The 115,343-nt window shown below is 41.6% G+C and carries 118 protein-coding genes, 2 tRNA genes, 1 other RNA gene, 1 pseudogene and 1 riboswitch (1 of these 123 only partly in view); of the genes and pseudogenes, 25 read left to right on the top strand and 97 right to left on the bottom strand.

Annotated features, from left to right (window positions below):
- Positions 1-56: 56 nt before the first annotated feature.
- On the bottom strand, positions 57-1,037 hold the full coding sequence (locus E4K68_RS12450) for a potassium channel protein (RefSeq protein WP_243450356.1): 981 nt from the start codon (positions 1,035-1,037) through the stop codon (positions 57-59).
- Positions 1,038-1,107: 70 nt separating this feature from the next.
- Positions 1,108-1,935: a PHP domain-containing protein gene (locus E4K68_RS12445; protein WP_135379258.1), complete on the bottom strand. Its 828-nt coding sequence runs from the start codon at positions 1,933-1,935 to the stop codon at positions 1,108-1,110.
- Positions 1,936-2,148: 213 nt separating this feature from the next.
- Between E4K68_RS12445 and E4K68_RS12440 the strand changes: the two genes are divergently transcribed.
- Both E4K68_RS12440 and E4K68_RS12435 read left to right on the top strand, forming a co-directional pair.
- Positions 2,149-2,222, top strand: a tRNA-Trp gene (locus tag E4K68_RS12440).
- A gap of 109 nt (positions 2,223-2,331) precedes the next feature.
- Positions 2,332-3,291, top strand: a complete 960-nt coding sequence (locus E4K68_RS12435) for a bile acid:sodium symporter (protein ID WP_135379257.1) — start codon at positions 2,332-2,334, stop codon at positions 3,289-3,291.
- A gap of 182 nt (positions 3,292-3,473) precedes the next feature.
- Here E4K68_RS12435 and E4K68_RS12430 read toward each other — a convergent pair whose 3' ends face one another.
- The 3 genes from E4K68_RS12430 to iadA form a co-directional block, all read right to left on the bottom strand.
- Positions 3,474-7,820: a 2-hydroxyacyl-CoA dehydratase gene (locus E4K68_RS12430; RefSeq protein ID WP_135379256.1), complete on the bottom strand. Its 4,347-nt coding sequence runs from the start codon at positions 7,818-7,820 to the stop codon at positions 3,474-3,476.
- A gap of 47 nt (positions 7,821-7,867) precedes the next feature.
- Entirely contained in the window at positions 7,868-8,494 is a 627-nt protein-coding gene (locus tag E4K68_RS12425; protein ID WP_135379255.1) for a TetR/AcrR family transcriptional regulator, read from the bottom strand.
- A 180-nt stretch (positions 8,495-8,674) separates the two neighbouring features.
- Positions 8,675-9,847 carry a beta-aspartyl-peptidase gene (gene iadA / locus E4K68_RS12420; RefSeq protein WP_135379254.1) on the bottom strand — a complete coding sequence of 391 codons (1,173 nt, stop codon included), beginning with the start codon at positions 9,845-9,847 and terminating at the stop codon, positions 8,675-8,677.
- A 156-nt stretch (positions 9,848-10,003) separates the two neighbouring features.
- On the opposite strand from iadA, the gene E4K68_RS12415 reads away from it, so the two are divergent.
- The gene (locus E4K68_RS12415; RefSeq protein ID WP_135379253.1) at positions 10,004-11,548 is read left to right on the top strand and encodes a polysaccharide biosynthesis protein; all 1,545 of its coding nucleotides are present in this window, start codon (positions 10,004-10,006) and stop codon (positions 11,546-11,548) included.
- Positions 11,549-11,560: 12 nt separating this feature from the next.
- Here E4K68_RS12415 and E4K68_RS12410 read toward each other — a convergent pair whose 3' ends face one another.
- Positions 11,561-11,818, bottom strand: a complete 258-nt coding sequence (locus E4K68_RS12410; protein WP_135379252.1) for a hypothetical protein — start codon at positions 11,816-11,818, stop codon at positions 11,561-11,563.
- 123 nt (positions 11,819-11,941) lie between these two features.
- Here E4K68_RS12410 and E4K68_RS12405 point away from each other — a divergent pair, with 123 nt between their 5' ends.
- Positions 11,942-12,175 (top strand): alpha/beta-type small acid-soluble spore protein, encoded by a 234-nt coding sequence (locus tag E4K68_RS12405; RefSeq protein WP_135379251.1) that lies wholly within the window; start codon positions 11,942-11,944, stop codon positions 12,173-12,175.
- Between the two features lie 56 nt (positions 12,176-12,231).
- Here the strand turns inward: E4K68_RS12405 and surE are convergent, their stop codons facing one another.
- The 13 genes from surE to E4K68_RS12345 all read right to left on the bottom strand — a co-directional run bounded on the left by surE (position 12,232) and on the right by E4K68_RS12345 (position 22,614).
- Positions 12,232-12,984, bottom strand: coding sequence for a 5'/3'-nucleotidase SurE (surE, locus tag E4K68_RS12400; RefSeq protein WP_135379250.1), 753 nt, complete (start codon positions 12,982-12,984; stop codon positions 12,232-12,234).
- A gap of 14 nt (positions 12,985-12,998) precedes the next feature.
- Positions 12,999-13,193, bottom strand: a complete 195-nt coding sequence (locus E4K68_RS12395; RefSeq protein WP_135379249.1) for a YpmA family protein — start codon at positions 13,191-13,193, stop codon at positions 12,999-13,001.
- A 13-nt stretch (positions 13,194-13,206) separates the two neighbouring features.
- Complete coding sequence (folE, locus tag E4K68_RS12390; RefSeq protein WP_199241759.1) at positions 13,207-13,779, bottom strand: GTP cyclohydrolase I FolE; 573 nt, start codon at positions 13,777-13,779, stop codon at positions 13,207-13,209.
- A gap of 46 nt (positions 13,780-13,825) precedes the next feature.
- Positions 13,826-14,557 (bottom strand): 7-carboxy-7-deazaguanine synthase QueE, encoded by a 732-nt coding sequence (locus E4K68_RS12385; protein ID WP_135379248.1) that lies wholly within the window; start codon positions 14,555-14,557, stop codon positions 13,826-13,828.
- Positions 14,557-15,114, bottom strand: coding sequence for a DUF366 family protein (locus E4K68_RS12380; protein WP_135379247.1), 558 nt, complete (start codon positions 15,112-15,114; stop codon positions 14,557-14,559). Before E4K68_RS12380 ends, E4K68_RS12385 begins: the two co-directional genes overlap by 1 nt.
- Positions 15,115-15,146: 32 nt before the next feature.
- Positions 15,147-15,866, bottom strand: coding sequence for a 7-cyano-7-deazaguanine synthase QueC (gene queC, locus E4K68_RS12375; RefSeq protein ID WP_135379246.1), 720 nt, complete (start codon positions 15,864-15,866; stop codon positions 15,147-15,149).
- Between the two features lie 3 nt (positions 15,867-15,869).
- Positions 15,870-16,247, bottom strand: a complete 378-nt coding sequence (gene queD / locus E4K68_RS12370) for a 6-carboxytetrahydropterin synthase QueD (RefSeq protein WP_135379245.1) — start codon at positions 16,245-16,247, stop codon at positions 15,870-15,872.
- 142 nt (positions 16,248-16,389) lie between these two features.
- Positions 16,390-17,556, bottom strand: a complete 1,167-nt coding sequence (locus E4K68_RS12365) for a tetratricopeptide repeat protein (protein ID WP_135379244.1) — start codon at positions 17,554-17,556, stop codon at positions 16,390-16,392.
- A gap of 237 nt (positions 17,557-17,793) precedes the next feature.
- A complete protein-coding gene (locus tag E4K68_RS12360; RefSeq protein ID WP_135379243.1) occupies positions 17,794-18,243 on the bottom strand; it encodes a transcriptional repressor in 450 nt (149 codons plus the stop codon).
- A 73-nt stretch (positions 18,244-18,316) separates the two neighbouring features.
- On the bottom strand, positions 18,317-19,594 hold the full coding sequence (locus E4K68_RS12355) for a class I SAM-dependent rRNA methyltransferase (RefSeq protein ID WP_135379242.1): 1,278 nt from the start codon (positions 19,592-19,594) through the stop codon (positions 18,317-18,319).
- Positions 19,595-19,730: 136 nt separating this feature from the next.
- Positions 19,731-19,859, bottom strand: a complete 129-nt coding sequence (locus E4K68_RS21440) for a hypothetical protein (RefSeq protein ID WP_282432985.1) — start codon at positions 19,857-19,859, stop codon at positions 19,731-19,733.
- A gap of 145 nt (positions 19,860-20,004) precedes the next feature.
- On the bottom strand, positions 20,005-20,244 hold the full coding sequence (locus E4K68_RS12350; protein ID WP_135379241.1) for a YkuS family protein: 240 nt from the start codon (positions 20,242-20,244) through the stop codon (positions 20,005-20,007).
- A 63-nt stretch (positions 20,245-20,307) separates the two neighbouring features.
- Positions 20,308-22,614 carry a M20/M25/M40 family metallo-hydrolase gene (locus E4K68_RS12345; protein WP_135379240.1) on the bottom strand — a complete coding sequence of 769 codons (2,307 nt, stop codon included), beginning with the start codon at positions 22,612-22,614 and terminating at the stop codon, positions 20,308-20,310.
- Positions 22,615-22,756: 142 nt separating this feature from the next.
- Between E4K68_RS12345 and E4K68_RS12340 the strand changes: the two genes are divergently transcribed.
- Entirely contained in the window at positions 22,757-23,779 is a 1,023-nt protein-coding gene (locus E4K68_RS12340; protein ID WP_135379239.1) for a phosphatidylserine/phosphatidylglycerophosphate/cardiolipin synthase family protein, read from the top strand.
- Between the two features lie 117 nt (positions 23,780-23,896).
- On the opposite strand, the gene E4K68_RS12335 is transcribed toward E4K68_RS12340, so the two are convergent.
- The 4 genes from E4K68_RS12335 to panB form a co-directional block, all read right to left on the bottom strand.
- The gene (locus E4K68_RS12335) at positions 23,897-24,523 is read right to left on the bottom strand and encodes a histidine phosphatase family protein (RefSeq protein ID WP_135379238.1); all 627 of its coding nucleotides are present in this window, start codon (positions 24,521-24,523) and stop codon (positions 23,897-23,899) included.
- Between the two features lie 43 nt (positions 24,524-24,566).
- Positions 24,567-24,749, bottom strand: a non-coding RNA gene (gene ssrS / locus E4K68_RS12330) — 6S RNA.
- A gap of 51 nt (positions 24,750-24,800) precedes the next feature.
- Positions 24,801-25,265: an IclR family transcriptional regulator gene (locus tag E4K68_RS12325; protein ID WP_135379237.1), complete on the bottom strand. Its 465-nt coding sequence runs from the start codon at positions 25,263-25,265 to the stop codon at positions 24,801-24,803.
- A gap of 130 nt (positions 25,266-25,395) precedes the next feature.
- Complete coding sequence (panB, locus tag E4K68_RS12320; RefSeq protein WP_135379236.1) at positions 25,396-26,229, bottom strand: 3-methyl-2-oxobutanoate hydroxymethyltransferase; 834 nt, start codon at positions 26,227-26,229, stop codon at positions 25,396-25,398.
- A gap of 110 nt (positions 26,230-26,339) precedes the next feature.
- On the opposite strand from panB, the gene E4K68_RS12315 reads away from it, so the two are divergent.
- Both E4K68_RS12315 and E4K68_RS12310 read left to right on the top strand, forming a co-directional pair.
- Complete coding sequence (locus E4K68_RS12315) at positions 26,340-26,711, top strand: TIGR04086 family membrane protein (protein ID WP_135379350.1); 372 nt, start codon at positions 26,340-26,342, stop codon at positions 26,709-26,711.
- A gap of 206 nt (positions 26,712-26,917) precedes the next feature.
- Positions 26,918-27,349: a formylmethanofuran dehydrogenase subunit E family protein gene (locus tag E4K68_RS12310; RefSeq protein ID WP_135379235.1), complete on the top strand. Its 432-nt coding sequence runs from the start codon at positions 26,918-26,920 to the stop codon at positions 27,347-27,349.
- 108 nt (positions 27,350-27,457) lie between these two features.
- Here the strand turns inward: E4K68_RS12310 and lgt are convergent, their stop codons facing one another.
- From lgt to E4K68_RS12280, 6 genes are all read right to left on the bottom strand, one after another.
- Complete coding sequence (gene lgt / locus E4K68_RS12305) at positions 27,458-28,246, bottom strand: prolipoprotein diacylglyceryl transferase (RefSeq protein ID WP_135379234.1); 789 nt, start codon at positions 28,244-28,246, stop codon at positions 27,458-27,460.
- A gap of 193 nt (positions 28,247-28,439) precedes the next feature.
- Positions 28,440-28,640 (bottom strand): hypothetical protein, encoded by a 201-nt coding sequence (locus tag E4K68_RS12300; protein ID WP_135379233.1) that lies wholly within the window; start codon positions 28,638-28,640, stop codon positions 28,440-28,442.
- 85 nt (positions 28,641-28,725) lie between these two features.
- On the bottom strand, positions 28,726-30,831 hold the full coding sequence (locus E4K68_RS12295; protein WP_199241761.1) for a rod shape-determining protein: 2,106 nt from the start codon (positions 30,829-30,831) through the stop codon (positions 28,726-28,728).
- Positions 30,832-30,962: 131 nt separating this feature from the next.
- Complete coding sequence (locus E4K68_RS12290; protein WP_135379232.1) at positions 30,963-32,387, bottom strand: glucose-6-phosphate isomerase; 1,425 nt, start codon at positions 32,385-32,387, stop codon at positions 30,963-30,965.
- Between the two features lie 33 nt (positions 32,388-32,420).
- Positions 32,421-33,389, bottom strand: coding sequence for a 6-phosphofructokinase (gene pfkA / locus E4K68_RS12285; protein ID WP_199241758.1), 969 nt, complete (start codon positions 33,387-33,389; stop codon positions 32,421-32,423).
- A 101-nt stretch (positions 33,390-33,490) separates the two neighbouring features.
- Positions 33,491-34,459 (bottom strand): DnaA/Hda family protein, encoded by a 969-nt coding sequence (locus E4K68_RS12280; protein WP_135379230.1) that lies wholly within the window; start codon positions 34,457-34,459, stop codon positions 33,491-33,493.
- A 219-nt stretch (positions 34,460-34,678) separates the two neighbouring features.
- Here E4K68_RS12280 and E4K68_RS12275 point away from each other — a divergent pair, with 219 nt between their 5' ends.
- On the top strand, positions 34,679-35,620 hold the full coding sequence (locus E4K68_RS12275; protein ID WP_135379229.1) for an amidohydrolase family protein: 942 nt from the start codon (positions 34,679-34,681) through the stop codon (positions 35,618-35,620).
- A gap of 60 nt (positions 35,621-35,680) precedes the next feature.
- Here E4K68_RS12275 and E4K68_RS12270 read toward each other — a convergent pair whose 3' ends face one another.
- The 12 genes from E4K68_RS12270 to E4K68_RS12215 form a co-directional block, all read right to left on the bottom strand.
- Positions 35,681-36,580: a selenium metabolism-associated LysR family transcriptional regulator gene (locus E4K68_RS12270; protein WP_135379228.1), complete on the bottom strand. Its 900-nt coding sequence runs from the start codon at positions 36,578-36,580 to the stop codon at positions 35,681-35,683.
- A 115-nt stretch (positions 36,581-36,695) separates the two neighbouring features.
- Entirely contained in the window at positions 36,696-37,214 is a 519-nt protein-coding gene (locus E4K68_RS12265; protein ID WP_243450355.1) for a peptidylprolyl isomerase, read from the bottom strand.
- Between the two features lie 102 nt (positions 37,215-37,316).
- The gene (locus E4K68_RS12260) at positions 37,317-37,934 is read right to left on the bottom strand and encodes a DedA family protein (protein ID WP_135379227.1); all 618 of its coding nucleotides are present in this window, start codon (positions 37,932-37,934) and stop codon (positions 37,317-37,319) included.
- 88 nt (positions 37,935-38,022) lie between these two features.
- On the bottom strand, positions 38,023-38,631 hold the full coding sequence (locus tag E4K68_RS12255) for a DedA family protein (protein ID WP_135379226.1): 609 nt from the start codon (positions 38,629-38,631) through the stop codon (positions 38,023-38,025).
- 283 nt (positions 38,632-38,914) lie between these two features.
- Complete coding sequence (locus E4K68_RS12250) at positions 38,915-40,387, bottom strand: SpoVR family protein (RefSeq protein ID WP_135379225.1); 1,473 nt, start codon at positions 40,385-40,387, stop codon at positions 38,915-38,917.
- A gap of 67 nt (positions 40,388-40,454) precedes the next feature.
- Positions 40,455-41,591, bottom strand: coding sequence for a sporulation protein YhbH (yhbH, locus tag E4K68_RS12245; RefSeq protein WP_135379224.1), 1,137 nt, complete (start codon positions 41,589-41,591; stop codon positions 40,455-40,457).
- An 18-nt stretch (positions 41,592-41,609) separates the two neighbouring features.
- The gene (locus E4K68_RS12240; protein ID WP_135379223.1) at positions 41,610-43,511 is read right to left on the bottom strand and encodes a PrkA family serine protein kinase; all 1,902 of its coding nucleotides are present in this window, start codon (positions 43,509-43,511) and stop codon (positions 41,610-41,612) included.
- A gap of 155 nt (positions 43,512-43,666) precedes the next feature.
- The gene (locus E4K68_RS12235; protein ID WP_135379222.1) at positions 43,667-43,879 is read right to left on the bottom strand and encodes a hypothetical protein; all 213 of its coding nucleotides are present in this window, start codon (positions 43,877-43,879) and stop codon (positions 43,667-43,669) included.
- 236 nt (positions 43,880-44,115) lie between these two features.
- A complete protein-coding gene (gene glnA, locus E4K68_RS12230) occupies positions 44,116-45,444 on the bottom strand; it encodes a type I glutamate--ammonia ligase (RefSeq protein ID WP_135379221.1) in 1,329 nt (442 codons plus the stop codon).
- A 147-nt stretch (positions 45,445-45,591) separates the two neighbouring features.
- Positions 45,592-46,125: a cob(I)yrinic acid a,c-diamide adenosyltransferase gene (cobO, locus tag E4K68_RS12225; RefSeq protein WP_135379220.1), complete on the bottom strand. Its 534-nt coding sequence runs from the start codon at positions 46,123-46,125 to the stop codon at positions 45,592-45,594.
- A complete protein-coding gene (locus E4K68_RS12220; RefSeq protein ID WP_135379219.1) occupies positions 46,125-46,655 on the bottom strand; it encodes a hypothetical protein in 531 nt (176 codons plus the stop codon). The genes cobO and E4K68_RS12220 overlap by 1 nt, the downstream gene beginning before the upstream one ends.
- A 117-nt stretch (positions 46,656-46,772) precedes the next feature.
- Positions 46,773-48,029 (bottom strand): tetratricopeptide repeat protein, encoded by a 1,257-nt coding sequence (locus E4K68_RS12215; protein ID WP_135379218.1) that lies wholly within the window; start codon positions 48,027-48,029, stop codon positions 46,773-46,775.
- A 217-nt stretch (positions 48,030-48,246) separates the two neighbouring features.
- On the opposite strand from E4K68_RS12215, the gene E4K68_RS12210 reads away from it, so the two are divergent.
- Both E4K68_RS12210 and E4K68_RS12205 read left to right on the top strand, forming a co-directional pair.
- Positions 48,247-48,504 (top strand): hypothetical protein, encoded by a 258-nt coding sequence (locus E4K68_RS12210; RefSeq protein ID WP_135379217.1) that lies wholly within the window; start codon positions 48,247-48,249, stop codon positions 48,502-48,504.
- A gap of 187 nt (positions 48,505-48,691) precedes the next feature.
- Complete coding sequence (locus E4K68_RS12205; protein WP_135379216.1) at positions 48,692-49,483, top strand: polysaccharide deacetylase family protein; 792 nt, start codon at positions 48,692-48,694, stop codon at positions 49,481-49,483.
- Positions 49,484-49,490: 7 nt separating this feature from the next.
- Here E4K68_RS12205 and E4K68_RS12200 read toward each other — a convergent pair whose 3' ends face one another.
- Positions 49,491-50,495, bottom strand: a complete 1,005-nt coding sequence (locus E4K68_RS12200) for a hypothetical protein (RefSeq protein WP_243450354.1) — start codon at positions 50,493-50,495, stop codon at positions 49,491-49,493.
- A gap of 95 nt (positions 50,496-50,590) precedes the next feature.
- Positions 50,591-51,406 (bottom strand): YitT family protein, encoded by an 816-nt coding sequence (locus E4K68_RS12195; RefSeq protein WP_135379346.1) that lies wholly within the window; start codon positions 51,404-51,406, stop codon positions 50,591-50,593.
- A 255-nt stretch (positions 51,407-51,661) separates the two neighbouring features.
- On the opposite strand from E4K68_RS12195, the gene E4K68_RS12190 reads away from it, so the two are divergent.
- A tRNA-Arg gene (locus E4K68_RS12190) sits at positions 51,662-51,737 on the top strand.
- Positions 51,738-51,922: 185 nt separating this feature from the next.
- On the opposite strand, the gene E4K68_RS12185 is transcribed toward E4K68_RS12190, so the two are convergent.
- From E4K68_RS12185 to E4K68_RS12130, 12 genes and pseudogenes are all read right to left on the bottom strand, one after another.
- Entirely contained in the window at positions 51,923-52,912 is a 990-nt protein-coding gene (locus E4K68_RS12185; RefSeq protein WP_135379215.1) for a dipeptide ABC transporter ATP-binding protein, read from the bottom strand.
- Positions 52,905-53,900 (bottom strand): ABC transporter ATP-binding protein, encoded by a 996-nt coding sequence (locus E4K68_RS12180; protein ID WP_135379214.1) that lies wholly within the window; start codon positions 53,898-53,900, stop codon positions 52,905-52,907. Before E4K68_RS12180 ends, E4K68_RS12185 begins: the two co-directional genes overlap by 8 nt.
- Before the next feature lie 234 nt (positions 53,901-54,134).
- Positions 54,135-54,824: a thymidylate kinase gene (locus E4K68_RS12175; protein WP_135379213.1), complete on the bottom strand. Its 690-nt coding sequence runs from the start codon at positions 54,822-54,824 to the stop codon at positions 54,135-54,137.
- A gap of 308 nt (positions 54,825-55,132) precedes the next feature.
- Entirely contained in the window at positions 55,133-56,113 is a 981-nt protein-coding gene (locus E4K68_RS12170) for a dipeptide ABC transporter ATP-binding protein (RefSeq protein WP_135379212.1), read from the bottom strand.
- Positions 56,114-56,116: 3 nt separating this feature from the next.
- A complete protein-coding gene (locus E4K68_RS12165) occupies positions 56,117-57,124 on the bottom strand; it encodes an ABC transporter ATP-binding protein (protein ID WP_135379211.1) in 1,008 nt (335 codons plus the stop codon).
- Between the two features lie 13 nt (positions 57,125-57,137).
- Positions 57,138-58,052 carry an ABC transporter permease gene (locus tag E4K68_RS12160; protein WP_135379210.1) on the bottom strand — a complete coding sequence of 305 codons (915 nt, stop codon included), beginning with the start codon at positions 58,050-58,052 and terminating at the stop codon, positions 57,138-57,140.
- Between the two features lie 2 nt (positions 58,053-58,054).
- Positions 58,055-58,987, bottom strand: a complete 933-nt coding sequence (locus E4K68_RS12155; protein ID WP_135379209.1) for an ABC transporter permease — start codon at positions 58,985-58,987, stop codon at positions 58,055-58,057.
- 174 nt (positions 58,988-59,161) lie between these two features.
- Complete coding sequence (locus E4K68_RS12150; protein WP_135379208.1) at positions 59,162-60,787, bottom strand: peptide ABC transporter substrate-binding protein; 1,626 nt, start codon at positions 60,785-60,787, stop codon at positions 59,162-59,164.
- Positions 60,788-61,457: 670 nt separating this feature from the next.
- Positions 61,458-61,862, bottom strand: a complete 405-nt coding sequence (locus E4K68_RS12145; protein ID WP_135379207.1) for a response regulator — start codon at positions 61,860-61,862, stop codon at positions 61,458-61,460.
- A 366-nt stretch (positions 61,863-62,228) separates the two neighbouring features.
- A pseudogene (locus E4K68_RS12140) lies at positions 62,229-62,705 on the bottom strand (site-specific integrase).
- A 322-nt stretch (positions 62,706-63,027) separates the two neighbouring features.
- Complete coding sequence (gene spo0A / locus E4K68_RS12135; protein ID WP_135379206.1) at positions 63,028-63,825, bottom strand: sporulation transcription factor Spo0A; 798 nt, start codon at positions 63,823-63,825, stop codon at positions 63,028-63,030.
- A gap of 389 nt (positions 63,826-64,214) precedes the next feature.
- Positions 64,215-64,724, bottom strand: a complete 510-nt coding sequence (locus tag E4K68_RS12130; protein ID WP_135379205.1) for a GNAT family N-acetyltransferase — start codon at positions 64,722-64,724, stop codon at positions 64,215-64,217.
- 136 nt (positions 64,725-64,860) lie between these two features.
- Here E4K68_RS12130 and E4K68_RS12125 point away from each other — a divergent pair, with 136 nt between their 5' ends.
- The gene (locus E4K68_RS12125) at positions 64,861-65,052 is read left to right on the top strand and encodes a ferredoxin (RefSeq protein WP_135379204.1); all 192 of its coding nucleotides are present in this window, start codon (positions 64,861-64,863) and stop codon (positions 65,050-65,052) included.
- A 58-nt stretch (positions 65,053-65,110) separates the two neighbouring features.
- On the opposite strand, the gene E4K68_RS12120 is transcribed toward E4K68_RS12125, so the two are convergent.
- From E4K68_RS12120 to E4K68_RS12095, 8 genes are all read right to left on the bottom strand, one after another.
- Positions 65,111-65,992 carry a DUF1858 domain-containing protein gene (locus tag E4K68_RS12120; protein WP_135379203.1) on the bottom strand — a complete coding sequence of 294 codons (882 nt, stop codon included), beginning with the start codon at positions 65,990-65,992 and terminating at the stop codon, positions 65,111-65,113.
- Between the two features lie 11 nt (positions 65,993-66,003).
- Positions 66,004-66,150, bottom strand: a complete 147-nt coding sequence (locus E4K68_RS20655) for a hypothetical protein (RefSeq protein WP_199241757.1) — start codon at positions 66,148-66,150, stop codon at positions 66,004-66,006.
- Positions 66,151-66,443: 293 nt separating this feature from the next.
- Complete coding sequence (locus E4K68_RS20385; protein WP_158291414.1) at positions 66,444-66,581, bottom strand: hypothetical protein; 138 nt, start codon at positions 66,579-66,581, stop codon at positions 66,444-66,446.
- Between the two features lie 19 nt (positions 66,582-66,600).
- Positions 66,601-67,047: a hypothetical protein gene (locus E4K68_RS12115; RefSeq protein WP_135379202.1), complete on the bottom strand. Its 447-nt coding sequence runs from the start codon at positions 67,045-67,047 to the stop codon at positions 66,601-66,603.
- Between the two features lie 201 nt (positions 67,048-67,248).
- Positions 67,249-67,599 carry a recombinase gene (locus E4K68_RS12110; protein ID WP_135379201.1) on the bottom strand — a complete coding sequence of 117 codons (351 nt, stop codon included), beginning with the start codon at positions 67,597-67,599 and terminating at the stop codon, positions 67,249-67,251.
- A 261-nt stretch (positions 67,600-67,860) separates the two neighbouring features.
- On the bottom strand, positions 67,861-68,400 hold the full coding sequence (gene pssA / locus E4K68_RS12105; RefSeq protein WP_135379200.1) for a CDP-diacylglycerol--serine O-phosphatidyltransferase: 540 nt from the start codon (positions 68,398-68,400) through the stop codon (positions 67,861-67,863).
- Positions 68,400-69,035, bottom strand: coding sequence for a phosphatidylserine decarboxylase family protein (locus E4K68_RS12100; protein WP_135379199.1), 636 nt, complete (start codon positions 69,033-69,035; stop codon positions 68,400-68,402). The genes pssA and E4K68_RS12100 overlap by 1 nt, the downstream gene beginning before the upstream one ends.
- Before the next feature lie 57 nt (positions 69,036-69,092).
- Entirely contained in the window at positions 69,093-71,885 is a 2,793-nt protein-coding gene (locus E4K68_RS12095; protein ID WP_199241756.1) for a helicase C-terminal domain-containing protein, read from the bottom strand.
- 146 nt (positions 71,886-72,031) lie between these two features.
- Between E4K68_RS12095 and E4K68_RS12090 the strand changes: the two genes are divergently transcribed.
- The 3 genes from E4K68_RS12090 (at position 72,032) to E4K68_RS12080 (ending at position 75,506) form a co-directional block, all read left to right on the top strand.
- The gene (locus E4K68_RS12090; protein WP_135379345.1) at positions 72,032-72,538 is read left to right on the top strand and encodes a hypothetical protein; all 507 of its coding nucleotides are present in this window, start codon (positions 72,032-72,034) and stop codon (positions 72,536-72,538) included.
- 101 nt (positions 72,539-72,639) lie between these two features.
- On the top strand, positions 72,640-74,661 hold the full coding sequence (gene pabB / locus E4K68_RS12085) for an aminodeoxychorismate synthase component I (protein ID WP_135379198.1): 2,022 nt from the start codon (positions 72,640-72,642) through the stop codon (positions 74,659-74,661).
- A gap of 32 nt (positions 74,662-74,693) precedes the next feature.
- Positions 74,694-75,506 (top strand): aminotransferase class IV, encoded by an 813-nt coding sequence (locus E4K68_RS12080; RefSeq protein ID WP_243450353.1) that lies wholly within the window; start codon positions 74,694-74,696, stop codon positions 75,504-75,506.
- 48 nt (positions 75,507-75,554) lie between these two features.
- On the opposite strand, the gene E4K68_RS12075 is transcribed toward E4K68_RS12080, so the two are convergent.
- The gene (locus E4K68_RS12075) at positions 75,555-75,818 is read right to left on the bottom strand and encodes an antibiotic biosynthesis monooxygenase (RefSeq protein WP_135379196.1); all 264 of its coding nucleotides are present in this window, start codon (positions 75,816-75,818) and stop codon (positions 75,555-75,557) included.
- Positions 75,819-76,047: 229 nt separating this feature from the next.
- On the opposite strand from E4K68_RS12075, the gene E4K68_RS12070 reads away from it, so the two are divergent.
- A complete protein-coding gene (locus tag E4K68_RS12070; RefSeq protein ID WP_135379195.1) occupies positions 76,048-76,377 on the top strand; it encodes a hypothetical protein in 330 nt (109 codons plus the stop codon).
- Between the two features lie 77 nt (positions 76,378-76,454).
- On the opposite strand, the gene E4K68_RS12065 is transcribed toward E4K68_RS12070, so the two are convergent.
- The 7 genes from E4K68_RS12065 to E4K68_RS12035 form a co-directional block, all read right to left on the bottom strand.
- Positions 76,455-76,898: a DUF2383 domain-containing protein gene (locus E4K68_RS12065; protein WP_135379194.1), complete on the bottom strand. Its 444-nt coding sequence runs from the start codon at positions 76,896-76,898 to the stop codon at positions 76,455-76,457.
- Positions 76,899-76,948: 50 nt separating this feature from the next.
- Positions 76,949-77,224 (bottom strand): EscU/YscU/HrcU family type III secretion system export apparatus switch protein, encoded by a 276-nt coding sequence (locus tag E4K68_RS12060; protein ID WP_135379193.1) that lies wholly within the window; start codon positions 77,222-77,224, stop codon positions 76,949-76,951.
- Positions 77,221-78,324 (bottom strand): hypothetical protein, encoded by a 1,104-nt coding sequence (locus E4K68_RS12055; protein ID WP_135379192.1) that lies wholly within the window; start codon positions 78,322-78,324, stop codon positions 77,221-77,223. Before E4K68_RS12055 ends, E4K68_RS12060 begins: the two co-directional genes overlap by 4 nt.
- A gap of 88 nt (positions 78,325-78,412) precedes the next feature.
- Positions 78,413-79,015 carry a DUF2103 domain-containing protein gene (locus E4K68_RS12050; RefSeq protein ID WP_135379191.1) on the bottom strand — a complete coding sequence of 201 codons (603 nt, stop codon included), beginning with the start codon at positions 79,013-79,015 and terminating at the stop codon, positions 78,413-78,415.
- Between the two features lie 15 nt (positions 79,016-79,030).
- Complete coding sequence (locus tag E4K68_RS12045) at positions 79,031-79,513, bottom strand: metallophosphoesterase family protein (RefSeq protein WP_135379190.1); 483 nt, start codon at positions 79,511-79,513, stop codon at positions 79,031-79,033.
- Positions 79,514-79,558: 45 nt separating this feature from the next.
- Complete coding sequence (gene mqnE, locus E4K68_RS12040; protein ID WP_135379189.1) at positions 79,559-80,668, bottom strand: aminofutalosine synthase MqnE; 1,110 nt, start codon at positions 80,666-80,668, stop codon at positions 79,559-79,561.
- Positions 80,669-80,793: 125 nt separating this feature from the next.
- A complete protein-coding gene (locus E4K68_RS12035) occupies positions 80,794-81,168 on the bottom strand; it encodes a hypothetical protein (protein ID WP_135379188.1) in 375 nt (124 codons plus the stop codon).
- Between the two features lie 135 nt (positions 81,169-81,303).
- Between E4K68_RS12035 and E4K68_RS12030 the strand changes: the two genes are divergently transcribed.
- Positions 81,304-81,747 (top strand): DMT family transporter, encoded by a 444-nt coding sequence (locus tag E4K68_RS12030; protein ID WP_135379187.1) that lies wholly within the window; start codon positions 81,304-81,306, stop codon positions 81,745-81,747.
- A gap of 12 nt (positions 81,748-81,759) precedes the next feature.
- Here the strand turns inward: E4K68_RS12030 and E4K68_RS12025 are convergent, their stop codons facing one another.
- Positions 81,760-82,284, bottom strand: a complete 525-nt coding sequence (locus E4K68_RS12025; RefSeq protein WP_135379186.1) for a hypothetical protein — start codon at positions 82,282-82,284, stop codon at positions 81,760-81,762.
- A 152-nt stretch (positions 82,285-82,436) separates the two neighbouring features.
- Between E4K68_RS12025 and uvrC the strand changes: the two genes are divergently transcribed.
- Positions 82,437-84,197: an excinuclease ABC subunit UvrC gene (gene uvrC, locus E4K68_RS12020; protein WP_135379185.1), complete on the top strand. Its 1,761-nt coding sequence runs from the start codon at positions 82,437-82,439 to the stop codon at positions 84,195-84,197.
- A 260-nt stretch (positions 84,198-84,457) separates the two neighbouring features.
- On the opposite strand, the gene E4K68_RS12015 is transcribed toward uvrC, so the two are convergent.
- The 7 genes from E4K68_RS12015 to E4K68_RS11990 form a co-directional block, all read right to left on the bottom strand.
- Positions 84,458-85,192 (bottom strand): C40 family peptidase, encoded by a 735-nt coding sequence (locus E4K68_RS12015; RefSeq protein ID WP_243450352.1) that lies wholly within the window; start codon positions 85,190-85,192, stop codon positions 84,458-84,460.
- 3 nt (positions 85,193-85,195) lie between these two features.
- Positions 85,196-85,336, bottom strand: a riboswitch (cyclic di-AMP (ydaO/yuaA leader).
- 813 nt (positions 85,337-86,149) lie between these two features.
- Complete coding sequence (locus E4K68_RS20380; RefSeq protein ID WP_158291413.1) at positions 86,150-86,290, bottom strand: hypothetical protein; 141 nt, start codon at positions 86,288-86,290, stop codon at positions 86,150-86,152.
- Between the two features lie 170 nt (positions 86,291-86,460).
- On the bottom strand, positions 86,461-87,828 hold the full coding sequence (locus tag E4K68_RS12010) for a PFL family protein (protein ID WP_135379183.1): 1,368 nt from the start codon (positions 87,826-87,828) through the stop codon (positions 86,461-86,463).
- A 44-nt stretch (positions 87,829-87,872) separates the two neighbouring features.
- Positions 87,873-88,166 carry an ACT domain-containing protein gene (locus E4K68_RS12005; RefSeq protein ID WP_135379182.1) on the bottom strand — a complete coding sequence of 98 codons (294 nt, stop codon included), beginning with the start codon at positions 88,164-88,166 and terminating at the stop codon, positions 87,873-87,875.
- 164 nt (positions 88,167-88,330) lie between these two features.
- Positions 88,331-88,663, bottom strand: coding sequence for an iron-sulfur cluster assembly accessory protein (locus E4K68_RS12000; protein WP_135379181.1), 333 nt, complete (start codon positions 88,661-88,663; stop codon positions 88,331-88,333).
- A gap of 100 nt (positions 88,664-88,763) precedes the next feature.
- Positions 88,764-89,006: a hypothetical protein gene (locus E4K68_RS11995; RefSeq protein ID WP_135379180.1), complete on the bottom strand. Its 243-nt coding sequence runs from the start codon at positions 89,004-89,006 to the stop codon at positions 88,764-88,766.
- Between the two features lie 35 nt (positions 89,007-89,041).
- Positions 89,042-89,674 (bottom strand): HD domain-containing protein, encoded by a 633-nt coding sequence (locus E4K68_RS11990; RefSeq protein WP_135379179.1) that lies wholly within the window; start codon positions 89,672-89,674, stop codon positions 89,042-89,044.
- A gap of 223 nt (positions 89,675-89,897) precedes the next feature.
- Between E4K68_RS11990 and E4K68_RS11985 the strand changes: the two genes are divergently transcribed.
- Entirely contained in the window at positions 89,898-90,581 is a 684-nt protein-coding gene (locus E4K68_RS11985) for a tetratricopeptide repeat protein (protein ID WP_135379178.1), read from the top strand.
- A gap of 9 nt (positions 90,582-90,590) precedes the next feature.
- On the opposite strand, the gene pepF is transcribed toward E4K68_RS11985, so the two are convergent.
- From pepF to E4K68_RS11960, 5 genes are all read right to left on the bottom strand, one after another.
- Positions 90,591-92,393 (bottom strand): oligoendopeptidase F, encoded by a 1,803-nt coding sequence (gene pepF / locus E4K68_RS11980; protein WP_135379177.1) that lies wholly within the window; start codon positions 92,391-92,393, stop codon positions 90,591-90,593.
- Between the two features lie 186 nt (positions 92,394-92,579).
- Positions 92,580-93,506, bottom strand: a complete 927-nt coding sequence (locus E4K68_RS11975; protein WP_135379176.1) for an ABC transporter permease — start codon at positions 93,504-93,506, stop codon at positions 92,580-92,582.
- Between the two features lie 2 nt (positions 93,507-93,508).
- Positions 93,509-94,570: an ABC transporter permease gene (locus tag E4K68_RS11970; protein WP_135379175.1), complete on the bottom strand. Its 1,062-nt coding sequence runs from the start codon at positions 94,568-94,570 to the stop codon at positions 93,509-93,511.
- A gap of 2 nt (positions 94,571-94,572) precedes the next feature.
- The gene (locus tag E4K68_RS11965; RefSeq protein WP_135379174.1) at positions 94,573-96,087 is read right to left on the bottom strand and encodes an ABC transporter ATP-binding protein; all 1,515 of its coding nucleotides are present in this window, start codon (positions 96,085-96,087) and stop codon (positions 94,573-94,575) included.
- Positions 96,088-96,187: 100 nt separating this feature from the next.
- Positions 96,188-97,234 carry a BMP family ABC transporter substrate-binding protein gene (locus E4K68_RS11960; RefSeq protein WP_135379173.1) on the bottom strand — a complete coding sequence of 349 codons (1,047 nt, stop codon included), beginning with the start codon at positions 97,232-97,234 and terminating at the stop codon, positions 96,188-96,190.
- Positions 97,235-97,704: 470 nt separating this feature from the next.
- Between E4K68_RS11960 and E4K68_RS11955 the strand changes: the two genes are divergently transcribed.
- A complete protein-coding gene (locus tag E4K68_RS11955) occupies positions 97,705-98,961 on the top strand; it encodes a [Fe-Fe] hydrogenase large subunit C-terminal domain-containing protein (RefSeq protein ID WP_135379172.1) in 1,257 nt (418 codons plus the stop codon).
- Between the two features lie 164 nt (positions 98,962-99,125).
- On the top strand, positions 99,126-99,989 hold the full coding sequence (gene pheA, locus E4K68_RS11950) for a prephenate dehydratase (protein WP_135379171.1): 864 nt from the start codon (positions 99,126-99,128) through the stop codon (positions 99,987-99,989).
- A gap of 77 nt (positions 99,990-100,066) precedes the next feature.
- Here pheA and thrC read toward each other — a convergent pair whose 3' ends face one another.
- A complete protein-coding gene (thrC, locus tag E4K68_RS11945) occupies positions 100,067-101,536 on the bottom strand; it encodes a threonine synthase (RefSeq protein WP_135379170.1) in 1,470 nt (489 codons plus the stop codon).
- A gap of 235 nt (positions 101,537-101,771) precedes the next feature.
- Here thrC and E4K68_RS11940 point away from each other — a divergent pair, with 235 nt between their 5' ends.
- A complete protein-coding gene (locus E4K68_RS11940; protein ID WP_135379169.1) occupies positions 101,772-103,160 on the top strand; it encodes a nucleoside kinase in 1,389 nt (462 codons plus the stop codon).
- Positions 103,161-103,281: 121 nt separating this feature from the next.
- Here the strand turns inward: E4K68_RS11940 and E4K68_RS11935 are convergent, their stop codons facing one another.
- The 7 genes from E4K68_RS11935 to E4K68_RS11905 all read right to left on the bottom strand — a co-directional run bounded on the left by E4K68_RS11935 (position 103,282) and on the right by E4K68_RS11905 (position 107,734).
- Entirely contained in the window at positions 103,282-103,467 is a 186-nt protein-coding gene (locus tag E4K68_RS11935) for a 2-hydroxymuconate tautomerase (RefSeq protein WP_135379168.1), read from the bottom strand.
- Positions 103,448-103,852: a methylglyoxal synthase gene (locus E4K68_RS11930; RefSeq protein ID WP_135379167.1), complete on the bottom strand. Its 405-nt coding sequence runs from the start codon at positions 103,850-103,852 to the stop codon at positions 103,448-103,450. The genes E4K68_RS11935 and E4K68_RS11930 overlap by 20 nt, the downstream gene beginning before the upstream one ends.
- A gap of 29 nt (positions 103,853-103,881) precedes the next feature.
- Positions 103,882-104,223, bottom strand: a complete 342-nt coding sequence (locus E4K68_RS11925) for a GIY-YIG nuclease family protein (RefSeq protein ID WP_135379166.1) — start codon at positions 104,221-104,223, stop codon at positions 103,882-103,884.
- A gap of 3 nt (positions 104,224-104,226) precedes the next feature.
- Entirely contained in the window at positions 104,227-105,045 is an 819-nt protein-coding gene (locus tag E4K68_RS11920) for a menaquinone biosynthesis protein (protein ID WP_135379165.1), read from the bottom strand.
- A 48-nt stretch (positions 105,046-105,093) separates the two neighbouring features.
- Positions 105,094-105,849, bottom strand: a complete 756-nt coding sequence (locus E4K68_RS11915) for a fumarylacetoacetate hydrolase family protein (RefSeq protein WP_135379164.1) — start codon at positions 105,847-105,849, stop codon at positions 105,094-105,096.
- 160 nt (positions 105,850-106,009) lie between these two features.
- Positions 106,010-106,654, bottom strand: a complete 645-nt coding sequence (nth, locus tag E4K68_RS11910) for an endonuclease III (RefSeq protein ID WP_135379163.1) — start codon at positions 106,652-106,654, stop codon at positions 106,010-106,012.
- Positions 106,655-106,675: 21 nt separating this feature from the next.
- Positions 106,676-107,734: an HD-GYP domain-containing protein gene (locus tag E4K68_RS11905; RefSeq protein WP_135379162.1), complete on the bottom strand. Its 1,059-nt coding sequence runs from the start codon at positions 107,732-107,734 to the stop codon at positions 106,676-106,678.
- Positions 107,735-107,902: 168 nt separating this feature from the next.
- Here E4K68_RS11905 and E4K68_RS11900 point away from each other — a divergent pair, with 168 nt between their 5' ends.
- Together E4K68_RS11900 and E4K68_RS11895 are read left to right on the top strand one after the other, a co-directional pair.
- Complete coding sequence (locus E4K68_RS11900) at positions 107,903-108,655, top strand: TSUP family transporter (RefSeq protein WP_135379161.1); 753 nt, start codon at positions 107,903-107,905, stop codon at positions 108,653-108,655.
- Between the two features lie 230 nt (positions 108,656-108,885).
- On the top strand, positions 108,886-109,935 hold the full coding sequence (locus tag E4K68_RS11895) for a sensor domain-containing diguanylate cyclase (protein ID WP_135379160.1): 1,050 nt from the start codon (positions 108,886-108,888) through the stop codon (positions 109,933-109,935).
- A 67-nt stretch (positions 109,936-110,002) separates the two neighbouring features.
- Here E4K68_RS11895 and E4K68_RS11890 read toward each other — a convergent pair whose 3' ends face one another.
- The 5 genes from E4K68_RS11890 to E4K68_RS11870 all read right to left on the bottom strand — a co-directional run bounded on the left by E4K68_RS11890 (position 110,003) and on the right by E4K68_RS11870 (position 114,596).
- Positions 110,003-110,617: a YigZ family protein gene (locus tag E4K68_RS11890; RefSeq protein ID WP_135379159.1), complete on the bottom strand. Its 615-nt coding sequence runs from the start codon at positions 110,615-110,617 to the stop codon at positions 110,003-110,005.
- Positions 110,618-110,619: 2 nt separating this feature from the next.
- Positions 110,620-111,015, bottom strand: coding sequence for a thioesterase family protein (locus E4K68_RS11885; protein WP_135379343.1), 396 nt, complete (start codon positions 111,013-111,015; stop codon positions 110,620-110,622).
- 106 nt (positions 111,016-111,121) lie between these two features.
- Positions 111,122-111,550 carry a CBS domain-containing protein gene (locus tag E4K68_RS11880; RefSeq protein ID WP_135379158.1) on the bottom strand — a complete coding sequence of 143 codons (429 nt, stop codon included), beginning with the start codon at positions 111,548-111,550 and terminating at the stop codon, positions 111,122-111,124.
- 152 nt (positions 111,551-111,702) lie between these two features.
- Positions 111,703-113,652: an APC family permease gene (locus E4K68_RS11875; protein ID WP_135379157.1), complete on the bottom strand. Its 1,950-nt coding sequence runs from the start codon at positions 113,650-113,652 to the stop codon at positions 111,703-111,705.
- A 221-nt stretch (positions 113,653-113,873) separates the two neighbouring features.
- Positions 113,874-114,596 carry a demethylmenaquinone methyltransferase gene (locus E4K68_RS11870; protein WP_135379156.1) on the bottom strand — a complete coding sequence of 241 codons (723 nt, stop codon included), beginning with the start codon at positions 114,594-114,596 and terminating at the stop codon, positions 113,874-113,876.
- A 228-nt stretch (positions 114,597-114,824) separates the two neighbouring features.
- Between E4K68_RS11870 and E4K68_RS11865 the strand changes: the two genes are divergently transcribed.
- Positions 114,825-115,343 carry the 5' end (the start) of an MFS transporter gene (locus E4K68_RS11865; RefSeq protein WP_135379155.1) on the top strand. 666 nt of this gene lie beyond the right edge of the window, so the window shows 519 of its 1,185 coding nt (coding positions 1-519); it begins with the start codon at positions 114,825-114,827; its stop codon lies off the right edge, out of view.

The following is a 115,343-nucleotide window of genomic DNA, read 5'->3' as shown; positions in this document are numbered from 1 at the left end:
CTCACTCAGAGGGTATTTTATCCCAAGACCTCTTCTTTTAATCTTAATATTTTAAATCAAGATTGCAATTGTGTTATGTTCGCTGCAACATCTTCTAAGCGATGTAACTGCTCTCTCAAGCCCAAAACGATTAAAAGATCCCCCTGGAAAATTTTCTCATCAGCACCAGGGTTACTAATCACCTGGTTATCCCGTAAAATCGCAAGAACCATTGCTCCAGTTTGTCGTTTAATACCACTTGTTGACAATGTCTGTCCAACCAGGCAAGAACCTTGGTCAACCCTTAATTCTACCATTTCCATCTCAATATTGTGATCATGAATTACGGTTTCAATATAATCCACGCTAATAGGCTTTAGAATAGACATTGCCATTCGCCACCCCCCCAAGGTGGCCGGAGAAATTACTTTGTCCGCTCCTGCACGCAATAACTTTTTTTCAGATTCTAACTGATCCATCCGAGCAACCACATGAATACCAGGATTTAGCCCCTTAGCCGTTAAGGTTACGAAAACATTTAAAGAATCCTCTGGTAAAGCAGAGATAAGTCCTTTAGCCTTATAAATATAGGCTCTTTTCAAGGTTTCATCTTGGGTAGCATCACTATGGATCACCAAAAAGCCCTCTTCAATTAACTGCCTTGCTAAGTCGTCATTTTGCTCAATCACCACACACTGGGCACCCTCTTTACGGAGGCGATAAAGAACTTGCTTGCCCACACGTCCTGCTCCACAAACAATAATATGATCTTTAAGTTGGTCAATCTTCTTATTCATCTTTCTTCTCCCATACACACCCGCCATCTGACCCTCAATCAAAAAGGACATCATTAACCCCGCAAAATAGAACATTACTCCAACTCCGCCAAGCATTAGAAAAACCAAAAGTATATGCCCAGCATTTGTGTGAGCCTCAACATCTCCATATCCAACTGTCGTAATCGTCTGCACGGTTAAATAAATTGCACGAGCTAAACTAAGATGTTCCGTTAATATTAACCCCACTATCCCAACAGTAAGTGTTACAAGTAGAGCCATAAACGCAAGCCTCATCCGCTTAACCACTGAGTGGCTCCTTTCTGCCTTTTGACCGTAAATAACAGGTAATCTACATGGATAAATAGGCCTGTAACTTACGGGTACCTTCAAGAGGGACATCCATCTGACCCAATTGAATCAGCCCAGAAGGTCCATGGTAATCACTACCACCCGTGGCTAAAATGGCAAATTTGTCGGCGATTTGCGCATAGTACTTAATAAGAGTTGCCTGGCTTTCCCAATAGCCATAATAGACTTCAAGACCAATAGGCCGGTACGCTAAAAGGGGGAAAATCATCTTAGTATCGTAAAGTAGTCCTGGATGTGCTACTACTGGAAGCCCACCACAGCCAAAAATAAGATCGACCGCGTCTTCAAACGTATGTTTTAGATAAGGTAAATAAGCGACACCCCCTGGCCGAAAATAAGCTGCAATTTCTCGCCAATTTTTTGAACTGTTCCCGTTTACCCGATGATATATGGCTCTCATGATATGTCCCTTCGTGACGGCCCCGCCTGCACCGACTTCTTGTGCAACTTCTTGCCATTCTAAAGGAATTCCACCTCGTTTTAAACACCCAACCATCTCATGTGCCAATGCGGTTCGCTGTTGACGTATCTCTTTCAAACGAGCTTGTAAAACAGGATGATTGACATTGTTGAAATACCCCAGAAGATGAACCTCATGGCCCCGATAGCTGGTTAGTAATTCCACCCCAGGGATAATCTCAATATTTAATCCTTTGGCAAGAATTTCAGCTTTAGCAATTGCTTCGGTACTTTCATGGTCAGTAATCGCCAAGATTTGAACATTATTGGCCCGCGCAAGATTTACGACCTCTTCAACTGAAAGCAAACCATCGGATTCATGTGTATGAACGTGTAGATCGACCTTCAAGAATCTCTCTCCTCCCATTTGCATTTCCTGAATGATTTACTCTATTATAACTCGTTAAATCCCACGAAAAGGTAACACTATAGTATGCCTATTCTGGCTTTTATTTAAAAATCCTGCTTGCCTAACCGGTTTACTAATTATTCTAGGTTCTTTAAAATATTCATTGACACATGTCTCTTTATAAGGTATAATTCGTTTCGTTGCAGAAACAGTAGGGGATTAGTTTAATGGTAGAACAGCGGTCTCCAAAACCGCTGGCGCGGGTTCAACTCCTGCATCCCCTGCCAGAAGTATTTTGGCTTTGATTAATAGAGTTTCATTCGTTTTTATTAAAGCGGTGAAGCTCTTTTTAATTTTTTGGGTTTACATCCTTTTTGTTTCAATGGAGGATATTTAATGACGGATCGTTTTATAAAATGGAATCATTTTCTTGGGCGCCGTATGTTTTTCGTCGTTTTATTAGCGCTACTCTTGGGATTTTGCTTACCCTTACCAAAAACGCCTATTTTGAGTACACTTTCAGTGGCATTATTCGCCTATATGACGTTCATTACCGCCCTTGGGACCAAGTTTCGTGATTTTCTTCAAGTTCTCTCAAAGCCTTGGGTCCCCTTATGGATGTTATTATTAATTCATGGCATTGCTCCACTGCTGGCCTGGGCAATAGGGGCTATTTTTTATCCCCAAGACTTCTTTGTTCGCTTGGGTCTGCTGGTCAGTGCTTCTATTCCTATTGCCGTCACTTCAATTATCTGGACTTCCTTGGCAGGAGGAAATGTAGCACTGGCACTTGTCGCGGTTACCTTAGATACCTTAATTGTTCCATTCATCATGCCCTCTTATTTTGCCTTCATCGTAGGGAAAACTATTGAACTTGATTATGTCCATATGCTTTTTCAGCTTTTGTGGATGGTGACCATTCCAAGTTTCCTAGGGATGGGAATCAATGACCTTACGCGAGGAAAACTCGATCTTTTTTCACGTTCTGTGGGAGGATTTACCTCGAAAATCGCTTTATTTATGGTTGTAGCCATTAATGCTAGCATTGTGGCACCGGAAATTCATTGGAATCCCTCCTTAATTAAACTTCTTTCTGTCATCCTTCTCTTAACCGTTTTAGGTTATTCTTTAGGATACGTTGGTTCATTAATCTTAAGGGAACGGAATTCAGATACCGTCATAGCGATGATTTATAATGTTGGTATGCGAAATATTAGTTTTGGGGCAGTCTTAGCCATCGGATATTTTCCTCCTCAAGTATCGGTTCCTGTGACGTTAGCTATGCTCTTTCAACAGCCAACTGCTACATTAGTGTTTTACTTACTTAAGCTATCTAGACCTGAGATCGGTCTTTAATTCAACTATTAACGAAACGGGTCGTAGCAAAACTTGAGATTTTCTCAAGGTGGCAGTGTGTGTCTCAAAAAAGAGGATTATACACACCTGCAAAGTAGCAAATAATTCTCGAATTTTTATGAAATTCTCGGATAAAAAGGGTTGCAACAAACTGGATAACAGTTTAGTTACAACCCTTTTTATTAATCCAAATTACATTGTCGCAACTTAGTGTCTAAATTCATCATTGCTAGTTTACTATCCCCTAAAGCACTCTCTACCTTCACTAAGGCAGTTCTGGGTTCTGCTTCCTTGTTTTGTAGATTTTCTAAAGCTACCGAAAGCATGAGTTTTATTCGATTTAACTGATTGACTTCACTTGCCCCTGGATCATAGTCAATGGGCGCTATATTTGCTTGAGGGTAGGATCTCCTAATTTCTCTGAACATGCCTTTACCCGTGATATGATTTGGTAAGCAGGCGAAGGGTTGTAAACACACAATGTTATTAACACCACTGCGAATTAACTCGACCATCTCTCCGGTCAGAAACCACCCCTCTCCAGACTGATTTGAGAGGGACAGGTGTTTTTCCGCATACTTAGCGATCTCTTCTATGGGCTTTGGGGCTTCGAACCGTTTGCTAGCTTCCAAGGCTCTTTTCATTTCTTTACGATAGGATTCTATTCTGTTAATTGAAAGAATGCCGGACACCATGCCCCAAAAACTACCCGATAGTTGTTCATATTTAATGCGGTTATCAAAAGCGCTGTATAAGAGAAAGTCAGCAAGATCAGGAACGACAGCTTCAGATCCTTCCGCCTCCAACAGATCCACAATGTTATTATTAGCGGTAGGATGGAATTTAACGAGTATTTCTCCCACGACCCCAACCCTCGGCTTAACCACATCTTCAAATAGTTCCAGATTATCAAAATCCTTAACGATTTGACGAATATTCACGATGTAATCCTTTTTATTTCCTTTCTTTAAGGATTCTTGGCAACGCAGGACCCAATAATCATACAAGTGATTGGCAGAACCTGGAGATTTCTCGTACGGACGAACTCTATAAAGAACCCTCATCAAGAGATCTCCGTACATTAACCCCATCATTAACTGATTGAACATCGGTAGTGTGAGTTTAAAGCCTGGATTATTTTCCAAATTAGAAGAATTTCCTGTATTTAACGCAATGACAGGGACCTGTTCCAGGTTAGCGTCTTTTAACGCCTTTCTGATAAACGCGATATAGTTTGTCGCTCGGCATCCACCCCCAGTTTGGGAAATAATCACCGAAGTGTTGTTCAAGTCATACTTACCAGATCCCAACGCTTTCATTAACTGGCCTACGACGATAATAGCCGGGTAACAAGCATCGTTATGCACATACCTTAGCCCTTCGTCAATCGCGGACTTATCAACGGAGGGCAAAAATTCGATCGTGTACCCCGCATTCTCAAATCCTGTCTTAAAAAACTGGAAATGAATCGGTGACATCTGTGGCGCTAAAATAGTATGTGTTTTCTTCATTTCTTTGGTAAATAAAACTTTCTGTGGCTTATTATAAATCTTCTTGGGAATAAAATTTCTCTTATCTCGCTCAATGATAGCCGCGATCATGGACCGTAAACGAATTCTTGCGGCACCTAAGTTGTTAATCTCATCAATTTTCAGCACCGTATATATTTTTCCAAAGGCTTCAAGAATTTCTTTAATTTGGTCAGTGGTTACTGCATCAAGTCCACATCCAAACGAATTCAGTTGAATTAACTCTAAATCTCTTTGTTCCGCTACATAGCTAGCCGCAGTGTACTCTCTTGAATGATATACCCACTGATCTACAACCCTCAAAGGTCTCTCAACCTCACCGAGATGCTGAATAGAATCTTCGGACAAAATTGCGAATCCATAGGAACCGATCATCTCTGGTATTCCATGATTAATTTCTGGATCAATGTGATAAGGTCTGCCTGCGAGAACAATTCCCTTTAGATTTTTTTCCCGGATATAGAGCAGGGTTTCTTCTCCTTTTATTCGTACCTCTTCCTTATACCTGTCTTGTTCTGCATAAGCCTTCTTCAGAGCGCTAGCAAGCTCACGCTTTGGTATTTTTTCAGGTGCTAACTCTTCAGACAATCGTTTAACCATTCTACTTGGCATATCCAGTGGTAAGAAAGGGTGATAAAACGTAACACCAGGTTCCCTAAGGTTATCCATGTTCGCATTGATGGTCTCTGGGTAAGATGTCACAATGGGGCAATTGTAATGGTTATCTGCCTTTGGATCCTCTGGTCGGGCATAAGGAATGCAGGGATAGAATAATTTCCTTACCCCCTTATTCATTAAGTCAATCATGTGTCCGTGTACAAGTTTAGCCGGGTAACAGGCAGAATCAGAAGGAATTGTATCCATTCCCAGCTCATAAATTTGTTTAGATGATCGGCCAGAAATAATAACTTGATAACCCAGTTCCGTAAAAAACGTAAACCAAAAGGGGTAGTCCTCATAGATATTTAAAACGCGAGGAATTCCGATCGTCCCTCTCCACGCCTTTTCTTTTGTTAAGGGCTTGTAGCTGAAAACTCTTTTATACTTATATTCATAGAGATTGGGTATTTCTCTTTTTACGACGTCTTTTCCAGCGCCTCTTTCGCAACGGTTTCCTGAAATATACTCACTCCCACCCGAGAACCGTTTGATACTGACTAAGCAATTGTTCCCACATAATCCACAACGTTTTGTCGATGTCTCTGTTTTGAAATCCAACAAATCATTACCTTGTACGAGGTTAGATTGATTCCCAAATTCATAACGATCTCTAGCAATCAAAGCAACACCAAAAGCACCCATGATGCCTGCTATATCCGGACGAACCACTTCTTGTTTTGTTATTTTCTCAAAAGCCCGAAGGACAGCATCATTATGAAAAGTCCCCCCCTGGACGACGATTTTCTTACCAAGGTCCTCAGCATTTCTCAAGCGAATCACTTTATAAAGAGCATTCTTAATGACTGAAATGGATATTCCCGCGGAAATATCACTAATCTCAGCTCCTTCTTTCTGTGCCTGTTTTACTTTAGAGTTCATAAATACCGTGCAACGAGTCCCAAGATCGACAGGATGTCTTGACTCCTGGCTTAATCTGGAAAATTCTTCGACATCCAGGTTTAGAGAATTTGCAAAGGTTTCTACAAAGGATCCACATCCAGAAGAACATGCTTCATTCAAAGTGATTGAATCAATGACCCCATCCCGTATCACTAAGCTTTTCATGTCTTGCCCACCAATATCTAAGACAAAATCAACACCCGGCAGGAAGAAATTCGCAGCTGTATAATGAGCTACCGTTTCAATTTCTCCGATATCCACTTTCAGGGCAGCTTTTATAAGATGCTCCCCATAGCCGGTAACAGCTGAGTTAACAATGGATGTTTTGTCATTTAGTTTTGCATACAAACTTTTTAAAGCATCTATAGTCGATTCTAGGGGATTCCCCATATTACTGCCATAGTGCGAATATAATAAGCTCCCCATTTCATCCACAAGCGCAATCTTGGTGGTCGTCGACCCTGCATCAATCCCGAGATAGGCATTTCCTTCGTAACTGTCTAGTTCTATACGCTTGACCTTATGTGAGGAATGTCGCTCATTAAACTCGATATACTCCTCATCATTGGCGAATAAAATTTCCAGCTTTTCACTCTCGACATTATTAATCTTATGAATCATGGGCGTTTTTCCGGATAAACACTCGAATGTGAAAGGCATCTTACCTCGAGAAGAAAGTGCGGCTCCGATCGCTACAAAAAATTGTGAATCGTTAGGAAAGATTACATTCTTGTTTTGCAGATTAAGGGTTTCAATAAAACGCCCTCTTAGCTCTGACATAAAATGGAGCGGACCGCCTAAAAACGCGACATTTCCAATAATTGGACGGCCCTGGGCCAGGCCACTAATCGTTTGATTGACTACGGCCTGTAAGACGGACACAGCAATATCCTCTCTGGCCGCTCCTTCATTTAACAAGGGCTGTACATCGGTCTTAGCAAATACCCCGCACCTAGATGCAATGGGGTAAATTGTATGATAGTTTTTGGCAAGATCATTTAATCCCGGAGCATCGGTTTGTAATAATGAGGCCATTTGATCAATAAACGCCCCTGTACCTCCGGCACAGGTTCCATTCATTCGCTGTTCAACGGATTCTCCAAAATAGGTTATTTTGGCATCCTCGCCTCCAAGTTCTATAGCAGCATCCGTATTAGGAATGACACTTTTAATTGCGTTCGTACATGCTATCACTTCTTGAATAAATGGGACCTCAAGCTTCTGGGAAATATTGTACCCCCCCGATCCAGTCACCATCAGGGTCAATAAGTGTCCGTGTAACATCGCTTTGGCATCATCAAGTATTGTAACGACAGTACTTCTTATATTAGAAAAATGCCTAAGATATTTTTTATAAACAATATTTTCACCAGCATCCAGGACTACTATTTTTACGGTTGTAGAACCAACATCCAAGCCAATATTTAAAACACTACTCATTTTATTCCTCCACTATGTATAACATTTGTGAATTGATAATTGCGAAACTACATAGAACAGGTTATTCCTTTTGCGAAAATTTTAACAAAACTTGAAATACATACTTGGATATCTGTGTCAAAGGTTAGCTTATTCATAATCAAAAAGGTAATAAATAAACCGAAGTTTGTCGTTAAAAAAGTGGTGGCCAATGCTTCAGGATTTTCCTGTATGACCCCTCTATCCCTCATTTTTTCGAAATAGCGAGACAATAGTCTCTTCAACTCATTAGGAAACTTAAACAATGTCGCATCAAATTGTGGGTTCAATTCATCATTCTTTAAATGCATTAAAATAATCTTTTGATTTTTATATAATGTATCTTGATAAGAGGAACATATTTTCGTTAAATCTTTTTCTAAATCCCATTCTAATCCTTCAAATAAAGCTCTAAATTCAGGAGAAAATACGAATTTATCAAATGCCTTTTCAAATAAATTATGCTTGCTTTCGAAATGCCTAAAAAGTGTCATTTCGCTTACGCCAGCTTCTTTAGCAATTTCTTTAGTTGTCACTGCGTTATATCCTTTTTGAGAGAAAAGAACTATGGAGGCATTTAAGATTTTATCTTCTGTATTTAAAAACACAGCTTTATTCTCCCTACTTGCGAAAATGATGTTAGTTTCTACTAACATCAGTTTATCATTCTCTCCGAACAACTTCAATCCAAAAGTAAGGAACCGTTACCTGAATTTGTTTATTAATAGTTGTATTTAAACATATTCAGAAAAATCATAAAAAGAGCTGTTTTGCGAAATGATCGCAAATAGCTCTTTTTGCTTTCTAAAGTCTATATATACCTCATAAGAAGTATTTTATGGCCCGCGGTGTTTTTCGTAGGTCCCCCAAACCCGTGTTTCTTTATTGTCTACCATATGAATCCCCATTGCCCAGACATCCTGGACCTGTAAATCTTCATCCAGGACCACTAGATCTGCATCATAACCGACACGAATCATACCTTTGTGTTCTAAGTGAAGTACATTTGCCACATTAGAGGTAATTGTTCGCAAAGCAACCTCCATGGGAAGTCCAAAGCGTAACACTGACTCTCTAACATCACGCCACAGAACCTCTACCGAACCGACGCCCATGCCAACAAGCACGCCAGCTTCGTTGTATTGGGGCATACTTCCATTCCCATCAGAAGTCACGGTGACCCGATCATTAAGGATTTGACGTTCGTGTAACAAATGCAAGACAGCAGGTACCTGCAGTTCCGCAGGAAAATCGTCACATCCAGCAGTAAGGTCAATACATCCACCTGCGATTAGAAATTGAATCCCTTGTTCCAGGAGAGAATGCGTGCGGTTAATGTGAGTAGGCATAAATTGCGTAATGGGAATCTCGGTTTGATCAAGAATCGTCCAAATGGGTTGCAATCCTTGCTTTCCCTCTCCAAGATGGAGATGAACCACCCCAGCTTTTCCTCCAAGCATCCCTCCTACTCGAGCCTCAGCAGCTAAATGCTCAAGTTCCGCTATTTGAGGTTGGGCCGAACGATGATCCGATATCGCGATTTCTCCTGCACCTATGACTTTTTTGATCAACACCAAGTCCTGTTGTAATGTCGGTAACAGAGTCCTAGTCGGTACCTGGTAGGCACCACTATAGACAAACGACGAAATTCCCTCATCTTCAAGTGCTTGAGCCTTAACGAGAAGTTCTGACATAGAACGGGATACGGAATCGGTCCCTAAACAGCCAACAACCGTCGTCGTTCCCCCTCGAGTTAATTGGGAAAGTTGAATTTCTGGAGTACGCGATGACGGGCCTGCTTCTCCCCCTCCTCCGCATATATGCACATGAGCATCGATAAACCCTGGGACCATTGTTTTGCCTTGAAGATCAATCACATCTCCTTTCACAAAGTCGGGAAAGAGCAATTTCTTTCCTATAGCCGCTATACACTTGCCAACAATTAGAACGTCCGTATCCTCAATCAGTTCAGGAGTATAAAGTTTTGCATTTTTAATGAGTTTCCACACTTTGATTCCTCCTATTCGGAGGTAGAATGCCCCACTTTTATAGCAATATTCCCCCAGAGAAAAGCATTTCTTTTTTTCCACAAGCATATGGTTATTAAGGAAAACTTGACCCCATAATAGTTTACTATTTCGTCAACTACGATATTGGAGGGTTTTATGCCGAAAAGGACTTTTGTCTACGGAGCGACCATACTCTTGGGAGCTAATCTGTTAAACCGTATTCTGGGCTTTACTTTCCAATATCTAATCATGAACAATATTGGGGGTGAAGCCTATGGTCTTTTTAACATGGTATTCCCGATCTACATGTTGGCCCTTGTCTTCACCACCGCCGGCATTCCCTTGGCGATTGCGAAAATGGTCTCCGAAGAAGTGTCCCTTGGGCGTGTACGCCAAGCCCAAGCTATCTTCCGTCTGGCCCTTTGGTTTCTCAGTATTTCAGGTGCCGTTGTATCAACCGTTCTCTATTTCCTTACTCCATACCTCGCTCATCGAATTTTTCCAGATCCTAGGGTACTTAATATATTTCTAATTTGTACCCCAGCCATTTTTATTGTTTCCGTGTCTTCGGCTTTTCGCGGCTACTTCCAAGGTTTACAAAACATGATCCCGACAGCGATTAGCCAGATTTGCGAACAAATTGTACGAGTCATAGTCGGTTATACTATAGCCATTAGGCTTCTCCGGGACGGAGTAGAATGGGCTGCGGCAGGATTAGCTTTGGGCATGTTAGCAGGAGAACTGGTTGGTTTATTGGCCATTGCTCTTCAGTATCGGAGGGTTAAGCCCAACTTCACTGAGAAAAGTCAGGAATCCGGTTATTCCTCACGGCTCATCATGAGCCAATTATGGCACCTTGCTTCTCCTGTAACCGTAGGAAGGCTGTTTTCCACAGGTTTATCTGCCTTGGATGCCATGCTCATTCCCATGCGCCTTCAAGTAGCCGGATATGGAGCGCGGGCAGCAACTACTTTATTCGGGCAACTTGGAGGTGCAGCTTTTACGTTACTTACTTTCCCGAGTGTCTTTACCTTTGCCTTAGCAACTTCACTGGTCCCTGCGATTTCCGAAGCAGCTGCACGACGCCAATTTCACATCGTCCGAGCCCGCAGTGCAGAAGCCATTCGGTTAACGATTCTTATCGGAATTCCTTGCCTGATTATTCTATTTTATTTTTCCCGGCCACTCACAGCATTTTTCAGAAGTATGGATATCGCTCCCGTTCTGCGTGTGTTAGCTTTGGGGGGTATTTTTTCCTATATTCAACAAACCACAACCGGAATACTTCAAGGACTTGGGAAGGTTCAACTTCCTGTCCTTCATTCCATCATTGCGGCGATCATTCGCATTCCAGTCTTAATCTATCTAACAGGCCTTCCCCAATGGGGCCTCCGTGGAACAGCTTGGGCCTATACAATTGGTTTTTTTATTATGGCTGCCCTAAATATCACGGCAATTGCCCGGTACACAGGAATGGCGTTAGACCTTCAACGATTCGTCCTCCAACCTGTTAGTGGAGGAATCGGCATGCTGCTCGTTTTTCATTTTTTGGACCCGATCTTCGGGGGAAACGTCATTGGTTATCTCATTGAATTTTCACTCGGATTTACACTTTACAGTATGATATTATTTATCAATGGTGGCGTAACGTTCACAGATTTGAAACGTCTTCCGTGGATTGGCAAATTTATCAATCTTTAAATGAGTTCTAAGTTATTTCCACCAGCGGCGAATTTGATCCCCTAATTGCCAATATGACAAAAGAAATGTTCCAAGAATAAATAAAAGAACTAAAAATTTATAGACAAAGTAGACCTTAATAACCGTTAAAAGAACCATTATAACGCCTAAAAGTGCGGGAACTGCCAGCAACTTTAATAATGTATTTGGTTTTTCTTTGTTTCTGAACCCGGGGTAAGAAAATGTAACAATAAAAAGGATAAAGTAAACGATAAAAGTTTCCATAATCATAAATTAAACTTCCTCCATTAGCAAAAAGACATTTACTATCCATAATTTGAACACTATAAATCGCCAACAATATGTGAATACTACAACTGTCCCAAAGATATAGAATGAGAGGAGATGTCATAAATGAGCCGAAAAAACAATCGGAACAACAGTGGTATCCTTCCAGAGTCTGTGTTGGAACAATTCAAATGGGAAGTTGCAGAAGAATTAGGCCTAAGTTCGAAGATTAAAACTCAAGGATGGGAAAATATGACTTCTCGGGAATGTGGTCATGTGGGAGGAAGAATCGGTGGTAGTATGGTTAAAACAATGATTCGCAGAGCAAAGGAATCTCTTAATAGTACGACTTCCCTGTAACTTAAAAACTATCTAAAGTTAAATTAAAGGAGTACAGAAATTCTGTACTCCTTTAATTATTTCCGGTTAAAAACGGTTTGCCAGGGCTGAAGACACTTGAAATCCGTTAAATCGCTATGCATAGGTGTGATGGAAATAAAGTCTTCCTGTATCGCTCTTAAATCTGTATCGTCTTCAAGGTCTTGAGTCAAATTTCCAGACTGCCAAAAATAGGTCCTTCCATGTGGGTCAACACGACGTTCGAAAACATTATCATAAATAGCTTTGCCTAATCTAGTTACTTTTAGACCACGCCACTCAGACTCAGGCTTGCCCGGAATATTGATATTGACTAATCCTTCCCGATGATGCTGAATGATGAAATCTAATTGTTTTACTAAAAAATTTGCTGCTGGTTCAAAATCCACAAGCTCAAAGCTTGCTAAAGATACCGCTATCGAAGGAACCCCGAGTAATACACCTTCCATCGCTGCAGAGACAGTTCCCGAATAAAAAATATCCGTACCTAAGTTTGGGCCATGGTTTATACCTGAAATAAGGAGATCAGGTTTGGGAATAAGCCCCCCCTGAATCGCAAGTTTAACGCAGTCAGAAGGAGTTCCGCTAATAGCATACCCCCGCTGTCCTTCAAGATTATGTTCTGAAATAAATAGAGGCTGAAACAAAGTGATAGAGTGTCCAGTAGCTGAACGCTGACCTTCCGGGGCAACAATGCTAATTTCATGGTTTGTGTGTAATCTAAGGATTCGGTGTAAAGTTTGAATCCCAGGTGCATGATAGCCATCATCATTTGTCAGTAAAATATGCATTCCATTCCCCCCACTCACTCTACTTCGTAGACAGAGATTACCATCTTATCGTCTTTTTTTGTTAAGCCAAACATTAGTCTATGATCTTTCAAATTCTTATTAAGAAAATCAACTATCTTGTAGAGTTCACCATTTAAACCCAACCTTAGAGTGGCAATAAGTTCTATCTTTCCTTGGGGAACGGACGGGTTTGTTGGTTGATTACCCATGATTACCTCTTTCTTAGCGTTTGTATCCCTGAATCAGCGAAAAAGCCTCAGATCTTGTAATGGAATTAGTTTTGAAGATCCCACGAACTGCAGACGTTAATGTTTGTGAACCTGCCTTCTTAACACCTCTCATGGTCATACACATATGCTCTGCCTCAATCACAACCACAACACCGAGTGGGTCAAGTTCGCCCATGATAGCATTGGCGATTTGCGATGTCAAACGTTCCTGAAGCTGCGGTCTGCGTGCAAACCCTTCAACGACACGAGCAAATTTTGATAACCCAGTAATTTTCCCCTTCCGCGGGATATAAGCAATATGGGCCTTTCCGTAAAAGGGTACAAGATGATGTTCGCACATGGAATAGACAGGAATATCCTTAACAATTACCATCTCTTCATGCTCTTCTGAAAATTGTACTTTTAAGTGTCGACTAGGATCGTCATGTAACCCGGCAAATACCTCATCATACATTCTGGCTACACGCTTCGGTGTATCTATTAATCCTTCACGTTCAGGGTCTTCCCCTATGGCCTCCAAAATCATGTAAACGGCTTTCTCGATTTTTTCTAAATCCATCCCCATTGCTCTTCTTCTCCTTTACCCTCATAGTCTCCCCGTTAAACGAATATTAAAGCTGTCCAATATAAACGTGTGTTTGAGGAATGACTCGAACGTTAATAAGTTTCTTCAGAAAAAGGTTTTGCCACTCTAAGAGTTGGTAAGGCTTGGGAACATTAATATTTTTTGTTTTGGTAACAGGTTGTAAAATTGTTAGAATCGATGGGTCAACTCTTGCAATTAGGTCACAGGCTTGTTGTAGATCTTTCGAGATAGTTTCCTCATGAACGACAATTTTTACAAAGACTTCTTTTGGCAAGCTATATCTTAGAAAAGATTCGTGAACATCCCAGAAAGCCTGTCCATTAAACGGCAATTTTATATCCATACTGATGATATCGACCCAAGGTAAAACTTTAAGAAGTTGATCCGGCAAAGTCCCATTGGTCTCAAGATAGATTGTTAAACCTTTTTCTTTTAGAATGGGTAATAAAACTTGGAGTTCATCGGCCCAAAGAAGGGGCTCTCCTCCTGTGATGCTTAGAGAGTGATGCATGGAAAAATCATAGGTATGAAGCAACTCTAATAGTTTATCAAGGGGCACGGGGTTTTCCATCTCGTTAAAATCCCGAGAACCAGGTACTGACTCAATTCGGAACTGTTGTGACATCTTAGTCTCAGTATCACAGTAAGGACACGCCAAGTTGCACTTGGGTATACGGAGGAAAATTTGTCGGACTCCGACGTATGGACCTTCCCCTTGAATCGACGAAAAAATTTCTGTAATAGGTATTTTTTGCATTATTGAACTCCTCGAACTTTGCAACGCGCAAGGCGCATAGATAGGACCTCATCACAATACTGTTTGGCAACATTCTCTCCAAACGATAATACATCCTGAATATGAAGGTTCGCCAGGCCAATAGTGGGAATCGGCGTGTTCTTATTCGACACATTCAGTCCACAATGGATCAGAGTGGATACCGGGGAAAGGGTACTGATACTCACCGAGAGTTTTTTGTCCTCTTCATAAAGGTCATCCCCACTCCGGCTCAGAGTTTTAACACCAAGCTTTTCGAGTTCTTCTTTGATCGTAGCGATCAATAGCCTTTGACGAATAATAGTCTTTTCTAAATCCAATTCGAAATGTTCAACAATAAAATGCAACATGTCCTCACTATAAATCCAGTCCTGAGCTAAGACATCCTCCATATCCACCATCTCATCTTGTTCTACACGGCACGATCCCCGAAACACGCTTATGCTATCACCCATAAGACCAAAGTTTTTATAGGCAAATAAGGATTGGAGTTGACTGCCATCATAGTTCAGAAGTTTTTGTAATACATGGTATTTCATGAGTGTTTCCTCTTTTCTCAGGCAGTTTAAACTTATTCAAGTTCTTTTTCACAAAGTTCTTCATTGACATTAAATAGTTGATTGACAAGTCCCTGAGCATTATTACTTATCAAGGCACGTTTTAACCTTTGGCAACTCTCACACTGCCCGCATACCCTCTCCGTACTTTCATAACAACTCCATATATGCTCAAAAGGAATATTCATTCGCAATCCTTCTCTAACAATCTCCATTTTTGCGAAAATGGAAGTGGGACTCACTACGGTCACCTTTTCTTGAGTTGAGTATAGGAAGCATCGATTTATAGCCTCTATAAATTCCAAAGAATTGTCTGGAAACGTCGCCGCCTCCTCACGATTAAAACCTGTAATCAAAGACGTAGATTCTCCCATGTTTTCTGCGAAAACGGCAGCGATGTTTAAGAAAAGGGCATTGCGATTGGGGACCCATACCTGACGAGCACTTTGGAGCGTTATTTCTTGAAGATCAAGTTCTTCAAATTCCATATTGGGCAAATCCTCAGAACGATTAACTAGAGCAGAATGAGTCTGTTCCTGTAAAAAAGGTAGGGGAATTACGTGATGTGGAATGTTATAATACTCTGCAATTTTTCGTGCGGCAGAAACTTCTTTTTCACTGGCCCTTTGTCCATAATCAAAAGTAAGGGCTAAATTTACAATGTCCTTTTCTAAGTAGAGCGCCAACGCAACCGTTGAGTCCAAGCCACCCGAAAGTAAGGCGATTCCTGCCATTTATTAGTCCTCCTTAAAAATGGCCCAAGTATCCGGAGATTCGTAAACTTTGACCCAAGCTAAACGTTTTTCAGATAGAACCAAATCTTGCTTTAATTTCATAAATAAAAATTCTGCGAGGTGCTCGGCGGTTGGATTGACCCCATCAGGTCCAAAGGAAGGCAGGTCATTTAATAAACTATGATCTAGAAACTTTAAGACTTTTCGAATAGTCAGCTTAACTTCGCTAAAATCTATTAGCATTCCTAAATGATCTAATTGTTTACCTTCAATACAAACAACAACATTCCAACGATGACCATGCAAGTTGGCACACTTACCGTCATAGTTGCGGATAAAATGAGCAGCATCGAAATGCGCTTGAACACATACCTGAAACATTTTATTCTCCTTATTTGACATAGTACATTTATTCTAACATTATTATTTGCAAAAGAAAAATGAAATATCAATCTAATATCGAAAGCGTAACACTTATTTACTATCGTGCAATAAAAAAAGAGAAGGGATTCTCCCTTCTCGGTTATGCTAGCTTTAATGCCTTATTAAAACAGTCGATCGCCGTATCGGATTCATCCATTTGGTCATAAATATTTCCCAGTAAGGCCCATCCCGCTGAATGGTTCGGGTCTATTTCAAAGAGTTTGTTCAGTGAATCAATGCCTTCCTGCCAATTTCCTTTGCGAGTTAAGCAAACGCTTAAATTGTAAAGAATGAGCGGATTGTTGGGTGCTAACGCCAGAGCTTCACGGTAGTATTCTGTAGCTTTTCTGGTACGCCCCTGATGAACCAAAGTAAAGGCTAAATTATTAAGTAGAATAGGATCGTTAGGATAAATATTTTTTGCACGATCTAACAAATTTAAAGCATCCTGAGATCGGCCCTGGTTTTGATAAACAGCTGAAAGGTTACATAATGCATCATAATGATCAGGTTCATATTTAAGTACAAATTTATAATACTCAATTCCTTTTTTGATCTTATCATTTTGAATGTAACAATACGCTAATCTTGCCGCTAAATCCGGGGTTCCTCCATAACGAAGCGCTCTGTCAAAACTTATACAAGCATCGGACAACTGTTCCAATACCAGATGCATCTCAGCTTTCATTTCCCAATATAAGGATTCTCGTGGTCGAAGTTGACAACATCCTTGAAAACACCTTAAAGCTTCTAGATGTTCATTATGAAACGCGTAAATGATTCCAAGACGATAATTTGTTTCAGCATTTTGAGGCGCAGCCCGCAAAGAATTATCCAAGGCCTTTATCGCCTCACGCCAATCTCCAAGTTCCAAATGACAATCAGCTAGCAGATCCCAATAAATTGCATTCTGAGGTTTTGTTTGAATTGCCCGCATGATCGTTTCTTTAGCCTGTGGAATAAGTGCTTGTCCAAGATAACAGCGTGAGAGAAGATAACTTATATCAGGTGAATCTTCAATCTGGTTACCTTCCAGACTTTCCAAATAATCTCTCGCTTCTTGAAACGCTTGTGCCTCAATTAAATATCGCACCTCTGTTAAACATAGTTTAGGCGAATTCCGATTTAACAAATCCACCCAATACCTGATAGCTTCGTCCGTCTTACCGAAACGATGATGCCATTGGGCTTGGAAAAAACTCCACATATACGAATTTTGAAGAGATGGCCTTTTTTGTTTAACATTTGAGGCCAAAGGTAGATCCATAGTCTTCGCCCCTTTTTACTTATTTTACCATATTAGACTTCTCCTTCCGGTGCTCTATCCCCTTCTCTTTATTCCTAAAATCGAACGTCAAATGCCACTGAAATGCGCGTTATTTCTTAAAAAGGAACTACCATATCCACTTCTCTCGTCAGTTTTCCGAAATACTTCCTCTGGTTCGTTTAAATAGTTTACAATGACATAAAGAATTCTACTTGCAAGAAAAATAAAGAGGTCGCTTTATAGCGCCTCTTCACAATTATGGCAGTATCCATAAAATTTTAAATTATGATCCATTATTTTAAAATTATTGCGTTTGGTGATGACAGCTTCGAGTGATTCTAATAAATCATCATCAAATTCAGAGACATTTCCACAACGTAAACAAATGAGGTGATGGTGATGATGATGTTCATCTTTTCTGCTGAATTCATACCTGCTTCGCCCATCACCGAAATCATTTTTTAGTAAAACTCCAATTTCCGCCAATATGTCTAGTGTACGGTAAACCGTAGCTAAGCCAATTTCCGGGTTTTGATGTTTAACAAGCATATACACTTCTTCAGCACTCAAATGACGATCTACATGTTCCAGAAACGTTTCTAGTATCGTCTGACGCTGAGGGGTAACCTTATAGGCGCGATTGCGCAACAGTTTGCAAATAGTTTCGAATGTTTTCAATTCTTCCACCCCCAGCCCTCCTCCATATAATTTCTATTATATGTCAAAGAAAGCCCTTTGCAAAGGGTCATCTGCAAAAAAACTAACGACTAAATACCTCATAAATAGCAAACTTCAAATAGTCTGTTTCTTCACTTCCTAGAAGCACAGGGTGGTCTAGGCCAGCTCGTCTAAATTCAATCAGCCGCAATACTTTATGCGCGTCCATAGCTGCATCTTGTAGCATATTCAAAAACCGCGCGGCACTTAAATGGTACGAACATGATGCCGTAACCAAAATACCACCTTCGCGAACCATCTTCATACCCTGAAGATTTATTTCTTTATATCCCCGTACGGCCCCTTCTAATGCTTTACGATTTTTGGCAAATGCAGGAGGGTCTAAAATAACAATATCCCAAGTTTTTTTATCCTTCACTTTTTCCCTCAAAAAGTCAAAAGCATTGGCTGCCACAAATTCAGTACGATGTAAAAAGCCATTAAGCAAAGCATTACCTCTGGCCATTTCAATAGCCTTCTCTGAGATATCTAAACACGTTACCTTTTTGGCACCGAATAGACAGGCATGTAACATAAATGAACCCGTATGCGAAAAACAATCTAACACTTCAGCACCATCCCAAAAGGGATTCTTTAGTTCTCTGCCTTTCGCATCGATCGGAGGCCCATCTCCCTCAACTTTAATACCGTGCCTAGCCCCCCATCCTGTCATCAGAGGCTTCAAGGCTGCTCTATTTTCTCTCTGATCAAAGAAATAGCCTGTTTTCTGTCCCTCAGCTACATCCACTACAATACTTAACCCATTTTCACGAACTGTTACTTGGGTGTCAAACGGCTCATCAACAAAACCCTCTCTTTCCTCGAGTCCCTCAAGTCGTCTTACCGGAACATCGCTTCGTTCATAGATACCTCTAGGGTTAAAGATCTTTCTCAACGAATTATAGACCCATTGGCGGCGCACTTCTATCCCCAAGGAAAGAATTTGAACAACTAGGACATCTTCATACTTATCGATAATTAACCCTGGTAAGAAATCCGCTTCCCCATGGACAACCCGACACGATGAAATTTCCGGTGATAACCACTTCCGCCGCTTCCAAGCTTGCTCGATTTTATCCAGGAATAAGTTTTCATCCACTTCAACTTGCTCGGAATAGGTCAGAATGCGAATGATGAGTTGGGATAGAGGATTATAAAATCCCTTGGCTAAAAAATGTCCGACATGATTAAAAATATGTATAATATCCCCACCCTGAGGATCTCCCTCAATCGTTTCGATTTCACCGGGATAAACCCAAGGATGCCCTTGCTCGAGCCTTTTCTTACGATTTTGTTTAAGAAATGCCTTTGGAACAGTCATTAAATCTTCCTCGCTTTCCAGTCTACCTTTAATATGACATGATCATCCTTAAAAATATACCTTGAAAGTTCAATAAAAGGAAGCTTTTGCTTCCTTTTATTGATTTATTTCATATCGTTGTAATAAGTCTAAATTTCTAATACCACGTCCGGTATGGATAAGGATATGGGGCAGGATAGGGATAGCCAGTGGGGATATAGCGCGGTGACGCAAGCGTTCCTAAACCAAAGCCCAAAGCAAAGGGAATAAGCCCAAATCCAAACATAAGAGCAACTCCTTCCTAAAATAAGATCCACTTCTACATTCCATTATATGGCAATTACCCTCTTTTTGGTGACTATAAAACCGTCCTCATTATAAGGACGGTTAACAAAGGACTCAATTCAAATTCACTTCAACACGTCTCCATTTTAAGAGAATCGATCTCGCACAACATCCACGATTTCATCAGCACTTCGACCTGATGCGTTTATAACAGGGATCTTCACTGGCCATTCCGGAACAAAAATATTGGTTCCGTCTCCTTTAACAACAACAGCTTGAACATTACGTAAAGAAGAACCTTCTAACTGAGTCGTTTTAAAACCTGCATTATTTAGAGCCTGAGTAACATTTGCGAGTCCATCTTCAACAGCGATCGTCTTATACATTTTATCACCTTCCTTACTTTATTTTCCCCCTATATATTTAACGTATGCAGGATCAATTTTCCTTTAAAAATCATAACTCTCTTTAAACTGGATCTGGTAATCCGGCGATACGAGCGCGTGCTGAATTTGTATACGTGGGGACGTATCAGGAAACATTGCCTCAATAGAGCACGTTATTTCGCTTTGAGTTTCTATAGACAAATGAATAGTATTTCTCTGAGGAGGCGTTCTCTGGAGGATAATTGAATAGTTTCCAGACGATTGTTGCACTCCCTTCAGTTGAAATTTTTTAGGAATTTTAGACATGGGCAAAAACTCGTCAGTTTGTACTTCAAAGGGTTTAGGACCTTCTAAATGAAGACGGACTAAATACGGCTCGCTTGAATAATTAAGTTTGATTGAAATTTCGAGGGTTCTCTCTGAGTTTTTGTTCTTTTCTACGACTGATGTATTAACTATTAATGGCGGGCTTACATTAAGTATGGGTACATAGAGACTCTTACCTTCCTGTCCGCTTAGGTCTTTCACTAGCTGATTTGGCAAACGTTCACTTGAGAAAATATGTACCAAGCCTTCACTACTTCCTGACCACTCCTCACGAACCGTAACCGCTTGCTGGTAATCTTTTGTGTAGGTCGGAATCAACCCTAAAAATAGAACAACTAAGCAGGTAACAGCTAACGCAGGCTTTTGGGTATGGTAAACTATTTTTTTTACAAGTTCTTTCTTTGTAATCACAACATGTAAACAAGCTAAAAAGAAGGGGACAAGTAGTAAACCATAAATCCCAAGGAAAATTAAGGGATATTTATGGATTGCTTCATAAAAGCTGACCCACTGCTGTGAATTCAAGAGTTCAAAGTGCAGACAATAGATAAAATATGGGCCCAAAACTACCAAGATAATGTTAGGTAAGAAAATCTGTAAATCAAAGCATAGAAGCCAAAATACGAAGGGAAAAGCGAGGTCAATTCGAGAAAGTGCTAATAATAAGCTGACCCCTAATAGGAATATTACTCCTATAAACCAATAAAGATGGGGGTCCCGTGCTAAAGGGAGCTTATCAATCCAACTCGCTAGGATTATTAATATCCCAAGGGCGATGCCAATACGAGCTAGTACAAAGAGTGTAGGATAAGCGTAGTATAGTAACTTAACCTGTTTAATCCAAGACCAAAGAATTTCTCCAATTCCACTTAAGCCAACTACAATCAGACTCAAAACTATAGTAACTCCTAGAATTCCCAAAATTCCTTTCCAGTCTAATATATGCTTATTCGAATTTTTTCTCAAAAACTGTATCAAGAGGAAAACCGTAACTATAAACGTGAAGAAGGTGAAAATAAGGATTCCATAGTTCGGGAGAATAAACACATTCTTGCCAATTTGAAAAGGTAAATATAATTCATCCCATACATGGGGTCCCAGCTTCTCCAACTTTACATTCGTCAGCAAACGATGGGCATAATCGCCAACTTTCTTCATTTCTTCCATAGAAACACGATCGAGGCGATCTTCAGGTCGATGAAAATATCCCGCTGGGCGCCCAGAAATACCGAGTCCAAGTGCTGGAATTCTCTTATCCAAGAATGAACTAAAATCGCTTGCGCCGCCTTGAGTACTTTCACGGGCCATTAAGATAGAATCGCGACTAAGATGAAAGGAGATATGACTCTCGCCCGCCAATGCAACTACTTGCTTAATTAGCTCAGGAGGAGTAGATTTCTTACCTGCTACGTCTATTTCCAAGGGAGTCCCCACCATGTCGACATTGAGCATCCATCGAACGGCTGATAAATCTGCTTGGGTTGTATAGAATTGGGACCCCACAAGACCATACTCTTCTGCTCCGAAGAAAATAAATTGATAGGTATCTTCATGAGGTTCTTGACTCAGCACTCTAGCGAGTTCGAGTAAAACCCCGACACCTGAAGCATTGTCCACTGCACCAGGAGCATTTAAACTTGCAGAATCGTAATGGGCACCTACGACAATAGTGTCGGGACGGTTACCTGGCAATTCCGCAATAATGTTTTGGCTGTTGATCAGTTCAACTTGTTGTTCACGTTGGATGACTGAGGTCTCTCGAGCCACAGCTTTGCTAAAAGGCTGTTCATGTACCTTCCAGCCATTTTGATTCAACACATAAGAAATATACTGCGCAGCCTTTAGCTCCGACTTACTTCCAGCTGGTCTGGGCCCAATTTTTTGAGCAAGGTATGTTACATGCTCATATGCCTTTGCAGCTGAGAATGACGATGTAACCCCATTGGGGTACGAAATTCTTGTGTTAGTGTAGACCTGCCATGAAATAACCATAAGACATAAAATTGCTACCAATATAATGACACTAGTTTTGAAAAATTTCATAGTTTTATACCCTTTCAAAGTGTAAAATCGCTTTGCCAATTCTTATGAAAAACTTATTGGGGTTATGCCACACAATACTAGGAACCTTTTGAACGTATATGGTATACTAAAGATAAGATTAAACTTGGGAGAAGTATGCACCATGTCAAAACGAAAGTCTTTCATCGCTTTCCTCTTTCTACTTTTATGCTCTACGTTGCTTTTAAGTGGGTGTACTATTAAAGTACCAAAACTATTTCCTAAAGTTATCCCAATTTCTAACCTGCCCGCCGAAGCTCTTTTTGTTGATAAAGATCCGATCTATAATCAAACGGTAACCCTCATTCAGTCCGCTCAAACCTCGATCTATATTGAGCAAGCAGAGTTTGATGACCCTAGACTTATTCAGCTTCTACTCACTAAATCTCATTCAGGGATAGATGTCCGTATTCTTTTGGACCAATGGCAAAAGGTAAATCGCTCAACATTGGATCAATTGAAAAGTCAAGACGTATCGGTTCAGTTTTATCCAGCACAAAAAGGGCAGGTTAATCATACCAAGTACTTGATTATCGACCAAAACCGCGCCTTCATCTATGGTCCCCCTTGGACAGCCAGCGGACTACAAGCTCACGATCTTGCAGTAGAGCTATCCGGAAAAGCTGCTTGGAAAGTAGCTAGCCAATTCTCAAAAGATTGGTTGTTTACTACAACTCTTCCTTTGCCTGTGCCAAAAACATCTTCACTACCCGAAGATAATATTGTTTTAGCCGTTAATGCCAACGTAAAACAGCAACTTACAGATCAAATAACCACAAGCACAAAATCAATCTGGATAGAAATTCCGGAAGTCACTGACCCTGATCTCATTCAAGCATTAACCGACGCAGCCGAAAAAGGGCGCGACATTCGACTTATTACTGATCGAGCAGTGACAAGTAAAATACCCGTAACCATAGAAAAATTAAAAACAAAAGGCGTTAGTATAAGATATTTTCCTAGTAATCAGACGTTGAGCATGCACATGGCTATTTTTGACAACAAGCTATTTCTTCTAACCAGTTCAGATTGGACCCATTATTCATTTATTGCCAATCACGAATTTTCCATTACTATCCCTTCCCCAGTCGCATCTGCCAAATTAGGTGAGATATTTAAGCAAGACTGGGAGAAAAGTACTGAGTGACGAAGATTAATTAGCTTAGGTAAACATAAGAACAACAAAAGGAACAGGTATTTGCCTGCTCCTTTTGTTGTTCTTATGTCTGATTTAGTTTAAATGGGTTATAAATCAGTCGATGACCTAATTAAGTTCTAAATCATCTAAGTGCTGACAGTCTCCAATCAGTTTTGGCACCCACTGCTGGCCTTCAACCTCGAGTATATTTAAGGCAGTATTATGTTGCCAAGGTGTTTTAGCCCACTCATGAACCTCAAAGCCTAAAGCTTTTGTAACCAGCAATTTCAAGGTTAGACCATGTGTAACAAGACAAACCGTCTGGCCTTGATGGGCTTTAATGATATGTTGCAAAAATTTCCAGGCCCTTTTTTGGACAATTTCCATGTTCTCCCCGCCGGGAGTAGTCACAAGATGTGGTTCTGAGTCCCAAATCTTAAAGATCTCTGGATATTCAACACGAAGCTCTTGCCAAATACGCCCTTCCCATTCACCAAAACCGAACTCACGTAGCGCGGAATCAGTAGATAGTCTTTCTAGCCCAAGTTCTCGGCGGATTTCTTCCGCTGTACCCACCGCTCGCAGGGAATCACTAGAGTATATATGCTCGATTCCCTCATCCCTTAACCTAAATGCTAACGAACGAGCTTGAAGTATCCCTTTTTCCGTAAGCGGAGAATCTAACGTTCCTTGTACTCGCCCCTCAGTGTTCCATAAAGTCTGGCCGTGGCGAGTTAATATGATCCGTGTCATTATTACACCCCTTAAAATAATAGGGGTAGGGAATAATTCCCTACCCCTCCCCAACTTGCCGTAAGACTCCAGGTTTCTGACCCCGCTCTCGCAGGTGGGCACCTAGTTCGAACGTTCCAACTTCCCTTATTCTGGTAAGGGCATGTTGTATTAATTCGACATTTAGCTCCCATGTCACATAATAGGATCAAAACCAAGATAATCCGTACGCACAAGGCAGGATCTATTTTTATTATAACACCACTGCGTAAAAAAATCTCTAACAAATGCATGGAAATTATCGTTTTCTAATTTTGTCCTCAATTTCTGCTAAACGGTCTTGCAGCAAGGCAATAGCCATTTCTTGACTACGCACACGACGCCGAAGATGATCAACAAGCTGCGTTAATTCACGGACATCTTCATTCACTGATTCTAGGAGTCCACCCGACTGAGTTTGTTCTTCGATTTGCTTCTCTAATTTTTGCGTTCCGTCGGATTGAACGTCCAATGAGTTTTCCTCTGGGTTTTGATTAGCTAAAAGATAACTAAAACGAGCATATCTCGAGTTGCGTCCTGGATGAACTTCAATCACTCCATCCTCAGCTAAAGCTTGAATCGCACGTTTTAAGGTTACACTTGCTGCTCCGGTTTCACGTTGTATATCTGAATATGCTAATTCGAATTCCTTACCTTGATACATACTAGAAATCTTTTCAAAAAATTCGACAAATTTTCGGTGTGTTTTTTCTTTTAATCTCAATATAAGTCCATCCTTCCACAAAAAATTATTGAACCGCTTTAAAATTAATTCTATTATATCAAATTTAAATGAAAAAGCTATACTATCATTATTTTTAATTAAACCTTAACAATACACTTTTAAGTTTAATTCATTTATCTCCATAAAGCTTTTCAATAACTTCATCTGATAAACCAAAAGTATGTTCATCTGCCGGAAAGACACTGGATTTAACCTCTTCATGATACGATCGAATCGCTTGAACTGCTTCATCCCCCAGTTGAGCATATTGTTTGACAAATTTAGGTCTAAACCGTTCGAAAAGCCCTAATATGTCGTGAAATACCAAAACCTGCCCATCACAGTCTAACCCTGCTCCAATTCCTATGGTGGGGATTTTCAAATTCACAGAGATTTGTCCTGCAACCTGTTTCGGTATCGCCTCAAGCACGAGTAAAAAGGCTCCAGCTTGCTCCAAGGCAAGACCGTCCTTGACTATCCGCTTAGCACTTTCTAAATCACGTCCCTGGACTTTAAAACCTCCAAGTTGATTTGCAGTCTGAGGAGTCAAACCGATATGCCCGACGATAGGTATTCCCGCGTTTGTTAGGGTTTGAACAATCGGAATGACGTTAAAACCTCCTTCAAGTTTTACGGCATCGGCTCCCCCTTCCTTAATGAGTCGACCGGCATTCATTAGCGCAAGATCAGCAGTAGCGTAACTCATAAACGGCATATCTGCAATCACAAAGGTTTGCATTGCCCCTCTCCGTACTGCTTTCGTATGATGAAGCATTTCTTCCATCGTTACGGGTACCGTTGAATCATAACCTAAGACCACCATACCCAAAGAATCTCCTACAAGAATTGTATCAACGCCAGCTGCTTCAACCCACTGGGCAGATGGATAATCGTATGCTGTCAACATAGTAATCTTCTCACCAGCTTGTTTCATTTTCTCGAATTCAGGGATTGTCTTTTTCATTTTTACTCCTCCTCAAAAATTCAAATTAAGTCATTGCTATTATTATATTCTTGTCATACTCCTTTGGATTGAAGCATAGGTTGTTACAATCAAAGGAGGGATAACCCATGATGTCCAAACCCTTTCAGTTCAGCTTAATTCTTAAGGGAATTCTCTTGGCGGCTACCTTAGCTTTGTTCTTATCTCTCGTATTTGGCCTCCTACTCTCCTTCACGTCGATTCCGGAATCCGATCTGTCAAGCAACATTATCTTTGGTGTCAGTATCGTCGTCGCTGCCTTCATCATTGCTCACCAAGCGGGCACAAGGGGATTATACTATGGTTTAGCGGTAGGCCTTGGATTTATCCTTCTGGTTCTGCTCCTATCTGGAGTTTTCTGGTCGAGCAGTCCATCGTGGCTAAAAATGGGTGAGAAAACTATTTTGGCTCTCGTTTCGGGCGGAGTAGGTGGAATCGTGGGGGTACTTTTCAATCGTTCATAATAGAAATCCTCGCATCTCATTCCTTGAGAAGAGAGGCAAATCTCGCGCGTGAGATTTGCCTCTCTTCCTAATTATGCCTTCTTTTTTCAATTTTCTACTTATTATTAAAAAATTCTGCACGTGAACATACATTTGTGTAATATTCTAAATACTTCCCATTTGCGCTCTCTAGTTATACAATAAATTATGTAGAGGAGGTACGGCTTATGTGTGTCGAAAAAACCCCTTGGGAACAAGTGATTGATTTTCACGGTCATACTTGCCCAGAAATTGCCTTGGGTTACCGTGTGGCTCAAATTGCCATGCGCGAGCTAGGAATTCGCCCTACACCAAGCTCCGAGCTTCAGGTTACGGCATATACTCAATCCTGTGCCCTTGACGCTTTTCAAGTGTTGAACCGTGCAACTTACGGACGAGGAGCGTTACGTGTCATTGAAAAGGAACAACCAATCTATCACTTTAAGTATACTGGTACATCTGAAGGAATAAAAATCACCATTTGTCCAGAAATGTTAGAACGCCTCGTTGGAATTCACGAATATACAAGTACACGTGAAAGACAGAACCACTATTTAGAAGCGATTCAATTTCTAATGGGAACCGAGGAACATCTTTTTTGTACCATTCAGAGAGTATAGGTTTAGATGGTATTAATCCATTTGCATGCAGTTTAGATCAAATAGCAATATTTATTTTCAATGGACAAAGCATGAGAATTCTCTTTAAACAGAATTCTCATGCTCTTCTTAATTAGACTGCTTCCCTTGTCGCTCTTTCCAAATTCTCCATGCTAAGAGTGCGAGAGCAATTCCTACAGCGACCATACTACTCCATTGTGCCGCAGACCAATTAAATAAAAATCGTGGGCTATCTCCCCGAAGATTTTCTAAAAAGAATCTTGATAAATTGTAAAAAACCATGTACAACAAAAAGATAGTCCCTGATGGCCATTTTCTTAATTTCAAGATCACGAGAAGAGCGAAGATAATCACATCGACTTGCCCTTCCCACACTTCGGCAGGCCACAGAGGTTGGTTCCCAAAAGTGTCACGTGCAATCGTGCCTACTGGATAAATGATTCCAAAATCTCCGCCTGTTGGCCCTCCAAAAGCATCTCCATTCATGAGATTGGCATCTCTTCCGATTGCCTGAGCTAACATAAGTCCTGGAGCAGCTAAATCAGCTAACTCCCAGAATGATAACTTCTTTCGCCAAACGTAAATTCCACCAACGAGTAACGCCCCAACAACGCCCCCTTGAATCGATAGCCCACCATGCCAGACGGCAATAATTTCGCCAGGGTATTTGCGATAAAAAGCCCAATCGAAAAAAAACACTTGCCAAATCCGGGCGCCTACCAAACCTGAAATAAGCAAAAGCGGCGCTAAGTCCATCATTATCTCCATGTATTCTGGCCGACCTTCAGCTTTAGCAAAATATAGGGTTACACCTACCCCTAGAATGAAGGCCAACGCAAAAAGTGTCCCATAAGCGCGAAGAGGAAAACTTCCAATAAAGAACCAATATTGATGCATTAGTGCCTCCTTCAATCATAGAATCGGTTGTCTTAATTATTACCCGATTCTCTAAACGTTAATCTCTTTATTATATCCTGAAAAAGCTAGGGTCTCAAGAAACCCCTTGGCCAAATTATTTTGAACTTGTGTCTAACCTATTTATTACTAAACTATAAAACAGATCCGATGTTAACTATCGGATCTGTTAAGATTATAAACTGTTTAGTTTTGTAAAAAAACGATCGTGTTGATTGGGTTTAAATATGGCTGTTTCACGCTCTGTTTTCCCAGTTGGTTTCTGAACTGCCTGGAAATAGCTCGAATGTTTCTTTTTACCTGATAACGCATCGGAATATAATGTAACAAATAACGTAGCAACTGCGATTAATACCATCAACCATTGAAATACCATTATTCCACACCTCCATTACCATTTTATGGCCTGCATCAAAATTGTCAAGTGTTAAAGAGTCTTTCCAGACAAAAATATTCCTTTCTTAACGAAACGTAGCAGTTAAGCGGTCACCTGGATGTAAAACCGTTGTGAATTCAGCTTCTTGGCCATTGACACGTAGTTTCAACGAAGATCCTGGAACTAGCTCATCTGGAAACTTAACATAGGGCAAAAGATCTGAAAGAATCGGCATTTGCTTATACCCATCAACCCTAAGGTCCATTCCATCCTTAAGGAGTAGATCTTCAGACACAGGTCTTCCTCGAAACAAAATGATGGTTTCTTGAGGAGGGTATTCAAGTGCTACTCCGTTTACGCTGAAAATCATAGGCCTGGGCTGAAGCTTCAGCTCACCCACCGTGATCTGCCTTGTACGAACCTCTATCGAATCTCCCTCACGGATGATACAGTTACCCTCTACCCCACTGCCATTAACCAAAATCTCATGTTTCAAGTCAAGCGAACGAGTCTCTCCATTGATACGAATCAGTAGCTCTTCATTTTTTTTTGAGTCAAAGCCCTTTTGCTTTAGGAGATTGGTTAAATCATCATTGGGAATGTACGTAATTTTATATCCATCAAGAATTTGATCTGTCTCGCTTACTAACTGATGATTTACAAAGACCTGCGTGGCATATTTCTCTCGTTGGCCATTCCAGAAAATCCATTTCGGATTTTGAGAAGGTAACATCTCTTCGAAGCATACCTGGGCATCTCTACCTGGTTCACCTGAAGTAAAGGTGATTTCATCCCCCGCTTTTAACGCTTGATCTAATTTTCCAAGCTCGCCATTGACGAATAAGAGGGCGGGGCTTCCCATAGTCCCCTTAATAACTCGCATTTCGCAATTCCATTCAAATGTTAACGCCGCTCCAGGCCTACCAAAAAATGAGCGTGGCTGTATCCCCGCAGCAAGTAAAGCTTCGGCAACCGTTGTTAACTGTAATTCAAAAATTGGCACAGGTGTATTATTTACTGCTACAGTATAATACTGTAGCCCCTTTCCCTCGATCGCAGCGATTCCAATTCCGATAGGAGTAATGCTTTCCGGGCCCTTCAAGTTTTTCTCCCCAAGAATGTCCCCTAGCCGTTCTCTGACTTGAACTCCCACTCTATTCTGAGGAATTCCCATAGTCTCAGCCAACATTTCAGAAAGCATTGGGGTTAAGCTTCCTCCACCAATGAGAATAATAGCTTGTGGGATGTCATTATTGAGGCTAACAATCTCCTTTGAAATTCGCTCCGCTAACGTTCCAACCACAGGTTGTATGACACTCAATACGTCTTCTTTATTCACAACGACTTTAGTTCCAAGAAAATCAGTGAAGTTCAGCTTGGCCTTCGTATTTAGGTCTCGTTTTACTTTTTCTCCTACCTTAAAATCAAGAAGATACTGCGCGCAGATTGCCTCGGTGACCTCATCTCCTGCCATAGGGACCATTCCATAGGCAAAAAAAGTCCCATACCGAGTCAAGGCAATATCCGCGGTTCCTGCTCCAACATCAACCAATGCGAGATTTAGACGTCTCATATTCGCCGGAATGGCAGCTTGTCCAGCGGCAATCGGTTCCAATGTCAAACTGATCATCTCTAGGTCAACACGGCCCAAGACCGCAACCAAGCCATCAACGACTGTTCGTGGCAAAAATGTCGCAATCACCGATACCTTAGCCACTCTCCCGCGCTGCCCGATTAGATTAGCAATTTCTTCTCCCTCATTCCACTGGGCTATAGTGTTGAACCCCACACAATGATAGCTTTGGGTATCATTGTGTGTTGATGATTGCAGCTGACGAAGCGCTTGATGAACTGCTTCCATTTCCATTGCTAATACGTCATCCCGTTCCCAACGAACTGGAAGTAATTCCTTATGTTCAGCAAAAGCTATTTCAGTTCTCAACGCTCGACCAGCTGCTGCCACTGCAACCTGTTTTAAGGGAAACCCTAATTTTTTTTCCAGAATTTCTTTGACCTTAATAACTGCCTGGGCAACTTCATCCACATCATGAACTTGCCCATCATACATAGCGCGCTGCCGATGTTCCGTTCGAGCGCTGGCCAAAATTTCATAATCTCGTTCTTTGTTCTTGGTCATTACCAGCCCCATAACCATACGAGTTCCAATATCTAACGCGAAAATAGGTTCCACTTGTTTCACCTCTCTTTGAGTAAATTCGACCTTTTTTATGTAAAATCCTCCTCGATACAAATAAACAACCTCCACTAATACTGTTTACCAATATTAGTGGAGGTTTTAGAAATCTCAATTAATCTTCTAAGCTATAGTTCTTTCGTTAAACTATACTGAGTTTTTCCATATTCCTCGATTTCTTGTCTCCTCGTTTCATACCCTTTACGTCCCATTAAGGCGTATGTCCCATTCTTCCCTTCCTCAACCCCTGGTTGATCGAAGGCATTAATATTCAGTAATTCACCCATATACGCCGTCTCCCACTCAAGCAGGAGAAGTAATTGCCCTACGTTATAAGCATCCAAGTAGGGAAGAATAATCTTTTGGTGTTGCCGCCCTGCCAAAGTCAGGGCGTATTCGGTTGCTTTTTGCTCCGCAAACAATAATTCTGCTAAAGTGCGCCCCCCCAAGAACTGGATATCCTCAGGCAATTCTAAATCTACCGGGATCTCTTGAGTTTCCGCAAATTTTTCAACTGCCACAAACGTAATGACCTTATCATCAGGGCCTTCGACAAATAATTGAACTTGAGAATGTTGGTCCGTAACCCCCAGCGCTTTTACAGGTGTCTGTCCAATGTTAACAACCTTCCCCTGGCGATCATTTCGTTTCCCCAAGCTTTCCGCCCATAATTGGGCATACCAGTCAGCCATTGTTTTCAACCCATCAGCATAGGGCATAAATACCGAGATATTTTTTCCTTTTTGCCATGACAAATGAGCAAGTGCGGCACGCAATTGTGCGGGGTTAGAGAATACCCCGCTTGTCTTACGAATCCACTGATCCATCTCCAAGGCGCCTTCCATAAGTTGATTAACATCAATTCCACAGATGGCAGCTGCTAGCAACCCCACGGGCGTCAGTTCTGAAAAGCGCCCACCTATTCCCGTCGGGACCACAAACCTATGATAGCCTTCCTTGAGGGCAATCGGCAGAAGATTTCCTTTTTCTTTATCCGTGGTCACAACAATATGTTGAGCGTAGTTCTCTCCGCATACCCTACGCAAGGTATCTCGAACAATCAGAAACTGAGCCATAGTTTCCGATGTATTACCTGATTTTGAAATTACATTAAAGAGGGTCTTAGAAGGATCAAGGATTTGTAACAACTCGTTAAACCGTACTGGATCAATATTATCCATGACATAAAAGCGGGGACGATGACCGCGCTTCTCAGGAGAAAGTTCGTTATAATAGTAATGGTTTAGTGCTTGGTGAACAGCCAAGGGTCCGAGTGCCGATCCACCAATTCCTAAAACTACAAAATTTTCAAAGTTAGATGCGACAGAATTTGCATACTCTATAATTTCTGGTATTTGAGTTTTTATTGGATCTAAGAGCTTTGAGAAATCGATTTCTCCCGCCTTCCATCGAGTGGAGAGGGTAGTCTGGGCTTCATTCAACGCTTCTTGTAGGTTCTGTAGTTCCTCCTTTGTAAATCCATTCTGGTTTTGCGAGCTTTGCATCATTCCCATATAATCAATTGTTATTCCAGATCTTACTCGGTTTTCCATTAAATTCACCCTCATCTCCTAATTTCGACTTCCCTAAATGGATAGTTCATTTGCTAAATCATAAAGTTCTCTATTGAAAGGGCGCCCTTTTCCATAAGCAGCATCTAGAGAAGTAGAGATAATGACTTGATTGACATAAGCGGTCATTTTACTGGTTTCATGGGCTAAAATAATTTCGATTGCTTTCCCTCCCATGCCAGCAGCAATCATAGCATCCAGAGCGCTAGGGTTTCCACCACGTTGCAAATGTCCTAAAATTGTGATGCGAGTCTCAAAACCGGAACGAGATCGTAATTCTTCTCCAATTTGAAAAGCGCTTCCCGCGCCTTCCGCAACTAGGATTATGCTGTGGTTCTTCCCACGTTGATGACCACGCTTCAATTTATCGCTAATTTCATCCAAATCATACGGAATTTCAGGCACTAAAATCGATTCAGCTCCACACGCAATCCCTGCCTGAAGGGCTATATTTCCACAATCCCTTCCCATAACTTCTACAATGAAGGTCCGTTCGTGAGAAGACGCGGTGTCCCGAATCTTGCTCACAGCATCCACAACTGTATTGGTGGCAGTATCAAATCCAATCGTCAAGTCAGTACCAGCGATATCATTGTCAATGGTTCCCGGAATCCCCACAATCTGAAGTCCTTGTGCCGCTAAAGTCTGAGCCCCACGAAAAGATCCATCTCCTCCGATGACTACCAAAGCGTCTATTTGCGACTTATGTAACTGCTCTGTCGCTTTTAGCTGACCCTCTACTGTTCGCATTTCTGCGGAGCGAGCAGTTTTCAGGATAGTCCCTCCGCGAAGTACAATATCCGCAACAGAGCCTAAACTCATTTCTTGAATTTCCCCGTGTATTAACCCCTCATAACCACGGTTTATCCCATAAACCACAAGGCCATGGTAGATTCCCTTCCGGACCACAGCCCGAAGGGCTGCGTTCATCCCCGGAGCATCTCCTCCACTTGTTAGCACTCCAATCCGCTTTATACCTGACATAAGATTACCCCTTCCCCATATCTTTGTCATCTAGTTCTAGTCGAGCCAATCATAGTATTTCCCGACCTCTTGTTACCTATTTCTGGCCTCTGTCTATGAGTTTATGCTTTAAATGTCTTTAATATTATTAAATATTTTTTATTCAAATCCTCGTTAATGAGCATTTTTTTTTGCATTTTTTGATAAGAGGCTATTATAGTAGAATGTTTGCGGTTAAAATAACTCGCAATTGCAGGAAAAGAAATCTGGCAAAGTGTCCGCATAGTGTAAATCGTCAACTGCCTTGCTTCATTGACCCTCGGCTTTCGACTCGGTCCCAACAATTCCTCGACGGAAACTTCCATCGTCAAGGCAGATACATGAATAATATTTAACGGATCAGCTACCGATTTTTTTCTATTTTTTTCATGTTCCCAATAAGTTTGGAAACACAACAAGCTCAATTCGTCTTGTTGTAATTCAGCAAATTGAACAAATTGCTCAATGACCTTTATGGCATCTGCTAAATTATCTATCCGCTCCGCGATAATCTCTAGGACCATTTGGTCGATGAAAAGGCGCTTCAAGTGACAATATTCATACAGGAAACGCTCTATTTCTTTCCTTTGAGGTTGATCAATTGATACAACCATCCCACTTAAAAAACGCGAGGCGAGTCGTTCCCCTAGAAATTCGATTTGAGGTTGATCGGCTTCAAGGGTAATCACCATCTTACCCCCATTTTCAATGACATATTCATATGTATAATGAAGTTCTTCGATTGTTTTGACTTTACCGGTTAAAAATTGAAGATCATCGATCAACAACAATCGTGCCGTTCTGTATCGTTGCCTGAAAACATTCAGCTGATTTTCCTGAGCAGCATAAGCATACTGACGAGCAAAGGATAAAGAATCCGTAAAAATTCCCCCGGATTTTAGCCCAATACGTTGATCAAGTTGGCGCAGCATGGCTGATTTCCCTACTCCATTTGGTCCATAAATTAGAGTAACTCCCGGAGCCTTCTTGATATCGTAACTTCCGATTAAACGTCGTGCCCGAATGTTAAAGTCACTAATAAACCAGTTCAAGTACGCCTCTCCTTTATTAAACTCATTGCCAAAGGTTTATACTCTTATATAATGTTATTATCGTATAGACAGAGGAGGATTTCAGTCCACAACTGTCGAAATATTCAAAAATAATCCTACGTTTCTTAAAAGTTTAGAGTAATAAATAATCAATTTGAGCATAGTTTGTGCCCTAACAGGGCATGGGGTACAATACAATTTTGAAAGGAGCAAAAGTTGATGAATTCTACAAGAGATGCTGACGTAGGTCATATTACTCATACACACGACAGATTATTAGTGATAAGTGACCAGAGGAATGGGAATATATTGGATAATCGTCAGAAAATCTGCGATGCCCACATTCATCTTTTTCCGGATCGTTTAATGGGGGCAATTTTAGACTGGTTCGTACAGCAAGGTTGGACGATGCCCTATCGGCAATCCGTAGATAACCTAATAAAATATCTCGAGACTATAGGAGTGACATCAGCTTTTGTGTTAGGATACGTTCATAAAAAAGATATGGCTTCAGGAATTAACCTTTGGCTCAAAGAACTTTGTGACAGTCACCCTTGGTTACATCCATTTGCAGCCCTTCATCAGGATGACGAACATCTAGAAGAAATCTTAGGTCAAGCTCTCGATGAATGGAATTTTCCGGGTGCTAAAATTCATACATTCGTCCAAAAAGTTGCAGCTAATGATAAACGTTTATGGAGTATGTATCAAATGCTTATTGAAAGGCGTAAGGGAGTCATTCTTCATTTAAGTGGGATGCCAGTAGAAACCCCTTACACACGAGTTGAGCCACTCCTCGATGTACTCAGGTCCTTCCCGAATTTAAAGGTTACTATTGCACACATGGGTCTTCCCAATGATTTTTCTCTAGCTGTAAAATTGGCAGCCAACTATCCTAACGTTTACCTTGACACAGCCTATATGCTAGGTAACCCCCGCTTTCCCATGCAAGAGGAATGGCTCAAAGCGATAGAATCCTATCCAGAAAAATTTATTTTCGGAACAGACTTTCCAGTTATGGACTACTCTCCGGTTGCTGCCATCCAAACCATAAACCAGCTTCCTCTTAGGGAAGAAATCAAAAAGCAATTGTTTTGGGATAATGCCATGAGTTATCTTAATGCAGAACATTCCCAAAAGAACATACTCGATATCAGCTAGATTTGCTTATAATGTACTTATTTGCTGACTAATTGATAATCAGACTTCCGCCCCTGGACACTAGCTTCCGATTTCTGGTCTCTGATATGCCAAATATCTATAGCATTCATCAGCGATAACTGTTATAGGTTTATTCCGACGGGATAACAGGAAAAACCCGCGCTCGATATTAAAGTCTTGCACACTCATCCATACTAAGCCTTGCTTCACACAAGACTCCAAAGCGTGCTTGGACAGAAACGAGAACCCAATACCAGAACGAACAGCATTTTTTACTGCTTCCGTACTTCCAACTTCTAAGGCAACATTGAAGTCGTTTAGATCGAGCCCGGCTTTCGCGAGTGCCTCTTCGAAGGCCCTTCGATGTCCAGATCCTGTCTCGCGAATAATCATGGGGTAATCCTTGAGTGTTTTTAATTCGATGCTTTGACTCGAACTTAAGGCATGATCACTTGAGACTACAAGACCCAGTTCATCTTTTAGCCAAAATTCAGACGTTAGTTTTTCCGTATCAAATATAGCCCCGACCACCGCGAAATCTACTTCATGAGCAAGAACCTTTTCCGCCATCTCCAGACTATCCCCTATCGACAGTTTGAACTTTACTTCCGGATAAGATTTCCTGAAGTTTGCCAAGTAAACTGGGAGCAAATATTCTCCTGGAATGTGCGAAGCTCCGATATGAACTTTTCCGGTCATTAACTTCTCGGATCCTCCAATTTCACGCAATAACTCCGACCATGCCTCTAGCATTTTCAAGGAATGACTATAAACTACTTCCCCCTCTGGAGTTAGGGCGAAACCCTTTCCCTTACGATAAAGCAATTTGACCCCCAGTTTCTCTTCAAATGCCCGGATCTGATTCGAAACAGCTGGTTGACTAATTCCTAATTTCCTAGCAACAACTGTAAAACTCTGTTCTTCCACCACCTGACTAAATAAACGCATCAAATCCAACATAGTATCACCTCTCCTACGAAACTGACCGCCGCTAAAACAAGATTCTGCATATGAAGAAAAAGAGGGCCAGGCCCTCCTTTTCTTTCATTGAATAACTATTTAGAACACAATGTAACTAGAGTTGAACAGTAACTTTCTTCATTTTCTGAGGTTCTAGTGGTTTATCCCCACGATCTTTCGGGACACTGACAATCCGATCGACTTCCTCCATACCTTCAATTACTTTTCCAAAGGAAGCATACTGTCCATCCAAGTGAGTTGAAGTCTTGACAACAATAAAGAACTGCGAACTAGCTGAATTAGGTGCTGAAGTCCGAGCCATAGAGATCACTCCGCGGTCATGCTGTAAATCGTTTTTGAAACCGTTTCCGGAAAACTCGCCACGGATTGTCTGTTTACTTCCACCCATTCCAGTTCCATCAGGATCACCGCCTTGAATCATAAAGCCTGGGATGACTCTATGGAAAATGAGACCGTCATAAAAACTTTGAGAGACAAGGGACACAAAATTCTTAACGGTTTCGGGTGCTACTGAAGGATAAAGTTCGAGTTTAATCATATTACCGTTTTCCATTTCTATGGTTACAATGGGATCCTTTTTTAATTCTGAGTCTTGCGTACTTTCATTTGTCACCTGAGTGACCTCCTTTATGTTTGGATTTGGATTTTTTCCTATGTATTATACCACTTGACTAGGAATTTCCCTAATGTATGGAAAGAACCCAATGACAATACCTCACTCATCACCCCTGCATGTTCGCCCTCGTTTCACACTATAGAGATAAATTAAGAACACAATAATTGCAAGTACAATTCCACCTCGTGCCAAATAGCGGTGCAAGACAAGAGTAATCTTTTGCCAATGAACACCAAGAACTCGTCCAAGAGTGATGAATGTTGATGCCCACAAAATAGCACCTGTTCCAGCGAGAGCTGCATAACGTCCATAGTGAAGTTCACTCATTCCTGAAAAATACGCTGTAAAGTGACGGAACCCAGGAAAAAAGTATCCAATCACAATTAATCGATCACCATAACGCTGAAACCAATGTTCAGCACGAGCGATCTTTTTTTCATTAAGATGAAGATAAGGGGCAACCTTATGTAAGAAAGGGATACCTAATCGCCTTCCAACCCAATAACTCAAGTTCATCCCTAAGAAACTGCCGAGGGTAGCGATAAAAAGTGTTTTTCCAAAATCCATTCGGCCTAATGACGTTTGAAATCCACTAAATGTCATTAGAAATTCGTCGGGTACTGGAATACCGACCATGCCGCACATGAGCAGTAAAAATAAGCCAACATATCGAAAGTGATAGATTATATCCGTGACAAAGTGCTCTAACCCGTGCATGCCCTGCCGCCTTCCTCTATTACCATTATGACTCTTTGTAAACATTAGAGCATGTTGTTAATTATCTCTTAGTTTGTTACATCAAGAATCAGCGTTTGAAACGTTTCCAAAGAACATAAAGAAGTATAAAAACAATGGCCCCGCCAACGACTATGTCAGCCCGATGGAAATAAGGTTTAAGCGAATCCCAATTTTCGCCTAGTTTTTGACCCACAAAAATTAACAACGTACACCAGAAAAACGCACCGATCACCGTGTAAGTCGACATTTTTAGTGGATTCATTCTTGCAATACCCGCTGGTAGGGAGATAAATGTACGGACTACTGGCAAAATTCGGCCTACAAAAACAGTGACATCCCCATGACGTTCAAACAATCGTTCCGTCCAAACCAACTCACGTTCATTGATGAAGAAATATCGCCCGTACCGTTTGAGGAATGGACGTCCTCCCCAAACCCCGACATAATAAGCAATAAGCGCGCCAAAGAGGTTTCCCAAGGTTGCAGCGATCGTTGCTTGCCAAAAACCAAAATGACCCGCGTATACCATATAACCAGTAAATGGCAAAATTATTTCACTTGGCAAAGGGATACAGGCACTCTCAATCGCCATGGCGAAGAATACCCCTGCATAGCCTAGAGAAGAAATCATATGTACAACAAATTGTCCAAGGTGTGTTATTATCGCTTCCAAGATAACCCTCCTAACTTAATCATAGACTTCAAAATGAATTCACTTCGAAAGCACGACTGCTCAATTCGAATTTAATGCAGAAAAATCATTCTTTGTATCGAAGATATTTTATCATAGACCTGTTATCATTACCATTTAAACTAAAAATAACTATTTAGGAAATAAAGATCTTGCCTGTTTTGATTGCTAGCAACATTGATCAAAGCAGACGCTATTACTAACATCTGCTTTGTGCGACCCATAATTTTGGTGATTTTACCCAAGTTCATTCTTGAGCCTTTCCATTTCAACTTGGCTGTCGACGACTGATCAATCCATTATAACATTCGAAAATTACCTTCTTTGTATCAACGATCGTTTCAAAACTGACCGATTTCCCCCAGAGAAATTGAACAAGGGTAAGAGTTTTCTCAAGATAGACGATATCTAGATCAACTCCTTCATGACGGTGTTTAAGATAAAGTCCACCCTTACCCTCATAATCTCCCTCTAAAACTACTATGGAGGGGTGCCCCCCATTGACTAGTTGCTGTACTAGATTGTCTCGTACTTTCTCCCATTCAATTTCTGAAACCTGCCATTGGGCACCAACTTTGCGGAAATTGAAAAGATTTAACTCTTCAACCAAGTCACGGTTAAGATGGTTGCGTATGAAAGAAAGGTCGTTTTCAGTTTCTCGCAGCTCAAAAAGATCATCGAGGGGTTTGACCTTCGCAAGATATTCCCATATTTTTGCACCTAAATAATAAGGATTCAATCCCATCCGAGAAGGTTGCACGACTTGACTATGCATAATCGCGAAGTCAAAGGATTCTGCTTCTGTTAGATCTAGTTCATGCATAATTCTGGCATGCCAGAATGTTGCCCACCCTTCATTAATAATCTTTGTTTCAATTTGGGGATAGAAATATAAGGACTCTTCTCGCACAATACTGACGATATCTCTTTGCCAGTCTTCAAGTCCAGGGGCGAACATCATAATATAGAGCAATAGATCTTCATATTCAGGTTGAAGCGCTAATTCATGATCATCCTCTAACAGATCCCTCCATAAATCTTCATAGGGAATCGATGCTCTTTTTTTCCGGTTCTTCATTTGGGGCTTGACGCAGCTCTGTCCTTTTATAGATGAATTTCCGACACAGGAATTGCTAGAACATGAGTTACCAGAGCAGGAATCACTTAAGCATGTATGCCCTTCTCCCAACTTGACCGGCTGATTGACCTTTGCTTCATTTACCGGTTTGCAGTGAATACCAATATGGGATCGGTAATCTACATGTTCTTGGATAGCAAGAACAGCATCCAAGGTCCGCTCAACCTTTTCACGGCCATACCGCAATTCATATTCGTGAATTTTCTCCGCATGTGAAGCCATGCGCTCTATCATATCCTTAGGTGTACGCGAGAAATAGCGATTGTTTTTGAAAAAGTCGACATGTGCATAGACATGCCCGATCACTAGTTTGTTTTGAATCAATCGATTTCCCTCTAACAAAAATGCATAAGCAGGATTTGTATTTATTACGAGTTCATAAATTCTACTTAAATTCAAATCGTATTGAGTTTTCATTCGATAGAAAGCTTTTCCAAAGCTCCAATGAGTAAATCGCACTGGCATTCCATAGGCACCAAACGTATATAAGGCTTCCGCTGGAACGATTTCAAAATTAACAGGATAGAAATCCAGTCCCATGCCACGGGCCACTTGAGCGATATCTTGCGCGATTGTGCTTAAGGCTCGCATCTCATTGTCCATGACTCCCCCCCTACCTATTCTTCCCCCGAAATAGTGTAAATCTCACTATATACTTAACAGACTATGATCAGGAAAACACCGTTTTGAGCGCGGCGTATACCTCGTTTCGATCTCTAATCGTCACCAACCGTAGTTTCGGGTCCGTTATGCGTTTTAAGGTTGACATTAAAGTACTAGAATAATGTGTTCTTAAAATTTCTCCATAGCCGACTACCTGACTCACTTCAACTAAGCGTTTCATCAGTGACATTGCCCTGGTATTATCGGAGCCAATATTGTCGCCATCCGTAAAATGAACTGGATAAACATTATAATGTACAGGTGGATATTCGCGATCAATTAAATCTAAGGCGTATTGATACACAGATGAGCAGCGTGTCCCTCCACTTTCCCCGCGCGTAAAGAACTCCTCCTCGGTCACCTCTTTGGCCTCCGTATGATGTGCTAAAAAACGTATCTCTACATTTTCATACTTTAAACGCAGGAAACGAACCATCCAAAAGAAAAAAGATCGAGAAATATACTTTTCGAATTGCCCCATTGAGCCTGAGGTATCCATCATAGCCAATATAACCGCATTCGTTTCGAAATTAGGTCGAGTCTCCCATGTTTTAAAGCGCAAGTCCTCCGGAGAAATTCGTACTCGGGCCTCTTTATTCTGTTTCTGCGAAAAAGCTTGCCTTTTGATACTTTCAAGCAATGTGCGCTTTTTATCAACATTGGCCATAAGTCCCTTTTTGCGAACATCGTTGAATTCAGGGCGATCATGTGCGATAAGCGGCCTTTTTTTATCATCTAAATTGGGTAACTTCAATTCTTCGAAGAGAATTTTTGCCAAATCCTCATAAGTGACTTCTGCTTCATAGATGTCAATGCCGGGTTCTTCTCCTGCCCCGCTCCCAGCAGCCCCTTTGCCCTTGACCTGTTCACGCCCCATGATTTCACCTGGAACCATTTTTTTAGTTCCTTGTCCAGTATGATTCTTTTTATTGAAATCATATCGGAAGCGAAATTCTTCTAGGGAACGCATCGGAATCTTGGTGTTTTTTTTGCCATCCGTTAGAATGATACTTTCATCGACAATCAAATCTCCCATTTGTTGCTTAATGACTTCTTCAACTTTTTCCTTGTGTCTCGTTTGGTCAAGATACCCCTTACGATGCAAACTCCAATCATCACGACTCACAATTATGTCATCCGCCACACTTATCCCCATTCCTCTCTATCGGTTAAGGAGGGCCCCTACATACTTTACAATTTCATTGGCACAGATCGGACAATATCCGTGCTCATTGATGAGGCGATCCATGACATTGTTGATTCTTCTTAATTGATCTTGATCTGGATGATCAACTGAGGTTGTAATTTTCACAATATCTTTTAAGTCTGCAAAGAGTTTCTTTTCAATAGCTTCTTTCAACCGTTCATGGGACGAATACCCAAAGGCTTTTCCCTTACGGGCGTACATGGAAATTCGAATCAAGATTTCCTCGCGAAAGGTTTTTTTGGCATTTTCCGATACACCGATTTGTTCCTCAATGCTTCTCATTAATTGTTCATCAGGCTCCAATTGTTCACCGGTTATTTGATCATAAAGTTTCGAAGAATTACAAAACGCCTCAACATTGTCGAGATAATTATTCAACAGCGACTTTGCAGATTCCTCATAGGCATAGACAAACGCCTTCTGGACTTCAATTTTAGCCATTTCATCATATTCACGCCTAGCAACCGCAATCAGATTAAGAAGGTTTTCTTTTTCTTCTTTCATGATCGAAGTATGCTGAGATAAACCGTCTTTTAGAGCTCTTAAAATATCCAGCGCGTTGATACAAGCATGGTCATCTCGAATTAATGCCGTAGAAATACGGTTGATTACGTAACGAGGATCCACACCACTCATGCCTTCCCCTTGCTCTTCTCCCTCCATGGTCAGCTCTTTAATATCCTTTTGATTAAATCCCTCTACATCTTCGCCATCATAGATCCTCATTTTCTTAACGAGATCCATTCCTTGCTTTTTCGATGGCTTTATGCGGGAAAGAACACTAAACACAGAGGTTGCCCATAAACTATGGGGAGCAAGATGCACATTTTTAATATCACTTTGGCTGATCAGTTTTTCGTAAATTTTAACTTCATCACTAACTTTAAGATTATAGGGAATGTGCATAACAATAATTCTAGATTGCAATGCTTCATTTTTCTTATTCGATATAAACGCTTGATATTCATTTTCGTTGGTATGGGCAATGACTAGCTCGTCAGCCGAGATTAAAGCAAAGCGCCCGGCTTTGAAATTTCCTTCTTGAGAAAGGCTCAGGAGATTCCAGAGAAACTTTTCATCAGATTTTAACATTTCTTGAAATTCCATGAGTCCCCTATTTGCCTTGTTCAGTTCTCCATCGAAACGATAGGCACGCGGATCGGATTCTGAACCATATTCTGTAATTGTGGAGAAATCAATACTCCCAGTTAAGTCAGCGATATCTTGCGACTTAGGATCCGAGGGAGTAAATGTTCCAACCCCTACCCGTTGCTCCTCTGAAAAAACAATCCGTTTCACAGGAATATGTTCAACCTCACCCCCGAATTCCTCATCCAAGCGTAGCCGACAAACTGGACAAAGATTCCCCTCGATCCGAATGCCGTACAATTCTTCAAATTGTGGACGCAATGACACCGGTAAAAGATGCAACGGGTCCTCATGCATAGGGCACCCATCAATAGCATAGACTGCCCCTTCCTCAGTTCTCGTAAATTCTTCAAGCCCGCGTTTCAATAAACTTACAATCGTTGATTTTCCACCACTAACCGGTCCCATTAACAGTAGAATGCGCTTGCGAACATCTAAACGCTTAGCTGCGCTATGAAAATATTCTTCAATAAGTCGTTCTAACGTTTTGTCTAACCCAAAAAGTTCCTTGTCAAAGAATTTGTATTTTTTCTGATCTCCACTTGTTTCAATACCGGCCGCCTTGAGCATCGCATAAATTCGCGCATGAGCATGAAGCGCCAAGTTAGGATTTTTAGTAACCATAGGCAAGTAATCTGCAAACGTACCGCTCCACGCCAAAGCAGCCTCTATTTCGCGATATTCACGCAACCACTTAATAACTTCCATGGTAGCCCTCCCTTCACCAACATCAGCTCGTTCTGACGGGTTATATCAGTATATGCCTCGACGGAAGAGATAAAGCATGTACCCACTCTTCTTTTGTGAATGAAAATTAAAAAGAACACCCCAACATGAGATGTTCTAGTCTTCAATCAACCTCATCATTTGATTATTTCCAAATCCCAGGGGTCGTAGGCAAATTCACCAGGCAAGATATCCAAGCGGGCTACAATATAGTCTCCAACTTCATCGCGATCAACGCGTACTACAGTTCCAAGACAGTTGTTACACGTAGTAACACGGTCTCCAACTTTAAATTTGCGTCGGCGACGAGAGAAAGGGCTTGGTATGGAATCACGATTTATCGTAAACATAATGTAATACCCTCCTTTTATCAATCCTTACTATAATTTAATTTTATATTAGCACATCACATACTGAAAATCCAGAGTAAATTGAGAAAATTCAATCTTTTATCAATAAATGTATGCCATTGTTTATCTCAACTTATATATTCCAGACTTCTAATATTATTCCGAGTTGCTTGGTATTAATTGGACCTAGAATGTGCCAAGAAATAAAGGCCCAGGATTAGCTAGGCCTTTATTTCTTAATACATCTCCAAATAACGATTCAATTCCCACTGTGTGACTGTGACTCGGAAACTGTCCCACTCATCCATCTTGGCCTCAACAAATCGATTATAAATATGATTACCCAATGCATCTTGAATGATAGGGGCCTTAGCCAACTCATCCAATGCCTCTTTAAGGCTGCTAGGTAGCGTGTTTACTCCCATTTTCTCCCGTTCAATAGAGGTCATTGCGTAGATATTTAAATCGAGTGAAGATGGTGGGATAAGTTTATTCTTAATACCATCTAGTCCTGCTTTAAGTTGAACAGCAATAGCCAAATAGGGATTACAGGAAGGATCTGGGCTGCGTAATTCGATGCGAGTCGAGGAACCCCTTTTGGCTGGAACACGGATGAGTGGACTTCTATTTCGGCCTGACCAAGCTATATAACAAGGGGCTTCATAACCGGGCACAAGCCGTTTATAAGAATTGATGGTCGGATTTGTAATAGCAGTAAAAGAACGGGCATGCTTCATAAGCCCAGCAATATATTGGTAAGCGATTTCGGAAAGTTCCATTGGATCCTCCGGGTCATAAAAAGCATTTTTGCCACCTTTGAAAAGTGATTGATTACTGTGCATTCCCGATCCGTTAATGCCAAAAATAGGTTTAGGCATGAAGGTGGCATGTAACCCATGATGTTGAGCAATTGTGCGTACAACGAAACGAAAGGTAGCAATTTTATCGGCAATATCCAATGCGTTTGAATATTTAAAATCGATTTCATGTTGCCCAGGCGCCACTTCATGATGAGATGCCTCAATCTCATAGCCCATTTGTTCTAATGTTAAAACCATATCACGACGAGCATTCTCACCAAGATCAATAGGGGTTAAATCAAAATAGCCAGCTTTATCATGTGTAATCGTTGTGGGGCGACCCTCGGCATCCGTATGAAAGAGAAAAAATTCCAATTCAGGTCCAACATTCAAAGTGTACCCCATTTCAGAGGCTTCCATTAAGACTCTTTTGAGCGCGTTTCTCGGACATCCGTCAAAAGGGGTCCCATCTGGGTTGTAAACATCACAAATAAGCCGAGCAACTCCCCCTTCTTTGGAACGCCAAGGTAACTCAACGAAGGTACTCGGGTCTGGACGTAAGTACATATCTGATTCCTCAATACGTGCAAATCCTTCAATAGACGAACCATCAAACATAAGTTCCCCATCTAAGGCCTTTTCCAACTGTTCAATTGAAATGGCCACATTCTTAAGGATTCCAAAGATATCCGTAAACTGTAGACGAATGAACTTAATACCTTTATCATGTGCTTCCCGCAAGACATCTTCTTGGGTCATCGTCATTAAATTAACTCTCCTTTCCACTCTTCAACAACTAAAGACGCCCATACGTCACCCCTTACTGGCTCAGCATGGACGCTTACTATATCCTAAACCTTTATAGAAGAGTATATCCATAATCACTTCAACTTACAATGCGCTTGACCAAAGTTAAAATTCAATTCCTTGCCGCGCTTGTATCCCCTGTTCGAAGGGATGCTTTTTCAGAACCATTTCTGTCACTAGATCAGCCCTTTCGATCAGTGATTGAGAGGCATTTCTACCTGTTAAAATCAATTCAACATGGGCGGGTTTATTATTTAGTAAGTCCAAAACTTCGCTTTCAGGTATCAGTGTGAACCAAAGAGCATTAAGAATTTCATCTAGAATGACGATATCCCATGCTCCAGAGAGAACAATTTCTCGAGCTCTCGAAAAACCCTTGCGAGCTTCAAGGATGTGCTCTTCAAGGGGTTCTCCTTTGCGAACCCAGCCCTTTCCTCCAAAGTTTTCGTGCTGGCATTCTGGCCACAAGTGTTTCAGACCTTCTAACTCTCCGTAATCATTCCCCCCTTTCATAAATTGTATAATATAGACCCGAAAACCATGACCAACCGCGCGTATTGTCAAGCCAAAGGCAGCGGTGGTTTTTCCTTTTCCGTTACCCGTATAAATTTGAACTAATCCTTGTGTAAGATTTGACATTATTGCTCCTTTCGTATCCATTTTTCAAGTTGCGGATGTATATAAACAACATTAGGAGACGCTAATATTTCCGGAAACCGTTCTAAAGTTTGTCGATTAAAGGAAATGGAAAAAAGCAATTTGATGGCAGACTTCTCATCCATCGCTCTCAGTTCAACCTTATCTGGATAAAGGTAATAATAATAATTCCCATCTCGCCATGAAATTTCCGCTTCTCCAAGTTTCACGCGAATAATTCCGAATTCTTCAACCTTAACGGCTTCAACCCCAGTAAACGGTTGTCTCAAATACTCTGCTTCCAGTGCAACCTGACCCACCCTAAATTGGGATTCTAATAATTGTTCGACAATAAGTCGAGCCGGGATAGAAATGTCTTCAAAAACCCTACGTTGGCTTCTTAATTCATCGAAGAGTCGTTCAAATTTTTGGACATGGATCGAACGTACTTTTTGAGCCTTCTTTAAGGCCTTTTCAAAGGCGTAATACACGTCTTCCAAGCATTCCAGAAGCACAGCGTCTTCCTCTCGCATGTTCACTTCCACCCCCATCCCTTTTATCTTATAGGAGAACTTTTATAATCCTATTCTAACTGAAGTAACCATTTTTTGAAAGCTAATTTTTTGAAATATTAGGAAATATTCCGGAGATTAACTTTTTCTACGAAGTCGCTTCGACACACGCTGAACCCTTGACTCAATCCAGTCAGTCGTCAATTCAGCATCCCGTCCCATTTCAAGAGCCTTCCAGTAATATTCTAGGGCTTCCCTGAAATTGCGTTTCTTTTCATACAACTCTGCCAAACGAACCAGAGCTTCCAGAGCGAACTCACTTTGATGGTATTTTTCTAATTCGTTATGCACTTTCATAGGACCTTTCTTACGCTCCCGAATTTCTCTAAGAGCTGCCAAAGCTTCAAATACCTCTCCAGCTCGCAAGTCATCCCCTACTTTCTCATAGAAATCTAGGGCAATTAAATAATTGGTTTCAGCCTTGTCTAAATCCATACAGAGAAAGAAAATACCCGCTAAGCTTTGATAACGCAAAGCAAGGTCTAAATCGTATTCGGGGTAAAACCGTATTGACAACCCGAGATAATATTTTGCCTCTTCATAGTTCTCTAGAAACTGCTCAATTTTACCCAAAAAATAGCAGCTTTCACTAAATACATTAATAGTATTAAACTTTATGCATAGTGCAACCGCCCTTTGTTGACAATTAAAAGCCAACTGTATTTCATCCTGATCAAAGTAGAGTAACGCCAAGTATTGTAACGTATTTGACAAAGAGATCATATCATTAATTTGTGCAAAAACCTGACAAGCATGCTTCAAATTAATAAGTGCATCCGTTTCTTCCCCTTGGCGAAAGCACAATTCTCCTAGAAGAACGTCTAACTCTCCTTCACCTTTTGGGAACCCGTGTAAACGACAAAGTTCACGGGCTTTTATATAGGCACTCTTGGCTGAAGTCCAATCTTTAAGAGCTGCATAAACCTGACCGAGATCTGCATAGAGCATACTCAGCCTTAGCTGTGGAGATGAGCTCGGATAAACAGAAATCGACCGTTCATACTCCCAGCTCGCATCCTTAAACATTCCTTTTTTAACCGAAACACTTGCTAACCCCGCCCATGCTTCTGCCATCCCTTTAGTATTCTGGATTTCTTCGCAAATACTTAACGCTTCTTTAAAACCCTCTTTAGCAAACTCCAGATTTCCTAAGCGTACTCTTACTGTAGCTAATAGCCGTAACGTAAATGCAATGATTTCCGGAACGGATAATTGATACGCCTTTAAAACGCCTAGCATATAATATTTTTCTGCTTTAAGATACTGTTCTTCTCCAAGACACTGTGTTCCACTCTCCATAAGGTTCCGCCAAGCGGATAATTCCTCATCATACATATTATCGCCTCCGTGTCTGCTCCATCATATGCACGAATTGGTTTATTGGGCATATAAGAAAGTATAACTTTGAGGCGCATAATTCAATTGAAGGTGTAATGATGATGGGACAAGGCGCCAAATGGTGCATACAAGAACTTTAGGCCGAACTAGCTTGTAACCTAGACATAAAAGTCGAAATATGATAATCTAAATTTAAGAAGGGGGTGTTTTGACCTTGAATACTTATCGTCCAACCCAATCTTCAAGTTATTGGATGGTTGCGCTCAAACTTCTCATACTCGTTCTGGGTCTGTATCTCTCTGCCTTAGTCTTAGGTAAAGTTTTCACGTGGGTGTTTGCCATTGCCTTCTTTTTGATTCGCTTCATCGTATTTGTCGGTGTCTCTTTTATTGTTCTGCATTTTTTCCTAAAATTACTATTTAAAATTGATTTGTTTCAGTTAGTGATGGGAAAACGCTTCACTTCTCGTTAGTAAATTTCCCAAATACCTCTTCTCGTATCCCTATGAGGTACGAACCGACTTAATAAATGCAATTTTCTTACCAAATCAAGTCGATATAATCACGATTTAATTCAACGCCTTAAAAGAGGCGTTTTTTTGTTTTACTTTCATGATCTAGCAATTGATCGAATATCTTTTATTCAAGGAGGAATGCCAAATGCGAATTATTATTTTCAAACGTCCATCATGGCGTAATATTGCCCTCTGGGGAATCCTGTTGTTCGTTTTAATTGCTTACCGTGAAAATGTTACCTCTGTATTTTCTGGAAAATTAAAACCAATTTACTCTGCTACCGTCAATACGCAAGCAATCGGACTGACCTTTGATATCAGTTGGGGAGAAAAGACCGCAGAACCCATACTGGATATTCTTAAGAAGGAAGGGATTCATGCCACATTTTTCCTCTCGAGTCCTTGGGCAGACAAACATCAAACTTTGGTGCAAAGAATGGTGACTGAAGGGCATGAAATTGGATCGCACGGAAACCGTCATATCGATCTCAATACTTTGGCGGCAAGCGAAATAGAGCACGAAATCTCCACTGCCCAACAAGTCCTCGAAAAAATCACAGGTCAGAAAGTAAGGTTAATCCGTGCACCCAATGGGGCTTATGATAATAAGGTTATCGCCACAGCTAATAAGCTCGGTTACCGTGTCATCCAATGGAGTGTGGATTCTCTCGACTGGAAAAGACCAGGCTCTAGTGCTGTCATAAATAATGTAATTAACGGTATCCGCTCCGGTGGTGGTGCAAAATCTGGAGACATAATTTTGTTTCACGCGTCTGATTCAGCCCCAGATACCGTTCAGGCCTTGCCCACCGTCATTCAAAACCTTAAAACCAAGGGACACACCCTAATTCCGGTCGGACAATTACTCTCTCAGGCAAGTAGTACATGGCCACCTGAAAGTAACCTAACTGAAAAGCCTCTCGCCCCTGCTCAATAACCAACAACTATTCAACGTTCGCGGCCGCAAGCGCACGTAAGCCATTATCCGCATTTTGTCGTTCTTTGATCTGCTCCAGTGCTTTTTGAGCATCCGCTTTTATTCCTCCGTCAAACCCACCTTTTAGTGCACGATCAAGGGAACTTTTACCCTCTTCTAACTGACCTTTCTTTAGAGCTTGTATTCCGTTCACATAATTGATATAGGCCTCTCCTCGAGGAAATTCTTTGAGAGAGACTAGGCTATCTGACAACTCCTTAATGTTACCTTCATGAATCGCAAGAATAGCTTTTTGCGTTTCAAACAAAACATTCTTTGGCCGCCAAGATTGACTAGCGATAGAATGACTTAATTCTATCGCTTTTGCCCATTTCCCTTCCCCGATGGCTAAATCAAAGGATACCGAAAGGCAAGCTGGGTTATTGGGTTCCATGCTTTGCGCCATTTCAAGCTCAAGCTGTGTTGACTGATAATCACCCGTGATCATTGCCGCTTGAGCCAGTGTCAAATGCCTTAGAGTCTGCTCCTGGCGTCGTAGTGTTTCCCATTTCACGTCTGTCTTTGTCAATAAACGGCGGGATTCAACTGCATCTCCCTTAGACAATGACATTAACGCTTGCTCCAAGTAACTTAGTGGTGTATTACCTAGCGAATCTATAATTTTTTGAGCTTCTGTCGTTTTTCCCTCTTGCAATTTGAGCAAAAACAACCAAAAGCGATGCTTTTCGTCTTCATATACCAGTCTAGACTCTAAATCCTGCTTTCCAAGGTTGAGTGCAAGCCATAATTCCGTATCCCTGACCATTCCAAGTTTGTTTAATATACCTGCATGCACTTCCAACCATTGTAATTCCTCTTTTACCGTCTGCACATCATAGACACTTTCTGCTTGATACAAACTCCCCATGCGCAAGATGAATGGTCCCGCGGCAAGGATTAAAATAATTGATGATAAGATCAAAAGTGTAATCTTCCTACGTCTTTTTTGACTGAGCTTGCTCCGTTTTGACAATTCTATCCCTCGTTCCCGTTGGCTCTAGAAGCATTTTCCCCAAAAGCATCTGGCCTAAAGTCAGCCTCTTCCTTTTTGATGTGATTAGGAGTTTTTCAATGACCTTTCCAGGATGAGAATCCTTCTCCCACCACTTCTGGCACCTCAGAAATAGCAACAAAGGCCTTAGGATCTTGATCACGAACAATTTCTTTGAATTGGGACAGCTCCGTACGGTTTATGACGCAATAAACAACTTGTTTAGCCTCACCCGAGAAAGCCCCGGTTGCTTGAAAAAGTGTAACCCCTCTTTCAAGCTTTGCCATAATCTCCTCAGCAATTCCCTGGGGCTGGGTGGTAACCACCATAACTGACTTCGAGTGACTAAGACCTTCCTGTACAAGATCTACAACACGGGTAGCAATAAACATATAAATCATGGCGTACATAGCCATTTCAGGTCGAAACAAAACGGCAACCACTAGAAAAATAATCCCGTCAATTCCCAATAATATTTGTCCTACACTGAAAGGAGTTGTTCTAGCAAACAAGACAGCTAAAATATCTGTGCCACCAAGCGAACCCCTAGAACGAAAAATAATACCCATGCCAATTCCTGACAAGACCCCTCCAGATATTGCCGCCAGTAACGTATCATGGGTCAAAACCGGAAGATGCGTTGTTAGGGTAAGGGTGGCTGAGAGCACGCCAACACCAACGACACTTAGAATTAAGAAATTTCGTCCTACCAATCGAAGTCCCAAGATAAAGAGCGGTAGGTTCAACAGAAAGACAGCCCAACTCACTGGCCAATGAAATAAATAATGCAAAATAATAGCGATTCCTGTGACCCCGCCATCAGCGATTTGATTCGGAATAATTAGAGTATTAATACTAGTGCTCACGATAGTAGCACCTATAATAATCCCCATAAAATGCTTCAGTAATTGCCACGTAAAATATTCACGAAAACGTCTCCAGCGCAATAAAATCCCCCGTTCAAAATTATTATGTCGGTTGGTTATCCTTGTTGAATTATACTGCAGAGATATCAAAGAGACAACTTTATGGACTTAGTTTCGTTAATCTTACTAGCCAGAATGAAGGGTGGTGGATGGCGTCGGAGGATAAAGCTTGACAAAGTTGACTTTTTTGAGTAAAGTATTGAAGTGTTCTTAATAAGATATGCGCTCGTAGCTCAGTGGATAGAGTGACGGTTTCCGAAGCCGGAGGTCGCAGGTTCAAATCCCGCCGGGCGCACCATAACGAAGTTTTAAACCACACTATGTTGTGGTTTTTATTGTTATAAAATCACTCACGCATTACACAAACTTGAGTACAAACACAATCTTGGAAATTGCTTTTTTATGGGTATAATCTAAAGTAATATAATATAAGAGGATTGGTAAAGCCTATTTACCAATCCTCTTATATTATATTACTTTAGATTACTTTACCAAGTGACAGGCCACGAAATGACCAGCACCTATATCTCTAAACTCTGGATCCTGCTCCTTGCAAATCCCTTGCGCTTTTGGGCAACGAGTATGAAAACGGCAACCTGAAGGGGGATTAACTGGGCTTGGAACATCCCCCTTCAGGATAATGCGATCTTTCTTAACCGTCGGATCCGGAACTGGGATTGCTGATAACAGTGCTATCGTATAAGGATGTTGTGGATTATTGTAAAGTTCATCAGAATCTGTGAGTTCTACCATTTTACCCAAGTACATAACCACAATCCGATTACTTATATGTTTAACTACTGATAAATCATGAGCAATAAATAGATATGTCAAATCAAACTCACGCTGCAAATCTTCCAATAAGTTAATAACCTGAGCTTGGATCGACACGTCCAAGGCAGACACAGGTTCATCGCAAACTATGAGCTTTGGGTTAACAGACAAGGCCCTGGCAATTCCAATCCGTTGACGTTGGCCACCCGAGAATTCGTGCGGGTAGCGTGCTCCATGGTAAGGACTTAAGCCAACAACATCTAAAAGTTTACGAACCCTTTTCTCACGTTCAGCACGATTGGAAGTCCCATGGATCAGAATGGGTTCTCCAATGATGTCCCCGACCCTCATTCGAGGATTCAAAGAGGCATAGGGGTCTTGGAAAATCATTTGCATTTGACTACGCATTTTGCGCATTTCTTCACCAGACAGATCATTAAGAACCTTTCCTTCAAAGATTACTTTTCCAGCAGTTGGTTCAAGTAATCTTAAGATCGTTCGACCAATCGTTGATTTTCCACACCCACTTTCCCCAACCATGCCGAGCGTCTCCCCACGTCGAATATCGAAGGATACCCGATCAACAGCTTTAACATCCCCTACGTGCTTTTGAACAACAATTCCCTTTCGAATCGGGAAATACTTTTGCAGATTTTCTACTTTTAATAACGTTTCCGTCTTGCTTTTAGTTTCAGTCATTCCTGTTACCCCCTTCTCCATATAAGAGGCAACTGACGAAATGGCCAGGTTCAATCTCATGCAGGGCTGGTTTTTGCTGTTCGCAAAGGGGCTTCTTGTGTTTACACCGCGGTGCGAAATTACAGCCCTGTGGTAAATGGCGCAAATCAGGTGGCTGCCCTTCAATCGGTTCTAGACGTTGTTTTTCAGACTCTTCAAGTTTAGGTAACGACCCTAGCAAACCCCAAGTATACGGATGTTTGGGCATTGCAAACAATGACTTAGCGTCCGTGTATTCAACCGTGTTTCCAGCATACATAACTAAAACCTTTTGACATAATTCAGCGACAACCCCTAGATCGTGGGTAATCAACATTATTGCCGTACCAAAATCCTTTTTCAGGTTGTTCATTAAGTCTAAAATCTGTGCTTGTATCGTCACATCAAGTGCAGTGGTTGGCTCGTCAGCCACGAGTAGTTTCGGATTGCATGACAAAGCCATGGCGATCATGACACGTTGCCTCATACCACCACTAAATTGGTGGGGGTAATTCTTGACGCGACTTTCAGCCTCAGGAATACCTACCTTTTTCAACATCTCAATGGCCTTTTTCTTAGCCTCTGAGCGTCCGACATTCTGATGAAGTACTATAGCTTCCATGATTTGATCCCCAACCGTAAGCACGGGATTCAAGGAAGTCATCGGATCCTGAAAAATCATAGCAATTTCATTACCGCGGATCTTCATCATTTCAGATTCTGACGTTTTGAGCAGATCTTTACCATTAAAGATTATTTCCCCGCTTACAATTTTCCCGGGAGGTACAGGAATGAGACGCATAATCGACATGGCTGTAATACTTTTTCCTGACCCAGATTCTCCTACAACACCGAGAGTTTCCCCTTTATTGATCTCGAGATTAACTCCGTCGACCGCCTTTACAACGCCAGCTTCTGTGTAGAAGTGAGTTCTAAGATCCTTTACTTGAAGTAAGAGTTCTTGACTCATCACTTTTCCCCCTCATCAATAAGCTTCTGCCCCAATATATAATCTGCCTGTATAGAGGCTAGACACTTTTTCTTTCACGATACCCACAGTACGTACAATTCTACAATTTAAGTATCTTTTCGTCAATGGTAATTTAATAGCTTGTGAATACGTCATAATGATATCACGTTTCTTACCATGTTTATAATATTTAAAAACGGGAGTACCCCTCAATAGGACTCCCGTTAAATCAATTTAATATTCTTGCGGCCTTAACAACTCGGCACTGACCAGCCTGTAAACTTCATCATGAATTTCCTGGATCGTTTTAAGGCGGCTATTACTTACACACTCTACTTTATGCCAATGATACTTACTCGCAATCCAATTTGCGTTATTGTACGATTTGATAAGATATTGTTCATCAGCCTCATGAATATCTCTCTGAATATCAGAAGATTTATTAGCCCTCTTAGAGATAAGACCAAAACTAACCTCTGGAGGCATGTCAAGAAAAATTACACAATCTGGAATAGGCAACCTAAACTTACGATATTCAAAATCATATAACCAGTCTAAGTATTTATTTCTTTCAGCTTCATCCGCTATTTTTGCAGCTTGATGAACCATATTAGAGGTTGTATAGCGATCGCTGAGTATAATGCCACCGCTATTATAAAACTCTTCCCATTCTTTCTTAAAAGAAGCGTAGCGATCTACAGTATAAAATGTAGATGCGACATACGGACTTATCTCATCTGGGCTAGTACCAAATTCCCCCTTAAGATACATCTTAACTAAAGCGGCAGATTCACTTGTATAATTCGGAAACTCTATCTTCTTTACAAGAAACTTTTCTAATACTAATCTTCGGTATAATTCCTCAGTCTGCGTAGCCTTTCCACTTCCATCACCCGCCTCGATGATAATGAGCTTACCTTTCATCTAACTCCCCCATCACGTTATTTTGCCACATTCTCATTCATAATTTAAATGTAAAAAGCTCCATCGCTAAGAAAGCAAGTTAGCGAAATAACTTAAGTAAACATAGACGCTGCCTAGGAAGTCCTAGGGTCGAATGATCAAATGGACGGCAGTGCTTTAGATCAGGAACCTATTTAACAAAAATAATTGTAACATTTCTTGTCTACATATAGCAAACACACACAGCCATATAAAGAAAGACGTCGACTATGCTCACCCATTTTATCGGGAGCGTAGCCGACATCTTTCTCGGAAATAGATATCTCATCCTAAACTAGGTGACACGCAACTAAGTGATTATTACCCATATCTTTTAAGACTGGCGCTTCCTCAGCACAAACCGCTATAGCATGTGGACATCGGGTACGGAAATAACAACCCGAAGGAGGGTCGATCGGACTCGGCACACTTCCAGTAGGTACAATGCGCTGTCGTTTTCCTTCTACAATTGGATCAGGAATAGGAATAGCACTTAGCAATCCTTGAGTATACGGATGCATTGGATTTATATAAAGATCGTTACTGCTAGTAAGCTCAACAATTCGACCCAAATACATGACCGCAATGCGGTGCGAAATATACTTAACCATTGATAAGTCATGAGCAATAAACAAATATGTTAACCCCAACTTTTCTTGTAATTCCTCTAACATATTTACAACTTGAGCCTGGATAGATACATCCAGCGCAGAGATAGGCTCATCGCAAATTATCAAACTTGGGTTAACTGCCAGAGCTCTAGCAATACCTATTCTCTGCCGTTGTCCTCCCGAAAACTCATGGGGGAACCGGTTGGCATGTTCTGGATTTAACCCTACAATTTTAAGCAATTCAAAAATCCGATTTGTGCGTTGCTGCCCTTTAGCTAATTTATGAATATCCAAGGCTTCCGCCACAATATCCCCCACAGTCATTCGAGGATTTAGCGAAGCATAGGGATCTTGAAAAATCATTTGCATATTGCGACGAAGCTCCATCAAGTCATTCCCTTTAGCCTTAGTCACGTCCTTACCTTCAAAGATGATTTGACCAGCAGTAGGTTCATAAAGGCGAATAATTGACCTTCCGGCCGTTGATTTACCACAGCCACTTTCCCCAACTATCCCTAGGGTTTCCCCTCTTTTTACCTTGAAGCTAATTCCATTAACAGCCTGTACTACTTGTTGTTTCTTGGAAAACAAACCGCCATCTAAGGGGAAGTGTTTGACCAAATTATTGATTTCTAAGATATATTCTTCACGTACTGACATGGTCTACACTCTCCCTTCCAGCTCAGCTACTTTAGGAGCCTGAGGATGTTGTAGCCAACAAGCCACTTGGTGACCTTCGCCGAGTTGAGTATATTCTGGTGTTTGTTCTGTGCAAATCCGCATACAGTGAGAACAACGAGGTGCAAATCTACATCCTTTTGGAGAATTAAGAAGATCGATAGGTGTTCCTGGGATAGGGATAAGTTTTGTGTTCTTATCTGCATCCAAGCGAGGGACTGATTTTAAAAGGCCCCAAGTATAGGGATGTTTTGGATTATAGTAAATATCATTTGTGCTGCCACTTTCAACTATTTTTCCGCCGTACATAACAATTACCCTGCTGCAAAGCCCAGCTACAACCCCTAAATCATGGGTAATCATGATAATAGAGGTATTAATCTTACTCTTAAGGTCTTGCATCAACTCTAAAATCTGAGCCTGGATCGTCACGTCCAAAGCGGTCGTGGGCTCATCTGCAATGAGCAATTTGGGGTTACAAGCCAAGGCCAGAGCAATCATAACCCGTTGACGCATACCACCGGAAAACTGATGAGGATACTGTTTTAAACGGCTTTCGGGATTTGATATTCCCACGAGTTCTAAAAGCTCAACTGCACGATCTTTTGCTACCTTACCAGTTAACCCTTCATGTCGTTTAAGAACCTCCGTCAGTTGTAACCCAACCGTGAGCACTGGATTCAGGGAGGTCATAGGATCCTGGAAAATCATACTAATGTCTTTTCCACGGATAGACTCCATTTGTTTCTCACTTTTCTTTAATAGGTCCACTCCTATAAAATTAACACTGCCCCCAATAATTTTACCGGGAGGGTTAGGAATTAAACGCATTATGGATTGGACAGTAATACTCTTACCACAGCCAGATTCTCCTACAATACCTATAGCCTCTCCTTGGTCTAAGTAGAAGCTTACACCATCCACAGCCTTAACTTCACCAGCATAGGTAAAGAAGGAGGTACATAAGTCTTTTACTTCTAGCAAATGTCCCATATCTCATCCTCCTCTACTTTCGCATTTTAGGGTCAAAGGCGTCCCTTAGGCCGTCTCCGACAAAGTTAAAAGCTAACATTGTGATGGCAATAGCCAGCGAAGGAAACAGTAAGGCGTTGGGATGTGCTGGAATACTTAACCTACCCGCAGACGCCATAGAACCCCAGCTCGCTAAAGGAGGCATTATACCTATTCCGATAAAGCTAAGGAATGCCTCCATAAAGATGGCTGCAGGAATTTGCAAAGCAACTGTTACGATAATTGGACCAATCGTATTCGGGATGAGGTGTTTTAACAACAGACGCTTGGTATTTGCACCGAGCGTACGGGCAGCCAAAACATATTCCTGTTCACGCAATGCTAGAATTTGGCCTCGAACAATTCTAGCCATCGCCATCCAGTTAACAATACCTAAGACGATCATGATATTAATCAAGCCGCCTTGCCCCAAAACTACCATAAGTAATATGACGTAGAGCAAGTCTGGGACACTATAAATGATATCAATGATACGCATCATAATGTTGTCAACTCTACCGCCAAAATAACCAGAAATTCCGCCGTAAAAAACACCTAGTACCAGATTAATCATGACTGATACTAAACCAATTTCCAAGGAAATTCTTCCCCCATACATAATCCGTGTCATTATATCCCTGCCTAGATCATCTGTACCAAAAGGATGGATCCACGAAGGAGAGGCAAAAAGATTATCGAGGTCATTTGTAAAGAAATTAAACTGTGAAAAAAATGGTCCACCGAATGAAAAAAGCACGAGGAGGCCAAGAACTACCAGACCGATCATTGCAAGATAATTTTTCTTAAAACGTCGCCACGCATCTTGCCAAAGGGTCGTACTTGGACGAGCGATAGCATCCGAAGAAATTTGAGATTTCACGGGTTCAAACATACTTGGTGATAAGCTCATGATTACGCCCCCTTCTGCGTGGTCAGTTTGATTCGCGGATCTACCAACGTATAGGCAATATCCACCAGCAAATTGAATACCACTAAGAGTGTGCAAAAGAGAATAGTAATCCCCATGATTGTGGGATAATCACGATTATTGATACCGGTTACGAAGAACTGACCAATACCCGGTATGTTAAAGACATATTCAACCACGAAATTGCCAGTTAGAATATAGGCAAAGAACGGCCCTAAATACGTAATAACTGGCAAAAGCGCATTGCGCATGGCATGTCGTGTAATAATTAGATAACCGGATAAACCTTTGGCACGAGCAGTGCGGATATAATCTTGACTTAAAACATCCAACATGCTTGTCCGCATCAAACGTGTTACTTGGGCAATGGGGTAGGCACTTAAGGCGAGTGAAGGAAGCACAAGCTGTTTCAATTCACCCCAGCCTACCGGGGGAAACCAACCGGTTTTAAAACCTAAATAATATTGAAACAACGTTGCAAGGACGAAACTCGGTACTGAGATGCCGATTGTAGAAAACACAGTTGCTATAATATCAGGGGTTTTATTCTGACCTAAGGCTGCTATCGTTCCTAAAATGAGGCCTCCTCCAATGCCAAATATAGTCGCCAATAGTCCGACTGCCGCTGTTTTCGGCATGCCGTCCTTAATGAGATCATTAACGGTTCTTCCAGCATAACGAAACGTCGGACCCAAATTGAAATGAGAAATATTAACTAGGTAATCTACGTACTGCTTTGAGAGCGGATCATTAAGATGATATCGTTCTTCAATATTAGCCTTAACCGCATCTGGTAAGACCTTCTCGGATGAGAAAGGGCCCCCGGGAATTGCATGCATTAAAACGAACGTCAGGCTAATAACTAGAAAAAGCACCAAAAAAGCTGAGGCTATACGTTGAATTAAGTATTTTACCAATTTTCATCCCCCCCTTATATGACAGTCTTATTTTAATTGTTAGACATGTTTCTGTCCACTGTAAAAAAATAGGCAAAATGGATTATTAGTTCTAAATGCCAAATACCGGTAATAGAGGAGGACTCAACGGCCGCCTCTATTACCGGTATTTTCGTAGGGCATCCTTAGTTTGTCTTATTTCTCTACAGTTGCTGTTTTAAAGTCTACCATACCAAGGGGAGAGTGAATGACACCTTTGACATATGATTTAGCAGTGTATTTGCTTAAATAGAAATTAATTGGCATTACAGGCATTTCAGTCATTAGGATCTTTTCTGCATCATGTAATTGTTGCATACGAGTCTTGGAATCAGCATTTTTCTTAGCAGCAGCAATAAGACTATCATATTGTGGATTAGCCCACCCAGTTTGGTTGTTGCCACCATTTTTGACAAACATATCTAAGAAAGTCATTGGATCCAAATAGTCGCCAACCCATGCAGCACGAGCTACGTCATAATTGAGTTTTTGTTCAGATTCCTGATAAACTTTCCATTCCTCTGGGCGAAGGGTAGCTTTAATTCCGAGATTTTTGCTCCACATATCTTGGATAATGGTTGCAATTTTTTCATGATTGGGATCGGAGTTAAATAGAATTTTGATTTCTGGGAACCCTTTTCCATCTGGGAACCCAGCATCAGCTAAGAGCTGCTTAGCTTTGGATAGATCTTCTTTGAAATAATCCCCGCCAACATCACGAAATTGTTTACTGGTGTCAGCATCATTGATACCATAAGGAGTAAAGGCAAACGCGCTCTTTTCACCTGTTTTTTGTACCGTATCAACAATTTTCTTACGATCAATCGCCATTGCCAAGGCTTGGCGGACTCTAGGATCGTCATAAGGCTTCTTAGTAACATTAAAACGATAGTAATAGGTGCCAATTTGCGGTTCAACTTTTAAATCTCCAGACTTCACCAGGCGGTCAACATCGTCTGCAGGAACTCCGTTGTCCACACCATCGATTTGACCAGCTTCATAGGCAGTCAGAGCAGCTTTACGATCTTCAATCAGGCTAAGCGTAAGTTCTGTAAGTTTAACCGATTTTGCATCCCAGTAATTATCGTTCTTTACTAAGACAATTTTGTCATTATGAGCCCATGATTTCATTTTAAAGGGCCCGTTAGAGACGAACGTCTCCGCTTTAAGGTTCCAATCCTTATTCGCTTCAACTACCTTTTTATCAACTGGATAATACGTTGGGAATGCCGTTAAAGCCATGAAGTACGGGGTAGGGTTTTCCAAGGTTACTTCTAATGTCTTGGGGTCAATGACTTTAATGCCAACATCTTCCGCCTTTCCTGTTTTGGCGTTGTAGGCAGCACCCCCCTTAATATAGTCGGCTACCTGGTAGGCATATTCTGCGGCACTGGCAGGATCCATAGCATGCATCCATGAAAATTTGAAATCTTCCGCTGTTAGAGGATCCCCATTACTAAATTTGGAGTCACGCAAATGGAACGTATATTTCAAACCATCTGACGATACGTCGATTTTCTCCGCAATTGCAGGTTGAGCAACGTTGTTCTTGTCTAAACGTGTTAGACCTTCAAACAAGTTCATTTCGTCGATTGCTTCCGGAATACCATTGGACATTTGAGGATCTAATGTTTTTGGCTCAGCCCCAGAATTATAACTCGTTTTCATTTCTTTAGCGGGAGTGGGGGTTGCGCTTCCTCCTGTTCCACAGCCAGTTACAGTAATGCTTAACATCAATGTAGCTGCCAGGATCATCACTCCTAGTTTGTTCTTTCTAAACATGTGCTCATTCCTTTCTCTTTACATACTTTTAAAAGTATGTTTGGTTGTAGTATTCGGCAAACTCTTTCATTCCTCCTTCTTGTTATACAAAATATTATTTTAATTGTTTTTTTAATAAAGAATACAATCTACAACAACTTACCAGTGATCTTTTAAGCCTCTTTTTCACCGTCCCTTTAATTTGCTCACTTAAGGACGAACCTATACAAGCATATTGTGCTCCTTTTCTAAACTGAAAAACATTAACTTTATGACATACCAAACCCCTCAGAAAGCTATTTCTGCATTCTGAGAGGTTACTAATCATGAGAGAACTATGTCAGCTATGTCAGCTATGTCAGCTATGTCATATATTTCTTAACTCACTTTACTCATCTGTGATACCAATGGATTCAAATTATGAAACTAACTCATCTCATAAAAATTTTTATAAGCATTGCTATCTCCGATTCTATGTTTGAAAAACTTCAATCTGTTTTTTGTTTCTTCGATGGCATTTGTATCTTCGCTTCTCGGATAGTCATTGCTTAAAAATGACTCAATAATTTTCTCGGAAAACGCCCTACACTTCAAAGGTGTTGGGCACAAAATGAATCATCTAATCAACACACAGATTGTATCTGATAAAACCCTTGATAATAACCACTTAAGACCGCATCGCATGTGCACCTTATTTAGTCATAACCCCTAGACTCTTGCTTTTATGTAATGATCCAGAATTATTTAATACCTTACTCACCAGTTCTCTCAGCTCAAACAGGTCAAATGGCTTAGTAATATAACAGAGAATCCCGAGGTTTTTTGCTTTCTCCATATTCTTAGGATCTCCATAGGCTGTCATCATAATCACAGACGCTCGACAGTTTAAGGCACGAATTTGTATTAATGTTTCTATCCCGTTCATTCCTGGCATTTTCATATCCATCAATATGAGATCAGGCTCAAAGGAGATAAATAACCTAAGTGCTTCCGCTCCGTTCTCTGCCATTTGGACCTCATGTTGATCCTCTCTGAATACTTCAAAGAGCAGTCGCCGCAAACCAAATTGATCATCTACTACAAGAATCCTAGCCATTTTTACACCCCCTCTTCGTATATGTATTATTAATTATTTCATAGCCCAATATAGAATAAGTACGCGATCCTTTTCAATTTTGAGGGGGTCAAGGTGCTAATAATCTTATTTTTCAGATTAAGTAAACAATCAATTCTTGCGATTGTTATTGGGTTAAATAGGTATGATTTATGGACAAATACACTCACCGTGTGCTGTTCAATAAAACGTAGCATTATAAAGGCTTTCCCCTTTACATAGCACCAGAGTCATTAATTATTCAGGTTTATAAGAAAGTTATTTACTGATTTCTGTGATCCGATTCACTTTAAATAAACAAAACCCTCACTTGTGTCTTATTAACACCGTGAGGGTTAATTCTATTTTTTAAGATGGAAGCCATTCAAAGGACTGAATTTTTGATATTGTTAGGGAAAAAGTTTGCTCATCCAGTTGAAGATAAACCTTTGTGACTTCTAAACTTGAATGACCCAAGATTCGAGAGAGGGTATAGATATTTCCACCATTCAGAAGGTAATACATAGCAAAATTGGCACGAAGGCAATGAGGGTATAAATCGATGGCTAACTTCTTGCCAATTTTCCTTAATGTCCTTTCATAGAGATTAGGTAGTAATAAATTCCCTCTATTTTACGGGAAAAGCAATTCGTTCGTCATGTAGCAATTTTATATTGAATCCGTGTTTCAATTCTTTTTAAATTTAGTAGAAAAGAAAACGAGACGTTCCTTTTTGTTTTTCGTATATCGTAATATGATCACTTGATTGCTTAAATTCAAGTCATCGACTTTAATCTCCAAACACTCTGAAATTCGGCGGCCTGTTTCTAGAAAAAGCAAAGTCATGATATATAGTACCTATAATCGTTAAATTTAGTTTTGTCAAAGGAATTTAAAATTGGATTAATCTGTTGCTCACTGATCATAGGTTTGATGCGTTCAAATCCTTTTAGCAGTTTACAGCATAAACTCTTCAATTCTCGGGTCAAAATTGATACTTCATAATAATCTTCTCCCCTATCATACCCATAAAGTATGAAGGAAAGTATTTAGCGAACAAAAGTTTGTTGCTTTGAATGTACATAGTTTATTGCACAAAAGCCAATTTTCATGTCTATTTTTAAAAGTTTATAGCACTTTAAAACGCCGAATCCCTTAGTATCACTGCTTAACTCACTTTACTCATCACTCGCAATTTATCGGCAAGAAGTGCTATAAATTCTGAGTTCGTGGGTTTTTGTCGTTCAATATTCATAGAATATCCGAAAATTCGTTTAAGTGTATCTGTATGTCCTCGTTCCCATGCCAGCTCGATTGCATGACGAATTCCGCGTTCTACCCTACTGGGTGCAGTATCAAATTTCTTGGCGATGCCAGGGTAAAGTTCTTTAGTTACTGCTCCTAACAACGATACATCTTCTACTACCATCAATATTGCGTCTCGGATATATTGATATCCTTTTACATGTGCGGGAATTCCAATTTGATGCATCATCGTCGTCACTTCAACGCAAAGATTGAGCCCATTCCCCACTGTCGTTACCATTGGGGCAGTGGAAGAAAACTGAGCGGGTGCTGACGACGGTATATCCTGCGTTAAAGAACGAATTCGTTTGCTGAGAATATCCAAGTCGAAAGGTTTTAGAATAAAATAGTCAACACCGAGTACCATTGCTTGATGTGTGAGAGATTCCTGTCCAAATGCCGTCAACATAATAATTTTGGGACGTGTCGCCGATGTCCGAGCATTAATTCGCTCCAATACCCCTAAACCATCCAAATTTGGCATCACTAAGTCAAGAATAATCAAGTCTGGCTCCTGAGTTTGAATGAGTTCCCAAGTTTCTAACCCATTATTAGCAACTCCCACTATTATTAAATCTTCTTGACCTTGGAGATAATTCTGTAGCATTTGACATAAATTACGGTTGTCGTCCGCAATAACTATCTTAATTTTCTTTTCCATTTTGCCTTCATCCCGCCTCAACTGTATTCCGGTTCACACTTTGTGCCTTATTAATTGTTTGTATCTCGCCGGTATTCTTATTATACGTTAAGGACTATGTCGAAATCGCAAATAATAAGGCAACAGTGAGAAGTGGCTAAATTATCTTGAAAAGCTCATGAGCAAAGGATTTATGGATATTATTGGGATTTAATTTTTAACGCAATTTGTACCTTTATTTTCCACTTTATCACAAGGCAACACGAAAACTGCGAATCAACGAGAACATGATCGAGTTTAATCAGAACATATCCGTCCGATAAAGAGATTTTAAAAGATAGTATTGTGAAATTATGTAATAGTTTTTTGAATGATTAGGGAATAATAATTAAAAATTAACAGTTTCCTGATTAATTTTCTAAGATTGTTCTTTGTACCGCAATGACATCTAGCCATTTTCCAAATTTCTGACCCACTTCGTGATAATGTCCCACCCGTAAAAAACCATGTTTTTGTGCTAGTCCAAGGCTAGCAGAATTTGTCGCTGTGATCAGGCCAATTAAGGAGTGATATCCAAGCGCCTCTGCACATTGACAAAGATGCTGCAAAAGAAAGCTCCCGATCCCCTCTCCCTGATATTCTGGTGACAGGTAAATGGAGAATTCTCCAGTCAGACGATAAGCCGCTCTCGGATGAAAAGGGGATAAACTCCCCCACCCAGACACATTTCCTGCAGTCTCAACAACGTATAAGGGATAAAAAGGATTCTGATGAGAAACAAACCATTGTTCGCTTTGTTCCGATGAACGTTCCTCCAGATCAAATGTAGCTACCGTATTAAGAACTGCCCAATTGTAAATCTCATTTAGTCGCTGTAAGTCCCTTCTCTCAGCTAAACGAATCCGCTTTTCCAAAGACATAGATCACCGCTCCTATTCCGTTCATTACATTATTATCTCTTAAACTTTAAAGAAATCACTCTTATGATAAACTTATCGTGAATAGTTGGCTTTGACAAGGGGAGAATAATCTTAGATTAGTAAAGGAGGGTACAAAATGATTGCTGCTGTTGACAAAGATACTTGCATTGGATGCGGAGCCTGCCCAGAATTCTGTCCTGAGGTCTTTAAAATGGAGGATGACGGGTTGGCAGTAGCCTATACAAACCCAATTCCTAGTGATGTTGAGGCAGCGGCCAAAGATGCTGCCGATGGATGCCCCGTGGATGCCATTCATGTTAATGGTTAAGTATTAGCCGTTATAAGACAGTAAAAAGCGGATGATTAATCATCCGCTTTTTACTGTCTTAATGTATTGCTTTTTCCGCAAATTCATGAAGTCCTTCTATTCCAATTCGATCGATAAGACGTCCAAGCCGTTCTTGGGGTTTTGCGTTTTCTTTGTAGTAGGAAACTACAGCATCAATCACGGGTAAGACTTGTTCCTTTTGAAGATTTTCTAAAAGGATATTCCCTTGCCTAGGCTTGACTCCACCATTTCCACCAACATACAGATGATATCCCTTGCTAGTACCCATCAAACCTAAGTCGACGGATGCAGCGTCAGTACATTTATTTGGACAACCTGCGACCCCAATCTTAAATTTCGAAGGTAATTGCATCCCATGATAGCGTTTGTCGATTTCCATACCTAATGCTAACGTTTCTTGCAATCCTCTCTTACAAAATGTGTCACCTGGGCAAACTTTCACACTACGTACACACAATCCAATCGCATGCCCAGGATCCATGCCCAGATCTTCCCAAATCTTCGGAACGTCTTGTGGTTGTAATCCAACGATGGCAATTCGCTGAGCAGATGTCACTTTGATTGCTTGGGCATGATATTTCTCCGAAACATCTGCAATCTTACGTAAGATTTCGGGGGTTACTACTCCTGCCGGAATGTGCGGCGCAATCGAATAGGTCTTTTTATCCATTTGTAAGATGCCCCCGGCTGGTTGTGCCTTTGCCGCTGCCTCCGAAGACATTTCTCCCTGTTCTACAGAGTTTACCTTTTCTAGTAAAACATTTGGATCGAGATTATGCATTTGAGCCGCATTGGCTAGTGTTTCATTAACAGAGAACGCACATCCCAGGCAATGTAATCCCAGTTCCTGCATAGCTTCCGCAGTCTTAGGGTTTGACGACATTATATCTTTTAATTTCATATCCAGTGTAAAACGCATAAGTAATCCTCCTAACCATGAATGAGCATTGGTAAACAATGCGTACATACATGTTTCTCTTCACCTTGGTGGACATACGTCAGTACAGGTGTTAGTTCACTGGTGGTTCCACAATGATCACATTCAAACTCAGGAGCCTCTTTTTTTACGTCAGCCATTTTAATGACCTCCTTCTTATGTTTATAATGTAACACGGTAGCCTCAGGTGTGGTGTGACTTCACACACACATCAGTGTGCAATTCCGCACGCCAAAGTTTCTCACACAACTATTATAGATTTTTTGACAGGCACCTAAAAATTGATTCTTGCCTCAGTTTAAACGATTAGTCAAGAATCTATACAATGAACGAACTAACGTTGGTTCGTCCAAAACTCTTGATAAAAAAAATTACACAGTTCGCCAAGTATGGCGGAACCGTGTAATAATAATATAGCTAATTTCTCAAAATCTTAGCTGGTGCAAAGATACAAGATTAACCCAACGACTAGGTAAATCACACCCACATATAAACGAATTGGCAGGGCCGTTTCTGTCTTCTGCATTTTTGCAAAAAGCACATTCGTGTTATTCCTGGGGTAACTTTCCACTGTGATTTCCCCCTCTAAACTAGAGGTCGTTGATTCGCTTGATTCGTTGAATACGCCAACCCTTTTCAGTCTGTATTAGATCATTAGAAAACGTTACATGCTGTACTCCTTGATCAGGTGATGTCCAAAAAACGCGTACAACCACTCCTTGAGAAATGCCCAAATCCGAGGTCATAAACTCCACTTTTTGCAGCGATAGCATGGGATTTTTATTCAACCTAGTTTCCCAAGCTTTGAACTCTGATTCGTCCAAAGATCCCTCTGGTAATTTTAATAAATCTCGGGCGAGATCTGTTTGGCGGAGATCCATAAGCTTCCAGAAATGTTGGACTGTCGTCCGTGTAGAATTCCCATACTGAGGATCTGCCATTGTCGATATCACTGTTTGAGGCGTTTTCAAGGCAATTATAGAGATTAGACAAAAAAGTGATATCCCAAGTAACCATACGTAACGACTCTGACGCATACTTTCCCTCCCTTGCTTGTCTCTACTATCATTCTAGGAGGGAACAGCGTCTTTCATGCCTCTTTATCCAAAAAATTTTCTCAAAACATTAAGTACAAACTCAGGTAACCGAACGTAATAAATACGCATATAGAACGTTTCCTCCTTTACCTGTTAAACTTCGCTCAGTAGTATTGTATGCAGCCAAAATCTCGAATTTGTTTAAGCCATATGGTAATTCTTTACTGCTTCCTCAAGTTGAGCGACAAATTGGCGCTCTTCCTCGGTATTTGCCGTAAAATAAAGTCGACCAATAATTCCCGTAATTACTTTAAGAACATCTTCCAAAACCAAGGACTCTTTCATTGCCAATTGACCACTCGTTTCGATCAAAGCAATTCCAAATTGGTGGCCTACCCCATCCTTCATCATGCGAGTACAGCTTTTGCCTAACAAACGCATTACCAAAGAGGCTTCCTGAACATCTAATTGTCGAACTGCATCGATCGTTGTCGTTAAACCCTGAACCATACGCAACCCCACACTGTTCCAACTAACTTGTTGATTATCCATCAAGTGTCCCCCCTAAACATTCAGTTCCCGTGCCATACTATATGCCTCATTCGTTCCAAGGGTGATAAGAAAAAACTGATACGCCCAAGTATGACTCAAACACGACGTTTGAGGGGAGAGCGTCGCTAAGGTAGAAAGTACTGCGGTGTTGAGACACGAATACTGAATTATACGTACACATGCAAAAGAGCAGGGAAGGTAATTCTTCCCTGCTCTTTTGCAGTGCGCGACTCATGATGATACTTTGGTGATTAATAAGATTTACTTTCCCAGTTTCGGCACCTTATACGTTGACACCATTAAAAAAGCTAAAATCACCATACTTACAGGATAGGTATACCAAGGCAACATCGTTCGCAAGAACATTAGTAAGGCCATTAGGCCGCCAGCAAAGGTAATGGGAACGCCTACAAAATGAGTCGTAATGTTGAGCATGTTGAAACGCGCCAAGCGGATTGCACCACATAACGCAAACCCTACCGCGATCCCTAAACCAACATACCTCACAGCCCCCAATTGATGAGGCTGTAAAATAGCCTGGTACGTTAAAATAGCGGGCGCCACCCCAAAAGAGACCAAGTCACTCAAAGAATCTAGTTCCTTGCCAAAGTCTGAGCTTACTGAAAGTCGACGCGCCACCTTGCCGTCCAAACTGTCCATAAGCACAGACATCAAAATCATCGCCGCAGCTAATGTGAAATCCCCTTCAATGACCCAGATCAAGGCTAGAAAACCAAAAAGTAAATTAGCCAAAGTAAAGATGCTCGGGATCATGCGAGCAGGAATCGGGTTTCCTCTCATTAGACACTCACTCTCCCTATTATACTTACTCCCCCACGCACCTTATCCCCAGGACCAACCATCATCTCCACATTTGTCGGCACAAAAAGCTCTGCACATGAACCAAACTTGATCAGACCAAACCTCTCCCCTTTAGCAAGGTTGTCTCCTTGATTAATCCAACATACAATCCTACGAGCAATAAATCCAGTTATTTGCGTCACTAAAATTTGTAGATGGTTATTTTGGATACCCACATAATTCTTCTCATTCAACTCTGAAGCATGGCTTTTAAAGGCCGGAATCATTTTTCCCGGTCGATAGGCACGAAATACAACCTTGCCTGCCATTGGGCTGCGATTAACATGTACATTGAACACGCTCAAAAAAATACGTATACGTATGCTTTCGGTCGCGAGAAACTGGTCTTCAAAGACCCTTTCCACATCCATGACAACACCATCAGCCGGAGAAACTAACGTATGTTCATCCGCCGGAATAATTCTCTGGGGGTTACGAAAGAAAAACAATATAAACAAGAACAGGATCCCTGGTAAAATTACAAACCATGGCCAAATCCAATAAGCAAAAACTGATAGAACAGTTAATATCGCCAGATAAAACCAACCGTCACGAGAAACGGGATATTGTATCACCTAAAAATTGACCTCCTCCTCTTGATTTTCTTTAGTTTACCATTTTTATGACGATTATTAAAGCTCTTCGTCCAAACCTCTGGTATTCCACTCCTCAAGCTTTCGAAGAATGAGGTTGTTTTCTCCTCGCATGTGGGTTCGAATCGGTAAAGAGTTCAAAAAGAACCGCCCGTAATATTTTTGTATAATACGATCATCCAGCAAAATGACAACCCCACGGTCCCCCTTGGAACGAATGAGACGCCCAAACCCTTGCTTAAACCGAATGACAGCTTCAGGCAACAAGAGTTCCTGAAAGGGATTTCTGCCTTGAGACTTTAGAAACTCTGAACGAGCCTCAATCAAAGGCAACGTAGGTGGCCAAAACGGGAGCTTGATCAAGATGACACATGATAGGGTTTCTCCTGGAATATCAATGCCCTCCCAAAAACTATTCGCACCTAACAAGACACTTTTCGGATTTCTCTTGAAGGCTTCCAACAGAGTGCTTCGTTCACCATGGACTCCCTGTGCAAGTGTTTCGATACCAATGCGTGCTAATTTGGAACCTAACGAGACGTAGGTTTCACGAAGTAATTTATGAGCTGTGAAAAGAACCATCGTTCGACCATTCATACGTTCCGCAACTTCAGCGATAAACTCTGAAAGTTCTAAGGCCTTTTCCTCGTCTGAATTCAGGGAATTCGTCCCCTTCTTTACCACAAAAAAACGCATCTGGCGTTCATAATCAAAGGGTGAATCTACTCGTGCAGTGATTGTCTCTTGAGGGAGTCCGATATCATTTAGAAAATGCTCAAATGAATCGGATATGCTCAACGTTGCGGAGGTTAAAACAACAGCATCCAGACGAGAAAAGATTTTCTCCTCGAGTATATCACTAACTTCAATTGGGGAAGTTTTTAAATAAAGTCTTGAACTTTGTTCCAACCACGTCACTTGTTTCGGGTTATGTGGGTTGATCACTTGTGTCAGTGTCTCCACAAGGGCATTTAACTCCCTCTGATGTCCGGCCAAAATGTATCTTAACTCTTCGGCCTCATCTGCGTCTTCACCGATTAGTATACTTCCCAAACTTTCGAGGATAGTGACCAACGATTTAATTCGTCCCACCAAATTCTCAATTTGGACATTTAGACCTTCCCACCACGGTTTGGTCGTATGACTTTCCACAAATCGGAACGTACGCTCCGTTCCTAAAAGCATTGATAACAACTCAAATAATTCTTCAGCCTGTTCCAAAATGGTTGGACAGCTATCAGGAATACCCTCCAACCGCTTAGTAAATACATCCCAAGGAACAGACGGAACGAGATGTGTTAGAGATCCCAACCGTTGTTTAACAGTTCCATAAAAATTCGGACCCGTTGGTCTACCTATGTTATCGACAATACGTTCGATACTTTCTAGACTAAGATCTGAGCCTAGATGTTGCAATGCTGTCTGATAAATCTGATGAGCTTCATCTATTACTAACTGATGATATTCTGGCAAAACATTGTAATCTGTCTTTAGATCGGAGAAAAGTAGCGAATGATTTACTATTAAAACATCCGCCTCTTCTGCTTTTTTGCGAGCTCTTAACAAAAAGCAAACACCAGCTTCTGAACACCTTCCCGGGAAACAGGTTTCATTATCAGCACCCAAGCTGGACCAAATTTGCTTGAGTCCGGGTACGTTTGAGAGTTCCTGGATGTCCCCTGCTTGTGTTTCTCTTAACCAAACAAGGATACTTAATATCGCAAGGTTTTGGTCCATACCTGAAATTTCTCGGGGATTAACCAAGCATGCCTGCCATTTCTTTAGACAACAATAGTTCCCTTTACCTTTTAACACAGAAGCACGGAATTGAAACGGTAACACAGTTTCCAGTATCGGAATATCCTTTTTTAGAAGTTGCTCTTGAAGGGGAATAGTATGAGTCGCGACCACGACTTTTTGACCAGTATTTTTTGCCGACCATATGCTTGGAATTAGATAAGCGAACGACTTCCCCGTCCCTGTTCCAGCTTCAACGACAACGTGTTGTGAAGAGGTAAGAGCTTCAGCGATTAGTTTTGCCATCTTTACCTGGCCACTGCGACTTTCATAACCAGGTAAACTCTGCTCAAGAATTCCTCCTGGCGAGAAACTATTAACAACCCAATCTATGGTATCGGGAATACGTACCGACGATGTTTGCCCATTGGCAAATAACCCCTCCTGAATAGGTGCCAACACAAGAGCCGTTCGGATCGGACGGTCAGGAAAGAGACGTGTTATTTCTTTATGTAATTCATCTATAAAACCTCTCCCCGCCCAACCTTCGAGAAAGCTCTGCGCTTGATCAAAGAAGCTAAGATCAAATTCCAGAACTTTTTTCTTACAGCATTCCAATATTTTCCAAATCAGCAATACGTTCATTTCCGATCGTTGAAGCCCCGAGGCGTCCAGTGGAGATAATGAAAGTTTCTCCGCTAAATAAGCTAATTGATATTGATGCGCGGTTGGGAAGAAGATTCGGGAGAATTCAGACGTATCCCATAAGGGCTGCTCAAAACGAACGTTTAATTTTCTCTCTAAATTTGAGAGGGCAAATGAAGTCTGGTGACCAACAAGCACTGAATCCTTGAAAAAATCCAAAATCTCTTGGCGGTGTTCGCAAAGAGGAGACGAACCGTTGAAATCTTTCTCTTGTATACCGGTTAGCGCTATAATCTTACTTGTTATTCGTTGATTTGGCCGAATCAGAAAATGACATGATTCTTGAATCTCTCCATCATGGATTCGAAGTGCAGCGAATTCAACAATTTCATCCTGTTCACCTTCTAAGCCCGTTGTCTCCACATCAAAAACCACGATATCTTTGCCCACAATGTTGACCCCTCTCTTGGTGCCATTGTACACCATTTTCATGAAAGGAATCAACGAAAAGCAGGATTTTAGAATTCTATAGCGAATAGCTTACGTTGGATCATTTAATTATGTCGACAATCTTGCTTAGGAAGAAGGATACTCCATTGTTCAAACGGAAAATTTCAACCTTTGTACTCAGTCTTGGAATTTTATTGTCTAGTCTGTTCCTTAGCGGATGCTCTGAAAAACCTTTTTTAACACAAGACGGTTCGTACGTCATTGTATCAGTTTCCCCCACAGGAGAAACACAGTCTGAACTCATCAAGTTGCCTTGGAATACGAATACCGCCATTATGCAGAAGTTGCTTATAGAGTCTTCGTTTGTCCTTAGTGATTTGCACACCTCGATTGCCCTTGAACCCTCTGATCAAGCCCATCTTAAAACGACGAGCCTACTTGCCAATTTTCCTGAACCAAAACGCATGACCTTTGTCGTAGATCAGCATGTTCATACCCTTGATGTTCAGTCTCTTCAAATCGAAGTTGAAGGATCTAATGTAGGGCAGGTTACCCTCAATCGCACGATAATATTGCAGGGAATCAATAATCCTAACCTCCAACCCGCATTTGAAGCTTTAAATGAAATGCTGCATAATACAAAACAAAAATAGAAGTTGCATAAAGCAGCTTTTCTTTTTGCCAACTATTCCTGAAATGTAACCAATTATTATGTATCAGTAAATAAACTACCCAACATAAAGGGGCAATATTTATGATTTTTTTGCTCGACAATTACGATTCTTTCACCTATAACCTCTACCAATATTTTGGGGAGCTTGGAGAGGACATCATTGTCAAACGTCAAGATGCCTGTTCTTTAGTAGAAATCGATGAAATGCATCCTGACCTAATCGTCATCTCACCTGGACCCTGTACCCCGAATGAAGCCCCCTTGTCATTAGCCGTTATAGAATACTTTCGAGGAAAAATACCGATATTGGGTGTGTGCCTCGGGCATCAAGCTATTGGACAATTTTTTGGTGGAAACATAGTCCGAGCGAACCGACCAGTTCACGGTAAAACAGTGCTCATACGTCATGATCAGCAGGGCGTCTTCAGTAACCTAGTTAACCCTTTGGAAGTAACTCGTTATCACTCTTTGATCATAGAACGTTCTTCCCTCCCAGCTGAATTTCTAATTACTGCCGAGACAGACGATGGTGAAATTATGGGCATTCGTCACATTGCACTTCCTCTTGAGGGAATTCAATTTCATCCTGAAGCTATTTTAACTCAGTCAGGACATCAACTATTAAAGAACGCCCTTCAAAACGCCAAGAAATGGCAAATTCGAAATTCTCCCTCTCCCTGGGTCGTTAAACCACTCTCCGCTCCTGTTTCTCCACACCTATTATTTCAAGCGTTTAAAGAAAAGCCCTCTCCATTTTTCTTAGATAGTGGAAAGGATTACAAGGAACTTGGCTGTTATTCTTATATGGGATCATCCCCTTTTTTAGAGGCAACAGCGTATTCAGATCAGCTTAACCTTTTTTGGCCAAACCGTTTACGTGAGGAAATGATTCCTCTTCCAAAAACAGAAAGTTTGCACTTCCTAAACGAAGCAAGTAGTAAATATCAAGTGCTTCATGCCCCTTTCCCTTTCTCGGGTGGTGCTGTAGGCTTTTTAAGCTATGATCTTAAGAATGTTATTGAATCTCTTCCAGACTGCGCCGAAGATGACTTAAACTTACCTTTATGGCGTTTTGCGTGGTATGATGGAATCGTTGTGTATGATCATCATTGTGAGAAGTATTGGATTGTAGCCTGCGGTATCGATGAAACTGGAACATGTCATGCTGATTTAGCCCATGTTCGTATCGAAAGCTTAGAGCAAATCCTCTACAAATTTGTATCTGAGAAACCTTCAGAACTAGAAGACCTTGGCAATCCGACGACCGATTCCCACTTAATAGACCCCAGCGTTTCCCGCGAACAATATATATCTGACTTAAAACGCGTAATTGACTACATCTATGCTGGAGACATTTACCAGGCCAATCTTACCCAACGTTTTTCCTTAGACTGGGAAGGGGATGCCTGGAATCTGTATTCACAGCTTCATAGACAAAATCCTGCTCCATTTGCTGTTTTTTTGCCCTACCAGGATTTTCAAATACTCTGTAGTTCTCCCGAGCGATTTATACGAATAAAATCGGACGGGCTCATCGAAACTCGTCCGATCAAAGGGACTCGACCCCGTGGAAATTCGCCTTCAGAAGATCAGCGACTCGCTCTAGAACTTCAAAACAGTCTAAAGGATCGTGCCGAATTAACCATGATTATTGATTTAGAGCGAAACGATCTTGGACGTATTTGTGAATTTGGAACCGTTAAAGTCCCAGATTTAATAACACTGGAGAAATACCCTACCGTTTGGCATCTTGCCTCGACGATTACCGGGCAACTTTTACAGGGACTCAAGCCCAGTGATATTTTACAGGCTGTTTTTCCAGGCGGATCAATCACGGGAGCGCCCAAAATTAGGTCCATGGAAATTCTTGAAGAGCTAGAACCCTTCAAGAGAGGTATATACACCGGAAGCATCGGTTATATGGGTTTCGATGGAGCATGGGACTTTAATATTGTCATTCGCACGATTCTATTAAAGGATGGGAAGGCCTATATTCATGTAGGGGGCGGCATTGTTGCTGACTCAATACCTGAAGATGAGTACAATGAGACGCTTGATAAAGCAAGGGCCCTATTTAGGGTTTTGAAAGGACACTTAGAATGATTTCCAACGAAACATTATTTTCTCATGATAGATTGGCATTATTTGGATTTGGACTTTTTGAAACCCTTTTAATCACAGAAAAAGGGCCGCTTTTTATGGATCTTCACTGGCAGCGCATGAATAAGGGAGCTAATCTACTCGGTCTCAAGCTACCGGATGAAAGTTCATGGTCGCGGCAAGTATTAAATTTCGTCAACCAAATTACTAGCCAAACTCCCACAACATTCCCCTATGCACTTCGCGTAACCTTCAGTGGTGGAGCGCCAGAAACTCAGCTACCTTCTCAGTTTTTGTTGCACAAACGCCTAATTCCCTACACCACTGTTCAATACACCTTGGGAATCCGACTCCATCTCTTACCCTGCCCTCGCAATGAGCAATCACCCTTAGTTTCGATTAAATCCACGAATTATGTAGAAAATATCTTAGCTAAAGAAGCGGCTAAACTAAACAATGCAGATGAGGGCCTATGGCTTAATACCCAGGGATTTGTTTGCGAAGGTACCATGAGCAATCTCTTTTTTATTAAGGATGGAGTACTTTTTACCCCATCACTTTCGAGCGGATGTTTACCTGGAACGCGTCGTCAACTCATTTTAGAATTAGCTCAATCCCTGGAAATTCCAACTCAAGAGGGTCTGTACCCTTTATCAGACCTATTATCGTCAGAAGAAATATTTATGACAAATGCCCTTATGGGCGTAATGCCGGTTCGCCAAATTAACGATTTTCCGTTTCATATCGAATCACTTGGTTCTACGAAGTCAAGAATGCAGGTTCTTAATTTAGCTTATAAGAATTTAATGATGAAATCATTCTCTTCTTCGAATGATTTCCATGTCTAAAGAAAAAGGGATGCCCTAGGGGGCATAACCCCCGGCAACCCTTTTTCTTTAGTATTTTTCTTCTAGAACCTCAAACATTTGCGGTGTTGCGGACTTAAATGCCTTATTTTCGCCTACCGTAGACGCCCAATTTTGATACGCCGAATGGTTTTCCCATTTTGAAAAAAGCATAATGTCTGACGTATTTTCTTGTTTATTGACCGAAGCAAATTTAAAACCTTCAATACTTTCGACCGATTGAATCCCTGTCCGCAGTTCTCCTAAAATACGATCTGGATCTGGACCGTTAAACGTGTGAATAACCGTAAGCATATCCTACACACTCCCTATCACAATCTTTTATTTCTAGCGTATTGTATCCTAAACACAGTTATTGCATACGTTAAACCATAGGCATTTTTACTCTCAGCATTAACCATAGCCTTTTACTATGAGCAGTGTGTATCAGGCTCATAGAGCCCATCGTCTTATTCAATGTTTCATGCTATACTTGAATTGCCACGTCAGGTCTCATTTGGAATTGCACTGAGGGGGATTATTGATGAAGTTTACTTACATTCGAACAGATTTCCCTAACGGCCGTTCACACATACTAATGCGTGACTCTGAATCTCCTAACCCAGAACTTGTTCATTTTGTATTGGTTTTAAGCAACAAGGGAACCTTGTGGGTTGATGTTTTTTGGCCCTATGATGAAGAATCTGAAGGATATACTCGGAGAATCTCTGAACAACAATTTTGGCAGACTTTCCGCGAATGGAGATTACAAGGTATCCTTCTCGGTGACAATGGGAAAGTGGCAGGAATGTTAGCGAAGAAGCGCTTATGCTTGTCGAGGAAGCACCGAGATAAGGAAGAACCCACTGCCTAATAGTTTTAAAAGCGGCGATTGCCGCTTTTAATTTTGTACGGTTCTGCACGAGACTATTTCATTCACATTTAATCCGCTTATATATTACTATAAAGACCTTCTCTCAGGCCTTGAAGTTGTTTTAGATGATCATGTTCATTTGAAAATATCGGGGCTAAAACCTCCTTTTCCGCACTACTTAACAACCGTTCAGAATACTGCACAGCACGAGCAAGACCTTTATCTTCTCCGGAATAAAGTTGTTCAAGCATTTCCATTGGTTTGAGTTCTCCTAAATTACTGAGACGGGTTTTCCAATCAGCCACTAGCCCCACAACCCCTGCACCTTCTTCGGCCTGTCCCCCATTAGTTTGAATGTAATAGGCGATCCGAGTTGCATGCTCTTTATGATCTGTGAGAATAGCGGTTAAATGAGTACGCAGTGGACCGTCCGTCAGTGCATCAATATACGCCTGATATTGTTCGATTGCCATATGCTCGCCTTTAAGGATCTTGTTCAAAACTTCAAATGATATATCCATAGTGACCTCCTGCCTTTTTACTATGAATAGTTTGTGAAAGCTTCGAAAAATTATGTATGTAATAACGAGCTTGCGTGTGATTTTGCTTTTTCCAGCCTATAAACAAAGGCGAGAATTTCCGCCACTGCTCGATAGAGCTGAGGTGGAATTTCTTTTGTTAGCTCCACCTGCAGCAGGGCTTCAATAAGTACTTCATTCTTCTGAATAGGGATGCCCTCTGCTTTTGCAGAATCTATTATTTTTCGAGCAACTTCGCCTGCTCCTTTAGCCACAATTCTAGGTGCCCCTGATTGATCATAAACCAAAGCTGCTGCCTTTTCTTTCATCTCTTAATATCAACTCCACTTCGCCTTAATCCTTTAAGGAAATTTTGGAATTCTATCGCCTTATCCAAATTCCCAGTCTCAACGTTCACGATATTAAAACCTAGTTTGGAGAATTTTGCCCTTGTTTCATCCATAACCTCCTCTATGAGTTCAGGTAGAACTTGCTGCTCACGGGTAAGAACACGCAAAGCGAGTGAATCTTGATCAAAAAAGGCATCAATTCCAATCTCTCCAAATTCCAGAGTTTCTATCTGGATAGCCACACGACAATGATGCGCATCCATTTTAGACCCTTTACGAGCACTTTCTATCGCTATTTGAACTGGAATAGGTTGACCCTGATTTAATAATGGAAGATGAAGTAACATATAGGCATTGTCTAAGGTTCCTGTCTTAAACCACAGTTGTTGACCTGTAAGTTTTTGAAGTAATTGAGCCAAAGGCCCTTTGGAATCATGGTCTCGTCCTGCTTGCTTCTGAATGGCTTCGAGCAGAGCAAATTTAAATGTGTCTTTAAGGCTATTTTTCTCAGTTTCCCTGGCATGAGACTCTAATTTTAGCATTTGTTGTATGCGTTGCTCATAATTGAGGCCTAGTTTTCTTAAGCACTCCACAAGCTCTTCCGCTCCGTTTTCTTCCGATAAATTAGCCCACTCTGGGATTGATTTTCGCAAGTTCGCCAAGAATTCATCCGTCATCTTCCCTTGAATAATCTCCGACAAAGAACTCAGAAAGCCTGGATTCTCTTTAGGAAATTCTCTTAGTAGGGCAATTATTTCTGGATGAATGGGAAATCCTCTTTCTCTAATTTGTTGTAGCTGTTGAGAAAGCTCGTGAATATCCCCTTGCTTTTCAACTATTGGCTCTCGTACTAGTAGTAAGTTGCCCTGATTGGCATTGGCTACTTTAACCCAGAACTTTTCCCCTAATTCTGTAGAAGTTTCTAATAGAGCAAAAACATCCTGCCCATTTACCCTTATGGTTCCTTCACGTTCCCCCGTTTTTTGAATGACTTCCACCAAGAGCCGATCTCCAGGGCGCAATTGTTTTAGTAGGTTGCTATCGATCGACCCAGGTGCTAATATACGACCAACTTCCATACAAAAAGACCCCCTTACTTAAGCACGCACGCACTCGCTCCTTTACTTGGAAAAACAGCTTAGGACATATTTGTCTTAAGCTGTTTATTTATTGCCATAGTTTCTTCGTTTTCGTTTTAGCATTTTGAATTTTGGCGTTGTGAAGTGACTCCCTTAAATGTTTCAGGGCTTTCAGAGTAGAACGATCTAATCGATCCGAGATATTTGAACCATCTTCTTTTCTCGATTCAAAATCCGTCACGTTTCTGGAGGAATTCTTCTTCGATCGATGCCTACAAGGCCTAGTAGCAGGCTTATTCTCTGAGATGAGTCTCTGATTTGAAGGAACGGGTGCAGAAGTGCTCGTCAACTTCTCACTAGATCGTTCTCGCAGGCTATTTTGAGTTATACCCTCTGATTCATTCGCTGGCGGATTTGGAGGGAATTTCTTTTCAACCCATTTCTTAATACATTCCGGGTTTTTAGTAACCACAAAGGCCTCTTGAATGGAACCATTACTTTTAAGTAAAAGTTTGCACCCCGTTTGGGTTGCATATTTATAGACAATACCCCGTTCAGAAGAATGATTGACATCAATAACACCGGGAATAATGTCAGTCACTTCAGTAAGGGTACTTAAGTTTTCAAGCCATTGCAAAGCATTTTGTATGATGCCATGTTCGCGTTTCACCTTATTTCTGCGATATTTCATGAGTTCCTCCAGATTTCAAAAATACAGATGATTCGCTTTAACCTGGCCCCGTTGAAGGTCTAATACTCCAATTGAATATTGGGGTTCACGCCTTTTATCCGTGGGGGAACCTGGATTGAACATCAAAATGCCATTCCGCCATTCCATAAATGGGGAATGACTATGCCCGAAAATAATGATATCAACCGGAGAATCCGCAAATGCAAGATAGGCCCGTTCCGGGACGTTTTTTCCCTTTCCTGCTGAACCGTGAATAAGACCTATTCTCAAAGATTCACATTCCACAATGTCACGCTCAGGCAGAGAAACATCCCAGCCATCACAGTTGCCTCTTACCGCCCGGACAGGAGCAATACTGGCCAGTTCCTCCAACAAGCTCATATTAGTCAAGTCACCCGCATGAAGAATCATCTCAATCTGAGTTAAGTGTTCCCAGACAATGCGAGGAAGAGATCTCCCCTCTCGCAAATGAGTGTCTGACAATACGGCGATACGCATTTGATTCACCTCTTAACAACTTAATCCACCAGACATCAAGGACTCTCACTCATTATTAGGAGCGATACGTCTAATAACGTGGTAATACGTATCCCTTTCGACAGCCTCTAAACCAGCTTCATGAATCATACGAATCAACTGCTGTTCGGTTTGCATTTGTGGGCTGGTTGCACCGGCAGTATGATAAATTTTTTCCTCCCGGACTACCCCATCGAGATCGTTTGCTCCGAACGAAAGTGCCATCTGGGCCACCTGAGGACTTGATGACACCCAATAAGCTTTAATATAACGAAAATTATCCAAAATCAGCCTCGCTACTGCGATTACTTTTAACGTACGCAGTGCGCTCGCCTGAGGTACATCTTCGAATTTAGTATTTTTTGGATGGAAAGCAGTGGGAATCAGTGCGTAAAAACCTTGTGTTTCATCTTGTAAAGCACGTAAGGCTAACAAATGATCAATAAGCTCTTCATCAGTCTCAATCAGGCCATAAAGCATATTAGCATTGGTGGGAATTCCTAATTGATGGGCAATACGATGAATCTCTAACCATCGCTCACCACTTAGTTTGCCTGGGCAAATAATCTCCCGAACCCTTGGACTGAAGTTTTCTGCTCCCCCACCCGTTATAAAGCTAAGGCCAGCTTCCTTCAGAGTTTTAAGTATTTCGATTACTGGCACGTTCTCAATCTGGGCAAAATAATCATATTCAGCAGCCGTGAAAGCCTTCAAACTTACCTGTGGAACACGTTCTTTGATTTTTCGGATCATATCTAGGTAATACGTAAATGGTAAATCAGGATGTATCCCCCCAACGATATGAATTTCGGTCACTCCTTGGTCTCCAAATTGTCCTGCTTTTTGAACTACTTCTTCTATAGACATTGTATAAGATCCTTTTTCTCCTTGGTCTTTACCAAAAGCACAAAGCCCGCATCGTACTTTGCATACATTACTATAGTTAATATGGGCGTTATTATTGAAAAACACCTGATCACCACAGATAGAGCGTCTCCGCTCGTTCGCCAGGTAACCCAGACCCAGGATATTGGTCGTTTGCAAAAGATTTAGGCCATCCTGACGATCAAGTCGTTGTTTAGTCAACATTTTTTTATATACGTCTTCTAATCCATTGAATACTGGAGCAAATTCCACTTTGGGCCCTTCTTTCCTGAAATTGTTACTTATTTTTAATTATAACATAATTATTGAAATACGAGAAAAGATATAAAACAGTAAAGAGAAGGACCCTAAGCTTTCGCTAAGAGCCCTTGTACCTTTTAATGAAAATGTTTCATACCACTTTGACGCTGCCGCTTAATCGCTTTACGTACTTCATTGGCAACTCGCCACGTTTCGGGTTGATGAGGTGTGATTAATTCTAACCGTCCAGATCGTTTATCAATTAAAATATCAACAGTTGGTTTTCTCCCCTCCACTTTTTCTCCTGGGTGTAAGATATCAATTCCAATTTTATGTTCATCATATTGAGGAGGAACAAGATAATTTAAGACTTCTTCAGTTGCATTCATTAGTTCTACAACCTGTTCTTGCGGATATCCTTCTCGTATTAGAATTTCTCGCACTTGATTCAAGGGATGTTCTAACGTGAGCAGCATCTGGGCGCGTTGCACTAAATTATAATCGATGTCCATGACGCCACCTCTTTTTCTTATTTTTACTGTTTCTACGTTTTCATTTTTCCCTTAACCTTTCTAATGAATACTGATATATCTTGACGAACATGGTCATCTTTTCCACGTTGTTAAAATTGATCTAAGGAGGAAATTATGTTAAAACTACTCAATTTTCCATTTTTGATTGCGGCTATCTCGGGAATTGCGATGGCAATACAAGGGACTATAAATTCGTGCTTAAGTCAAAAAACATCCTTGATTTCTGCAACATTCCTTGTCCACATCATTGGCTCTCTTATTGCTTTGATTGCAGTAATAGCTTGGCGAGACCCTCTTTCAAAACACAATTGGGGGGCTGTGCCATGGTATCTTTACCTTGGAGGTGTACTCAGTGTCATCATTGTAGGACTTGTTGCTCTAAGCATCCCAAAAATTGGCGTCTGTAATGCGACCACGGCAATTATCATCGGGCAGGTTAGTACGGCTGTACTTATCGACCATTTTGGATGTTTTGGGGTAAGTCGTATGCCTTGGAATCCATGGCAAATCGTAGGAATTGGATTTTTTGCTGCAGGGGCCAAACTTCTTTTCCGTTAGTCAATCGTCTGTTTATTTATTATTACGGTCCACAATGACAGCCATCTTATTGATAATGTCATAAATTTCTGCACTGACCGTATATTTTCGAATTTGACCGTTAGCAGTCAAGATGATCGAATTACCACCCGAATTGTTTTGATCACTTTGAATAAGTTTAAGTAAAAAGGTGTATGCATCGCTACTTACGGCAAGCTGTTTGAACTCACCTTCAGCGACAAATATAACCCAATAACCCGAAGACACTTCGTTTTTTCCATTATTATATAAAGCATTGGATACATTCGAGAAATCTTGACCAAGTAACGTCTGGGGATCTATCACAGAAGGGTCTGTGCCTGTCGAGTTATTCAGTGTATATTGGTCATTTACTGTACTTGTTTGGGTCACTGGATCAGATAGGCGTGAGTATATATTCTTAAAAAAGTTCGGAAACAAAACAAACCCAACAACCCCGATAATTAAGATCCAAAGGGCCAAGGCTTGTAAATCCTGCCATAGTTCGTTACGTGGACGTCGCCCCCAGCTATTTGGCATACCTTAACCCCCCATTAACCCCATATAGTCTGGTTTATAGATAACTAACAACTAGGTCCTTAAACCATGTATACGTTCGTCTTAATATAGTTATGTATAAAAACTTGCATCTCACAAATCTACACTCTAGAATAAGAAGTGAGGTGGGGAATATGGATCTACTTCGACAAAAACTGACATTGTTGCCAGGAAAACCGGGCGTGTATTTGATGAAAGATACCCAGGGACAAATTATCTATGTCGGTAAAGCTAAGATACTAAAAAACCGGGTAAAGTCCTATTTTACTGGATCACACGACGGAAAAACCGGTCGACTAGTAAGTCAGATCGTCGATTTTGAATATATCATAACAGAGTCTGAAGTTGAGGCTCTAGTCTTGGAATGCAATCTCATCAAGAAGCATAACCCAAAGTACAATATCCTCTTAAGAGATGATAAAACCTACCCCTATTTAGTGATTACAGAGGAAAAACACCCACGAATTCTCGTCACACGGAAAATAAAAAAAGGAAACGGCAAATACTTCGGACCTTATCCGAATGCAACTGCCGCCAAAGAAGCTGCTCGTCTACTCAATCGGCTTTTTCCTTTTCGAAAATGTCGCCAAATCCCCTCACGGGCTTGTCTTTATTACCATTTAGACCAATGCCTTGCCCCTTGCGTCGATGACGTCTCCCTTGATGTTTACGTGGGAATGCGCAAAGAGGTTTCATCCTTTCTGAAGGGGGATCAAAGCGGAATTCTTGCGCTTTTAGAGGGTAAAATGCAAGAGTCCTCTGAGGCTCTACATTTTGAACGTGCAAAAGAATATCGGGACCTTATTGAAGATCTAAAACAACTGGGAGAAAAACAAAACATTACTCTCAATGATTTTATTGATCGGGATGTTCTTGGGTACGCACTTACCACCGATCAAATGTGCATTCAGGTTTTTTACTTACGTCAAGGTAAATTGTTGGCACGAGATAGTTTTATCTTTCCCTATTATGAAGACCCCGAAGAAGCGTTCACCTCTTTTGTCGCTCAGTTCTACATTGAGCGTGCGGTATGGCCTCAGGAAATCTTACTCCCTTCGATCGACTCTCTGGTTTTATCAAACCTATTTCCCATAACTGTTCCTCAAAAAGGAAAAAAACGGGAACTAATTCAGATGGCGATGTCCAATGCACAGACCACTCTTCATGAGCAAATCACACTAGAAATGAACCAACAATCTGAAACACAACTGGCGTTGGCCACACTTGGCGAACTATTGAATATCCCGTCTCCCAACCGAATTGAAGCTTTTGACATCTCAAATACGGCTGGAACAAACACTGTTGCTGGCATGGTTCAATTCATCGAGGGTAAACCCCAGCGCAGAGGATACCGAAAATATAAAATCCAACCCATGGAGACGTCCGATGATACAGCTGCCATGGGGCAGGTCGTTCTACGCAGGTATACACGATTGATTTCAGAAAATGGCCTTTTGCCAAACTTAATCTTAGTTGATGGGGGTAAAGGACAAATTAATGCGGCTTTAAAGGTTCTAAATGAACTTAACTTGGCTATTCCTGTCGCAGGGATAGTTAAAAATGATCGTCATCAAACCCACGGGCTTCTAGATCAAACTGGCAACCCCGTCCTATTACCCAAAAACCACTCCACATTTCATTTACTTGGAAGGATCCAAGATGAGGTCCATCGTTTCGCTATCACGTTTCACCGTCAACAACGCGCAAAAAATATGACACTTTCTGCTCTGGACAACATTGCCGGTATCGGGCCAAAACGCAAACAATGCCTGCTGCGTCACTTTTCATCTCTTGAAGACATTCAGCGCGCAAGCATCGAGGAGATCCAAGCGGCCGGGCTCCCAAAAAATGCCGCAACAATAATCTATCAATATTTTCAGGATACACCCTTATAAGCACTAGTCTAAAAAGGAGATTATTCCATGATCTTAAACTACCGAGTTGAGTTGTGTCGGAAATGTTACTTTAAACGAACTCACAGTTGCAAAGTTTCGGATTCCTACATTCAAAATGCTTCATTTACCTTAGCCAGGCCAGGTGGGGAATGTACAAAATTTACACCAATTCCATGGCTTCCACATCTCCGATGTTAGAGGTTCATAGCAAAAAAGTACAACAGTAACTGCAAGTTACTGTTGTACTTTTGATTGGGTGATTACTGAGCAACCCGTCGAGCACCAAGATACCGGCCGGCATAATAGCTGTCCCCAAGGCTCGTAGTGCGCACGCCACTATTAGACGCATGAACAAAACGTCCTCCACCGATATAAATACCGACATGGGAAGCTCCTGGAGCATAAGTCGTAAAGAATACAAGATCCCCTGCTTGGAGTTCATTACGATTTACTGAAGAACCCACGTTGAATTGTTCTCCTGCCGTCCTCGGCAAGGAAGTGCCAGAACCATTAAAAACATATTGAGTATATCCCGAACAGTCAAAGCCACTTCGGCTAGTTCCTCCAAAGACGTAAGGCACGCCCTGTAAGCTCAGAGCATTATTCACAAGCCCTGTTCCGTCGGATCGAGAAACTTGTTTCTTAGCGACTGCTGCTACTTGAACGGGTCGTGAGTCGTTTTTAGTGGTTTTTGTAGTTTGCACAGTTTTTGTGGGTTGAGCCGCGACTTCAACTGGTTTGACTGATACCGACATTCCCGCGGTAACGGTCCTGACATTGGTCATCACAGGACTCCCAGTCCATTGCAATTGCTTTCGCACAGCTTTAGCATAGGTTCCGGTTGGTTCGACAGTTGACGCTAAGAGCGTCGGTTTCATGGGTGTAAGGATAGTCGCGGGTTGTGTTAAGGCCAACGCAGGTAGGCTACTTACTAAAAGCAAGCCTGCCAAAGTTGAGCTTCCCAGCCACATCCGTACAGATGAGGAGATAAGCAAAAAATTTCCACCTTTCATAAGCTTACGAGGTTAGTTGACGGATTCGGGCAGAAGGTGAAAGCCCTACACGTTACGGCACGTGATTCACCCCAAAATAATCCCCCATTCCAAGTACATTAAGCTTGGATTCAGCTTTTTTAATGGTCTTATATATATTCGGTAGAAACTCAGAAAATCCTGCAAAATATCAAAAGAAATTAGATCTTTTTGTAAAGAATCTTATTATTAGATATGTAACCCTCTTATCCTTATTGTTTTCGGTAATTATCACGCCCTTCTATTAAAAACCCATCAACAAATTTTTGGAGCTCTAAAACTTCCAAACGCTATCATCCCACCATATAATACATTGCCCTTAGATCAATTATTTTACTCACACTCTCCTAAAACAGTTACCCTGGGAAAATTCCTTCCGAAAGGTATCCTCATGTTAATATATCTTTCAACACTTAGTAACTCCTTAGGCCTCCCTTCTCAACAAATTCAACGAGAAATGCCAATTAATACTAACCCGTCCCATAAAAAACAACACCTCTTATTAAAAGAAGTGTTGTTTTTTATGGGGCGTTAGGAGGCCAACGAGTCAATATTGAGGCTTAGGTCAAGTAGGTTTTCCCACTGAGTTCCTTCGGTTTCCCGCAAGGCGATTTCTCCTTAGTCTCAGCCTGAGGTGTCACCATCACTCAGAACTTGATCACCACTGAGTCCGCACTTCAATCCTCGTTGGTACACGCTCTAGAAGTTTCCTTCACACTCCTCGACAATCTAGCCTCTTTTGCAGAAAAGCATTTCCGGCAATCTGGAATGCATCGGCCAACACAATCAAGATCCTTTAAACCTTCCCAACTTTCCCACCTCAAGGCAGGCTACACTGCACTAAGTTCCTTCCTAATGCAGGTTCTACCCTAAGCCGTAGCCCCTTTAGAAGCCACGCACTTAGGCCTCCACGGAAAAGGGTCACGCCCGCATGCCATTGCAGATCCCCCTCAACCTTAACTCCCAGCAGCAACCCTCGACTGGGCGTCGAAAGCCACCACCAGGAACTTCATCGGTATGCCCTCGGCGGATTATTAGGCCCGCCTTCGATTGCCAACTCATGCACTAGAATAACGTTCCATAGCCCAAAGAAATCAAACGTCAACCATCATTTTACCTGATTTCCGTTGATTTGTAAAAACTCCTTTAGGCTTCTATACGCTTAAATTAACGAGAATAGACATTTATACATTCGATAGAGATTCATTTTAGGGATTTTCCTAAACAAAAACTTAGTTTGATAAGCTTATGAGAGGAGCTGGAATACGGCCTCCACGTTTCACAAACATACTTGAAGAAAAAGGATGTATGGCCATGATCGGTGCTCCACCTAACAACCCGCCAAATTCCACCCGTTCGCCCGCCTTCTTCCCGATTGCCGGAATAACCCGTACCGCTGTTGTCTTTTTATTAATCATCCCGATAGCTGCTTCATCTGCGATAATTGCAGAAATCGTTTCTGCACTAACATCTCCCGGTAATGCAATCATATCGAGCCCGACGGAACAGACACAGGTCATTGCTTCCAACTTATCTAAGGTCAAAGCACCTACTTCCACAGCCTTAACCATTCCCGCATCCTCAGAGACAGGAATAAACGCTCCGCTTAACCCCCCAACATGGGAAGAAGCCATTGCACCACCCTTTTTAACCGCATCATTAAGCAATGCCAAGGCGGCTGTTGTTCCATGTGTTCCACATCGTTCTAGACCCATATTTTCAAGGATTTCTGCCACACTGTCTCCTATTGCTGGGGTGGGTGCTAAAGAAAGATCTACGATCCCGAAAGGAACATTTAAAGCCTTCGAGGTTGCTCGTCCAATCAGCTCACCCATACGAGTGATCTTAAAGGATGTTTGTTTAATTAAATTGGATAGTTCACTGAAATCCGCTTCAGGGTATTCTTTAACAACCTTAGCCACAACCCCTGGGCCACTGACTCCTACGTTTATAACACATTCTGGTTCTCCCACTCCGTGGAAAGCACCAGCCATGAACGGATTATCCTCTGGTGCATTGCAGAATACGACTAATTTTGCTGCTGCAATACCATCTCTGTCTGCAGTCAGTTGAGCGCAATTCAAGATCACTTGACCCATTTTTAGTACTGCATCCATGTTAATCCCCGTTTTAGTCGTTCCGATATTCACTGAGGAACAAATAAATTCAGTCTCACTAAGTGCTTGTGGGATGGCGTCAATAAGCGCTAAATCCCCCGCGGTAAAGCCCTTCTGAACCAAGGCAGAAAAGCCGCCGATAAAATTAACTCCAATTTCTCTAGCCGCACGATCTAATACTTTGGCAATCCGCACCATTTCTTCTGTATTTAAGTGAGCGGCCGCAATCGCGATGGGCGTAACAGATACCCGCTTATTGATAATAGGAATCCCATAACGCGCCGAAATTTGTTCGCCAACTGTCACTAATCGTTCAGCAATCTTTGTAACTTTATCATAAATCTTCGTTTCCATCCGACTAATATCTTCGGAACCACAATCAAGAAGGCTAATCCCCATGGTAATGGTTCTTATATCCAAATTCTCTTCATGAATCATTTTGATCGTTTGCTGAATCTCTTCTCGTGCGAATGTGATTGTCATGATTTCCCTCCACTACCTAACTTAAGTATCTCATAGTGCATCAATCAGATGCGATGCATAAATGTAAAAATATCTTCGTGTTGAACCTTTACTTGTAGTCCTTTATCATTTCCCTCATTTTCCAAGGAGCGTGCTAGTTCTACGAGCTCCAAAACGGCTGGATTTAAATCTACCACCATGATCATCGTGAAAAATTCGCTCACAATCGTTTGACTAATATCAAGTATGTTAACGCTATATTCCGCTAACCGTCCAGAAACCCAAGCAATAATCCCGATTTGATCGCGACCCAAAACTGTGATAATAGCACGGTTAGATTCTTCCCGTGGTAATGTCATGACATTTCCTCCCTTTATAGACGAATGTATTCCTAATATGGACATTAGACTAACACATTTGCAAAATATACTCAAGTCCTTTTATTGCTATTTAGTCGCTTTTTAAGATGGGATTGAATTCTAACATAAGTAAAAGAGAGCCCATAATTGAGCTCTCTTTATTATTAACAACTACCGCCGCAGCTTCCACCGCAACCGCTATCGCCACCAGCGCTCTTCGCTGTACGTATTTCAAATCCTCCGCCGTGTGCGGATTCAATGAAATCAACGGTCGCTCCCTCTAAATAGGAAGTAAGTTTTTTGTCCGTTACCATTGATACACCGTATTCTACATCAAGAATATCCTCATCTGTCTTTGACTCATCCAGAGTCATGCCGAAATTCGGCCCACCTCAGCCAACTCCTACAAGATAGAGACGAAGAAAAGCGTTTTCTTTGTTTTGATTTTTAAGTACTTCTTTAACTTTCTGGGCAGCAATTTCAGTAATAGCAACCATTTTTCATCCTCCTTCTACTAACATTAATCTTAAATATACCACACTTTTAGTTTTTCGCAAGACAAACTCGTAAAAACAACATCACAATGACGATTCAAAATTAAACTTCTTTACCGTCTCCATTTGGTCTAAAATCCTTCCACAGGCGACGAACTTCTACTTCAATACTAGAAGGGAGATCTTGCGATAATCTTTGCCATTGTTTCATTTCTCCTTGTAATTTTCGTACCCACGTTTGGTCTTCCGACCACGAAATAAAAGCCTTTGTTTGTGGAGGAATAAACAGGGTATGAATAAGCCCTAAGAAGACTAAAATTGTTAAAAAACGCCAAAGCCAACGCATTTTTCGATTCATCCTTTCCGAATTGAGCCACTAAATTATACAGAAGTAGCTTGTCCAGAAAACGATGTTTTGAGTCGTTGTTCAGCATGTAACTCTTGCCAAAAACCTTCCATGTAAAGAAACATTGGCTCAAAATATGTTATAGCGGCCTTCGTAAATAAATGTTCGTGATAACCACGAATTTTTTCTTGGTAAAACGTCTCACAAGAATTTTCACCAACCAATGGCCAACCTTGAACCCCGGCCATAGTAAACAAACGCCCTAAGCCAATTGCTCCCGCAAAATCCAATTTGTCTGCATCGTACAGAATTTTTGCCTCAAGTGTATTCGGTTCGTGTCCTCCTTCACGGGAATGGGACACGATTGCCTCTTTAACTCTCCCAACAATATCCTCAGGATACCCAGTTTTATGCAGAATATTGACAGCAAGTCCGGCACTACTTTCCGCATGCGTTTTTTCTACCGTCCCGGATCGACCGATGTCATGAAGAAGCGCGGCCAACTCTATGACTATTACGTCCGCACCTTCTTCCTCAGCCAATCTTTTACCCCATTCCCTAACTCTTAAAGCGTGTTCTAGATCATGTGCACGATCTTTTCGAGCGTAAAACCCCTGAGCTGCCAGTATAACTTGTTGTACACGATCTTGATTTGCAACATTATCCATATTCACACCTCCACTCTGGTGCATCATGGGCCTTAAATCGAATAATCCTAATTTATCTTACTACCCTAATTCTTGCCTTGTCAAGGTTACTATTCTGCAATAAAGTTCCTCAAACATCGTACCCAAAGAAGGTTTTTACGGCTTTGAATCTGGGGGTTAGCTGCTATAATAAAACATATAACCTCAATGCTTCAAGGACTATTCAGCTAGTGAAGGAGAGTTTATGATTAAACATTATTTATCCGTATTTATTCTCATAGCATGCATTATCCTTGCGATAGGCATTTTGAACGCCGTCGACAATCCAACCTTGTCCTCTAGACTCCCCACAGAGTCAAGCGCAGTTTCTACAACTCCGCCTCAGACAACTGAACGCCTCTCTTCTTCTCCGCCCAAGCCCATCCATGTCTCAGATTCCCAAGCACTAGCTCACTATGAACAAGGGCTTAAACTTTATTATCAACGCCAATTTCCTGAAGCTCTGAGGCTTTTGAATCAAGCACTGGTAATCGATCCTCAATGTTATGAAGCACTAAACGCCAAAGGCGCGACACTCGCTTTTCAGGGAAATTATGATCAAGGGCTTGCTCTTATTCAGCAAGCCCTCAACCTCAATCCATCCTTTGTGTATGGCAATTTTAATTTAGGATTGGTTAATGAACTAGCTGGACGATGGGATGCGGCGGTTTCAGCATACCAAAAGGCCTTACAACTTGACAATCGAGATACGTGGAGCTATTACGGCATTGCGAGTATATATGGCCGACTTGGTAAGATTGACAAAGTCTTAGAATATCTACAACCAGCAATCGCCCTCGACCCCGATGTTAAGGAAGTCGCTCGTGGTGAACATGATTTCGCCCCCGTTCGCGAGGATCCACGTTTCCAGGCCTTAGTCAAACCCTAGCTAAATTCATTACGTTAAGAGAGTTTCCAATCGTTCTACAAGTCCTGTAAAGACTTGTAGAGCATTCCGTACCGGAACAGGAGTTTCCATATCAACGCCCGCTTTACGCAATAATTCGATGGGATAATCTGAACTTCCTCCACTCAGAAATTCCAAATACCTCGCAACAGCTGGCTCACCTTCATCTAAAATCGCCCGCGCAAAGGCTGTTGCCGCTGAGAATCCCGTAGCATATTTGTAAACATAAAAAGCATTATAAAAATGTGGTATTCGTGCCCATTCTAGAGCAATCTCAGGATCGAGAATAACATCTGGTCCATAATAAACTGCATTTAAATCACGATAAATCTCAGAGAAATTGTCAGCTGTTAAAGCCCCCCCTTCTTCTACCACAGAGTGAATCTTCTTTTCAAATTCAGCAAACATAGTTTGCCTAAAAATAGTGCCACGAAACTGTTCAAGATAATGATTAATCAAATAGGCCAAAGTTTTAGGATCCTTTGTAGTTTCTAAGAGATGCTCCATAATCAAGGCTTCATTCAACGTTGAAGCAACTTCTGCTACAAAAATTTTGTAGCCGGCATAGAGGTGGGGTTGTTTACGGTTAGAAAAATAGGTATGTAACGAGTGACCCATCTCGTGAGCGAGGGTAAACATTGAATCCAGAGTGTCTTGATGGTTTAATAAGACATACGGATGTGAGCGATACGTGCCCCAAGAATAAGCTCCGCTCGTCTTTCCTTCATTTTCATACACATCAATCCATTTCTTCTCGAGACCTTCCTGTAGGATCTTAATATAGTCTTCTCCTAGAGGCCGCAAGCCTTCAATCACCATGTTTTTTGCTTCTTCATAAGTAATCGTCATGGTTGTTTCCGGAACAATGGGAACGTAGATATCATACATATGTAATTCATCGAGCTTCAGGGCTTTTTTACGCAGTTGAACATATCGATGCATTTGAGGCAAAAATTCGTGGACCGTATCAATTAGAGAATCATAGACCTTAATGGGGACACGGTCATCATCTAGGGAAGCTTCAATAGCTGAAGGATAGTTCCGCGCCTTGGCAAAAAAGACGTCCGATTTAATACTAGCATTTAAAGTCGCTGCCCACGTATTCCTTTGCTTCTCATAGGTACGATAGAGTGTCTCAAAGGCTGCCTTTCTCACGCTCTGCTTAGGGCTTTCCATGAACTGGATAAAATTCCCTTTGGTCAATTCTACTGATTGGCCCAATTCATCGTCAATACTCGGGAATTTTAGGTCTGCATTATTAGCCATAGAGAAGATTGCTCCTGGAGCTTCTGCCAATTCACCCATTTGGGCTAACAATTTTTCTTCCATTGAACTGAGAATGTGCTTTTTCTTGCGTAGAATATCCTCCAAGGCTTGGTTGTAATGTTCCATTTTGGGAGACGACGCGCGGAATTCCTGCAACTTCTCTTCAGACATCGCTAACAATTCCGGGACCACGAAAGCCGCTGCGCTACTTACTTTAACGGCGAGCATTCCTGCGCGTTCAGTCAAAGCCTGATAGTTTGCCTTGCGATTATCCTCATCTCTCCGCATTCGAGCATAAGAGTATACTTCTTCAATACTCAAACTTAAATCATCCATCCATTCGAAGCACGTGATAAGAGTCTCAGGACTATCTGCTAAATGCCCTTCAAATTTTTCACCTTCCCCTAAGAGCTTCTCCGTGTGAGCAAACTCTTTTTCCCACTGATCGTTATCGGAAAAAATGTCTTCCAACTGCCACTTCGTGGTCTCCGGAATTTCTGCCCTTGACTTCAGGCGTTGTTGTTCCACAATTTTACCCTCCTAAGCAATATAATCTCTTTTATTATATACACGCGGAATGAAAATTACTAATTCTCGGAAACTAACGTTTCTAAACTTTATACTCTGAAGAATCGTTGAATGATCTTAAAACTCCAGTGAGCATGGAAAAAGAGGACCCAACTTAGGATCCTCAGCTCACCCCACCTCATTCGCTTATTTATTCGGATTATACGGAATACCATCTGCCGCAGGTGCAGTACTTCTTCCTACTAACCCCGTTAAAGCTAAAATGGTCAAGGCATACGGCAGCATTTGAATAATATTCGAGGATACTCCTCCACCTTGCAAAACCATGCTTAAAGCCGTAGCGAATCCGAACAGTAGGGCAGCACCCAACGACCCAAACGGTGTCCACTTACCAAAGATCATGGCCGCTAAGGCGATATACCCTCGCCCCCCGCTCATATTCACTTCGAAACTATTTAACAGCCCTAAGGCCAGATAGACCCCTCCTAAGCTAGAAAACATGCCCCCGATAATAACTCCCAAATAACGCAGGCCCTTAACATTAAGCCCCGCTGTATCTGCAGCCTGAGGATTTTCTCCAACCGCTCTGAGCCTCAGTCCCAAATTAGTATGAAATAGGAAATAATGAGAAGTGATTACCAAGATCAGCATTAAATAGACCACCACATTCTGAGACCCTATAATTGCCCCCACAAAGGGAATCTCACTAATTCCTGGAATAGTAATATTGGGAAGAGCCAGTGTATCTCGAGGAGTTCCGCCGTACCCAAAGATGGTATTTAACAGAAATGCTGTCAGCCCAGCTGCGAAAATATTTACGCCCATTCCTACAATCACTTGATCCCCCCCGAGATTCACCGTTACATAAGCAAATAGCGCCGAGATAAACGCTCCCATAAATAATGCCCCCAGCATGCCTAGCCAAGCGCTATGGGTATAGTAGGAAAACAAAACCCCGAAGAAAGCTCCAATTAACATTATTCCTTCCATGGCAATGTTGACAACTCCACTGCGCTCGGAAAAGGTTCCCCCCAAAGCAGGAAGCGCAATCGGAGTGGCCATTGCCAGTGTAGCCGCCCACAAATCAGGTCTCATTAATGCATCCAAAACCATACTTAAGCCTCCTTGACGTGCGCTAGGGTTCGATTTCTGCGCCAGCGTTTTTGAACCATCTGCACGATATCCTTCGTCGCGACTAAGAAGATGATGATCCCTGAAATGACATCGGTCAGATGTGCTGGCACTCCTGAAACCAATTGCATTGACTGTCCTCCAGTTGACAAAGCTGCAAAGAAGATCGATGTCAGAATTACGCCAAAAGGATTATTATTGGCAAGCAAGGCGACCACGATGGCTGTAAATCCGTATCCAGATGAAAAGCTATCATAGAGACGATGTTGAACCCCCAGCATTTGGACTGCACCCGCTAAACCGGCTAAAGTTCCACTTATAAATAAGGCTAAAACCAAATGAAAGGGGACGTTAATTCCAGCGTAGTTGGCGGCCCGTGAATTTAACCCAACTGCCCTCAATCGATAACCCAAGGTTGTCCTATAAAGTAACCAATAAACAATAACACATGCTATAAAGGCGATTACGACACCCCAAGACAATTGCGTCCGCTCCACGAGCTTCCCTAACATTGCAGTTGGAAGAATCACCGGAGATTGAGGAGTGAAGCCGGGTTGCATCATAGGGCCATTTTCCAGCATATAGTGGCTTAAGAAAATACCAATATAACTCATCATCATGGTCGTGATGACTTCATGCGCACCCACGAAAGCCTTAGCCAACCCAGGGACAATTCCCGCCCAAAGTCCGGCCGCCAGCATGGCCACTAGAATAGAAAGAACAATATGTAAGATAGGGGGAAGCCCATGAACGGAATAGCCAATCCAGACGGAAGCCATACTCCCGATCCAATATTGACCCTCTGCTCCAATGTTAAACAATCCAGCCTTAAAAGCAATAGCTACACCTAACCCCGATAGGACTAAGGGAATAGCATTTGCCATTGTATTCGAAACGTTTACGGTAGAGCCAAACGCTCCTGAAATGAGGGATCCATATGCTGTAAATGGATCATGACCTGTTATGAGCATAACCCCTGCACCGATCAGGACTGCAATCACAATCGCTACAAAAGGGGTAACCAATCCTTCAATGGTCTTTTGCATGTTTACCCCTCCTTCTCTACGTCCACACCCGTCATGAGTAAACCTAGCTGCTCGCGTGTTGCTTGTCCGCCTGGTAGGATCGCCATCAGTCGGCCAGCATGAATAACACCAATCCGATCTGACATAGACATGATCTCATCTAATTCCAATGAAACCAAGAGTACTGCCTTTCCATTGGCACGTAACTCCAAGAGTTTGTTATGGATAAACTGAATCGCACCGACATCTAAGCCCCTTGTCGGTTGAGCAGCAATCAATAACTCAGGGTCACGAGAAACTTCGCGGGCCAAAATTACTTTTTGTTGATTACCTCCCGAAAGATTGCGTGCCTGGGCGTGAATCTGCCTTGGCCGAACGTCGAAGGCTTCTGATAGTCGGGTCGAGTAGTCCTCGATGGTTTTTTTTTGCATTTGGCCAAAACGTGCAAAAGGCACTTTGAAAAAATCCCTTAGCACAAAATTTTCCGTCAGCTCAAAATCCAATACTAGGCCATCTAATTGACGATCTTGAGGAATATATGCAATTCCCGCTTTGGTCCTACGTCTAACCGTTGAGGACGTAAGATCTTTTCCTAGAAATCGAATGCACCCACTCTTACAAGACAAAAGCCCCGCAATTGCTTCTACAAGTTCAAACTGACCATTCCCATCAATTCCTGCAAGTCCAAAGATTTCCCCCCGGTGAACTTGGAAACTTATCCCTTTGACCGCTTCGTTACGTCCGGACGAGACGACGAGGTCTTCGACCTCTAAAACTGGTTCACCCGGCGTCTGAGGCGGTTTAGACACAAGAAGCACGACTTCGCGACCCACCATCAAATTGGCAAGTTCCTGAGAGGTTGTAGAGTTCGTTTCAAGAGTCTTAACCGTCTTTCCTGCTCTCATCACCGTGACACGATCTGAGACGCGTTTCACCTCGTCAAGTTTATGATCGATGAAGATAATGGGGATCCCCTGTGAGCGAAGACGCTCCATGACAATGATCAATTCTTCCACCTCTTGAGGAGTGAGCATTGCTGTCGGTTCATCCAATATGAGCAACTTTGCCTTACGATAAAAGACTTTTAAAATTTCAACACGTTGTTGAAGTCCTACCGTAAGATTTGCAACCTTTGCACTCGGATCAATTTCCATATGGTACTGTTTGGCAAGTTGATAGACAATCTCTTCATTTTTCTTACGTCGATAATGAATTCTCCCCGTTTCCCCACCCAGGACAATATTTTCCGCAACCGTTAAAGCAGGTATAAGCATAAAGTGTTGGTGCACCATTCCTATGCCCGCTTGAATCGCCTGACGAGGACTTGTAAAGTTGAGTTCTTGGTCATAAAGTCGAATACTCCCTGAATCAGGTCGATATAGTCCGTAAATGACTTTCATGAGTGTGGATTTACCTGCGCCATTCTCTCCTAAAATTGCATGAATTTCTCCTTCACGCACATCAAGGTTCACTTGATCATTAGCGAGAACTCCCGGAAACGATTTCGTAATATCTCTAACTTCTAAACAGGTACGCATAGTCCCCTCCATAAGAAAGGGATTGCCCCATAACGGATTATGAAGCAATCCACATGTCATTTCGCCATCCAATAAACGTTCAAACCCTTGATCCCTTGTTTTAGAACCCTGAAGGAATTATATTAGAAACTGTTATTTTTCCATCTTTGATTTGCTTCGCAGCATCGTTGACCTTGTCTACAACCTCTTTAGGCACAACCTTCGTTGGATTGGCAAAACCAACTCCGTTGTTACTCAAATCGAAGAACACGTTTCCACTCTTGAATTTGTCATCCATTACATTCTTAATGATATCAAAAGTTGCCACATCCATACCCTTCAAGGCGCTTGTGATGACAGTATCCGGAGCCATATAGTTTTGATCCGCATCAACGCCGATTGCATAGACTTTCTTTTCTTTAGCAGCGTCGATAACGCCTGTTCCTGTTCCACCGGCAATGTGGAAAACTATATCAGCGCCAGCGGCAATTTGAGAGAGTGCTGTTTGTTTACCGAGAGCAGGATCGTCAAACTTATTTGTATATTTCAAGTTGATCTTAATATCAGAGTTAACACTCTTAGCTCCTTGAATAAAACCAGCGATGTAATCGTCAACGGGAGGAATCTTCATACCACCCACAAGGCCCACTGTATTTTTACTCAAAGCGTTCGGGATTGCGGGATCTTTTTCCAATAAACCAGCCATCACTCCAACCAGGTAACCGCACTGTTCAGTTTTAAACATAGCAGATGCGACGTTCGGGCGATCCGTGATAGAGGAGTCAATAATCATAAATTTCGTGTCTGGGAAATCTTTAGAAACCTTCTCAACAGCGTCTTGCATTAAAAAGCCAACAGCAATGACTAAGTTGTATTTGTCCTGAGCAAATCGGCTGAGGTTAGTTTCATAGTCCGTCATTTGTTTTGACTCTACAACACCTTTTTTTACACCGAGGTCTTTCACAGCCTGTTCTAACCCCTTGTTTGCGAGGAAGTTAAAGCTATGGTCATTAAGTCCTCCTACGTCAGTAACTAATCCAACTTTAAATTCTTTCTTCGCGGGTTCGGAGGCTTTAGGAGTCGTAGTCGTGGTGTTGCTACATCCGACTAGTGAAACGGCAAAAATAAGTATCATTGTCAAGCTACTAATGAACCATGATTTTCTCATTATTTCATTTCCCTCCATTAATTAAAGTTTGCACTAATACCTAAAGAATTCCGCACGACTCTTACCATGAAATTACAGAACCTCTCCCTCCTTTTTAAGTAAAGGACCTCGAACAGCTATTTTTCTAAGTTTATCAAGTATTCAGATAACGGTCAAGGCCTTTATCCACAACCTAAACTCCACTTCTCTCCGTGGTACTTCCAGTAGGGCCTTCGTCCTAAGTTTATGTAGTAGTTTTGGTATCATGCCCTTCATCAACGATTATTAGGACAAAAATAGCGAAACAGGCAGCGTACGTTCCACTGCCTGTTTCATCCACCTTGTCCACCGACCCCCTGGAAGGTTCCCCAACCTTCCAAGCTTAATTTTACTCGATCCTAGCCCCCTTCGCAAGTATGTTAGTCAGTCCGTAATAAGTTATTAGTTTCAGTTTATACTAACTTGCAAAGAACGTTTACGGGGAGGAACCTATGCAAACCTATGACGATATCTTCCAACAACTTGTCAAGGCGGCGTATCAGGGAACTTTAAGTGAAACCATTGAAAGAATCCAGCAATCGGGTAAGAGCAATGAAGAAAAGCTCCAACTTTTGCTCCATCCAGAGAATCTTTCTTCAGTAGTGCATCTTGAACAGGACGACTGTTCTTGTTCTTCAGACCACACCCCCTGCGAAGTTGCTTGTTTATTCTCAGCCATTGAAAAGGATGCGAACGGCCATGTTATTGTCTCTGCCGAGGCATGTGTGGGATGTGCTCTTTGTCTTGAAAGTTGTAAAAGTGGGCATTTAGTGGATCGAAAAGATTTCATCCCCCTTTTTGAAGAACTGTCCTCTGGAAAACATCCTGTGTATGCCATGATCGCACCTGCCTTTGTGGGCCAATTTTCTTCCGATGTCACCACGGGTAAACTACGTACCGCTTTTAAAAAGATAGGATTTCATGGCATGATGGAAGTGGCCCTCTTTGCCGACATTCTTACTTTAAAAGAAGCGTTCGAATTCGACCGATCTATTCAAGAAGACCACGATTTCCTTTTGACAAGTTGCTGTTGCCCCATGTGGGTTGCCATGATTCGCAAAACCTATCACACTCTAGTCCCTCATATGCCTGCCTCTGTCTCACCCATGGTTGCCTGCGGCCGTGTAATAAAACGCCTGCATCCTGAAGCTAAGACTGTGTTCATCGGTCCTTGTATTGCCAAAAAGGCCGAAGCGAAAGAAGCCGATATTCGGGATGCCGTGGATTATGTCCTAACTTTTCAGGAAATCTCTGAGATTTTTGATGCCGCAAAAGTTTCTCTACCCGAACTTGAGGAAGATGAACGAGATCACTCCTCAAGGGGAGGGCGAATCTATGCACGAACCGGTGGCGTAAGCATGGCAGTGTCTGACACCCTGACAAGACTTCGCCCAGATCGAACTATTTCGTTACGCTCAGAACAAGCAAATGGCATTGTTGACTGCAAAAAAATGCTTAAAGACATCATCAATGGTGAAATTAAAGCTAATTTTTTAGAGGGAATGGGGTGCGTTGGCGGATGTGTCGGTGGGCCTAAATCTTTAATTAATGTGGACCAGGCAACTGAGCATGTGAATAATTATGGTAATGAAGCGCCTTATGGGACTCCCGCTGATAATCCCTTTGTTTTACAACTACTAGATCGACTCGGTTATAAAACTCTCGAATCCCTTCTTGATGACGAATCCATGTTTACTCGGGAATTCTGAGTTGATGTAGCCTATCACAATAACACTTGCCGTTAATGTCTATCTGTATTATGATAGGATGAAAGTAGCCGAGAACGACCATGAGGGTGGTACCGCGAGGTTCTGACTGATCCCTTGGAGTGGATGGGTCAGACCTTTTTATTTTACTGCAAGGAGACTAAACTATGAAAAAGATGGGCTATTTAGGACCAAACGGAAGTTTTTCCGAGGAGGCACTCCATTTATTTCTAACCACTCGTACTGAATTTAGCGAAACAACCCCTGAGCTCATTCCGTTTCCAACCATACCACGCTTACTATTCGCCTGTAACGATAAGGAAATTGACTGGGCCTTTGTCCCTTTAGAAAATTCCACTGAGGGCCAAGTCGGCGTGACTATGGATACCCTCGGCCAAACTGAACATCTCTTTATCACTCATGAATTTGTTCATCCCGTTGACCAATGCCTTCTGTCGCACGCACCTATGCCGCTTGAACAGATAGAGCGAGTTTATTCTCATGAACAGGCGATCGGGCAATGTCGCGATTTCCTCGAGAAACACCTCCCCCAGGCTCAACAGATCACTTCTTTAAGCACGGCTGAAGCGGCCCATAAGATTTCCTCTATCCGGGAAAACTGGGCAGCAATCGGACCCCGTCGAGCTGCCCAACTCTATAATCTTCACCTTCTCAAAGAACGCATCCAGGATATCACGCTAAATGACACACGCTTTGTCCTTGTCAGCCATAGCCTTGCAGAAATGTCAGGTGGGGAAGACAAAACATCGCTTCTGGTTATCGCAGAAAACACACCCGGGTCTTTGTACCGCATTTTGGGTGAATTTTCTAAACGGCATATCAATTTAAGCCGTATCGAATCCCGTCCCTCGAAAAGGAAACTGGGCGAATACGTTTTCTTTGTTGATGTGGACGGCTATGTCTTTGCCCCCCCCATTCAAGATGTCCTGTGGGCTCTAAAAGAAGCAAACATCTCAGTAAAACTCTTAGGTTCCTATCCAAAGGCACTGCCCGATGAGAGAATATTTTAAGGAGAGAGGATTAATCCTCTCTCCTTTCACTTTATCTAACGAAGCATATGACTGAACGAACGGGGCAAACATTTCCATTACGTGAACATTTTCTGTAATAATTCAGCGATCTCTTCCGGCTCACACGTATCAACGCTTTTTGCCGTCTTGGACTCTAGTCCTTGCAATCCCAAGGGAATTTTCCAACCTGTCAACTGACTTAACCGATTGAGTGCTTCCCATTCATCCTTCGCACTCTTCTGTTCCTCTAACCCCTTTAAAACATTCGTCGCAAATTTGAAGGGGCTTGCAGTTGAGGCGATCACTGTATAGGTTTGATCATTGGTCGTGGAAAGATAATCCTCATACACTTTCATTGCTACAGCTGTGTGAGGATCAAAAACATACTGATAGGTTTTGTAACTTCGGGAAATTATCTCGAGGGTTTCTTCTTCATTTGCCCATCCTGCATACACAGTATCTTGACATTGTTTTAAGGTATCCGGATCGACAGTAAACGTCCCCTGGTTACTCGAATCATACCAGGTTTGAATCCCCTCCGCATCTCGCCCACTCATCTCATATAGAAAACGCTCAAAATTACTCGATATTAAGATGTCCATAGAGGGGGAGATCGTTTGATAAAAGGCTCGCTTGCTTTGATATACCCCTGTAGCAAAAAAATCAGCCAAGACATTATTTTGATTGGAAGCACTAATGATTCGGCCAATTGGAAGCCCCATCCGCTTAGCATAATACGCGGCCAGCAAATTCCCAAAATTCCCCGTCGGGACTACCACATTCATTGAGCCTCCTGGAGCGACTTTCCCCTGCTCGACTGCCTGCAAGTAGGCCCAGAAATAATAAACGATTTGAGGCAAAAGCCGTCCCCAATTGATAGAATTAGCCGAGGAAAAGATCAACTGCTTCTCCTGTAACTCGGCCTTCAAAGTTTCCGAAGCAAAAATATGCTTTACCGCAGTTTGACACTGATCGAAATTCCCCTTAACAGCCACAACATGGGTATTCGCCCCTTCGGTAGTGGTCATCTGACGTTCTTGAACAGGGCTCACGCCTCCCTCCGGATAAAAGACAACAATATGCATGCCTGCTCTGTTTTTAAATCCTTCCAAAGCGGCCTTTCCTGTATCACCGGATGTAGCAACTAGAATTAAAACCTCAGTATCATACTCAAGCTGTTTAAGACTAACGTTCAATAAGTCTGGCAATACCTGCAACGCCATATCTTTAAAAGCAGCTGTGGGCCCATGCCAAAGTTCCAACACTCCGAAACTACCCACAGGAACCAGAGGTGCTGGGTTAGGCCCGTCAAACGTTCCATCGGCATAAACGTTGACAATTTCAGAAAGGGTCTCCTCTGAAAAATCAGGTAAGTATGGTATCATGACACGCTTTGCAACGTCACGATAGTTTAGCCCCTGAAGGTCCTGCCAATTCAAGGCGGGAAAATTCGAAGGAACAAAGAGCCCCCCGCTTGGTACCATTCCTAACGCAATCGCTTGCGATGCTATTTGGCCTGAAAGATTACCCCGCGTGCTTTCGTACATTATATTTCCCTCCTTACGTTATCATAGTTTGCAAACTATTGGATTTACCATTAATCATTAAGAATCTATTCGCTGTATATTCGCCGAGATAAGACAAAAATCCTCCCTATAAAGACAAACAGTGCAGGTGATTTCATAATTTGAGCTTGATTCCTCCGATCGTTTAGAGGAAAGAATAAATCTCGTGTTGAATATCTTGTAAGGAATCCTAGAAAATTCGAAAGGCGGACCAGGAATGTCAGATTACTCAATTCGCCGATATCGCCAGAGTCTGGTTCTCGGACTCATCGGGGTGGTTAAAAAACTATTTCCTGAAGAACAACTTAAGATTTCTCACTCAATTCTCGATGGTGTCTATTGTGAGCTTGAGGACTCATTACTTTCTTCGAGAGAAGTGCAGAAAATCGAAGATCATTTACAAAATTGGGTGCTTGCAGATCAGGCCATTCCCTATGAGACTGGGAAAGATCAATTATATCATTGCCGAATAGACAATTACGAAATTAAAACGATCTACCCCCCCCTTGATCGAGCAGGATCACTAAAATACTTTCAACTCATCCATTTCCCACCTGGTTTTATTCTGCACTTTCCTAATGCCAATCATCCAGAATTGATTTCTCCATTTGTTCCTCCAGAAAAGCTCTCTTCCACATTTTCAGAAACCCAACGTTGGTTAGAAAACCTACACCTTGCCAATGTTGAAGACGTTAATACCATCATCAATGCAAAATGTTCGCAGGATTTAATTTGTTTGGCGGAAGCCTTACATGAAAAGACGGTATCCTCAATTGCTGACCAGATCTTTGAGCAACGCTGCAACGTCCGCATCATCCTCATATCCGGGCCTTCTTCATCTGGTAAAACGACGTTTGCTCAGCGACTGTCAACCCAACTACGCGTCAATGGTATGCGCCCAGTTGCCTTATCGCTTGATAATTATTTTCTGGCGCGGGAAGACACCCCTCGAGATTCTAATGGGCAATACGATTTCGAATCCTTGGAGGCCCTCGACTTGCCTCTGCTCGCTTCCCATCTGAATGCCCTGATTAAAGGGGACGAGGTTGAAACGCCGCTCTTTGATTTTGTCTGCGGTCGACGATCCCCTACTGGTAAACTCATACACCTATGTCCCGACGAGATTTTAGTAGTTGAAGGAATACATGCCCTAAATCCCTGCCTAGTGCCTTCACTAGACAGGAACCAAATGTTTAAGATTTATGTGAGCGCTCTTTTCCAACTCAATATTGATGCTTATAATCGAGTTCCCACAACAGAGGTACGACTCATCCGCCGCCTGGTAAGAGACGATAAATTCCGAGGGATAGATCCAGAACGAACGTTAGCACAATGGGAGAGTGTTCGTCGCGGGGAAAATAACAATATCTTCCCTTATCAGGAAGAAGCCAATGTAATGTTTAACTCTAGTCTCTTGTACGAACTCAATGCACTTCGTCCCTTTGCCGAACATTTGTTGATCTCCATTACACCGGAGAGTCCTCATTATCGAACAGCAGTACATCTCTTAACTCTACTCTCGTTTTTTAATCCAATGGACATTTCCACTGTTCCCTTCAACTCAATTTTACGAGAATTTTTGGGAGGTAGCACCTATAACGTTTAAACCAAGTATAAAAACAACTTTAAACCCAAGCCCATCCTTAAAGTTAGGCTAAAAAAAAAAGCAAAGTGCAAAGAGGAACCCCTCTTCACGCTTTGCTTTTTTAGTAATATTTTACATAGAGTTATTTGTCACAGGCAAGTTTTCCACCTTTAGCATAGCTTTCCTTAGACATGTCACGAATGATAATAGATACATTTTCAGCAGGCGCCCCAGTAGATTCCACAATAGCCTGGGTAACTTTCTCCACCATCAATCTTTTCTGTTCGACTGTACGGCCTTCTAATAATTCAACTTGTACGATTGGCACTGTTTTCACCCCCCTCCAAACATTGTTTAACATAAGACATAAGAATTTCTGCGCTTTGCCGGTTGGTTGCCAAGGGTATATTATGTACATCACAAACACGCAACAATGCAGCAATGTCGGGTTCATGGGCCTGAGCGGTTAAGGGATCGCGCAAGAAAATAATCATATCTAAATTTTGCGTAGCAACCAAGCTACCAATCTGTTGATCTCCGCCTAGCGGGCCTGACAAAAGTGCATTCACCGATAAACCAGAATGTTCTTGAATCAATTTACCCGTTGTTCCTGTTGCAGTTATTTGACATCGTGACAGGAGATCTTTATGGGTTTTCGCGAATTCAATAATTTCAGGCTTTTTTTCATCATGAGCGACCAACGCTATTTTCAACACAACAGCTCCTTTTGTGATCGTCAGGATCATCCATCTATTTTCGGTATTTCTTGAGTGGCTCCTGATATGGAGAAGGTAAGCTTACGCCGCTCTGCAAGTCGATTAATTTGGTCCGGTTGTTCGATTAGTTGAATCTTTTCCGTTCGTGAACATCGTTTTATAGCACATTCTAACCGAAGAGCATCGCTCCAAGTATTGACCTCCCAAGCCTGTACCAAAGTCACAGGGCGATGTGCGGCTGTATATTTTGCCCCTCGGCTTTTCGAAAACTCGCTGTTATGTTCTAGCATCCTCCGCCTGAGGTCCGTCGTCGCACCCGTATAGATCGTATTATCACCACATCGAGCAAGGTACACCCAATAGCCCATACTTTACTCCTCAGGCCAAAACCGGAGAATAGGACGACTTGCCAACAAATTCTGTTCAAAACACAAATCTAAATATTTTCTCAGTCCGGAGAGCAGATTATGATCTAAACCATAATTAAATTGATTAAAATAATCCCTCCAGAAATCTAGCGATCCTCCAAGCATAGTTTGACAAGTTTTGACGATATCTCCCATGTTAGACAAAGCCTTGGCCTTAGCGTCAAGAAGCAAGCGATATACTGTCTTAATTTCTTCCTCGCGCTCCAATATCAACTTTTTGGGGAATGCCCAAACAGCATATGTCATGGAACAGTGTGTGTGATGAAACCATTCTTCCCCCAAATCATAGATATAGCAATCTGGCTTATTAAGTGCCGCTTGAATAGCAGCATCTCCAATTAGGAGCGCTGCATCTGCCTTAACAAACATCTTCTGAAGGTCTGAGGACATGGTTACGTAATGAGGCACTACCCCGTAAAAATGGTGGAGTAGAATTTTCGTGAGATTCACCGAAGTCGCAGAGGAATCTGTCAATGCAACGGTCAAAGCATCCAAATCCTTCAGAGGAACTTTAGAGAATAAGAGTATTGATCCTACCCTTCCTTTAGTTGAGACGGAAAGGTTTGGTAAGATCGCATAATCCGACCAATGCTCTCCAAAAGAAAACGCGCTGATCGGGGCCATATCAATCCGTCCATCAGCCAACATTGCATTATGCCCTGTAGGTTCTGCACTAATCGACTCTAATAGCGGATGATCTTTTGATAAAAAATGGAACATGGGCAACATATTGGTATTAGGGTTATGTCCAATGCGAATCATGATCGTACCCCCATATCATCAATTAGCCAGAATTTCCGAAAATTCTTATTATAGGGTGTTGCGTAATTCCCCAATAGATTGAATCCTGACAATAACCTCATCTCCCAGTTGCATAGGGCCAACCCCTTCTGGAGTACCCGTCAATACCACATCCCCCGGATTAAGTGTCATGACTTGAGAGATAAAGCTCACAAGTTTTGGCACTGAACTAATAAAGTTTCGAGTGTTAGATGACTGTTTAACCTCACCATTGAGCAAAAGTTGAATGTCTAACTGGCTTGGATCGATATCTGTTACGATCCACGGTCCGATTGGGCAAAACGTATCGAATGATTTCCCGCGAGTCCATTGCCCATCTTTTTTTTGCAAATCCCTAGCAGTAACATCATTAGCACAAGTAAATCCAAAGATAGCCTGCGAAGCTTCTTCTTCATTAACATCTCTAACGGGTTTCCCGATAACCACAGCAAGCTCCGCTTCATAGTCCACGCGCTGACTGATCTTAGGATAGATAATTTTATCGTTTGGACCAATGACACTGGATTGTGGCTTCATAAAAATAATAGGATCTTCCGGTAACGAATGTTCCATTTCCTTAATATGTAAGGCGTAATTAAGTCCAACACACACCACTTTACTAGGTTCTACCGGAGCAAGTAAGGTAACTTCCTCCAAAGAGAACGAGGCACCTGTCGGTTGGCTATTAGGATTGAGGAACGTTCCATCTAAGAGTTTTACAGTCTCCCCTTCGAGGAAACCAAAGCCAATCTCGTTATTACGATTCGCAAAGCGAACATATTTCATAGAAATCAACCCTTTCTATTTTCTACTATTACTATCTGTCCTATTCTCATGCAGTGCCTCAGGTTATAGTAAGACAAATTACACACCTTCTTCGTATGTCGGAGTACATTCTAACATGAATAGACGACAAAAAGAAGTTTGAAGATAGAATTCCTCAAACTCAATTGCTGAGGAATGTCTTACAAACGGGAGTTAGTGGACACTCTCCACAACTGGGTTTCCGAGCAAAACATACTCGTCGTCCATGAAAAATCAAAAGATGATGCATAAGTGACCAATTATCCTTTGGGAAACGAAGCATTAGTTCGTTTTCCACTTTTTCAGGTGTTTTGCCTTGGGCTATGCCCAAGCGATGAGCCAAACGAAAAACGTGCGTATCGACAGCGATTGCCGGAATACCAAAAGCATTGCTAACTACCACATTGGCAGTTTTACGCCCTACACCTGGAAGTCTTCTTAGCAAATCAATATCGTTTGGTACACGTCCTTCGAAGTCTTCAACAAGTACCCTACAGGCTGCAAGGATGTTTTTGGCCTTATTATGGAATAAACCGAGAGAGCGAATTTTGTTTTCGAGTTCTTGTTGTCCTAATGCAATGATTGCCTCAGGTGTATTTGCTACGGCAAACAAAGAAGCAGTCACAAGATTTACCCTCTCATCAGTACATTGAGCGGACAAAATCGTGGCAATTAATAGTTCAAAAGGTGTGTGAAACTCTAACTCACAGTGAACGTCTGGGAATTTCCCCCTCAAAGTTTCAAAAATGAACTGAGAGATTGACTCTTGAGAACAATTCTGTATCATGCTTCAAAACCTCCGCATGGCCTAGCCTAAAACTTCCTGAATAAAAATAGTACGCTTTTCCACCATATTGTACTCTTTCACCACATTAGACCCAAAGTCAGATTCGTCAAATACTCGAACTACGGGCCGAACTGGCATGCTTAGATTCTGGTCGACGACAACGCCAATCTCACCAGTATTGAGACGCACGGTAATCCCTGTAGGATAGGCAGCAATATTTCTAAGAAACAATCGAACCATTTCGAAGGGATAAAGTGTCCCAGCCAAACCCATCAGAATTTCACAAGCTTCATGCGGCATGATTCGCTTCACATCACTATGGTCAGAAGTGAACTTGTCATAGAGATCGGCAATGCCAACAATCTGTGCCAAAGGGTTGATTTCCCCTTCTTTAAGTTGCCGAGGATATCCTGTGCCATTCATATGCTCATGATGCTGAAAAGCAATGTGGGCAATGACTAAGTTAAGATCTTTACGTTTTCGGAGATCCTCAAAACCGAGTATCGTGTGCGTTTTGAGAAGTTCTATTTCTTCTGGAGTTAAAATAGTTGCTCCACTAACCAGTTTAGGATCCATTTTTACTTTACCAATATCATGGAGTATTGCGCCAGTGGCCAGGTTATCTAGTTTCTCCCGATCTAAGTACATAGCCTTCCCTAAAACGATTGATAGAACACAGACGTTAACTGAATGTGCAAACATCTGATTGTCTAAGCTACGCATATCCATCATGTTTACCAGAATATCTTTCTTGAACAAAATCTCTTCAACAATTTTGTTGATAATTTTTTTAAATTCAAAACCATCCAAATCTTTCCCTAACCGTACAAATCGTGTGCTTTTCTCGAGGATCTCCATAGCTTCACGACGATGTTCTTCACTGATTACATCTTCTACGATAACATCATTAAAACGGTCATCTTCAATGTAGAGAATTGAAATTCCCATGTCTTTTAACTTAGCTATGTATAAGGGGGAGAGTTTAACTCCTTTACCCAACAGGACTCTACCTGAACTGGAAAAAATAGTTTTACCTAAAATATCTCCCATTTTTAACGAATTAACTCCGACTTGCCGCACTTAATCGTTTGCTCCTTTCTCTTGAAGCATCATTTGAATACCCTGATATGATACATATCCTACACCATTTATCATTCTTTTCCCATAGTAAACCTAAAAATGATGACGAATAAGCAAGTAGGAGGTATACTTGATAAAGCGAACTATCCTAAGTGAGGTAAAAACCAAATGTGGCTTAATCTCTTCATTATTTGCACTCTAGGTTTTTTGGCCGCGGCAGTTGACGCGATTGCTGGAGGAGGAGGACTCATTAGTCTACCTGCCTTGTTGATGGTTGGTGTTCCGCCCCATCTAGCCCTTGGAACCAATAAATTCTCAGCCTCCCTAGCGTCTTTAAACAGTTCTATAACGTTCGCTCGCTCTGGGAAAGTGAACGTTCAATTGGTTAAGTGGCAAGTTCCTTTTGCTTTAATCGGCGCATTCCTGGGGGCTTGGGCCGTTCTCGGTGTCAGCTCTGCTTTCTTAAACAAAGCTGTCTTGGTCTTGATTTTGGTTGTAGGAATTTATACAATGCTACATAAAAACTTGGGGATGAAGAATAACTTTAAGGGGCTAGATCTTTCTCATATAATGGTGGGATGTCTCTTCGCGCTAGCCTTAGGTTTTTATGATGGATTTTTTGGTCCAGGAACAGGGTCCTTTCTTATCTTTTCATTTATCGCTTTCTTCGGCTTCGACTTCGTCGTCGCTTCTGCTAACGCAAAGGTTTTGAATTTTGCAAGCAACTTTGCCGCTCTTGTCCTCTTTGCCTGGAATGGAAAAATTCTCTTATCCTATGGCATTCCCATGGCCTTATTCATGATTCTAGGCTCTTACGTTGGAACGAAGCTTGCTATTCAACGGGGTGCAGGACTCGTCAAGCCTATCTTTATCACGATGTCTTTATTAGTTGCCCTAAAACTGATATATCAATTTATCTAGCATTTCAAAAGCTAAGACTGCTATCGTGATGACACTGTAGCATTTCTCCCCTTTATTACATATGCTACTGGCAAAGACGTGAGGTAAACACAAAAAATATTTTTCACAAAGGATTATTTGATTTAAAAGAGAATATTACTATAGAAGTTTTCGAGCTACACATACATTAATTCATAGCCGATAAGCATCGATTTCTTCCGTTTTTGATCATAGATTTGGGAGGCTAAGCCATGTCACAAGATCAACACGCTGATCCTGAAGACATCTCTGGTTTGAGACAAAGGATAGATATCTTAGAAAGTCAACTGGAAGAGATTCGTTTACATACTCATGTTCTTTTAGACATAGCACGTGCACTTAACGCATCTCTTGACACGCGAGTTATCGCTGCAAATATTATAAGTGCGATTGTTTCTCTGATTGGTATTAATCAAGCAAGTGTTTGTCTTTATAAAGAAAAAACCAAAGACTTTGAGGTTATTGGCGTTTTTGACTCAGTCACGCTCTCACCTCAGATACCTCCTCAACTTAATTTATCGTTCGGAGCCCAAGTTTTGTCCGAAGGAGTTACCTACTACTGCTCTCCTCAAGGTCAACAGGATTGGGAATGGATCTGTTGCCTTCCTCTTCAAAATGCACAGCGCAAAATCGGGACCATTAATATTCATGCCATACGCCAACCTGAAATCACGGCTGAGCAGATGGAATTTCTAGAAACCGTTGCAGGTCATGCCTCTTCCGCTTTAGAAAATGCTCTTCTTTATGCCATTGTTGAACGAGAATCAATCACTGATGGATTAACAGGCGTCTACAACCATCGTTACTTCCAAAAAAGGTTGCGTGAACAGATCTCACTCTGTCAGCGCCGTAAGCGTTCAGTCACGTTTGGCTTACTTATTATTGATGTTGACAATTTTAAACGTTTTAACGACCGCTATGGTCATCAATTTGGGGATACAGTACTTCAAACGATTGTGAGAGAACTTCAAACCAATTTAAGAGAGGGAGACCTTATTGCCCGTTATGGCGGAGAGGAATTTGTCATCTTGGTTCCAGAAACAAACGAGAAAATAATCCTACTTATCAGCGAAAAGATTCGGGAAGTCGTGGAAAGGACCCACGTTCACTACCCACAAACAAACCAAAACGTATCCGTAACCGTAAGTATTGGCGCGACGCTTTGGCGCCCAGCAGATTCAGCTGCTTCGGTGATTTCTAGGGCAGATCATGCACTCTACCAAGCCAAATGCACAGGCCGCAATCAAAGCGTCTATGAATAAGAATTTCATGAAACCGACCTGTTATACAAAGAAACACCATTTACAGAAATAAATGGTGTTTCTTTGCTTATCCCCAAGCCATTCCCACATCTTCGTAATGCACTTGTTTTCGAGTAAAATCATTGATCCACTTTCTAAATGTTTCGGTTTCTCGTTCAGGAACATGAACAAGTAGCTTTACCTCTTCACTAAATTCTTCTTGTTGAATCATCCACTTATGCTGTTCAAATTGATATTTGAGCAACTCAAACCATTCATAAGGTACGCGCAATATATATACCTGAAAAATAGTTAATTTTTTCAGTTCCGAGTCAATAATAACTTGTCGAGCACTTCCACCATATGCCCTGGAAAGCCCCCCTGTTCCAAGCAATATTCCTCCAAAATACCTCACAACAACAACCAAAACATTCCATACATTACGATGTTGTAGAAGATCAAGGATGGGGCGTCCACCAGTCCCTTGCGGTTCTCCATCATCAGAGGCCTTCTCAATAAATCCATTGTGCAATCGGTACGCATAGACGTAATGACGCGCATTTGGATAATCTTCACGTATCTTCTGCATAGCCTCATCTATTTGTTCTAGGGTTGCGAGAGGAACTGCAATACCAATAAAACGTGATTTATCAATGACTTGTTCTCCCGTTGTCTTTCGAGATAACGTATAAAAGCTTTCCAAATCTACATCCCCTGTTTTCGCATCTGCGCTTTGGAGAGAAATGATTCAACATCAATAATAAACCGTTCATGTTTGCCGATACCTATTTGCCCTACTTCGTCATGTGCTTCCACTGTAAAAACTAACCGCCTGCGATCAATTTCAACGAGTTTAGCGATCGCAGAGACTTTAGAACCTAGTGGAGTCGCTGCAGTATGCGCAATACTCATAGAAGTACCAACACTCGATTGCCCAACTGGCAAGTTTAAAGCATTTACCGCTGCTTGCTCCATAAGTGCCACCATTGCGGGTGTTGCAAAAACCTCTAAGGTTCCGCTTCCCATTGCTTCAGCCGTGTTTAATGAAGTTACCATTGTTTCAGCCTGGCCCTGTACACCGAGTTGTAAATTCAATGTCATCACATCCTTATAGTCTATAGGTTTACCCAATTCTATCACGAAATAGAGAATAGCGTTGTGAAATATTCACAACGCTATTCTCTATTTTAAGTGTTTTTAAAGATTATTAATTCATCTGGTGTGCACCTTGTGAAATGTCACTGAGCGCATCCCCAGCTTCATTAATATGGATCTTCTCAATTGCAAGATCACCAAGGGCTAAGATCCCTACGAGTTTACCCTGTTCCACCACGGGTAATCTTCTGATTTGGTACTTCGCCATTATATCTGCTGCCTCATGTACATCCTGGTCAGCGGTAATCGTGATCATATTTCCGTTCATAATATCCTTTGCCTGAATGCTATCAAAATTTGTCCCGGCGGCGACAACTTTCAGAACAATATCACGATCTGTGATGATTCCCTTAAGTTTGTTTTCCGCACAAATCGGAATAGAACCAACATCATTTTTCTTCATCAATTGGGCAATCTGAACAATTGATGTATCTTCGGTAACCCAATCGACTGAACCTGTCATTACATCACGGACTTTCATTGTTTAGTTCCTCCTATCATTCATTTTCTTTTTGCAAAGATAGTATGAACATCTCTATAAAAATTCATTCAAAAAAATCATTTCCGAGATTTAGATAAAAAGCCTTTTACACACAAAGTATGTAAAAGGCTTTTTGAAATTTATATAAGTTGTTATAGTCCCTTTTGAATCGACTGATCTTTAAATTGAGTTTCTCTGCGTATAGGATGATAAGGAACACTCGTTACAAGAATGCTCTTACGGAAAAGTAACATCAACTTCATTAATTGCCCTGTTTGATTATGAAGGAGATTTTGCCATAATTTTTCCGGGACATATTCTGGGATCGCTACAGTAATGGTGTCAAAATTCCCGTTCTTTTCGACTTTATCAATATATTTTAATAAATCTTGAACTGTTGCTCGATAAGGAGACTCTACAACTTCTAGTGGTATTTCTATGTGTTGTTCTGCCCAGTGTTTTAGCAACTTTGCGGTACGTCCGGGGTCAGAAGCAATGTGAACAGCGGTCACTTGAGGGGTCAAAGCGTATGCATACTTTAGGGTTTTCAATACGATTAAGTTTAAGTCATACACAGGGACAATGACTTTATTTCGATAATCTGATAGTTCAATTTGTGCTCTGCGTCGTTTTAGTTTCTTTACATGTCTGTGGAAAACTTCTATTGCTTCTGGAGTCACCTCTAAGTCACGAATCTCTCCCTGATACACATAACGAATGCCACGGAACATTAAAACAAGAAGCGGCATAATAATGAGAACAATCCAGGCTCCTTGTGTGAATTTAGTTACAAGGAAAACGAGAAAAACCAGAAACGAAACGACCCCACCAAAGGCAAATATAATAAAATCGGACTTCCACTTTACGCCTTTTTCGTTCCAAGTATGTTTAGCAAGTCCGACACCCGTTAACGCAAACGATAGCAAAACACCAATCGCATAGAGCGGTAGCATATTGTGAGTGTCGCCATGAAACACGATAATCAAAATACAAGAAACTAAGAACAAAGTCCATATTCCTACACTATAGACCAATCGATCTCCCAAGTTTTTGAAATACCTAGGCGTATATCCGTCGCGAGCCATTAAACTTAATAAAATTGGCAACCCCGCAAAAGGTGTATTTGATGCCAAGACCAGAATAGCTGCTGCTGTTCCCATCAAGACAAAATAGGGTATAGTTTTGCCAAAGATTATTAGACCCAATTGATTTAAGATTGTATTTCCTCCAGCGGGTACAAGATGATAGGCACCCGCTAAATAGGTTAACCCTACTAACCCAAACGCAACTATGATGGCCATAGCTAACAGAGTATGAATAGCTCGCTTTTGGGAGGGACTCTTGAACGCCGACACCCCGTTGCTAACGGCTTCGAATCCGGTTAAAGCGGTCGTTCCACCTGCGAAGGCACGTGCTAATATAAACCAGGTCATCCCATTTGCAGTGTTCGACGCAATGTGCCCAGTCGCCACCGCAGTCGGCGTTACGCCATGGATCATTATCTCTATTAAGCCGGTACCCATTAAAACCGCTAAAGACACAATATAGAGGTATACTGGAAAAGCGAACAATCGAGCTGACTCTCTTAAGCCACGTAAATTAATCCAGGCCATGAACAAAATAATCAAACAGTCTGCTAAAACTTTATGTTGTGGTGACGCTAACCATGGGATAATCCCCGTCAAATTCTCTATGGCAGAACTGACGCTGACGGAAACTGTTAAAATATAGTCGAGCGTTAAACTTGCGCCCGCAAGAAGACCAAAGTTCTCCCCAAGATAGGCCTTAGCGATAGTATAGGACCCGCCTCCTTCAGGATACTTTTGGATAGCCTTTCGGTAAACGAGAAAAATGCTGATTACAAGAAATATGATAGCAATGGAGATTTTCGAAATATACGCGAAGCCTAGCGATCCAGCCAGAAGAAGTACGTACAAGATCTCATCCGGCGCATAACCCTCAGATGAAATTATGGACGATCCGAAAATAGGGAGGCCACCAAAAACACCCACTTTTGCCTCTTCAGAACTTTGAGTCATTAGCGGATGGCCAAAGATAAGAGTACGAATCTTTAGCGATAAGAGTCTATTATTATTTGCCATTAGAAAAAATCCTTCTTTCTCCCCATTAATGTCAAATATAATATCCAATGATCTTATACTTAGACCATAGTGATTCTACTCCACTTTATAGTCCTTTGTCTATATAGATTCTTCGAGCATTACGATCGATTTATTTAATACTCTTAGTCGATTGTCACCCCACTAATTTTATCCGACATACTTCTTCAATACACCCACTCCATATCCATTTTACTATTGACTTAGTGACTAGGTTTTGTTCCCGAAACAACGGCGACAACACCACCTGCTAAATTATCGAAGCGAGTTTCTATTAGTCCACACTCAGCGAAAATACGGACAAGTTCTTCCTGGGCTGGAAATTCTCGAGCAGAGTCATGTAAATATTGATACGCACTGGCCTTTCTGGCCCAGATTTTCCCCATCAAAGGAACAAGTTTATCAAAATATAACCAATACGCTTGTTTAAACCCTGGAAAAGTCGGTTTGGCCATATCCAAGGATACAACCTTCCCACCGGGCTTAACTGTACGTATCATTTCACGTATTCCCTGACGTAAATCTGGCAAATTTCTTAATCCCCATCCCACCGTCACCCCATCAAACGAATGGTCTGGAAAGGGAAGCGCCATAGCATCTCCTTGAATAAATCGAATATTACCTTGATTTGTGGACTGGGTCAATGTTTTTTTTGCAACATCCAGCATATTTTGCGAGAAGTCTAATCCTGTGACATCTCCTGCTGCGCCAACGACGTTTCCGAGTTCCATAGAAAGTTGCCCTGTCCCACAGCAAACATCCAGCATATGCATACCAGGCATAGCTCCTACTCGTTGTACTGCGACACGTCGCCAATGTTTATCCATACCCAAGCTCATTAAGCTATTCATTAAATCATAATGACCCGCAATGGCATTAAATGTTTCTTTAACATAAGTTGCTTTGTCTTTACCAGCAAAATCCATAATTATTCTCCCTATCTCTTGGTTCATAAATTTCATTATATGTATGACATTTCCCTAAATAGTACTCGAACATCGCCCATTTGTCTAGATACTTCAAGTATTGACTGTAACAATGCACTTTCCAACATAAAGTTACTAATTGACTTTTTCCAGAAAGCCTCCATACTGATCTTAACACTATACTTACGTAATACTAACGAGTAACTTAGGTAGAAAGGGGTCCCATCCATGAGTCCGGAAAAACCTATAGAATATTCCACGATCGGTATACTATCTTTAGCACATATGCTAAATGATATGTATAGTAACTATTTACCTCAAATGCTTCCTTTTCTAGTGGCGGCGACAGCCTTATCCACCACTCGCGCAGCCATCTTAGTTTCGGCGTTTACCATTAGCTCTTCCTTCATTCAGCCGATTTTCGGCTATTTTCTGGACCGGCAAGGAAAACGCTGGCTTGTCCATGTGGGCACCCTATGGATGGCTATTATGCTTAGTCTAACCGGCCTTGTCCAAAACTATCTCCTTCTTGTGCTTTTGGCTGGCCTCGCTGGTCTGGGAACGGCTGCCTTTCACCCTCAAGCTTCGACCATGATTACAGTCATAAGTGGGGATCGAAAAGCAGTCCTCTTATCGACCTTCGTCGCCTTTGGGAATATTGGCTTTGCTCTTAGCCCACTTCTGTTAGTACCCTTATTTCAAAACTATGGTCTTCATGCTACCATTTACACTGTAATTCCTGGAATT

The sequence above is a fragment of the Desulfosporosinus sp. Sb-LF genome (assembly GCF_004766055.1).
In the GTDB taxonomy this organism is placed as follows: Bacteria; Bacillota; Desulfitobacteriia; order Desulfitobacteriales; family Desulfitobacteriaceae; genus Desulfosporosinus.
The sequence above is the reverse complement of the archived record's forward strand: the minus strand, read 5'-3'. Positions and strand labels throughout refer to the sequence as shown.

Coding starts and splice junctions, on each gene's coding strand:
- cobO (WP_135379220.1), bottom strand. CDS start 46,125: ATGTCAAATCTTACACAAGGATTAGTTCAAATTTATACGGGTAACGGA.
- E4K68_RS12250 (WP_135379225.1), bottom strand. CDS start 40,387: ATGGACAATGAGATGCGAGCCTTAAGCACAATCGCGCAAGATATCGCT.
- E4K68_RS11925 (WP_135379166.1), bottom strand. CDS start 104,223: ATGGGCTATTGGGTGTACCTTGCTCGATGTGGTGATAATACGATCTAT.
- spo0A (WP_135379206.1), bottom strand. CDS start 63,825: ATGGAAAAGAAAATTAAGATAGTTATTGCGGACGACAACCGTAATTTA.
- E4K68_RS11895 (WP_135379160.1), top strand. CDS start 108,886: ATGTCACAAGATCAACACGCTGATCCTGAAGACATCTCTGGTTTGAGA.
- E4K68_RS12130 (WP_135379205.1), bottom strand. CDS start 64,724: ATGTCTTTGGAAAAGCGGATTCGTTTAGCTGAGAGAAGGGACTTACAG.
- E4K68_RS12450 (WP_243450356.1), bottom strand. CDS start 1,037: ATGGCTCTACTTGTAACACTTACTGTTGGGATAGTGGGGTTAATATTA.
- E4K68_RS12430 (WP_135379256.1), bottom strand. CDS start 7,820: ATGAGTAGTGTTTTAAATATTGGCTTGGATGTTGGTTCTACAACCGTA.
- E4K68_RS12355 (WP_135379242.1), bottom strand. CDS start 19,594: ATGACTGTTCCAAAGGCATTTCTTAAACAAAATCGTAAGAAAAGGCTC.
- E4K68_RS11990 (WP_135379179.1), bottom strand. CDS start 89,674: ATGGATAATGTTGCAAATCAAGATCGTGTACAACAAGTTATACTGGCA.
- surE (WP_135379250.1), bottom strand. CDS start 12,984: ATGCATATTTTACTGACAAATGATGATGGCTATCATGCACCTGGGATT.
- E4K68_RS12415 (WP_135379253.1), top strand. CDS start 10,004: ATGCCGAAAAGGACTTTTGTCTACGGAGCGACCATACTCTTGGGAGCT.
- E4K68_RS12195 (WP_135379346.1), bottom strand. CDS start 51,406: ATGGGGATTATTATAGGTGCTACTATCGTGAGCACTAGTATTAATACT.
- E4K68_RS12335 (WP_135379238.1), bottom strand. CDS start 24,523: ATGACACGGATCATATTAACTCGCCACGGCCAGACTTTATGGAACACT.
- E4K68_RS12270 (WP_135379228.1), bottom strand. CDS start 36,580: ATGTTGGATTTGATGCGTTTATTTAGTCAGGTGGTGGAAGAACAGAGT.
- E4K68_RS12395 (WP_135379249.1), bottom strand. CDS start 13,193: ATGGGTAATCAACCAACAAACCCGTCCGTTCCCCAAGGAAAGATAGAA.
- E4K68_RS12260 (WP_135379227.1), bottom strand. CDS start 37,934: ATGCACGGGTTAGAGCACTTTGTCACGGATATAATCTATCACTTTCGA.
- E4K68_RS12125 (WP_135379204.1), top strand. CDS start 64,861: ATGATTGCTGCTGTTGACAAAGATACTTGCATTGGATGCGGAGCCTGC.
- E4K68_RS12165 (WP_135379211.1), bottom strand. CDS start 57,124: ATGGGACATTTGCTAGAAGTAAAAGACTTATGTACCTCCTTCTTTACC.
- E4K68_RS11960 (WP_135379173.1), bottom strand. CDS start 97,234: ATGAGAAAATCATGGTTCATTAGTAGCTTGACAATGATACTTATTTTT.
- E4K68_RS12055 (WP_135379192.1), bottom strand. CDS start 78,324: ATGGAAGTTGGTCGTATATTAGCACCTGGGTCGATCGATAGCAACCTA.
- E4K68_RS11965 (WP_135379174.1), bottom strand. CDS start 96,087: ATGCGTACCTGTTTAGAAGTTAGAGATATTACGAAATCGTTTCCGGGA.
- E4K68_RS11920 (WP_135379165.1), bottom strand. CDS start 105,045: ATGATTCGCATTGGACATAACCCTAATACCAATATGTTGCCCATGTTC.
- E4K68_RS11995 (WP_135379180.1), bottom strand. CDS start 89,006: ATGCGTTGGCTTTGGCGTTTTTTAACAATTTTAGTCTTCTTAGGGCTT.
- thrC (WP_135379170.1), bottom strand. CDS start 101,536: ATGTACGAAAGCACGCGGGGTAATCTTTCAGGCCAAATAGCATCGCAA.
- E4K68_RS12380 (WP_135379247.1), bottom strand. CDS start 15,114: ATGAAATACCATGTATTACAAAAACTTCTGAACTATGATGGCAGTCAA.
- E4K68_RS12340 (WP_135379239.1), top strand. CDS start 22,757: ATGTCAAAACGAAAGTCTTTCATCGCTTTCCTCTTTCTACTTTTATGC.
- uvrC (WP_135379185.1), top strand. CDS start 82,437: ATGGATCTACTTCGACAAAAACTGACATTGTTGCCAGGAAAACCGGGC.
- E4K68_RS12060 (WP_135379193.1), bottom strand. CDS start 77,224: ATGAAAGAAAAGGCAGCAGCTTTGGTTTATGATCAATCAGGGGCACCT.
- E4K68_RS12120 (WP_135379203.1), bottom strand. CDS start 65,992: ATGCGTTTTACACTGGATATGAAATTAAAAGATATAATGTCGTCAAAC.
- E4K68_RS12315 (WP_135379350.1), top strand. CDS start 26,340: ATGTCCAAACCCTTTCAGTTCAGCTTAATTCTTAAGGGAATTCTCTTG.
- E4K68_RS12185 (WP_135379215.1), bottom strand. CDS start 52,912: ATGACTGAAACTAAAAGCAAGACGGAAACGTTATTAAAAGTAGAAAAT.
- queC (WP_135379246.1), bottom strand. CDS start 15,866: ATGGCAGGAATCGCCTTACTTTCGGGTGGCTTGGACTCAACGGTTGCG.
- E4K68_RS11900 (WP_135379161.1), top strand. CDS start 107,903: ATGTGGCTTAATCTCTTCATTATTTGCACTCTAGGTTTTTTGGCCGCG.
- glnA (WP_135379221.1), bottom strand. CDS start 45,444: ATGACGATGACCCAAGAAGATGTCTTGCGGGAAGCACATGATAAAGGT.
- E4K68_RS12150 (WP_135379208.1), bottom strand. CDS start 60,787: ATGTTTAGAAAGAACAAACTAGGAGTGATGATCCTGGCAGCTACATTG.
- E4K68_RS11970 (WP_135379175.1), bottom strand. CDS start 94,570: ATGCAAAAGACCATTGAAGGATTGGTTACCCCTTTTGTAGCGATTGTG.
- E4K68_RS12350 (WP_135379241.1), bottom strand. CDS start 20,244: ATGTATAAGACGATCGCTGTTGAAGATGGACTCGCAAATGTTACTCAG.
- E4K68_RS12425 (WP_135379255.1), bottom strand. CDS start 8,494: ATGTTAGTAGAAACTAACATCATTTTCGCAAGTAGGGAGAATAAAGCT.
- E4K68_RS12385 (WP_135379248.1), bottom strand. CDS start 14,557: ATGCAAAAAATACCTATTACAGAAATTTTTTCGTCGATTCAAGGGGAA.
- E4K68_RS12160 (WP_135379210.1), bottom strand. CDS start 58,052: ATGAGCTTATCACCAAGTATGTTTGAACCCGTGAAATCTCAAATTTCT.
- E4K68_RS20655 (WP_199241757.1), bottom strand. CDS start 66,150: ATGGCTGACGTAAAAAAAGAGGCTCCTGAGTTTGAATGTGATCATTGT.
- panB (WP_135379236.1), bottom strand. CDS start 26,229: ATGAAAAAGACAATCCCTGAATTCGAGAAAATGAAACAAGCTGGTGAG.
- pssA (WP_135379200.1), bottom strand. CDS start 68,400: ATGAGAGGAAACCCGATTCCTGCTCGCATGATCCCGAGCATCTTTACT.
- nth (WP_135379163.1), bottom strand. CDS start 106,654: ATGATACAGAATTGTTCTCAAGAGTCAATCTCTCAGTTCATTTTTGAA.
- E4K68_RS21440 (WP_282432985.1), bottom strand. CDS start 19,859: ATGTTTGGATTTGGGCTTATTCCCTTTGCTTTGGGCTTTGGTTTAGGA.
- E4K68_RS11985 (WP_135379178.1), top strand. CDS start 89,898: ATGATTAAACATTATTTATCCGTATTTATTCTCATAGCATGCATTATC.
- E4K68_RS12310 (WP_135379235.1), top strand. CDS start 26,918: ATGTGTGTCGAAAAAACCCCTTGGGAACAAGTGATTGATTTTCACGGT.
- folE (WP_199241759.1), bottom strand. CDS start 13,779: ATGGGGATGGATTTAGAAAAAATCGAGAAAGCCGTTTACATGATTTTG.
- E4K68_RS12435 (WP_135379257.1), top strand. CDS start 2,332: ATGACGGATCGTTTTATAAAATGGAATCATTTTCTTGGGCGCCGTATG.
- E4K68_RS12030 (WP_135379187.1), top strand. CDS start 81,304: ATGTTAAAACTACTCAATTTTCCATTTTTGATTGCGGCTATCTCGGGA.
- E4K68_RS12175 (WP_135379213.1), bottom strand. CDS start 54,824: ATGAAAGGTAAGCTCATTATCATCGAGGCGGGTGATGGAAGTGGAAAG.
- E4K68_RS12010 (WP_135379183.1), bottom strand. CDS start 87,828: ATGACAATCACATTCGCACGAGAAGAGATTCAGCAAACGATCAAAATG.
- E4K68_RS20380 (WP_158291413.1), bottom strand. CDS start 86,290: ATGAGTTGGCAATCGAAGGCGGGCCTAATAATCCGCCGAGGGCATACC.
- E4K68_RS12365 (WP_135379244.1), bottom strand. CDS start 17,556: ATGGATCTACCTTTGGCCTCAAATGTTAAACAAAAAAGGCCATCTCTT.
- E4K68_RS12115 (WP_135379202.1), bottom strand. CDS start 67,047: ATGCGTCAGAGTCGTTACGTATGGTTACTTGGGATATCACTTTTTTGT.
- E4K68_RS12240 (WP_135379223.1), bottom strand. CDS start 43,511: ATGGAAGTTATTAAGTGGTTGCGTGAATATCGCGAAATAGAGGCTGCT.
- E4K68_RS11870 (WP_135379156.1), bottom strand. CDS start 114,596: ATGGATTTTGCTGGTAAAGACAAAGCAACTTATGTTAAAGAAACATTT.
- E4K68_RS12275 (WP_135379229.1), top strand. CDS start 34,679: ATGAATTCTACAAGAGATGCTGACGTAGGTCATATTACTCATACACAC.
- E4K68_RS11955 (WP_135379172.1), top strand. CDS start 97,705: ATGCAAACCTATGACGATATCTTCCAACAACTTGTCAAGGCGGCGTAT.
- E4K68_RS12410 (WP_135379252.1), bottom strand. CDS start 11,818: ATGATTATGGAAACTTTTATCGTTTACTTTATCCTTTTTATTGTTACA.
- pheA (WP_135379171.1), top strand. CDS start 99,126: ATGAAAAAGATGGGCTATTTAGGACCAAACGGAAGTTTTTCCGAGGAG.
- queD (WP_135379245.1), bottom strand. CDS start 16,247: ATGTTTCAGGTATGTGTTCAAGCGCATTTCGATGCTGCTCATTTTATC.
- E4K68_RS12045 (WP_135379190.1), bottom strand. CDS start 79,513: ATGCGTATCGCCGTATTGTCAGACACTCATTTGCGAGAGGGGAGATCT.
- E4K68_RS12035 (WP_135379188.1), bottom strand. CDS start 81,168: ATGGACATCGATTATAATTTAGTGCAACGCGCCCAGATGCTGCTCACG.
- E4K68_RS12180 (WP_135379214.1), bottom strand. CDS start 53,900: ATGAGTCAAGAACTCTTACTTCAAGTAAAGGATCTTAGAACTCACTTC.
- pabB (WP_135379198.1), top strand. CDS start 72,640: ATGATTTTTTTGCTCGACAATTACGATTCTTTCACCTATAACCTCTAC.
- E4K68_RS12345 (WP_135379240.1), bottom strand. CDS start 22,614: ATGAAATTTTTCAAAACTAGTGTCATTATATTGGTAGCAATTTTATGT.
- E4K68_RS11880 (WP_135379158.1), bottom strand. CDS start 111,550: ATGAAAGTCCGTGATGTAATGACAGGTTCAGTCGATTGGGTTACCGAA.
- E4K68_RS11885 (WP_135379343.1), bottom strand. CDS start 111,015: ATGACATTGAATTTACAACTCGGTGTACAGGGCCAGGCTGAAACAATG.
- E4K68_RS12145 (WP_135379207.1), bottom strand. CDS start 61,862: ATGGCTAGGATTCTTGTAGTAGATGATCAATTTGGTTTGCGGCGACTG.
- E4K68_RS11975 (WP_135379176.1), bottom strand. CDS start 93,506: ATGGTTTTGGATGCATTAATGAGACCTGATTTGTGGGCGGCTACACTG.
- E4K68_RS12075 (WP_135379196.1), bottom strand. CDS start 75,818: ATGCTTACGGTTATTCACACGTTTAACGGTCCAGATCCAGATCGTATT.
- E4K68_RS12235 (WP_135379222.1), bottom strand. CDS start 43,879: ATGTTTACGATAAATCGTGATTCCATACCAAGCCCTTTCTCTCGTCGC.
- E4K68_RS12405 (WP_135379251.1), top strand. CDS start 11,942: ATGAGCCGAAAAAACAATCGGAACAACAGTGGTATCCTTCCAGAGTCT.
- E4K68_RS12220 (WP_135379219.1), bottom strand. CDS start 46,655: ATGCGAGAGGAAGACGCTGTGCTTCTGGAATGCTTGGAAGACGTGTAT.
- lgt (WP_135379234.1), bottom strand. CDS start 28,246: ATGCATCAATATTGGTTCTTTATTGGAAGTTTTCCTCTTCGCGCTTAT.
- E4K68_RS12070 (WP_135379195.1), top strand. CDS start 76,048: ATGAAGTTTACTTACATTCGAACAGATTTCCCTAACGGCCGTTCACAC.
- E4K68_RS11940 (WP_135379169.1), top strand. CDS start 101,772: ATGTCAGATTACTCAATTCGCCGATATCGCCAGAGTCTGGTTCTCGGA.
- E4K68_RS12005 (WP_135379182.1), bottom strand. CDS start 88,166: ATGACATTACCACGGGAAGAATCTAACCGTGCTATTATCACAGTTTTG.
- E4K68_RS12025 (WP_135379186.1), bottom strand. CDS start 82,284: ATGCCAAATAGCTGGGGGCGACGTCCACGTAACGAACTATGGCAGGAT.
- E4K68_RS12065 (WP_135379194.1), bottom strand. CDS start 76,898: ATGGATATATCATTTGAAGTTTTGAACAAGATCCTTAAAGGCGAGCAT.
- E4K68_RS12215 (WP_135379218.1), bottom strand. CDS start 48,029: ATGTATGATGAGGAATTATCCGCTTGGCGGAACCTTATGGAGAGTGGA.
- pfkA (WP_199241758.1), bottom strand. CDS start 33,389: ATGTCAGGTATAAAGCGGATTGGAGTGCTAACAAGTGGAGGAGATGCT.
- E4K68_RS12050 (WP_135379191.1), bottom strand. CDS start 79,015: ATGAAATATCGCAGAAATAAGGTGAAACGCGAACATGGCATCATACAA.
- E4K68_RS11915 (WP_135379164.1), bottom strand. CDS start 105,849: ATGAAATATGTTCGCTTTGCGAATCGTAATAACGAGATTGGCTTTGGT.
- E4K68_RS12300 (WP_135379233.1), bottom strand. CDS start 28,640: ATGGTATTTCAATGGTTGATGGTATTAATCGCAGTTGCTACGTTATTT.
- E4K68_RS12205 (WP_135379216.1), top strand. CDS start 48,692: ATGCGAATTATTATTTTCAAACGTCCATCATGGCGTAATATTGCCCTC.
- E4K68_RS12110 (WP_135379201.1), bottom strand. CDS start 67,599: ATGGATAATCAACAAGTTAGTTGGAACAGTGTGGGGTTGCGTATGGTT.
- E4K68_RS12170 (WP_135379212.1), bottom strand. CDS start 56,113: ATGTCAGTACGTGAAGAATATATCTTAGAAATCAATAATTTGGTCAAA.
- E4K68_RS11875 (WP_135379157.1), bottom strand. CDS start 113,652: ATGGCAAATAATAATAGACTCTTATCGCTAAAGATTCGTACTCTTATC.
- E4K68_RS12290 (WP_135379232.1), bottom strand. CDS start 32,387: ATGGAAAACCGAGTAAGATCTGGAATAACAATTGATTATATGGGAATG.